Source organism: Serratia nevei (assembly GCF_024160145.1).
GTDB lineage: Bacteria > Pseudomonadota > Gammaproteobacteria > Enterobacterales > Enterobacteriaceae > Serratia > Serratia nevei_A.
The window spans coordinates 56317-147626 of record NZ_JAMYWQ010000009.1 but is presented as its reverse complement, the minus strand read 5'-3'; the positions used below and the strand labels follow the sequence as shown (position 1 = coordinate 147626).

The 91310-nt window shown below is 60.4% G+C and carries 85 protein-coding genes, 6 tRNA genes and 1 riboswitch (1 of these 92 running past the window's edge); of the genes, 32 read left to right on the top strand and 59 right to left on the bottom strand.

The window, feature by feature from the left end; all coding sequences use genetic code 11:
* Nucleotides 1–601: 601 nt before the first annotated feature.
* On the top strand, nt 602–2050 hold the full coding sequence (locus M6G53_RS09385) for a sensor domain-containing diguanylate cyclase (protein WP_253330722.1): 1449 nt from the start codon (nt 602–604) through the stop codon (nt 2048–2050).
* A gap of 24 nt (nt 2051–2074) precedes the next feature.
* Here the strand turns inward: M6G53_RS09385 and M6G53_RS09380 are convergent, their stop codons facing one another.
* Nucleotides 2075–2554 carry a cold-shock protein gene (locus M6G53_RS09380; protein ID WP_015376922.1) on the bottom strand — a complete coding sequence of 160 codons (480 nt, stop codon included), beginning with the start codon at nt 2552–2554 and terminating at the stop codon, nt 2075–2077.
* Between the two features lie 166 nt (nt 2555–2720).
* Between M6G53_RS09380 and M6G53_RS09375 the strand changes: the two genes are divergently transcribed.
* A complete protein-coding gene (locus tag M6G53_RS09375) occupies nt 2721–3230 on the top strand; it encodes a VOC family protein (RefSeq protein ID WP_253330720.1) in 510 nt (169 codons plus the stop codon).
* Between the two features lie 36 nt (nt 3231–3266).
* Here the strand turns inward: M6G53_RS09375 and M6G53_RS09370 are convergent, their stop codons facing one another.
* The 6 genes from M6G53_RS09370 to M6G53_RS09345 form a co-directional block, all read right to left on the bottom strand.
* Nucleotides 3267–4094, bottom strand: a complete 828-nt coding sequence (locus tag M6G53_RS09370) for an amino acid ABC transporter ATP-binding protein (protein WP_015376924.1) — start codon at nt 4092–4094, stop codon at nt 3267–3269.
* A gap of 9 nt (nt 4095–4103) precedes the next feature.
* Nucleotides 4104–4991: an amino acid ABC transporter permease gene (locus M6G53_RS09365; RefSeq protein ID WP_004940038.1), complete on the bottom strand. Its 888-nt coding sequence runs from the start codon at nt 4989–4991 to the stop codon at nt 4104–4106.
* 30 nt (nt 4992–5021) lie between these two features.
* Nucleotides 5022–5549 (bottom strand): GNAT family N-acetyltransferase, encoded by a 528-nt coding sequence (locus M6G53_RS09360; RefSeq protein WP_253330718.1) that lies wholly within the window; start codon nt 5547–5549, stop codon nt 5022–5024.
* Between the two features lie 9 nt (nt 5550–5558).
* Entirely contained in the window at nt 5559–6479 is a 921-nt protein-coding gene (locus M6G53_RS09355) for an ABC transporter substrate-binding protein (RefSeq protein WP_253330716.1), read from the bottom strand.
* Nucleotides 6480–6505: 26 nt separating this feature from the next.
* On the bottom strand, nt 6506–7831 hold the full coding sequence (locus tag M6G53_RS09350; protein WP_253330730.1) for an LLM class flavin-dependent oxidoreductase: 1326 nt from the start codon (nt 7829–7831) through the stop codon (nt 6506–6508).
* A 189-nt stretch (nt 7832–8020) separates the two neighbouring features.
* Nucleotides 8021–9184, bottom strand: coding sequence for a M20 peptidase aminoacylase family protein (locus M6G53_RS09345; protein ID WP_033637419.1), 1164 nt, complete (start codon nt 9182–9184; stop codon nt 8021–8023).
* A gap of 346 nt (nt 9185–9530) precedes the next feature.
* Between M6G53_RS09345 and cspE the strand changes: the two genes are divergently transcribed.
* Nucleotides 9531–9740: a transcription antiterminator/RNA stability regulator CspE gene (gene cspE / locus M6G53_RS09340; protein WP_004940030.1), complete on the top strand. Its 210-nt coding sequence runs from the start codon at nt 9531–9533 to the stop codon at nt 9738–9740.
* 57 nt (nt 9741–9797) lie between these two features.
* Here cspE and M6G53_RS09335 read toward each other — a convergent pair whose 3' ends face one another.
* The 4 genes from M6G53_RS09335 to M6G53_RS09320 form a co-directional block, all read right to left on the bottom strand.
* Nucleotides 9798–10988: a multidrug effflux MFS transporter gene (locus M6G53_RS09335; protein ID WP_253330714.1), complete on the bottom strand. Its 1191-nt coding sequence runs from the start codon at nt 10986–10988 to the stop codon at nt 9798–9800.
* Nucleotides 10989–10994: 6 nt separating this feature from the next.
* Nucleotides 10995–11591 carry a TetR/AcrR family transcriptional regulator gene (locus M6G53_RS09330; RefSeq protein WP_253330712.1) on the bottom strand — a complete coding sequence of 199 codons (597 nt, stop codon included), beginning with the start codon at nt 11589–11591 and terminating at the stop codon, nt 10995–10997.
* Nucleotides 11592–11880: 289 nt separating this feature from the next.
* Nucleotides 11881–12264 (bottom strand): fluoride efflux transporter CrcB, encoded by a 384-nt coding sequence (crcB, locus tag M6G53_RS09325; protein ID WP_004940022.1) that lies wholly within the window; start codon nt 12262–12264, stop codon nt 11881–11883.
* Nucleotides 12265–12343: 79 nt separating this feature from the next.
* Nucleotides 12344–12406: riboswitch (Fluoride riboswitch) on the bottom strand.
* A gap of 227 nt (nt 12407–12633) precedes the next feature.
* The gene (locus M6G53_RS09320; RefSeq protein WP_253330710.1) at nt 12634–13701 is read right to left on the bottom strand and encodes a diguanylate cyclase; all 1068 of its coding nucleotides are present in this window, start codon (nt 13699–13701) and stop codon (nt 12634–12636) included.
* Nucleotides 13702–13919: 218 nt separating this feature from the next.
* Between M6G53_RS09320 and tatA the strand changes: the two genes are divergently transcribed.
* The gene (gene tatA / locus M6G53_RS09315) at nt 13920–14135 is read left to right on the top strand and encodes a Sec-independent protein translocase subunit TatA (RefSeq protein WP_253330708.1); all 216 of its coding nucleotides are present in this window, start codon (nt 13920–13922) and stop codon (nt 14133–14135) included.
* Nucleotides 14136–14228: 93 nt separating this feature from the next.
* Here tatA and lipA read toward each other — a convergent pair whose 3' ends face one another.
* The 13 genes from lipA to leuS all read right to left on the bottom strand — a co-directional run bounded on the left by lipA (nt 14229) and on the right by leuS (nt 27721).
* Nucleotides 14229–15194, bottom strand: a complete 966-nt coding sequence (gene lipA / locus M6G53_RS09310; RefSeq protein WP_025301835.1) for a lipoyl synthase — start codon at nt 15192–15194, stop codon at nt 14229–14231.
* A complete protein-coding gene (lipB, locus tag M6G53_RS09305) occupies nt 15187–15855 on the bottom strand; it encodes a lipoyl(octanoyl) transferase LipB (protein WP_162598262.1) in 669 nt (222 codons plus the stop codon). Before lipB ends, lipA begins: the two co-directional genes overlap by 8 nt.
* A 134-nt stretch (nt 15856–15989) precedes the next feature.
* Nucleotides 15990–16256, bottom strand: a complete 267-nt coding sequence (ybeD, locus tag M6G53_RS09300; RefSeq protein ID WP_004940012.1) for a DUF493 family protein YbeD — start codon at nt 16254–16256, stop codon at nt 15990–15992.
* Between the two features lie 104 nt (nt 16257–16360).
* Nucleotides 16361–17572, bottom strand: a complete 1212-nt coding sequence (gene dacA, locus M6G53_RS09295; RefSeq protein ID WP_253330706.1) for a D-alanyl-D-alanine carboxypeptidase DacA — start codon at nt 17570–17572, stop codon at nt 16361–16363.
* Nucleotides 17573–17752: 180 nt separating this feature from the next.
* A complete protein-coding gene (gene rlpA / locus M6G53_RS09290) occupies nt 17753–18829 on the bottom strand; it encodes an endolytic peptidoglycan transglycosylase RlpA (protein ID WP_253330704.1) in 1077 nt (358 codons plus the stop codon).
* A 10-nt stretch (nt 18830–18839) separates the two neighbouring features.
* The gene (gene mrdB / locus M6G53_RS09285; protein WP_253330702.1) at nt 18840–19952 is read right to left on the bottom strand and encodes a peptidoglycan glycosyltransferase MrdB; all 1113 of its coding nucleotides are present in this window, start codon (nt 19950–19952) and stop codon (nt 18840–18842) included.
* An 8-nt stretch (nt 19953–19960) separates the two neighbouring features.
* Nucleotides 19961–21856, bottom strand: coding sequence for a peptidoglycan DD-transpeptidase MrdA (gene mrdA / locus M6G53_RS09280; protein WP_253330700.1), 1896 nt, complete (start codon nt 21854–21856; stop codon nt 19961–19963).
* A gap of 38 nt (nt 21857–21894) precedes the next feature.
* Nucleotides 21895–22365, bottom strand: a complete 471-nt coding sequence (rlmH, locus tag M6G53_RS09275; protein ID WP_253330698.1) for a 23S rRNA (pseudouridine(1915)-N(3))-methyltransferase RlmH — start codon at nt 22363–22365, stop codon at nt 21895–21897.
* Between the two features lie 3 nt (nt 22366–22368).
* On the bottom strand, nt 22369–22686 hold the full coding sequence (gene rsfS, locus M6G53_RS09270; protein ID WP_016928774.1) for a ribosome silencing factor: 318 nt from the start codon (nt 22684–22686) through the stop codon (nt 22369–22371).
* A 194-nt stretch (nt 22687–22880) separates the two neighbouring features.
* Complete coding sequence (gene nadD, locus M6G53_RS09265; protein ID WP_253330696.1) at nt 22881–23543, bottom strand: nicotinate-nucleotide adenylyltransferase; 663 nt, start codon at nt 23541–23543, stop codon at nt 22881–22883.
* Nucleotides 23533–24567, bottom strand: coding sequence for a DNA polymerase III subunit delta (gene holA / locus M6G53_RS09260; protein ID WP_055316089.1), 1035 nt, complete (start codon nt 24565–24567; stop codon nt 23533–23535). The genes nadD and holA overlap by 11 nt, the downstream gene beginning before the upstream one ends.
* The gene (gene lptE, locus M6G53_RS09255; RefSeq protein WP_253330694.1) at nt 24564–25124 is read right to left on the bottom strand and encodes an LPS assembly lipoprotein LptE; all 561 of its coding nucleotides are present in this window, start codon (nt 25122–25124) and stop codon (nt 24564–24566) included. Before lptE ends, holA begins: the two co-directional genes overlap by 4 nt.
* 14 nt (nt 25125–25138) lie before the next feature.
* Nucleotides 25139–27721: a leucine--tRNA ligase gene (leuS, locus tag M6G53_RS09250; RefSeq protein WP_253330692.1), complete on the bottom strand. Its 2583-nt coding sequence runs from the start codon at nt 27719–27721 to the stop codon at nt 25139–25141.
* A 286-nt stretch (nt 27722–28007) separates the two neighbouring features.
* Here leuS and M6G53_RS09245 point away from each other — a divergent pair, with 286 nt between their 5' ends.
* Nucleotides 28008–28490 carry a zinc ribbon-containing protein gene (locus tag M6G53_RS09245; protein ID WP_253330690.1) on the top strand — a complete coding sequence of 161 codons (483 nt, stop codon included), beginning with the start codon at nt 28008–28010 and terminating at the stop codon, nt 28488–28490.
* 40 nt (nt 28491–28530) lie between these two features.
* On the opposite strand, the gene M6G53_RS09240 is transcribed toward M6G53_RS09245, so the two are convergent.
* The 12 genes from M6G53_RS09240 to miaB all read right to left on the bottom strand — a co-directional run bounded on the left by M6G53_RS09240 (nt 28531) and on the right by miaB (nt 40212).
* Nucleotides 28531–29235, bottom strand: coding sequence for an FMN-dependent NADH-azoreductase (locus tag M6G53_RS09240; protein ID WP_253330688.1), 705 nt, complete (start codon nt 29233–29235; stop codon nt 28531–28533).
* A 148-nt stretch (nt 29236–29383) separates the two neighbouring features.
* Entirely contained in the window at nt 29384–30316 is a 933-nt protein-coding gene (gene rihA / locus M6G53_RS09235; protein WP_253330686.1) for a pyrimidine-specific ribonucleoside hydrolase RihA, read from the bottom strand.
* A 115-nt stretch (nt 30317–30431) separates the two neighbouring features.
* Complete coding sequence (locus tag M6G53_RS09230; RefSeq protein WP_253330685.1) at nt 30432–31157, bottom strand: amino acid ABC transporter ATP-binding protein; 726 nt, start codon at nt 31155–31157, stop codon at nt 30432–30434.
* Nucleotides 31157–31831 carry a glutamate/aspartate ABC transporter permease GltK gene (gltK, locus tag M6G53_RS09225; RefSeq protein ID WP_019454075.1) on the bottom strand — a complete coding sequence of 225 codons (675 nt, stop codon included), beginning with the start codon at nt 31829–31831 and terminating at the stop codon, nt 31157–31159. Before gltK ends, M6G53_RS09230 begins: the two co-directional genes overlap by 1 nt.
* Nucleotides 31831–32571, bottom strand: a complete 741-nt coding sequence (locus M6G53_RS09220) for an amino acid ABC transporter permease (protein ID WP_253330683.1) — start codon at nt 32569–32571, stop codon at nt 31831–31833. The genes gltK and M6G53_RS09220 overlap by 1 nt, the downstream gene beginning before the upstream one ends.
* 213 nt (nt 32572–32784) lie before the next feature.
* Nucleotides 32785–33681, bottom strand: coding sequence for an amino acid ABC transporter substrate-binding protein (locus tag M6G53_RS09215; RefSeq protein WP_253330681.1), 897 nt, complete (start codon nt 33679–33681; stop codon nt 32785–32787).
* A 392-nt stretch (nt 33682–34073) separates the two neighbouring features.
* Entirely contained in the window at nt 34074–35603 is a 1530-nt protein-coding gene (gene lnt / locus M6G53_RS09210) for an apolipoprotein N-acyltransferase (protein ID WP_253330679.1), read from the bottom strand.
* A gap of 7 nt (nt 35604–35610) precedes the next feature.
* On the bottom strand, nt 35611–36489 hold the full coding sequence (gene corC / locus M6G53_RS09205) for a CNNM family magnesium/cobalt transport protein CorC (RefSeq protein ID WP_004939973.1): 879 nt from the start codon (nt 36487–36489) through the stop codon (nt 35611–35613).
* Between the two features lie 84 nt (nt 36490–36573).
* Nucleotides 36574–37047, bottom strand: a complete 474-nt coding sequence (gene ybeY, locus M6G53_RS09200) for an rRNA maturation RNase YbeY (protein WP_253330677.1) — start codon at nt 37045–37047, stop codon at nt 36574–36576.
* Nucleotides 37044–38099 carry a PhoH family protein gene (locus M6G53_RS09195; RefSeq protein WP_253330671.1) on the bottom strand — a complete coding sequence of 352 codons (1056 nt, stop codon included), beginning with the start codon at nt 38097–38099 and terminating at the stop codon, nt 37044–37046. Before M6G53_RS09195 ends, ybeY begins: the two co-directional genes overlap by 4 nt.
* Before the next feature lie 234 nt (nt 38100–38333).
* Nucleotides 38334–38669: a zinc ribbon domain-containing protein YjdM gene (locus M6G53_RS09190; RefSeq protein WP_004939967.1), complete on the bottom strand. Its 336-nt coding sequence runs from the start codon at nt 38667–38669 to the stop codon at nt 38334–38336.
* A gap of 118 nt (nt 38670–38787) precedes the next feature.
* The gene (gene miaB / locus M6G53_RS09185) at nt 38788–40212 is read right to left on the bottom strand and encodes a tRNA (N6-isopentenyl adenosine(37)-C2)-methylthiotransferase MiaB (RefSeq protein WP_038877474.1); all 1425 of its coding nucleotides are present in this window, start codon (nt 40210–40212) and stop codon (nt 38788–38790) included.
* 197 nt (nt 40213–40409) lie between these two features.
* Between miaB and ubiF the strand changes: the two genes are divergently transcribed.
* Entirely contained in the window at nt 40410–41591 is a 1182-nt protein-coding gene (gene ubiF, locus M6G53_RS09180; RefSeq protein ID WP_253330668.1) for a 3-demethoxyubiquinol 3-hydroxylase, read from the top strand.
* A gap of 88 nt (nt 41592–41679) precedes the next feature.
* On the opposite strand, the gene M6G53_RS09175 is transcribed toward ubiF, so the two are convergent.
* From M6G53_RS09175 to nagB, 12 genes are all read right to left on the bottom strand, one after another.
* Nucleotides 41680–41754: transfer RNA gene (locus M6G53_RS09175), tRNA-Gln, on the bottom strand.
* Nucleotides 41755–41758: 4 nt separating this feature from the next.
* A tRNA-Met gene (locus M6G53_RS09170) sits at nt 41759–41835 on the bottom strand.
* A gap of 41 nt (nt 41836–41876) precedes the next feature.
* A tRNA-Gln gene (locus M6G53_RS09165) sits at nt 41877–41951 on the bottom strand.
* Between the two features lie 44 nt (nt 41952–41995).
* A tRNA-Gln gene (locus M6G53_RS09160) sits at nt 41996–42070 on the bottom strand.
* Nucleotides 42071–42100: 30 nt separating this feature from the next.
* Nucleotides 42101–42185, bottom strand: a tRNA-Leu gene (locus M6G53_RS09155).
* Between the two features lie 16 nt (nt 42186–42201).
* Nucleotides 42202–42278 (bottom strand) — tRNA-Met (locus M6G53_RS09150).
* 218 nt (nt 42279–42496) lie between these two features.
* Complete coding sequence (gene asnB, locus M6G53_RS09145; RefSeq protein WP_253330666.1) at nt 42497–44161, bottom strand: asparagine synthase B; 1665 nt, start codon at nt 44159–44161, stop codon at nt 42497–42499.
* 284 nt (nt 44162–44445) lie between these two features.
* Nucleotides 44446–45888 carry a chitinase ChiC gene (gene chiC, locus M6G53_RS09140; protein WP_253330664.1) on the bottom strand — a complete coding sequence of 481 codons (1443 nt, stop codon included), beginning with the start codon at nt 45886–45888 and terminating at the stop codon, nt 44446–44448.
* Nucleotides 45889–46076: 188 nt separating this feature from the next.
* A complete protein-coding gene (locus tag M6G53_RS09135) occupies nt 46077–46829 on the bottom strand; it encodes an HAD-IIA family hydrolase (protein ID WP_049201968.1) in 753 nt (250 codons plus the stop codon).
* Between the two features lie 67 nt (nt 46830–46896).
* Nucleotides 46897–48117 carry a DNA-binding transcriptional regulator NagC gene (gene nagC, locus M6G53_RS09130; RefSeq protein WP_016928760.1) on the bottom strand — a complete coding sequence of 407 codons (1221 nt, stop codon included), beginning with the start codon at nt 48115–48117 and terminating at the stop codon, nt 46897–46899.
* Nucleotides 48118–48144: 27 nt separating this feature from the next.
* The gene (gene nagA / locus M6G53_RS09125) at nt 48145–49284 is read right to left on the bottom strand and encodes an N-acetylglucosamine-6-phosphate deacetylase (RefSeq protein WP_253330662.1); all 1140 of its coding nucleotides are present in this window, start codon (nt 49282–49284) and stop codon (nt 48145–48147) included.
* An 18-nt stretch (nt 49285–49302) separates the two neighbouring features.
* A complete protein-coding gene (gene nagB, locus M6G53_RS09120) occupies nt 49303–50103 on the bottom strand; it encodes a glucosamine-6-phosphate deaminase (protein ID WP_004939952.1) in 801 nt (266 codons plus the stop codon).
* A 334-nt stretch (nt 50104–50437) separates the two neighbouring features.
* On the opposite strand from nagB, the gene nagE reads away from it, so the two are divergent.
* From nagE to M6G53_RS09095, 5 genes are all read left to right on the top strand, one after another.
* Entirely contained in the window at nt 50438–52474 is a 2037-nt protein-coding gene (gene nagE, locus M6G53_RS09115) for an N-acetylglucosamine-specific PTS transporter subunit IIBC (RefSeq protein WP_253330660.1), read from the top strand.
* A 241-nt stretch (nt 52475–52715) separates the two neighbouring features.
* Nucleotides 52716–54380, top strand: coding sequence for a glutamine--tRNA ligase (gene glnS / locus M6G53_RS09110; RefSeq protein WP_253330658.1), 1665 nt, complete (start codon nt 52716–52718; stop codon nt 54378–54380).
* Nucleotides 54381–54959: 579 nt separating this feature from the next.
* Entirely contained in the window at nt 54960–56363 is a 1404-nt protein-coding gene (gene chiP / locus M6G53_RS09105; protein WP_253330656.1) for a chitoporin ChiP, read from the top strand.
* Nucleotides 56364–56409: 46 nt separating this feature from the next.
* Entirely contained in the window at nt 56410–56736 is a 327-nt protein-coding gene (gene chiQ, locus M6G53_RS09100) for a ChiQ/YbfN family lipoprotein (protein ID WP_253330654.1), read from the top strand.
* A gap of 14 nt (nt 56737–56750) precedes the next feature.
* Nucleotides 56751–59408 (top strand): beta-N-acetylhexosaminidase, encoded by a 2658-nt coding sequence (locus tag M6G53_RS09095; RefSeq protein WP_253330647.1) that lies wholly within the window; start codon nt 56751–56753, stop codon nt 59406–59408.
* A 249-nt stretch (nt 59409–59657) separates the two neighbouring features.
* Here M6G53_RS09095 and fur read toward each other — a convergent pair whose 3' ends face one another.
* The 4 genes from fur to ybfF form a co-directional block, all read right to left on the bottom strand.
* The gene (fur, locus tag M6G53_RS09090; protein WP_019454058.1) at nt 59658–60104 is read right to left on the bottom strand and encodes a ferric iron uptake transcriptional regulator; all 447 of its coding nucleotides are present in this window, start codon (nt 60102–60104) and stop codon (nt 59658–59660) included.
* Between the two features lie 330 nt (nt 60105–60434).
* A complete protein-coding gene (gene fldA, locus M6G53_RS09085; protein WP_004939938.1) occupies nt 60435–60974 on the bottom strand; it encodes a flavodoxin FldA in 540 nt (179 codons plus the stop codon).
* Nucleotides 60975–61238: 264 nt separating this feature from the next.
* Nucleotides 61239–61526 (bottom strand): LexA regulated protein, encoded by a 288-nt coding sequence (gene ybfE / locus M6G53_RS09080; protein ID WP_004939936.1) that lies wholly within the window; start codon nt 61524–61526, stop codon nt 61239–61241.
* A 256-nt stretch (nt 61527–61782) separates the two neighbouring features.
* Complete coding sequence (gene ybfF, locus M6G53_RS09075; protein ID WP_253330645.1) at nt 61783–62556, bottom strand: esterase; 774 nt, start codon at nt 62554–62556, stop codon at nt 61783–61785.
* Nucleotides 62557–62780: 224 nt separating this feature from the next.
* On the opposite strand from ybfF, the gene seqA reads away from it, so the two are divergent.
* The 4 genes from seqA to M6G53_RS09055 all read left to right on the top strand — a co-directional run bounded on the left by seqA (nt 62781) and on the right by M6G53_RS09055 (nt 66182).
* Entirely contained in the window at nt 62781–63323 is a 543-nt protein-coding gene (gene seqA / locus M6G53_RS09070; RefSeq protein WP_253330643.1) for a replication initiation negative regulator SeqA, read from the top strand.
* Between the two features lie 76 nt (nt 63324–63399).
* Complete coding sequence (pgm, locus tag M6G53_RS09065; RefSeq protein WP_253330641.1) at nt 63400–65043, top strand: phosphoglucomutase (alpha-D-glucose-1,6-bisphosphate-dependent); 1644 nt, start codon at nt 63400–63402, stop codon at nt 65041–65043.
* A 192-nt stretch (nt 65044–65235) separates the two neighbouring features.
* Complete coding sequence (locus M6G53_RS09060) at nt 65236–65883, top strand: PadR family transcriptional regulator (protein ID WP_253330638.1); 648 nt, start codon at nt 65236–65238, stop codon at nt 65881–65883.
* Nucleotides 65883–66182 carry a DUF3861 domain-containing protein gene (locus M6G53_RS09055; RefSeq protein WP_253330636.1) on the top strand — a complete coding sequence of 100 codons (300 nt, stop codon included), beginning with the start codon at nt 65883–65885 and terminating at the stop codon, nt 66180–66182. The genes M6G53_RS09060 and M6G53_RS09055 overlap by 1 nt, the downstream gene beginning before the upstream one ends.
* 27 nt (nt 66183–66209) lie before the next feature.
* Here the strand turns inward: M6G53_RS09055 and kdpE are convergent, their stop codons facing one another.
* The 6 genes from kdpE to M6G53_RS25580 all read right to left on the bottom strand — a co-directional run bounded on the left by kdpE (nt 66210) and on the right by M6G53_RS25580 (nt 74147).
* Complete coding sequence (gene kdpE / locus M6G53_RS09050) at nt 66210–66899, bottom strand: two-component system response regulator KdpE (RefSeq protein ID WP_073533635.1); 690 nt, start codon at nt 66897–66899, stop codon at nt 66210–66212.
* A 16-nt stretch (nt 66900–66915) separates the two neighbouring features.
* Nucleotides 66916–69612 carry a two-component system sensor histidine kinase KdpD gene (gene kdpD, locus M6G53_RS09045; protein WP_253330634.1) on the bottom strand — a complete coding sequence of 899 codons (2697 nt, stop codon included), beginning with the start codon at nt 69610–69612 and terminating at the stop codon, nt 66916–66918.
* Nucleotides 69613–69685: 73 nt separating this feature from the next.
* Nucleotides 69686–70255, bottom strand: coding sequence for a potassium-transporting ATPase subunit KdpC (gene kdpC, locus M6G53_RS09040; RefSeq protein ID WP_253330632.1), 570 nt, complete (start codon nt 70253–70255; stop codon nt 69686–69688).
* 18 nt (nt 70256–70273) lie between these two features.
* On the bottom strand, nt 70274–72343 hold the full coding sequence (gene kdpB, locus M6G53_RS09035; protein WP_253330630.1) for a potassium-transporting ATPase subunit KdpB: 2070 nt from the start codon (nt 72341–72343) through the stop codon (nt 70274–70276).
* Nucleotides 72344–72369: 26 nt separating this feature from the next.
* Entirely contained in the window at nt 72370–74058 is a 1689-nt protein-coding gene (gene kdpA, locus M6G53_RS09030; RefSeq protein WP_253330628.1) for a potassium-transporting ATPase subunit KdpA, read from the bottom strand.
* Entirely contained in the window at nt 74058–74147 is a 90-nt protein-coding gene (locus M6G53_RS25580; RefSeq protein ID WP_016928742.1) for a K(+)-transporting ATPase subunit F, read from the bottom strand. The genes kdpA and M6G53_RS25580 overlap by 1 nt, the downstream gene beginning before the upstream one ends.
* 442 nt (nt 74148–74589) lie before the next feature.
* Between M6G53_RS25580 and M6G53_RS09020 the strand changes: the two genes are divergently transcribed.
* The 12 genes from M6G53_RS09020 to nei all read left to right on the top strand — a co-directional run bounded on the left by M6G53_RS09020 (nt 74590) and on the right by nei (nt 84889).
* Nucleotides 74590–74799: a YbfA family protein gene (locus M6G53_RS09020; RefSeq protein ID WP_038877512.1), complete on the top strand. Its 210-nt coding sequence runs from the start codon at nt 74590–74592 to the stop codon at nt 74797–74799.
* 141 nt (nt 74800–74940) lie between these two features.
* The gene (locus M6G53_RS09015; RefSeq protein ID WP_253330626.1) at nt 74941–75897 is read left to right on the top strand and encodes a YbgA family protein; all 957 of its coding nucleotides are present in this window, start codon (nt 74941–74943) and stop codon (nt 75895–75897) included.
* 15 nt (nt 75898–75912) lie between these two features.
* The gene (gene phrB, locus M6G53_RS09010) at nt 75913–77343 is read left to right on the top strand and encodes a deoxyribodipyrimidine photo-lyase (RefSeq protein ID WP_253330624.1); all 1431 of its coding nucleotides are present in this window, start codon (nt 75913–75915) and stop codon (nt 77341–77343) included.
* 22 nt (nt 77344–77365) lie between these two features.
* The gene (locus tag M6G53_RS09005) at nt 77366–78346 is read left to right on the top strand and encodes an MBL fold metallo-hydrolase (protein ID WP_253330622.1); all 981 of its coding nucleotides are present in this window, start codon (nt 77366–77368) and stop codon (nt 78344–78346) included.
* Between the two features lie 18 nt (nt 78347–78364).
* On the top strand, nt 78365–79108 hold the full coding sequence (locus tag M6G53_RS09000; RefSeq protein WP_253330620.1) for a type 2 GTP cyclohydrolase I: 744 nt from the start codon (nt 78365–78367) through the stop codon (nt 79106–79108).
* A gap of 159 nt (nt 79109–79267) precedes the next feature.
* Nucleotides 79268–79924, top strand: a complete 657-nt coding sequence (pxpB, locus tag M6G53_RS08995) for a 5-oxoprolinase subunit PxpB (protein ID WP_101427886.1) — start codon at nt 79268–79270, stop codon at nt 79922–79924.
* Nucleotides 79918–80850, top strand: a complete 933-nt coding sequence (gene pxpC / locus M6G53_RS08990) for a 5-oxoprolinase subunit PxpC (RefSeq protein WP_253330618.1) — start codon at nt 79918–79920, stop codon at nt 80848–80850. The genes pxpB and pxpC overlap by 7 nt, the downstream gene beginning before the upstream one ends.
* Nucleotides 80840–81580: a 5-oxoprolinase subunit PxpA gene (gene pxpA / locus M6G53_RS08985; protein WP_253330616.1), complete on the top strand. Its 741-nt coding sequence runs from the start codon at nt 80840–80842 to the stop codon at nt 81578–81580. Before pxpC ends, pxpA begins: the two co-directional genes overlap by 11 nt.
* A 62-nt stretch (nt 81581–81642) precedes the next feature.
* On the top strand, nt 81643–82374 hold the full coding sequence (locus M6G53_RS08980) for a DUF969 domain-containing protein (RefSeq protein WP_253330614.1): 732 nt from the start codon (nt 81643–81645) through the stop codon (nt 82372–82374).
* Nucleotides 82371–83390 (top strand): DUF979 domain-containing protein, encoded by a 1020-nt coding sequence (locus tag M6G53_RS08975; protein ID WP_253330612.1) that lies wholly within the window; start codon nt 82371–82373, stop codon nt 83388–83390. The genes M6G53_RS08980 and M6G53_RS08975 overlap by 4 nt, the downstream gene beginning before the upstream one ends.
* Nucleotides 83391–83398: 8 nt before the next feature.
* Nucleotides 83399–84043 (top strand): pyroglutamyl-peptidase I, encoded by a 645-nt coding sequence (gene pcp / locus M6G53_RS08970; RefSeq protein WP_253330610.1) that lies wholly within the window; start codon nt 83399–83401, stop codon nt 84041–84043.
* Between the two features lie 54 nt (nt 84044–84097).
* The gene (gene nei, locus M6G53_RS08965) at nt 84098–84889 is read left to right on the top strand and encodes an endonuclease VIII (protein ID WP_069100738.1); all 792 of its coding nucleotides are present in this window, start codon (nt 84098–84100) and stop codon (nt 84887–84889) included.
* Nucleotides 84890–84946: 57 nt separating this feature from the next.
* On the opposite strand, the gene M6G53_RS08960 is transcribed toward nei, so the two are convergent.
* Nucleotides 84947–86239, bottom strand: a complete 1293-nt coding sequence (locus tag M6G53_RS08960) for a citrate synthase (RefSeq protein ID WP_004939895.1) — start codon at nt 86237–86239, stop codon at nt 84947–84949.
* A 730-nt stretch (nt 86240–86969) separates the two neighbouring features.
* Here M6G53_RS08960 and sdhC point away from each other — a divergent pair.
* The 5 genes from sdhC to sucA all read left to right on the top strand — a co-directional run.
* Nucleotides 86970–87359, top strand: a complete 390-nt coding sequence (gene sdhC, locus M6G53_RS08955; RefSeq protein ID WP_004939893.1) for a succinate dehydrogenase cytochrome b556 subunit — start codon at nt 86970–86972, stop codon at nt 87357–87359.
* Nucleotides 87353–87700 (top strand): succinate dehydrogenase membrane anchor subunit, encoded by a 348-nt coding sequence (sdhD, locus tag M6G53_RS08950; RefSeq protein WP_253330608.1) that lies wholly within the window; start codon nt 87353–87355, stop codon nt 87698–87700. The genes sdhC and sdhD overlap by 7 nt, the downstream gene beginning before the upstream one ends.
* Nucleotides 87701–89467 carry a succinate dehydrogenase flavoprotein subunit gene (gene sdhA / locus M6G53_RS08945; RefSeq protein WP_015376974.1) on the top strand — a complete coding sequence of 589 codons (1767 nt, stop codon included), beginning with the start codon at nt 87701–87703 and terminating at the stop codon, nt 89465–89467.
* A 16-nt stretch (nt 89468–89483) separates the two neighbouring features.
* Nucleotides 89484–90200, top strand: a complete 717-nt coding sequence (locus M6G53_RS08940) for a succinate dehydrogenase iron-sulfur subunit (protein WP_015376975.1) — start codon at nt 89484–89486, stop codon at nt 90198–90200.
* A gap of 275 nt (nt 90201–90475) precedes the next feature.
* Nucleotides 90476–91310, top strand: partial view of a 2-oxoglutarate dehydrogenase E1 component gene (gene sucA / locus M6G53_RS08935; RefSeq protein ID WP_004939884.1) — the 5' portion only. It continues 1973 nt past the right edge of the window; the window shows 835 of its 2808 coding nt (coding positions 1–835); it begins with the start codon at nt 90476–90478; its stop codon lies beyond the right edge, outside the window.

Genomic DNA, 91310 nt, shown 5'->3' with positions numbered 1-91310 from the left:
GAAAACGTAAAGGCCTTCATTCTGCCGGAAAAAAGAAAGCACCGAAGATATGATCGTTCGGTGCTTTATGTTCCGCCTAAATATCCATTCAGCTATAAGTCACGTGAGGCTTAAGTGAACGGCATTAGGTTCCTAGGCCGGGTTTTTTGTTGCTAAGGTCGGCTTAAGTTTTTATCGCTATAGTACGCGGCTGCACTGGCAGATGATGAATAACGGCTGTTCAAGCAAGTCCGCTTCACGCGGGCTTTTTTTGGGTTGTTATTGCACGGGCGGCCCAGTTGCAGGAAAATAATCGCGTTGTTATTCAAACATCATGCAATGACCAATAACCATAAATTTATTAATGTAATTAACGCCGTCGGCGGCCTATTACGCGATGCGCTATGCTGACAGCAGAGCAGGCATTATTTCCCGGCGGTTAGCGAGGGATCCCGCTGCGGCCGCATTGGGCTAAGAAAATTCTGTTAATTAAATGTTAATGTTTTTTATTGTTGATTTGTCTGGCTTTTTTGGTTGAAATCCGGGTTGTTTGTCCCTCACTGGCCGGGCGAGAGAGTATGCACATTATTATTCTGGTTATTATCAATATATGGGCGCGGCGATGAACGCCAGAATAAACGCCAGGCACGGCCTGCCGCTTACGGTTCAGCTGATCAACCTTTTCATGCTGGCCTTTTTACTTTCCCTGGTCGGTATTCTTAGCCGGCCGATTGGTTCGCTTTCTTTATTCTGGCCGGTGAATGCGATTCTGCTCGGCCTGCTGCTGCGTAAACCCGCTTATGCCACCCCCCTGGGCTGGCTTACCACCTATCTGGGCATGGTCGCCGCCGATCTCAGCACCGGTGAGGGCTGGTCGCTGGCACTGTGGCTGAATGCCTGCAATATGTCGCTGATCGCCGTCGGTTACGGCGTTATGCTGCTGCTGCCCCAATCTCAGCGGCGTATGGGCAAACCCCAGGCGATACTCTATATGTTCAGCGCCAGTCTGGCCGGGGCGGCGGTGGCGTCGACGCTGTCGGTGCTGCGCAACGACAGCCTGTACAACAACACGGTGGTGGTCGCCTGGCTGGCCTGGTTCAGCGAGCAGTTCTCGACGACCTTGCTGCTGTTGCCGGTGCTGATGGCGGCACCGCGGCTGAAGCAGCTGCTGCGCATGCAGGTGCGTTGGCGTTTGACAGGCTGCCTGCCGCTGCTGGCGCTGCTGTTGTCGCTGGGGTTCAGCGTCTATATCGGCGGGCCGGGCGCTATCGCCTTCCCGATCCCGGCGTTGCTGTGGTGCGCGGTGCGCTACCAGCTGTTCCCCGTGACGTTGCTGACGCTGCTGACCGGCATGACCGAGATCAGCAGCATCTCCGCCAATCTGATGATGTATGAAACGCCGAACAACCATAACGCCTTCCTCGATACGCTGATGTCCGCCCGGCTGGGCATCGCCATGCTGGTGATGGGCCCGCTGATCCTCGCCAGTTCCATCGCCGCCAACCGCAAGCTGATGCGGCGTCTGGAGCACAGCGCCAACCACGATTTCCTGACCGGGGTGCTGGCGCGCAGCGCGATGACGCGCAAGGCGGGCGAGCTGCTGGAGCACAAGCACCGCTCTAAAGAGGCGGTGTCGTTACTGCTGATCGATATCGACCATTTCAAACAGATCAACGATACGCACGGCCACAGCGCCGGCGATCAGGTTTTGGCGTCGTTCGCGCACATCGTGCGGCGCGAGCTGCGGCACGACCAGCTGTTCGGCCGTTTGGGCGGGGAAGAATTCGCCATCATGCTGCCACGCGCGCTGGCGGCGCAGGGCGTGGCGCTGGGGGAACATCTGCGTCGGCTGGTGGAGCAGACGGAGCTGCAGGGGGAAGGTAAGCAGGCGTTGAAAATCACCATCAGCGTCGGCGTCGCCAGCCTGGCGATGAACGAGGTGAAATCGCTGGAGCAGCTGATGAATATGGCGGATATCGCGCTGTATCGCGCCAAGTCGCAGGGGCGAAATCGGGTGGAGTCGTTCAACGTGGTGAACGGCAACAGCGTCGAGCATATCCTGTTTCGTTAGGGCTCGACGCTGGGCAACCGGCGCTTACAGGCTTTTTAGCGCCTTGATGGTCTCATCCATATCGATCTCGTGCTCGGAGAAGGTATGGGTGGTGTTCTGGAAGGTGGTGATGGTCAGCATGCGCAGCGTTTGCATGGCCTGCGCCTGGTCTTCGGACTGCGGGCGAATGCGGTTCATCAGCAGGCCGACCGACAGCACGGTGTTCTCTTTATCCACGTCGGCTTTGACCGGCACTTCCTTGGTGAAGGTGTTGAAAGACTTGATGCTGGCGATCTTGATTCTTTCGTTGGCGATGATGATGTATTTGCTGGGCGCCAACACTTTGACTGCATAAGCCGACGGGCCTTTGGTGTTGTTGGTCGGCTCGAAGGTCACCGCCGCATTTTTCTTAATCAGCTCCGGGTTCTGCACTTTAATCACGTGAAAATAACGATTTTCTCCGTTCTCGTCGGTAATAAAGCCGAAGCCTTTGTCTTCAAAAAAAGTCGTTATCTTGCCGTTCATCGCTATTCTCACAAAAGGGTTCTCTACAGCGCTTATGATAGCGCGGAATGCCTTGCAGCGACAGATTGCGCGGGCGGCATTTAGTCATGCGATAACGGCATTTAGCGGCTTTGCCCCCACATGCTATGTTCAGGCTGACTTCATTCAATGCGAAAAAGGAATATCGATGGGCATCAAACGTCTCAATCACGCCGTGCTGTATGTCAGCGACGTGCGGCAGAGTACCGACTTTTATCATCAGGTGTTGGGGTTCAAGCTCAAGCCGTCCGACAGCCCCGATCGGGCGGTGTTTACCCAGGCCGCCGATTCGGACAACGATCACGATTTGGCGCTGTTCAGCAAGAACCTGGGCCAGCAGCGCGCCGGCGTGTTTCGCGCCAACAACGAGCCGCCGGCGGAGCATGAGCCTCCGGCCGGGCTGTACCATCTGGCCTGGGAAGTGGACAGCCTGGAGGAGCTGGAGCGCATTCGTCACCAACTGGCCGAGCGCGGTATTCTCGGGCTGGAAGAGGATCACGGCGTGCACAAAAGCATTTATGGCCACGATCCGGACGGGCTGCTGTTCGAAGTGACCTGGTTTATTCCGCCGGCGCTGCTGACCGAAGAGGACAAAAACCAGCAGGGGATCCGCCCGCTGGATTTCGCCGCCGAGAAGCGGCGTTTCGCCGGCCGGTAAGCGGCCCCGGTGCGGGGCGCCGCGGCGCCCCGACGATCACAGCACTTTGTTGAGAAAGTTGACGGTGCGCGGATGCTGCGGCTGAGCCAGCACTTGCCTGGCGTCGCCCTGCTCGACGATCTGCCCGTCGACCATAAACACCACCCGATCCGCCGCTTCGCGCGCAAAGCCGATTTCATGCGTGACCACCACCAGCGTGACGCCCAGATCCGCCAATCCCTTTATCACGTCCAGCACTTCGCCGACCAGCTCGGGATCGAGCGCGGAGGTCGGTTCATCGAACAGGATCACCTTCGGGTTCAGCGCCAGCGCACGCGCGATGGCGATGCGTTGCTGTTGGCCGCCGGAGAGATGGCGTGGGTAGGCGTCCGCCTTGTGGCGCAGCCCGACGGTATCAAGCAGCTCATAGGCTACCGCTTTCGCCCGTTCGCGGGAGTGGATCTTGTGCACCACCGGCGCTTCGATGATGTTTTCCAACACCGTCAGGTGCGGGAACAGGTTGAAATTCTGGAACACGTAGCCGACGTTGATGCGTTGCCGAAGGATGGCCTTTTCCTTCAGCTCATACAGCCGGTTGCCCTTGCGGCGATAGCCGACGTAGTCGCCGTCGATGCGGATAAAGCCTTCGTCCACGCGTTCCAGATGGTTGATCGCCCGCAGCAGCGTCGATTTGCCGGAGCCGGAAGGGCCGAGGATCACGGTTACGGTACCCGGCTGCAGCGTCAGGCTGACGTCGTCCAGCGCCTTGTGTTTGCCGAAGAACTTGCTGACGTTGCTGATTTCGATCAGGCCGCGCGCCGGCACCGGGGTGAGATTGCGCGCCGGCTGTTCGGGCAAGGCGTAATAATCAATGGCTTCAGACATGCGGGTCTCCTAACGTTTTAGCCAGCCGGCCAGTTTCTGCCAGGGCGTCGGCGGCAGTTCGCGCACCGCACCTCGGGCGAAATAGCGCTCGATGTAGTATTGGATCACCGACAGCGCGGTGGTGATGAACAGATACCAGACGGTGGCGACCATCAGCAGTGGTATCACCTGCTGGGTGCGGTTATAGATAACCTGAATGGTGTAAAACAGCTCCGGCAGCGCCAGCACGTAAACGATCGAGGTGCCTTTCGCCAGGCTGATGATCTCGTTGAAGCCGGTCGGAATAATGGAGCGCAGCGCCTGCGGCAGAATGATGCGGAAGGTGCGGCGATAGCCCGGCAGGCCCAGCGCCGCCGCCGCTTCGTGCTGGCCGTAATCCACCCCCAGGATGCCGCCGCGGATGATCTCGGCGGTGTAGGCGGACTGTACCAGCGTCAGGCCCAGCACCGCCACGGCGAACTGGCCGAGAATGTCGATGGTCGGATAGCTGGCGAACACCACGGAGGTGAAGGGAATGCCCAGCGAGATGGCGTCGTACAGGTAGGAAAAGTTGTACAGGATGATCAGCACCAGAATCAGCGGCAGCGAGCGAAACAGCCAGATATAACCCCAGGCCAGCGACGCCAACAGGTAAGAGCGCGACAGTCGCGCCAGCGCCAGCAGGGTGCCGAACAGGATGCTGAACAGCGTGCCGAGCAGCGTCAGCAGCAGGGTTTGCCCCAGCCCCGCCAGCACCGCCGGCGCGAAGAACCACTCGGCGAACACGCCCCATTCCCAGCGCGCGTTGCCCGCCACCGATTGCACGATGGCGGCCAGAATAAACAGCGAAAACAGCGCGCCGATCAGCCGCAGCGGATAGCGGGCGGGCACCACTTTCAAGACTTCTTGTTTGGACATGTCATGTCTCCTGATACAGATAAAGGGGCCTTAGGCGATTTTCCTTTCCGACGCGCAACAACACGCGTCCTCTGCAATCAGGCTTTTGCGGAACGGCAGGCGGCCATCGTAGGGCGGCCGGCTGTATACCTCGCTGTCGATGGTGGGATCGAACTGCGGCTGATACCCGTTGCTCAGATACAGGCCCACCGCTTCGGGCTGGCGAAAGCCGGTGGTCAGATAGAGCCGGCGATACCCCTGTGCCAGCGCCCGCGTTTCGAGCTGCTGCAACACCCGCTGCGCCAGGCCCTGGCGACGCAGATCGCCCCGCGTCCAGATGCGCTTCAGCTCGGCGGTTTGTGCGTCATAGCGTTTAAAGGCGCCCATGGCGATCGGCGCACCGGCGCGCAGCAGCACGATGAAGGCCCCTTGCGGCGGCGCGTACAGATCCAGCGGTTCCGGTTCCTGGTCACCAAAATAGTCGCCGTAACGCTGACGATATTCGCCGAACAACCCCTCGATTACCGGGGCGATCAGCGGGTCGGTCGGCAGCGTCTGAATGAAGGTGTCTTGCGTCATTGCGCGCTCCTAATCGCCCAGGCCGGGCGGGTTGATTTCCGACTGCGCAAGGCGCTCGACGCTCTCGCCCCAGCGGTTGAGCACCCGATCGTACTGCCCGCCGCGGATCGCGCCGTTCAGCGCTTCGTTCACCGCCTGCACCAGGCCGTTGCCTTTACGGGTGGTGACGGCGATGTGCGCCGCCTTCGGCCAACCGCCTTCCACCGTGCCCGCCAGCCGGGTGCGGCCGTTCAGCGCCGCTTTATAGGCGCCCAGCACGTTCGGCCCGAAGTAGGCGTCGGCCCGGCCGGACTGGATCGCCAGCGTGGCGGCCGCATCGTCGGTCACGTAGACCGGCTGGAAGGGTTTGAGCCCCTGCTGCCGGTTCTGCTTGTCCCACGCCAGCAGGATCGCTTCCTGATTGGTGCCGGAGCCGACGATGATCTTTAATCCGGCGATATCGGCAGGCTGTTTGATCGTCGCGATCTTGCCGCCGGTTTTGACGTAAAAGCCGAGCGAGTCGATGCGGTAGGTGGCGAAGTCGAAGCGGGTTTTGCGCTCTTTGGTGACGGTGACGTTGGTGATGGCCGCGTCATACTTGCCGGAGACTACCCCCAGCGGCCAGTCCTCCCACGAGGTTTGCACCACGTTAAGCGTTAGGCCCAGGCTGTCGGCCACCAGTTGCGCGATATCCACTTCGCTGCCGATCAGCCGCCGGTTGTCGGCGGCGAACAGCGCCAGCGGCGGCGTGTTGAGCGCGGCGATCGCGACGGTGAATTGGCCCGGCTTCACGAAGTGGAAATCGGCCGGCAGTTTGGCGATCGCCTGCGGGTTTTTCGGCGCGTGGATCGGGGTTTCATTGGCCTGCAAATCGATGCCGGTGCCCGCCTGTGCGGCGCCAGTCAGGCTCAGCAAGGCCGCCACGAGGGCGGCGGTAACGGTTTTCTGCATAGCGGGTATCCCTGAAAGCGATCTTATTATTGGGTGAATCTGTTCAACGGGTGCTTCAGGCCCAGGTGCTCGCGCAGCGTGGCGCCGTGGTACGCCTGGCGGAACAGGCCGCGTTGTTGCAGGACGGGCACCACCCGATCGACGAAGTGGCCGAAGGCGTTGGGCGTACCGCCGCTGATGATGAAACCGTCGGCGGCTTCGCCCTCGAACCAGCGTTGCAGGCCGTCCGCCACCGCTTCCGGCGTGCCGCTGAACACCGGGCGCGGCGAGGCGGCTTCCAGCGCCACCTGGCGCAGCGTGAGGTGGCGCTCGCGGGCGCTGCGCTTGATGGCGTCGGTGGTGCTGCGGAAGCTGTTTTGCCCCAGATCGCCGATGTCCGGGAAGGGGGCGTCCAGCGGATGGCGAGAGAAGTCGTAATGCTCGAAGTAGCGGCCGAGGTAGTTGAGGGCGTTCTCGATGCTGACCAGGCGGGCGGTCTCCTGATACTGACGCTCGACGTCCGCATCGTCGTCGCCGACGATCACGCTGACGCCCTGGAAGATGCGCAGATCGTCCGGCGCACGCCCCTGTTCCACCAGCTGCCGCTTCACGTCCTGATAGAAATCCTGCGCCTGTTCCAGCGTGTCGTGATGGGTGAAGATCGCATCGGCGTGTTGGGCCGCCAGCCGTTTGCCGTCTTCAGAGGCGCCGGCCTGGAACAGGATCGGGCGCCCCTGCGGCGTGCGGCCGATGTTCAGCGGCCCCTGTACCGAGAAGAACTCGCCCTGGTGATTGAGGGTGTGCAGTTTGCCGGGGCGGAAGAATTCGCCGCTGGCCTTATTACGCACGAAGGCGTCGTCTTCCCAGGAATCCCACAGCCCTTTGGCGACGTCGAGAAATTCGCCGGCGATGCGGTAACGCAGGCTGTGTTCCGGGTGTTCTTTGCGCGAGAAGTTTTTGGCCGAGCCCTCCAGCGGCGACGTTACCACGTTCCAGCCGGCGCGGCCGTTGCTCAGGTGATCGAGGCTGGCGAACTGGCGGGCGACGGTGAACGGATCGCTGTAGGAGGTGGAGAGGGTGCCCACCAGGCCGATTTTGTCGGTGGCGGCGGACAGTGCGGCCAGCAGGGTGAGCGGTTCGAAACGATTAAGAAAATGCGGAATGGATTTTTCGTTGATATATAAGCCATCGGCGACGAAGACGAAATCGAATTTCCCCTGCTCGGCTTTTTTCGCCGAGGCGATATTAAATTCGAGGTTAATGCTGGCGTCGGCGGTGGCGTCCGGGTGGCGCCAGGCGGACATATTTCCCGATGCGCCATGCAGAATGGCGCCCAGGCGCAATTGCCGTTGATTATTCACGTTGTCGCTCATCATGATTATCCTGTCATGCGCCTTCGATGCGCGCGGTGTCTGATGAGCCCACTATTGATGAGCGGCGGCGGGATGTAAAACAACAAAACAGCATATTCAAATGTTGAAAACTGCAAATATCACAGCGGGTAAAAATAATAAGCCCCGACGCGGCATGTGCGGCGTCGGGGAAATAAGATGTTCCGCTATTCAGGCGTTGCTGAGGGCTTTTTCCGGCGCGGTGGTTAATTGTTGCAGCGTGCGTTCCGCCAGCAGCGTGAAATATTGCGCAGCGGGAAACAGGGCGCGCTCATCGGGATTGAAACGCGGATGATGCAGGCCGAACTCGCTGGCGGAGCCGATGCTGACAAATACGCCCGGCACATGGTGCAGATAAAGTGCGAAATCTTCCCCCCCCATCTGCAGCTCCGCCTCTTCGACCCGGTAGCCTGCCTCGGCGGCAACGGTTTTGCTGAACGCCGCCCAATGCGGGTCATTGATCACCGCCGGTGGCCCCGGCTGCCAGCGCAATTCGGCCTGCGCGCCCAGCGCGGCGGCTACGCCGTCGATCACCTGGCGAATCTTGTCCGGCACCTGGCGGCGCACCGCGTCGCTGTGGGTACGCACCGTGCCTTCCAGCTCCACGGTTTGCGGCAGCACGTTCCAGGTATTGCCGCCTTCGATGCGCGTTACGCTCACCACCAGCGATTCCAGCGAGCTGAAGCTGCGGCTGGGCAGCGTCTGCAGCGCACCGACGATCTGGCTGGCGGTGACGATGGTGTCGACGCCCTGTTCCGGTTTGGCGGCGTGCGCGCCCTTGCCGGTGATGAGGATCTGGAAGCGATCGACGTTGGCATAGAACGGCCCGGCGCGGGTGGCGAAGGTGCCGGTGGGCAGTTCCGGCGCGTTATGCAGGCCGAATACCGCGGCGACGTTATCCAGCGCGCCGGCGTCGATCAGGTGCCGGGCGCCGTTGAAGGTCTCTTCCGCCGGCTGGAAGAAGATGCGCACCGTGCCCGGCAGGTCGGCCTCGCGCGCTTTGAGCAGGTGCGCGGCGCCGAGCATCACCGAGGTATGAAAGTCGTGGCCGCAGGCGTGCATCACGCCGCGGTTTTGCGAGCTGAAGGGCACGTCGGCGATTTCGTCGATCGGCAGGGCGTCGATGTCGCCGCGCAGCGCGATGATGGGTCCCTTGCCGCTGCCGATCTCCGCCACGACGCCGGTTTTCAGTGCCAACGGCAGCAGGCGAATACCCGCCTCTTGCAGCCAGCGGGTCAGCCGGGCGGTGGTGGCGAATTCGTGATTGGAAAGCTCCGGGTTTTGGTGCAGCTCACGCCGATAGGCGATGATTTTGTCTGCCAACTGGCTGGTCATAGGCTTGGCTCACAGTGGGAAATAAACCCTAACCCTAGTGCAGGGGCTGCCTAAGCAAAAAGACCATCTGGTTATATTTCATAGCGATTGCGTCTGCATGAGGGTGTCAACGGCGGGGGGGATAGGGTGGTTTGGGCGTTCGCGCGTTGTTCGCTGGTGCAGGGAGAGGATTGGCCTGGAACGGTAACTTATCGCAACCGGTGCAATCCATTTACACCGGGCAACACGGATTTTTTCACTCTTTATCGGATTTCTGTGATCGCGGTGGTGGACAAAATCCTGCCTGCTTGCTGTACTGTAATCGACACAGGTTTTGTGTCTTTCATTCACGTTAAAGGTAAGTTTGATGTCTAAGATTAAAGGTAGCGTTAAGTGGTTTAATGAATCCAAAGGCTTCGGTTTCATTACTCCGGAAGATGGTAGCAAGGACGTTTTCGTTCACTTCTCTGCCATCGTTAGCAACGGTTTCAAAACGCTCGCTGAAGGCCAGCGTGTAGAATTTGAAATCACGAACGGTGCCAAAGGCCCATCTGCCGCTAACGTTACTGCTATCTAAGCTGCGTAGCTGAATTTCTTAAAACCCGCTCATTGAGCGGGTTTTTTATTGGGCGCGTTATGCCTCGCTGCGGCGGCCTAACAGGCTGAACAGCAGGATGGCGACGGCGTAACAGCCGACGATGGTCAGCGCCATCGACAGGCTGGAGGTGCCGCCCAGCCCGGTGAGCGGCACGGCGCACGCGCCGAGTGCGAACATGCACACGCCGATCAAGGCCGACGCGCTGCCTGCTTTATCCCCCTGGCTTTGCATCGCCAGCGAAGAGGCGGTCGGGCCGACAATGCCGATCACTGCCACCGAGAAGAACAGCGGCACCAGCAACAACGCCAGCGGCGCATGCAGCGCGGCGGCCAACAGCAGCAACAGCGACGCGACGGCCGCCAGCATCAGCCCGCTCTTCAACACCCGGCGCTCCCCCCAACGCGAACTGAGGCGGCTGGCCAGCTGCGCCGCAATGATCAGCCCGACGCCGTTAATGGCGAAGCACAGGCTGAACATCTGCGGGCTGAGGCCGTAGATCTGCTGCAAGACGAAAGGCGAGGCGCCGATATAGGCGAACATACCGGCCATCACGAAGCCCTGCGTCAGGCACAGGCCCATGAAATAGCGTTGGGTCAACAGACTGCCCAGCGACATCAGCATCGCCAGAATGCCGCCCTGGCTGCGGCGCTCGGCCGGCAGGGACTCGCGCAGCTTCAGCGCCGACAGGCTGAACAGCAGCACGGCGATGGCCGCCAGCACGCCAAAGATACCGCGCCAGTTCATCACCTGCAGCATAACGCCGCCCAGCACCGGCGCGACGATCGGCGCCAGGCCGTTGACCAGCATCAGCAGGGCGAAGAAGCGGGTCAGCTCATGGCCGGCATACAGATCGCGGGCAATGGCACGAGAGATCACCGCGCCACCGGCGCCGGCGATGCCCTGCAGCAGGCGGGCGATCAGCAACTGGTCAATGGTAGGCGCGAGGGCGCACCACAGCGAAGCGCCCAGCAGCAGGATCAGCGACAGCAGCAGCGGCCGCATGCGGCCCAGCTTGTCGCTGTACGGGCCAAAAATCAGCTGGCCGACGCCCAGGCCGAGCAGCCCGGCGGTCAGGCTGAGCTGCGCGGCGGCGGTGGAGGTATTCAGCTCGCCCGCCATTTCCGGCAGGGCGGGCAGATAGAGATCGGTGCACAGCGGCCCCAGCGCGGCCAACAGGCCAAGCACGACGGCGTACACCAGACGTTGTCTGGCTAAGTGTTTGGTCATGGGAGATTAAGATTTCCTGAACAGATGAGAAATGGCCTGCTGATACAGATCGCGCAGCAGGGACGCATCGGCTTTTTGCGTGGTAAGGATACGGTAACCGGTGCCTTCGCTCATGACGGCGATAAACTCCACCCGCGCGGCGATCTCTTCCGCGCTGAAATGAGGGTAAAGCTGCTGCAGGTTGTGGCACACGTGGCGAAACAGCCGCGCTTCCGCATCGCTGAGCATTTTGGCTACCACCGGGTTGCGCGTGGCCTCGGCGGTCACTTCCAGCATCAGCATGTGATCGGTTTCGCTCTCGCCCGGCTGCTGAAACAGCGTGCGCGCCGCCAGCGTGCCGGCGATCAGGTTGATATGATCGCCAAGGTTTTCCAGCCGCTGCATCTTGCTGGCGATGATGCGGTTGACGATCTCCTCGATAATCGCGTCTTTATTGGCGAAATAGCGATAGATTTGCCCGACGCTGAGCTGCGAGCCCTGGGCGATTTCCGCCATGCTGGCGGCGTGGAAGCCGTGGCGGCGGAAGCTGGTTTTCGCCGCTTCGACGATCTGATCGCGGCGGGCCTGCACCTTGGCCTGTTTACTGTCGTTGGGGGAGAGCATCTGCCCGATCCTTTGCTACGCGTGAGCCGGGTTCACATTTTTGGGTGTGAACGTTCATTCTCAATTGTAGTGTAATCGGCCGGAAAGACGCAAGATGAACGCGTGCTGTGGGGAAAAGGCGCTTACGCGAACAGGTAGGCCTTGATAAAGGCGGCGACGATCAGCACGCACAGCGCAACGGCAATCGCTTCGGCGGCGGTTTTCGGCAGGCTAAACATAGCGGTTTCTCATCCAGTCAGGAGTACTGGATGAGAGTATGCGCACGCAAGATTAAGGAAACATTAAGCGCTTAGCGCCCGTTAACCCACATTACCAGCATGAAAGCCAGCAGCGTCATCGCCAGCGAGCCGGCCAGGTTGAGCAACATATTGGCCAGCGCCCAGCCGAAGCGGCCATCCTGCATCAGGTACACCACCTCCAGCGAAAAGGTGGAGAAGGTGGTCAGGCCGCCGCAGAACCCGGTGGTGATCAGTAATTTCCAGGTGGGATCCAGATGCGTCATGCGGGTGAAAATCGCCATCGCCAGGCCGATGATAAAACCGCCGATCAGATTGACCATCAGCGTACCGAGCGGAATGTGGGCGTTCAGCGGATTCATTTTCATGCTTACCGCCCAGCGCAAAACGCTGCCGACGCCGCCGCCGATAAATACGGCCAGTAAAGAACTCAACATGGGGCAACTCCCTTTCAATCAGAGAAATTCACGGGACTCGGAAAGGGACAGGCGTAACGCTACGCGCCTCTCTCCGAGAGGTTACGTAGACATCATCAGCCTGTGAAGGCGGTTAGGGAGGAATGTCATCTCCAGCGTGCCGCACGGCCTTTTTTGCCGTACCCGGTGGATGTTACACCTAACGCCGCCTATTTTGTAGTATCGACAATCTGCGAGGTCAGCCTATGCAAATCAGAACGGCGCACCGTCGCGGCCACAATCGGTGAGAGGTCCATTGCCATAGCCACCGCGAGCGGGCGCATGCGTTTTACCGGCGTGAAGGCTTTGTCGAAGCGCCGAAGTATTTTGCCAAGTTATTAAACCAGTAAGTTAGTCGCCCATCGGCGCCGCCATTTCCAGCCGGTTGCGGCCATTTTGCTTCGCCCGGTAAAGCGCGCCGTCGGCCGCTTTCAGCCAGTCCAGATAACCGTCCAGCGCGGGGTGGTAGTTGGCGATGCCGGCGCTGATCTGCAGCCGCAGCTGCGGCGCTTCTTTGAAGCTGATTGTGTCCAGCCGTTGCTGGATGCGCCGCAGGACGGTTTCTGCCTGTTCGGCGCTGGTGTTCGGCAGCACCGCGCCAAACTCGTCGCCGCCGTAGCGCCCGACGATATCCACGTTGCGCAAGCCGATCAGCAGCTCTTCCGCCAGCGCCGCCAAAGCCTCATCGCCTAACGCATGGCCAAAGGTGTCGTTAATGGTTTTGAAACGATCGATATCCATCAGGATCAGCGTGGCGTTGTCCTGGTAGCGGCGGCAGCTGTCGAACTGGCGATGCAGCAGATGCTCCCAATGGCGGCGGTTGTACAAGCCGGTCAGCCCATCGCGGGTGCTGATGCGCTGCAGCTCCTGTTTTTTTTCCGCCAGCCGTTTGGCGGTGCGGTAAGTCACCAGACCGAGCAGCGACGGATACAGATAGATCATCGGCAGGCACAGATAGATTTGCAGCGGCGTGCTGTGTGGGTGAAACGGGAAGCCGAGCAGTGCGCCGGTGAGCACCGCCGCGGCCAATTGAATCGCCAGGCCTTTCACAAACAGCGCTTTACCGGCCGAAGCGATGTTGTTCATGCTCATCATCGACAGGATGACGATCGCCGGCAGCGCGTTGAACGCCATCATCGCCGCCCAGAAGCCGCCGAAGGCGGAGTCGATCAGCAGGTTGCGGATCTCGGCCTTGAACGGATCTTTGGCGCGGCAGGCCAGGCGGTAGGCGAGATGCGGCCAGAGAAAACCGTGAAAGGCCAGCAATAGCCAGACCGCCGTGGGCGGAGCCAAGGGATAGAGTGCGGCGCAAACGCAGATGAAACCGATCCCCAGACCGGCGATGCGCGGCAAATAGGTGCGTTTGGCGAAGCTGAGGCCGGATTTGCGGGCATCAAAAACGGGTGGGGCAATATACATCCGGCATCTCCCTGATAAGTATCACGGCAGCGTATCATGCGGGTGATAAACTAAGAATAGTCTGCTATTTGCGGCGTGAGGCCGCGTGCCATTCCTGCGACGGATCTCACTCTGTTACATGTTGTGGTTGTGCGGGCCAGGGGAAAGTCGCTAAATATTTGCAGGCAAGGTCAGTTTTTTTCGCTGTTCACGCAGCGCTCTACGATAAGAAGGTGAGTATGGAAGGTATCAGCATTACCAAACTTCTGGTGATTGCGGTGTTGGTGATTTTACTGTTCGGCACCAGCAAACTGCGCACGCTCGGCGCCGATCTTGGCGCGGCGCTGAAAGGCTTTAAAAAAGCCGTGGGCGACGACAGCACGCCGCCGGCCGCCAACAACAACGCCGCCGAGAGCCAGTCCGCTCAGCAGAGCGTCGAAAAGAAAGACGTTTAATTCCGTCTGACGGCGCGCAATAAAAAACGGATGCCTTGCGGACATCCGTTTTTTGGCGTTTCCGCCGTTTTTAGCGTAACAAACTATTACGCGTTATTTCACTTCCATCCCTTTGGCCTGCAGATCGGCGTGGTAGGACGAACGCACGAACGGGCCGCAGGCGGCGTGGGTGAAGCCCATCGCCATCGCTTCTTCTTTCATTTCATCGAATTCGGCCGGGCTGACGTAGCGCTGCACCGGCAGGTGGTGACGGCTTGGCTGCAGGTATTGCCCCAGCGTAAGCATGGTCACGCCGTGACGGCGCAGATCGCGCATCACTTCGACGATTTCCGCGTTGGTTTCACCCAGGCCGACCATCAGGCCGGATTTGGTCGGGATATCCGGGTGCGCTTCTTTAAAGCGCTCCAGCAGCTTCAGTGACCACTCGTAGTTGGCGCCCGGGCGAACCTGGCGGTAAACGCGCGGCACGTTTTCCAGGTTATGGTTGAACACGTCCGGCGGCGTGGCGGTGAGGATCTCCAGCGCGCGGTCCATACGGCCGCGGAAGTCCGGCACCAGCGTTTCAATTTTGATGTTCGGGCTCTTGGCGCGGATGGCCGAGATGCAGTCGGCAAAGTGTTGAGCGCCGCCGTCGCGCAGATCGTCGCGGTCAACCGAGGTGATCACCACGTAGCGCAGCGCCATGTCGGCGATGGTTTGTGCCAGCTTTTCCGGTTCGTTGGCGTCCGGCGCGATCGGACGGCCGTGAGCCACGTCGCAGAACGGGCAGCGGCGGGTGCAGATGGCGCCGAGGATCATAAAGGTGGCGGTGCCGTGGTTGAAGCACTCGGACAGGTTAGGGCACGAGGCTTCCTCACAGACGGAGTGCAGGCCGTTTTTACGCATCGCGGCCTTGATGCCCTGAATGCGCGTGGAGTCGGCAGGCAGTTTGATCTTCATCCACTCGGGTTTACGCAACAGCTCCTGCCGTTCGGTGACCACCGTTTTGACCGGGATCAGCGCCATTTTGTCAGCATCGCGGTATTTGACGCCGCGTTCCATCTGAATTGGTTTACTCATAATCGTGCAGGTTCCAGTTACGAAGCTCGACCGTCTGGTAGCCGAGTAAATGAACAAATTCCTGTACCAGGATTGGGTGTATGTCTTCAATGCCAACGCCGGGCGCCAGCGCGCTGACCTGCGTCATCTGCATGCCGGCGTAACCGCAAGGGTTGATGCGTTGGAAGGGGCTGAGATCCATCGCCACATTCAGGGCCAGGCCGTGGAATGAGCTGCCTTTGCGGATCCGCAAACCCAACGAACAGATTTTCTGCTCCCCCACGTACACGCCGGGCGCATCCGGACGGGCGCGCGATTCGAGGCGGAAGTGGGCGAGGGTGTTGATAACCGTATCTTCTATCGCCGTGACCAACTGGCGCACGCCGACCTTGTTGCGTTTCAGATCGACCATCACGTACATCACCTGCTGACCCGGCCCGTGGTAGGTCACCTGGCCGCCGCGATCGCTCTGGACAACCGGAATATCGCCCGGCATCAGCAGGTGCTCGGCTTTGCCGGCCTGGCCCTGGGTGAACACCGGATGATGCTGCACCAGCCACAGCTCGTCCGGCGTGGTCTCGGTACGACTGTCGGTGAAGTTATGCATGGCTTGGGATACAGGCGCGTAGGGCTGCAACCCCAGCTGACGCAAAATGATCTTGTCTGGTTGCAAAAGAGTCATCGTCAGGTTACAGAAGTGGTAAAGCCATTATACCGGGCGCTCCGGCCTGCGACCAGCCTTTCGCTGACCAAAAATGCGCAACCCGGGAAGACGCTGCGCCATCCCGGGTTGATAAGCAGGGGTTTGTGCTGGAATTACAGCACCATGCGAACAATTTCAATGTTGCCTAACTCTTCGTACAGGGTTTCGACCTGCTCGATGTGCGTGGCGTTGATGGTGATGGAGACGGAATGGTAGTTGCCTTTGCTGCTCGGTTTCACCTGCGGGTTGTAATCGCCCGGCGCATGGCGCTGCACCACTTCAACTACCTGGTCAACCAGCTCCGGCTGCGCCAGGCCCATCACCTTGTAGGTAAACGAGCAAGGGAATTCGAGCAGTTCGTTCAGTTTAGTTTTTTGCATGTGCGTGCGCTCCAGAGTGCTAGCTAATCTATAAATTATAACTCCCGCCGGGGCGGGAGTTAATGTTATTCGGTATATGGGGGCGATTTCGCCCGTTTCAACCGTTAACCGAACCAGTGGTGGAACATCAGTTTGATGTAATCCACGATGCGGCTGAAGAAACCGCCTTCTTTCACTTCGTTCATCACCACCAGCGGGCGCTGGTCGATGGTTTTGCCGTCCAGCTGGAAGTTGATGCTGCCGACCACCTGGTTTTTCGCCAGCGGCGCGTGAATTTCCGGCGTGTTCAGCACGTAGCTGGCCTTCAGATCCTTCATGCGGCCGCGCGGGATGGTCAGGTAGACGTCTTTGTCCACGCCCAGCTCAACGCGATCGGCATCGCCGAACCAGACCGGCTCGGAGGCGAACTCTTTACCGACTTTCAGCGGTGCCACGGTTTCGAAGAAGCGGAAGCCCCAGGTCAGCAGTTTCTTGCTCTCGGCTTCGCGGCCTTTGTAGGTGCGGCCGCCCATCACGGCGGAGATCAGACGCATCTGACCTTCGGTTGCCGAAGCCACCAGGTTGTAACCCGCCGCGTCGGTATGGCCGGTTTTGATGCCGTCGACGTTCAGGCTGTTATCCCACAGCAGACCGTTGCGGTTCATCTGGCGGATATTGTTGAAGGTGAACTCTTTTTCTTTATAAATCGCGTACTCGTCCGGCACGTCGCGGATCAGCGCCTGGCCGATCAACGCCATGTCGCGCGCCGAGCTGTACTGGCCCTGGGCATCCAGGCCGTGTACCGTCTGGAAGTGGGTGTTCTGCAGGCCCAGCTTGTTGACGTAGGTGTTCATCAGGTTGACGAACGCGTCCTGGCTGCCGGCGACGTAGTCGGCCATCGCCACGCAGGCGTCGTTACCGGACTGCAGGTTGATGCCGCGGGTCAGTTTGGAGACCGGCACGCGATCGCCCGGCTTCAGGAACATCAGCGAGGAGCCTTTGAACACCGGGTTGCCGGTCGCCCAGGCGTCCTGGCCGACGGTGACCATATCGTCCTGGCCGATTTTACCCGCTTTCAGCGCCTGGCCGATGACGTAGCTGGTCATCATTTTGGTCAGGCTGGCCGGATCGCGACGCGCGTCGGCATTCATTTCGGCCAGCACCTTGCCGGAGTTGTAATCAATCAGGATGTACGCTTCCGCATCGATCTGCGGGACACCTGGGATCATGGTTTTGATGTTAACGTCATCGGCATGCGCGACGGAGGCTGCGCTCATTGCGATAACGGTGCCGAGTGCGATGCTTTTGATTAAGCGAAAAGAAGTTACTTGTTTCATGATCGGGACTACAACATCCGTGAAAGTAAAGTTAAAAAACGAGCCACACTATAGCAGATGCGATCCCGGCAGGCATTATCCATTCATCTGACTAATTGCGGTTAGTGACCTTTTAGCTGCAAGAAAATGTTTCAGCTAAATAACCGCTTATCAGCCGCGAATGCCCGCCGGGCTTAACGCTCAGGGTGCAGCAGTAACGAAAGACTGTTGTTGCGCCTCGCTGGCCAGGCGTTGCTGCAGCTGGGCCGCCTGCTGACGGCTGCTGAACGGGCCGAGCTGGACGCGATAAACGTTGCCGTTGGCCGCCACTTTGCCCGGTACGCCAAACTGTTGGCTCAGGCTTTGCTGCCAGCTCTGGGCGCGCTCGGCGCTGCTCAGCGCACCGACCTGCACCACGTAACCGCCGGTGGAAGAGGCGGCGGCAGCCGCGGCGCCGGCCGCGACCGGTGCGGCCACGGCGGCGGCTTCAGGTTCGGACCCTTCCAGCACGCCGGCCGGTACGGCGCTTGGCGCGCCGAGGAAACCGCTGCGGCCGCCGGTTGCGTTGCCGCCAGCGGCTGGGGCGTTGTTGTCGTCGGTGCGCAGGGTGCTGTTATCGATCGGGCGCACCGCCGCGCCGCTGGCGACCGGTGCGTCCTGTTGGGTCGGGGTGCCCATGCCGCTGGAGCCGAGATCCGGGCGCGCCGGCAGGGCGTAGCTCTGTTTCGCCACGATGGTGCCGATGGTGCCCGGGCCGCTCAGCGTACCGTCCGGCGCCACGTTGATGAAATCGACTTTGACCTTGGTGTTGTTGGACAGGTTGAGGCGATCGGCGGCGGCTTTCGACAGATCGATGATGCGGCCCTTGGTGTAAGGCCCGCGATCGTTGACGCGCACCACCAGCTGACGGCCGTTGGCCAGGTTGGTGACACGTACATAGCTAGGGATCGGCAAAGTCGGGTGCGCCGCAGTCAGGCCGTTGGGATCGAACTGCTCGCCCAGCGCGGTGGTGTTGCCGTTGGCCTCTTCGCCATACCAGGCCGCCAGGCCGGTCTGCGAGAAGTTTTGCGGATCTTTTACGATGCGGTAAGTATCGCCATTAACCTTATAATCCTGCATGTTATTAGGGTTATAGGGTTCATATTGAGGCTCGACGCCACCGATTTCCACCACCGGGCCGTTGTATGGCTGCTGTGGCGCCTGCTGTTCCGTGGTCGGGGCGGTACAGGCGGAGAGCAACACCGCCGCGACGCCGATCCAAAGCCATTCCTTACGCATTACTCACCTCTTATAAACTTTTAGACAGCATTTTCCGATGCGTGTGGATCGACATGATGATACCGAAACCGGCCATCAACACTATCAGCGCCGAACCCCCGTAACTGACCAGAGGCAAAGGTACGCCAACTACCGGCAAAATGCCACTGACCATACCGATGTTAACAAAGACATAAACGAACAAAATCAGCATCAAGCCGCCGACCATCACGCGGCCGAAGGTGGTTTGCGCCTTGGCGGCGATCACCAGCCCGCGAATGATCACCAGCAGATAGAGCGCCAGCAGCACCAACACCCCGATCAGCCCCAGCTCTTCGGCCAACACGGCGAAGATAAAGTCGGTATGGCGTTCCGGCAGGAACTCCAGCTGCGACTGGGTACCGTGCAACCAGCCCTTGCCGGACAGGCCGCCGGAGCCGATGGCGATCTTCGACTGAATGATGTGGTAGCCGGCGCCGAGCGGATCGCTTTCCGGATCGAGCAGCATCATCACGCGGTCGCGTTGATAACCGTGCATCAGGAAGAACCACAGCACCGGGATAAAGGCCGCCAGCGCGACGGCGGCGACGGCGATCAGTTTCCAGCTCATGCCCGACAGGAACAGCACGAACAGGCCGGAGGCGGCGATCAGGATCGAGGTGCCCAGATCCGGCTGTGCGGCCACCAGCAGCGTTGGCAGGAAGATCAGTACCAGCGCGATGGCGGTGTTTTTCAGCGAAGGCGGGCAAACGTCGCGGTTCATAAAGCGCGCCACCATCAGCGGCACGGCGATCTTGGCGATTTCCGACGGCTGGAAGCGCACCACGCCGAGATCCAGCCAGCGCTGCGCGCCTTTACTGATCTGCCCGAAGGCGTCCACCAGGATCAGCAAAATCACGCAGAAGATATACAGATAGGGTGCCCAGCTTTCGTATACGCGCGGCGGAATTTGCGCCATGACGGCCATCACGATCAGCCCCATGACGATCTGCCCGATCTTGCGCTCCATCATGCCGATGTCCTGGCCGCTGGCGCTCCACATCACGAAGGCGCTGTAAACCAGCAAGGCCAGGATCAGCAGCAGGAACGTCGGGTCGATGTGGATTTTGGTCCAGATCGAGCCTTTTTGTTGGCTTTCAGTCATGTTCTACCTTAGTCACCTTCTACGCCAGGCGGCAGCGGGGCCTCGCTTGGCAATTGCGTATTGTTGTCGCCCAGCAGAATATGGTCGAGGATCTGGCGGGTGATGGTCCCCACCGCCGGACCGGAGCCGCCGTTTTCCAGAATGATGGCGACCGACACCGTCGGGTTGTTGAACGGCGCGAAGGCGGTCATCAGCTTGTGATCGCGCAGGTGCTCCGCCAGTTTGTGGGCATTGTAGGTTTCGTAGCCGAATACCTGTGCGGTACCCGATTTCGCCGCGGCCTTATAAGGTGCGTCCGCAAAGTACTTGCGCGCCGTCCCGTTCGGACGGTTGGCCACACCGTACATGCCGTCTTTGGCAATTTCCCAGAAGCCGGAATGAATATCGCCGATCTGCGTGTCTTCTTCCTGTTTGAACGGCACCAGCGCGCCGTTGACGCGGGTGCTCTGCAGCAGGTGCGGCGTTTTGACGGTGCCGTCGTTGATCAGGGTGTTCAGCGCTTTGGCCATCTGGATCGGCGTGGCGGTCCAGTAACCCTGGCCGATGCCCACCGGAATGGTGTCGCCCTGATACCACGGCTTTTTATAGCGCTTCAGCTTCCATTCGCGCGTCGGCATCAGGCCGGAGCGCTCTTCGGCCAGGTCGATGCCGGTGTACTGGCCGTAACCGAATTTGGTCAGCCAGCTCGACAGCCGATCGATCCCCATGTCATAGGCGACCTGATAGAAGTAGGTATCCGCGGACTCTTCCAGCGCCTTGGTGACGTTCAGGCGGCCGTGGCCCCATTTTTTCCAGTCGCGGAAGCGCTTTTCCGAGCCGGGCAGCTGCCACCAGCCGGGATCGAACACTACGGTGTTCTTGGTGATCACCCCGGCGCTGAGTGCCGATACTGCGATATAAGGCTTTACCGTCGACGCAGGCGGGTAAACCCCCTGCGTGGCGCGGTTGATCAACGGGCGATTCGGATCGTTCAGCAGCCCCTGATAATCCTTGCTGGAAATGCCGTCCACGAACAGGTTCGGATCGTAACTCGGGTTGGACACCATCGCCAGAATGGCGCCGGTGCGCGGATCGCTCACCACCACCGCGGCGCGGCTGCCGACCAGCAGCTGCTCGATATAGCGCTGCAGGTTGAGATCGAGCGTCAGGTAGACGTCCTGACCGGCGGAAGGCGGCTGCTCGTGCAATTGGCGGATCACCCGGCCGCGGTTGTTGACTTCGACCTCTTCGTAGCCGGTTTTGCCGTGCAGCGTGTCTTCGTAATAGCGTTCGATGCCCAGCTTGCCAATGTCGTGGGTCGCGGCGTAGTTGGCCAGCTTGCCGTCTTTGTCCAGGCGTTCGACGTCGCGGTCGTTGATCTTCGACACGTAGCCGGTGACGTGGGTGAGGGCGGAGCCGTAGGGGTAGTAGCGGCGCTGGTAGCCTTTCACTTCCACGCCGGGGAAGCGGAACTGATTGACCGCAAAGCGGGCGACCTGCACTTCGGTCAGCGCGGTTTTCACCGGAATGGAGACGAAACGGCGCGAACGCTTGCGCTCTTTTTCGAAGTTGGTGATGTCGTCGTCGGTCAGATCGACCACCGTGCGCAGCGCCTGCAGCGTGGCTTTGAGATCGTCAACCTTCTCCGGCATCAGCTCCAGCTGATAAATGGTGCGGTTGAGCGCCAGCGGCGTGCCGTTGCGATCGTAGATAATGCCGCGGCTGGGCGCGATGGGCACCAGCTTGATGCGGTTTTCGTTGGAGCGGGTGCGGTAATCCTCGACGCGGACCACTTGCAGATTATACAGGTTGGCGATCAGGATGCCGGACAGCACCAGGATGACCAAGAACGCCACCAGGGCGCGGCGTACAAACAGGGCGGATTCAGCCGTATAGTCGCGAAAAGGGTTACGTTCTATTTTCATCCCGCTGCTTTATTTCACTCTGTCACGGTCACCACCGGCTATTCCCGGTGGTAAGGATGATTTGTAGTAATACTCCAGGCGCGGTAGAGGCTTTCGGCCACCAGGACGCGCACCAAAGGATGCGGCAGTGTCAGCGGAGACAGTGACCAGCTCTGCTCGGCAGCGGCTTTGCAGGCGGGCGCCAACCCTTCCGGGCCGCCGATCAGCAAGCTGACGTTGCGGCCATCCTGCTTCCAGCGCTCAAGCTGCTGCGCCAGCTGCGGCGTTTCCCACGGCGTGCTTGGGATATCCAGCGTAACGATGCGGTTGCCTTTGCCCACCGCCGCCAGCATCTGCTCGCCTTCTTTGTCCAGAATGCGCTTGATGTCGGCGTTTTTGCCGCGTTTGCCCGCCGGGATCTCGGTCAGCTCAAACGGCATATCTTTGGGAAAACGGTGCAGGTAATCCATAAAGCCGGTTTGCACCCAGTCTGGCATTTTGGTGCCGACCGCCACCAATTGCAGTTTCACCGCTTAACTCCAGAGTTTTTCCAGCTCGTACAGGCGACGGCTCTCTTCCTGCATCACGTGCACGATCACTTCGCCCAGATCGACCACGATCCAGTCGGAGGCCTCCTGGCCTTTCATGCCGTACAGTTCCATGCCTGCGGCACGGGATTCCTGCACCACGTGGCTGGCGATCGACATCACGTGGCGTGTCGAGGTGCCGGTGCAGATGATCATGCAATCGGTGATGCTGGATTTGCCCTGGACGTCCAGAGCGATAATGTCTTGGCCTTTCAGGTCATCGATTTTATCGATGACGAAATCTTGGAGCGCTTTACCTTGCAAAGGTTCCCCCTCGGGTGTGTTCTGTTCAGTCGACTGCGGCGGGCAAAGTGCGCGCGCCGCGGCGTAACCGGATAATGGTTTCGGCAGGCTGCCGCTGAAAGCCAGCTAACTGGTGACTGCCCGGCCAGCTAAGGTTTCCGGGGTTTTCAGCGGATACCTGAAAAATAGCGGCGCAGTATATCACGCACCTTTCGCTAGCGATATAAACCCTGCAACTCGATATAGCGCTGCACCGGACGTGGCAGCAGATCGTCGCAGTTGAGGCCCTGATGGCGGCGCTGGCGGATCTCGGTGGCGGAAATTTCCAGCTCCGGCGTATCGGCCAAATAGATATGGCCGTGCGGGCGAAGGCTGAGCAGCGCCGGGTCGGCGGTGCGATGGCGTTCCAGCCACTGCTGCAGCTCCGGCGTGTCCATGCGATCGTTATAGCCCGGTCGCGCCAGCACCAGCAGGTGGCAGACGTCCAGCAGCGCCTGCCAGCGATGCCATTTATGCAGCGTCAGCAGTGAGTCCTGGCCAATAATAAACGCCAGCGGCTGGGCGGCGCCACGCTCTTTACGAATCGTTTCCAACGTCTCGATGGTGTAGGAGGGGGTGGTGCGGTGCAGCTCGCGATCGTCGACCGCAAACAGCGGGTTGCCGGCGATCGCCAGCTCGACCATCTTCAGGCGCTGCTGCGCATTGGCCTCCGGCTGCGGCCGGTGCGGCGGCACGTGGTTAGGCAGCAGCGTGACGCGATTCAGGCCCACTTCGGCGGCCAGCGCCTCCACTGGCCGCAGGTGGCCGTAGTGGATCGGGTCAAAGGTGCCGCCGAACAGCGCGTGCAATACGGTGGGGTGTTCCGGATTAGTGGGCATCGCTAAAACTCGTGGCCAGGGGTTTGCCGCACAGCAGCATCGACAGGGTTTCCAGTTCCGGCCAGACCGACTGGCCATAGTCCTGCTTGAGGGTCAGCTCGATTTGCGTCAGCAGCTGTACCGCCTGCTGCAGCTGGGGGCCGGACAGGCGTTGCAACGCCTGGGTTACCAGCGGGCGGCGGTTCTGCCAGACCTTGTGCTGATCGAACAGCGTGCGCAGCGGCGCTGAGGCCATGCGGCGCTGCAGCGTCAGCAGCAGCAGCAGTTCGCGCTGCAGGGTGCGCAGCAGGATCACCGGCTCCACGTCCTCTTGCTGCAGCTGCTGCAAGATATGCCAGGCGCGCTTGCTCTTGCCGGCCAGCAGGGCATCCAGCCAGTGGAACGGCGTGAAGTGGGCGGCGTCGTTCACCGCCTGTTCGACGCGTGGTAGCGTCAGCTTGCCGTCCGGGTGCAGCAGCGACAGCCGCTCCAGCGCCTGCGACAGCGCCAGCAGGTTGCCTTCATAGCAGTAGCACAGCAGCTGATTGGCGGCGTCGTCCAGCTCCAGCTTCATCGCCTTGGCGCGCGTGGCGACCCAGCGCGGCAGCTGCGCCTGTTCCGGCGTCTGGCAACTGACGAGGGCGCCGTGCGGGCTGAGTGCCTTGAACCAGGCGCTGTTTTCCTGTGCTTTGGTGAGGCGCGGGCCGCGCAGGATCAGCAGAATATCCTCGTGCAGCAGCGTGGCGAGCTTGGTGAGCTGTTCGCCGATCGGCGCCGTCGGGCCGTTTTCCGGGAAGATCAGCAGCAGCGTCTGGCGGCTGGCGAACAGGCTCATCGCCTGGCAGATGCCGAAGATGGCGTCCCAGTCGGTATGGGCGTCGAGGGAAATGCTGTAGTGCTCGCTGAACTGCTGCTGTTGCGCGGCCTGCCGGAGCAGATCCTGGCTTTCCTGCAGCAGCAGCGGTTCATTGCCGCTCAATAAATAACAAGCGCGCAGCCCCTCTCGGAGCTGCGCGGCAAGTTGTTCCGGATAAATGCGGATCATTGTGCGGTTTGGCTTGCCGCTCGTTCGCCGGCGGCAGCGGCTTTCTGCCGGTTCTCTTCTTCCGCCGCATGCACGGTCAGCAGTTTGCGCACCAGCTGTTGCGCCGCCTGCTCGCGCATTTCCTGGCGAATGATATCCTGCTCGGAATCTTTGGCCAGCGCGGTCAGCGGGTTGTCGAAGAAGGAACGGAACACTTTCACCGACAGCGGATACAGATCATGGCCCGGGATCAGCACCTGCGCCTGCACGGTCAGCACCAGCTGATACTCGGCGGTTTTACCGTCCTGGAAGATCGAAGCGGTATCCTGGCTTTCCGTTGCGCCAAGGATGCGCAGGGAAGGCACGTCTTTACGCTTCGGATCGCTGACGATGGTCACGTCGTTCAGGCGCAGCTGCTCACGTACCGAGCGCGTCAACGGGCCGTAAGGGTCGGCGCTGTCCAGGATCAGCGTTTTCATTTCATTCGGCACCTGCGTGGTGCCACGCAGGTGAAAACCGCAGCCGGCGGTGACCAGCACCGCCAACCCCAGCAACAGCGTCAGAATACGTTGTCGCACAACTCCTCCTTGTGTTAACCCACAACCAGGTTAAGCAGTTTGCCCGGAACGTAGATCACTTTGCGAATCGTGACGCCGTCCAGATATTTAGCCACCAGATGCTCCTCGGCAGCGCGCGCGCGCACCTGCTCTTCGGTCGCATCGGCCGATACGGTGATTTTAGCGCGAACCTTGCCGTTCACCTGCACCACCACCAGCTTGGAGTCCTCGACCATCGCCTGCTCGTCGGCAACCGGCCATGGCGCGGTGTCCACGTCGCCTTCGCCGCCCAGCGCCTGCCACAGGGTGAAGCACACGTGCGGGGTGAACGGATACAGCATGCGAACCACGGCCAGCAGCGTTTCCTGCAGCAGCGCGCGATCCTGCTCGCTCTCCTGCGGCGCGCGGGCCAGCTTGTTCATCAACTCCATCACGGCGGCGATCGCGGTGTTGAAGGTTTGACGGCGGCCGATATCGTCGGTCACCTTGGCGATGGTTTTGTGCAGATCGCGGCGCAGCGCTTTCTGATCTTCGTTCAGCGCCGCCACGTCGAGCGGCTGTACCGCGCCTTTTTCCACGTGATCGTAGGCCAGTTTCCACACGCGTTTCAGGAAGCGGTTAGCCCCTTCCACGCCGGATTCCTGCCACTCCAGCGTCATTTCTGCCGGTGAAGCGAACATCATGAACAGACGCACGGTGTCCGCGCCGTATTTTTCCACCATTTCCTGCGGATCGATGCCGTTGTTCTTCGACTTCGACATTTTGCTCATGCCAGCATAGACCAGTTCACGGCCTTGCGGATCGGTGGCCTTGATGATGCGGCCCTTGTCGTCGCGCTCGACGGTGGCGTCAACCGGGGATACCCAGACGCGCTCGCCGCTGTTGCCGGTGTAGTAGAAGGCGTCGGCCAGCACCATGCCCTGACACAGCAGGCGCTTGGCCGGCTCGTCGGAATCCACCAGGCCGGCATCGCGCATCAGCTTGTGGAAGAAGCGGAAGTACATCAGGTGCATGATGGCATGTTCGATGCCGCCGATATATTGATCGACCGGCAGCCAGTAGTTGGCGGCGGCCGGATCCAGCATACCCTGGTCATACTGCGGGCAGGTGTAGCGCGCATAGTACCAGGAAGACTCCATAAAGGTGTCGAAGGTGTCGGTTTCGCGCAGTGCCGGCTGGCCGTTGACGGTGGTCTTCGCCCACTCGGGATCGGCCTTGATCGGGCTGGTAATGCCGTCCATGACCACGTCTTCCGGCAGGATCACCGGCAGCTGGTCTTCCGGCGTCGGCATCACGGTGCCGTCTTCCAGCGTCACCATCGGGATTGGCGCGCCCCAGTAACGCTGGCGGGAGACGCCCCAGTCGCGCAGACGGTAGTTGACCTTGCGCTGGCCCACGCCCTTGGCGACCAGTTTGTCGGCGACGGCGTTGAAGCCCGCTTCATTGTCCAGGCCGTCGAATTCGCCGGAGTTGAACAGCGCGCCTTTGTCGGTCATCGCTTCGGCGCTCACGTCAGGCCGGCTGCCGTCGAGGTTCAGGATCACCGGTTTGATCGGCAAATCGTATTTGGTGGCGAATTCCCAGTCGCGCTGGTCGTGCGCCGGTACCGCCATCACGGCGCCGGTGCCGTATTCCATCAGCACGAAGTTGGCGACCCACACCGGCAGCTGCTCGCCGCTCAGCGGATGGACCACGAACAGGCCGGTCGGCATGCCTTTCTTCTCCATCGTCGCCATGTCGGCTTCGGCAACTTTGGTGTTGCGGCATTCGTCGATGAAGTCGGTCAGCGCCGGGTTGTTGCGCGCGCCCTGTTGCGCCAGCGGGTGGCCCGCGGCCACCGCCACGTAGGTGGCGCCCATGAAGGTGTCGGGACGGGTGGTGTATACCGTCAGCTTCTCTTCGCTGTCCGCCACGGCGAAGGTGATTTCCACGCCTTCCGAGCGGCCAATCCAGTTGCGCTGCATGGTTTTCACCTGCTCCGGCCAGCTTTCAAGCGTGTCCAGATCGTTCAGCAGCTGATCGGCGTAGGCGGTGATTTTGATGAACCACTGTGGGATCTCTTTACGCTCGACCTTGGTATCGCAGCGCCAGCAGCAGCCGTCGATAACCTGTTCGTTGGCCAGCACGGTCAGATCGTGCGGGCACCAGTTCACCGCCGAGGTCTTCTTGTAGACCAGGCCTTTTTCATACAGCTTGGTGAAGAACCACTGCTCCCATCGGTAGTATTCCGGCTGGCAGGTGGCGATTTCGCGATCCCAGTCGTAGCCGAAGCCCAGCAGTTTCAACTGGTTCTTCATGTATTCGATATTGTCGTAGGTCCACGGGGCCGGTGCGGTGTTGTTTTTCACCGCCGCGCCTTCCGCCGGCAGGCCGAACGCATCCCAGCCGATCGGCTGCAGTACGTTTTTGCCCAGCATGCGCTGATAGCGCGAGATCACGTCGCCGATAGTGTAGTTACGAACGTGGCCCATGTGCAGTCGGCCGGACGGGTAAGGCAGCATGGATAGGCAGTAGTACTTTTCCTTGCTGTCGTCTTCGGTAACCTTGAAAGTCTGCTTCTCTTGCCAGTGAAGCTGTACGTTCGATTCTATGTCTTCTGGACGGTATTGCTCTTGCATGGCGGCCGGTGGTCCTGTAGGTGTAAACCGTTGCCCCGGGCAGAGGCAACGCAATGAACATATAGTATTCGTAGATCCGCATAGCATAGCTGATAAGACCTCCCGGCAACAACTCCAAGCGCCCGCCTCGGCGCATTTAAAAAAAACGCCGCCATGACGCGGCTCACAACCTGCGGATCCCGCGTCTTGCCAAGTGACATCAGTCATTTACGGCTAAAATAAGAACAAGTAGCTTAGGGGTAACCCTACAGCCAAGTCCGGCGCAGCGTTTAATCGAGGAGAGTCTATGAACAAGGTTGCTCAGTATTACCGCGAATTGGTGGCATCGCTGACCGAACGTCTGAAAGACGGCGAACGCGATATCGACGCACTGGTGGCCAGCGCGGAGCGGCGGTTGAACGAGGCCGAAGATCTGACCCGCGACGAGGTGCGGCAGGTGACGCAGGCGGTGCGGCGCGATCTGGAAGAGTTCGCTCGCAGCTACCAGGAGAGCCGGGACGAGTTTACCGACAGCGTGTTTATGCGGGTGATCAAAGAGAGCCTGTGGCAGGAGCTGGCGGATATCACCGACAAAACCCAGTTGGAGTGGCGCGAGGTGTTCAAGGATGTCAGCCACCACGGCGTTTACCACAGCGGTGAAGTGGTGGGGCTGGGCAATCTGGTGTGCGAGCAGTGCCACTACCACCTGGCGTTCTACACGCCGGAGGTGTTGCCGCTCTGCCCGAAATGCGGTCACGACCAGTTCCAGCGCCGGCCGTTTGAACCTTGATGATGCTCCCCGCCAGGGCGGGGAACGCTAAGGCTGGCGTTTAACGGAACAGTTTCTTCAGCAGGTTGCTGAGGAACCCACCGCTGACGGTTGCCGGGGCGACTTGCGCCTGCGCCGGTGCGCTGGCCGGCACGGCGACGCCGGCCGGGACTTTCTGCGCGACCGCGATGCGGCTGTCCTGCGCGGCTTTCTCCGCCGCTTCCGGGCCGTAGGCGAAGCCTTCCGCCAGTACGAATTCCACGTCGGTGATACCGATAAAGCCCAGGAACAGCTTCACGTACGGCGTGATCAGATCCGTCGGCGTGTCGGCGTGGATGCCGCCGCGGCTGGAGATGACGATCGCTTTCTTACCCGTCACCAGCCCTTCGGCGCCGGCGGAGGTATAGCGGAACGTCTGGCCGGCGCGGGCGATTAGATCGAAGTAGATCTTCAGCTGCGTCGGGATGTTGAAGTTGTACATTGGGGCGCTGATGATCAGCGTGTCGTGCGACTTCAGTTCGGCAATCAGCTCATCGGACAGCGCCAGGGTGCTTTGCTGGTGCGGCGTCAGCGGCTTGTCGCCGGCGGTAAAACCGGCCATCACTTCGCCATCCAGCTCCGGCAGGGTCGGGTTGGCCAAATCGCGCACGGTGAACCTGTCTTCAGGGTGAGTTTCACGCCATTGTTCAACAAAAAAATCGACTAATTTTCCAGACTGGGAATACTCACCCAGAATGCTTGATTTCAGGACCAGTACGCGGCTCATTGGCTTATCTCCAGGCGAAGTCTAATCGGTAACGATGTCAGTCGGTGTAAACGCATGGTAGAGGCAAGCCAGGAACAGTGATAGCGCAAAAATTCGCTGAGTTAAATCAAAAAACTTGAATGAGGGGCGCGAGCGCGCCCCGATGGGATCAATAACGCGCTACGCGCTCGGCCAGCAGATCGATAAAGCCTTCGCGGTTGATGCCGGTCAGCACTTCCACGTTGGCCGCGTTGCCGGTTTGCTGGAAATAGTCCACCACCGTCATGCCGACGGTGTATTCCCCTTTGGTTTCCACTCCGACCCAGCGCTCTACGCCGGTGAACAGCTGCGGTGCCAGCAGCCAGGCGATGGTGCAGGGATCGTGCATTGCCGCGCCGGGCAGGCCGCGCGGATGGCTGAGGTACAGCGGCAGGTAAAAATCGAGCATCTCCGCGACCGCCTGGGCGACCGGGTTGTCTATCTGGCGAATGCGCTCGATATCCTGTGGCAACACCAGCGCCTGATGGGTGACGTTCAGCCCGGCCATGGTCAGCGGTACGCCAGATTTCAGCACCATTTCGGCGGCTTCGGGATCGACGAAGATGTTGAACTCCGCGACCGGCGTGGTATTGCCGGCGTTCATGCCGCCGCCCATAAATACGATGCGTTCGATGCGGCTTTTCAGCTCGGCATACTGGGCCAGCAGCAGGGCGATGTTGGTCATCGGGCCGGTCACCACCAGGGTCATTGGCTGCGGGCTGGCGCGCAGCAGGTCGGCGATCAGCTCGACGGCGCCGCGGGGATCGGGTTTGATTGTCGGCGTTGGCAGGTGGGTGTTGCCCATGCCGGTTTTGCCGTGGACATGCTCGGCGATCACCAGTTCGCGCATCAGCGGGCCACCGGCGCCGGCGGCGACCGGAATGTCCTCGCGCTGCATCAGGGTCAACAGGCCCAGCGCGTTATGCAGGGTTTTCTCCGGCGTCTGGTTGCCGGCGGAAGTGGTGATGGCTTTGACGTCCAGCTCCGGCGAACGCAGCGCCATGGCCAGCGCGATGGCGTCGTCGAGGCCGGGATCGCAATCGATGATAATAGGGCGGGGCATGTTCTTTCTCCTCTGTTTGTTATGCTGCGAGCATCGGCTCAAAACCGGGGAGACACAAGCGCTTTTAGTGCCGGGAGAGAGGATGCGCCCCTGACGGGGCGCATGGATGGGGCATTTAGTGCAGGATCTTGGCCAGGAAGTCCTTGGCGCGATCGGACTCGGGGTTGTTGAAGAAATCGTCTTTGTTGCGGTCTTCGACGATTTTGCCTTCGTCCATGAAGATCACCCGATTCGCCACCTTACGGGCGAAGCCCATTTCGTGGGTCACCACCATCATGGTCATGCCTTCATTCGCCAGCTCGACCATCACGTCCAGCACTTCGTTGATCATTTCCGGATCGAGCGCCGAAGTCGGTTCATCGAACAGCATGGCGATCGGATCCATGCACAGCGCGCGGGCGATGGCGACGCGCTGCTGCTGGCCGCCGGACAGCTGACCGGGGAACTTGTTGGCATGGGCGGAGAGGCCGACGCGCTCCAGCAGCTTCAGGCCCTTCTCGCGCGAGGCGGCCTTGTCGCGCTTGAGCACTTTCACCTGTGCCAGCGTCAGGTTGTCGATGATAGACAGGTGCGGGAACAGCTCAAAGTGTTGGAACACCATGCCGACCTTGGAACGCAGCTGCGCCAGGTTGGTTTTCTTGTCGTTGACCGGCGTGCCGTTCACCAGGATGTCGCCCTGCTGGATCGGCTCGAGGCCGTTGACGGTTTTGATCAGGGTAGACTTGCCGGAGCCTGAAGGACCGCAGACGACGACCACTTCGCCTTTTTTCACTTCGGTGGTGCAATCGGTCAACACCTGAAAGTGACCGTACCACTTAGAAACATTTTTCAGGGATATCATCAAACAGTCCTTTTCTTCAAATAGCTTACCAGCGCCGAGGCGGCAAGGCTGATAACAAAATAGACAAAGCCGGCGAACAGGATCATTTCAACCTGGGTGCCGTCGCGTTCGCCGATGGTCGACGCGGTGCGGAAGAAGTCGGCCAGGCTCAGTACGTAAACCAGCGAGGTATCCTGGAACAGGACGATGCCCTGGGTCAGCAGCAGCGGCACCATGGCGCGGAACGCCTGCGGCAGGATCACCAGCCGCATGGATTGCCAGTGGGTCATGCCCAGCGCCAACGCGGCGGAGGATTGGCCGCGCGAGATGCTGATAATGCCGGCGCGGATGATTTCCGAGTAATAGGCCGCTTCAAACAGGGAAAAGGCTACCATAGCCGAGATCAGGCGAATATCGGTTTTCGGTGATAAGCCTAGAACCTGTTGTAATAAGCTTGGAACCACCAGATAGAACCACAGCAGCACCATCACCAGCGGCACCGAGCGGAACAGGTTGACGTACAGGGTGGCGAACCAGCTGATCGGTTTGAACGGCGACAGACGCATCACCGCCAGCACGGTGCCCCACAGAATGCCGACCACGATGGCGGTCACGGTGATCTTCAGCGTGATCGCCATGCCCTGTAACAGAAACGGGAAGCTTGGGACGATCGACGCCCAGTCAAATTCGTACATTATTTACTCCCCAGGTTGCCAGGCAACTGCACTTTCTTTTCGACCAGACGCATCAACAGCATGATAACGGCGTTGATGCCGATATAAGCCAGCGTGATGGCGGTAAAGGATTCATAGGCGTGTGCGGAGTAATCCAACAGCTTGCCGGCCTGCGCGGCCATGTCCACCAGCCCGATGGTGGAGGCGATGGCGGAGTTTTTGACCAGGTTGAGCATTTCCGAGGTCATCGGCGGCACGATCACCCGGTAGGCGTTCGGCAGCAGCACGTAGCGGTAGGTTTGCGGCAGCGTCAGGCCCATCGCCAGCCCGGCGGCTTTCTGGCCGCGCGGCAGGGACTGGATGGCGGCGCGCACCTGCTCGCAGACGCGGGCGGCGGTAAACAGCCCCAGACAGAGCATGGAGGAGACGAAGAACTGCACGTTGGGATCCAGCTCGCTTTTAAACCAGGTGCCGATATTGGCCGGCAACAGCTCGGGGATCACCAGATACCAGGTAAAGAATTGCACGATCAGCGGCACGTTGCGGAACAGTTCGACGTAACAGGTGCCGAGGGCGGAAAGAAAGCGGTTGGGTACGGTACGCAAGATACCGAACAGCGAACCGACGAAGAAAGCGATAATCCATGCACAGACGGAGAGGGCCACCGTGACCTGAAAGCCGGACCAGATCCAGCCGAGGTAAGTGGTGTTCCCAAACGGGGCCTGCTGCAGGAAGATACCCCAGTTCCAATCTATTGACATAACAAACTCCGGTAAACGGGCGCAGAGCGCCGAAGATTGATGACCTGCTGAGCGCCGATCGCCGCGCGGCCAGTCTGGCTGGCTTGTTGTGTGCGGATGTCGGTGATGCGCGTTGGGGAAAATGAGGGCGGGGAACGGCCACCCTCATTCCTGTCTGTCCCAGTCATCAACTGGGCCGGTTTGGCCTGGCGGCCGCCCCGGCTTTTGTTCTATTTAGTTCAACGCTTTGTCGTTAGGCTCTTTGAACAGCTGCTTCATGTCGTCCGACAGTTCGAAGTTCATGTTGAGGTTTTTCGGTGGAATAGGCTGCTTGAACCATTTGTCAAACCACTTGGCCGCTTCACCGGAGGTTTGCGCCTGGGCGATGGTGTCATCGACCAGCTTTTTGAACTCAGGATCGTCTTTGCGCAGCATGCAGCCGTAGGCTTCTTTCGACTGCGGCGTGCCGATGATTTCCCACTGATCCGGCTTCTTGGCCTTGGCGCGCTCGCCCGCCAGCAGGGCGTCGTCCATCATGAAGGCCACTGCGCGGCCGCTTTCTAGGGTGCGGAAGGAGTCGCCGTGGTCTTTGGCGCTGATGATGCGCATGTTCATTTTGTCGCTGTCGTTCAGTTTGTTCAGCAGCACTTCGGAGGTGGTGCCGGAGGTGACCACTACCGGTTTGCCGGCCAGGTCTTTAAAGTCTTTGATGTCGGAGCCTTTCTTCACCAGCAGACGGGTACCGACCACGAAAATGGTGTCGGAGAAGGCGGCCTGTTTTTGGCGCTCGAGGTTATTGGTGGTGGAGCCGCACTCGAAGTCATAGGTGCCGTTTTGCAGCAGCGGGATGCGGTTCTGCGAGGTAATCGGCAGCATTTTCACCTGCAGATTCGGTGCATTAAGCTTTTTCTTAACAGCTTCAACGATTTGGTTGGAGTAGTCCTGAGAGTAGCCCACAACTTTTTGTTGGTTGTCGTAGTAGGAAAAGGGCACTGACGATTCGCGGTGGCCGACAACGATCACGCCGTTGTCTTTGATTTTTTTCAGCGTACCGGTCAGGTCTTCCGCATGCGCCACGCTACCTGCCATACCGAGCAGCAGTAACGATAACGCCAATTTACGCATTTGCATGGTCCAACTCCTTTGCTGTTGTGGTGGCTCTGACTAAAGAGCGTCAGGTTAAATCGACTATTTATTGCTCAGTTTATAAAGATAGTCTTAGAACAGATCGCCGTTAAAAAATAACCGATTGTGAATACCTTGAAACTAAAATGTTTCATTTTTTGAGACGCCGCGCGCACCAAATCAATGCAACAAAATGCCGACGCACCCGAGCGGTGCGTTCGATGCACCCAAAATGTGCGCAGGTGCGACAAAACGTCAGCAAAAGTAAACCGGCGCGCGATGTCGCAGTGGATAAAGCAAGGAGTGTGCCAGCCGCGTTGATTTAACGGCTTTTTCTGACCAGGGTGGGGATAGTGACGGGAACGCGGGGCGCGGCGGGCGCGCCCCGGCGAAGAGGACTATTTACGGCGCAGGCCCAACATCAGCGCCCAGCCGCCCAGCAGCAGGGTGATCACCCACAGCGGCGTGGCGCCGAAGCGCGCGTAAGGCGTGACGCCGGTGGTCGGTGTGACCTTCACTTCGAGCACCTGGCGGGTGAACTGCGGGATCTCGGCGATCACCTCGCCGTTCGCGTCCACCGCGGCGGTGACGCCGTTATTGGTGCTGCGCAGCAACGGCCGGCCCAGCTCCAGCGCCCGCATGCGCGCCATCTGGAAGTGCTGCCACGGGCCGATCGAGTGGCCAAACCAGGCATCGTTGGAGATGGTCAGCAGGAAATTGGTGTCCGGGCGGAAGTTATCGCGCACCTGCTGGCCCAGCACGATTTCGTAGCAGATGGCCGCCGTCAGGTTGTAGCCGCGCACGCTGAGCTGCGGCTGCACGTAGTCGCCGCGGCTGAAGGAGGACATCGGCAGGTCGAAGAACGGCGCCAACGGCCGCAGCAGCGTCTCCAGCGGCACGAACTCGCCGAACGGCACCAGGTGGTGCTTGTTGTAGCGATCCTTGGCCGGGTAGCTGTACGGCGTCGGTTCGCCGAGCACGATGGCGCTGTTGTAGATCTGCTGGCCCTGCGGCGTGGCACGCACGTCGACGATGCCGGTGATCAGGCTGCTGTTCTTCGCCCGCATCAGGTCGTCCATCATGGTCAGGAAGCCGTTTTGGTTGGCTTCATAATCCGGGATGGCGGACTCCGGCCAGATGACGATCGGCGCCTTGCCCACGTACGGGCGGGTTTCGTCCAGATAGGTTTGCAGCGTGCTGACCAGCGCTTTCGGATCCCATTTCATCGACTGGGCGATGTTGCCTTGCACCATGGCGACGTTCACCGCTTTCTCCGGCTGCGGCGTAAACCACTGCAGCTGGCGTAGCGGCCACGGCAACAGCAGCAGCGCGGCGGCGATGATGGCAGCCGACAGGCGGCGCTGGTTGACGGCGTACACCAGCAGGCCGGCGATGGCCATCAGCACAAAGGTGATGGCGTCGACGCCCAGCAGCGGCGCGATGCCCTTCAACGGGCCGTTGATCTGGCTGTAGCCGAACTGCAGCCACGGGAAGCCGGTCAGCACCCAGCTGCGCAGGAATTCGGTCACCTGCCACAGCGCCGGCGCGGCGATGGCCAGCCGCCACCAGCGGGTGGTCGGCCACAGGCGCGTCAGCAGCCCGGCGAACAGCCCGGTATACAGCGACAGGTAAGCGGCGAGCAGCACCACCAGGAAGACGTTGACGGCGAATGGCATGCCGCCGAAGTCGGCGATGCTGACATACACCCAGTTGATGCCGGTGCCGAACAGCCCGAAGCCCCAGATAAAGCCGAGCAGGGCGGACTGTTTGGTGGTGCGATTGAGGGTAACGGCCAGCAGGCCGAACAGGGAGACGATGGCCGCGGGCCAGAAGTCGTAGGGCGAGAACGCCAGCGTCCCGCCGGCACCTGACAACAGCGCCAGCAGGGCGCGAACCCGCTGGCGTTCAAGTAATGAGGCTTTAGCCATGTTGGATTTAATCTTCCAGTTTCGGTGGTGGAGAATCGTCCGGAATTTTTACATGAACCTGGATAATACGTCGACTGTCGGCCATGGCAACTTTAAATAGGTAACCTTCGATTTCAATGGTTTCCCCGCGCGCCGGCAGGTGGCCGAAGGCCTGCATCACCAGGCCGCCGATGGTATCGACCTCGTCGTCGCTGAAATGGGTGCCGAAGGCTTCGTTGAAGTCTTCGATCGGGGCCAGCGCGCGCACGGTGTACATGTGGCGGCTGAGCTGGCGGATATCCAGATCGTCTTCGTCGTCGTATTCGTCTTCGATCTCGCCGACGATCAGTTCCAGAATGTCTTCGATGGTGACCAGGCCGGATACGCCGCCGAATTCGTCAATGACGATCGCCATGTGATAGCGCTGGGAGCGGAACTCTTTCAGCATCCGGTCGACGCGCTTGCTTTCCGGCACCACCACCGCGGTGCGCAGCACCTTGTCGATGCTGAACGGCTCGGAGTCTGCGCGCATGAACGGCAGCAGATCCTTGGCCATCAGGATGCCTTCGATGTGATCTTTGTCTTCGCTGATCACCGGGAAGCGAGAGTGGGCGGAGTCGATAATCACGTCCAGGCACTCTTCCAGCGTCTGGTTGCGCTTGAGCGTCACCATCTGGGAGCGGGGGATCATGATGTCGCGCACGCGCTGCTCGGCGATATCCATCACGCCTTCCAGCATGTCGCGGGTATCGGGATCGATCAGGTCGTTTTGTTCGGAATCACGGATCAGCTCGACCAGATCGCCACGGTTTTTGGGCTCGCCGTGGAACAGCTGGTTAAGGATAAGAGTAAAGAACCCCTTCTTGGGACTGGGGCTGTCATTGCTTTGTGAATGGTCGTCGCTCATGGCGTTTTCGTTACTGTCACTCATGTCAGAGTTAAGGGGCGTCAGCGACAGCCCCGCAGGGGGCTGTGAGGTAAACGGCTGACGTCAGACGGGGTCTTTTTCCGCCAGGTACGGATCAGGATAGCCCAGTCCGTGCATGATTTCGGTTTCCAAAGACTCCATTTCTTCGGCTTCATCGTCTTCGATGTGGTCATACCCTAGCAGATGAAGACTGCCGTGGACAACCATATGCGCCCAGTGGGCCTCCAGCGCCTTGCCTTGCTCAATCGCTTCCTGCTCAACCACCTGGCGGCAGATGATCAGATCGCCGAGCAGCGGCAGCTCGATGCCCGGCGGGGCCTCGAACGGGAAAGAGAGTACGTTGGTCGGCTTGTCTTTGCCGCGGTAGGTCAGGTTCAGCTCGTGGCTTTCCGCTTCGTCTACCAGACGCACGGTCACCTCGGCCTCTTCCTGAAATTGCGGCAGCACGCCTTCCAGCCAGCGCTGGAAGGTGGCCTCATCCGGCAGGCCTTCGCTGCTTTCACAGGCAATCTGCAGATCCAAAATCACCTGACTCATGGTGTCTCCTGCTCGGAGGCGGCGAGCGCCTCGCGCTTACGTTGTTCGGCAATCGCGTCTTTGCGTTTCTGCTCGGCCGCTTCCCAGGCCTCATAGGCGATGACTACGCGGGCCACCACCGGGTGGCGCACCACGTCTTCGCTGTGGAAGAAGTTGAAGCTCAGCTCCTCCACGTCCGACAGCACTTCCACCGCGTGGCGCAGGCCGGATTTCTGGTTGCGCGGCAGGTCTATCTGGGTGACGTCGCCGGTGATAACCGCCTTCGAGTTGAAGCCGATGCGCGTCAGGAACATCTTCATCTGTTCGATGGTGGTGTTCTGGCTCTCATCCAGAATGATAAAGGCGTCGTTCAGCGTACGGCCGCGCATATAGGCCAGCGGCGCGACTTCGATCACGTTGCGCTCGATGAGCTTCTCCACGCGCTCGAAGCCCAGCATTTCGAACAGGGCGTCGTACAGCGGGCGCAGGTAAGGATCGACCTTCTGGCTCAGATCGCCGGGCAGGAAGCCCAGCTTTTCGCCGGCTTCGACCGCAGGGCGGGTCAGCAGAATGCGGCGAATTTCCTGGCGCTCCAGCGCATCTACCGCGGCGGCGACCGCCAGGTAGGTTTTGCCGGTGCCCGCCGGGCCGATGCCGAAGGTGATGTCGTGATCGAGAATGTTGGCGATGTACTGCGCCTGGTTAGGCGTACGCGGTTTCACCATGCCGCGCTTGGTTTTGATAGTGACCGCCTTGCCGTAATCCGGCACGCTGTCGGCCACCTGTACCAACACCCGGCTCTCTTTGATAGCCAGGTGGATTTGCTCTGGGTCGATATCCGGGATCACGCCGCGAATCGGCGCGGTATCCACGTACAGATGGCGCAGGATATCGGCGGCGGCGACCACGCACAGGTTCTTGCCGACCAGCTTGAAACGGTTGTCGCGGCGATTGATTTCAATGCCCAATCGGCGCTCGAGTTGCTTGATGTTGTCATCAAACGGGCCGCACAGGCTGAGCAAACGCTTATTGTCTGCGGGCTCTAACAAAATTTCTTGTGTTGCGACGTTCAAACTATTCCTCTAGGTCACATCGGGCCTGGTTGATGTCACATAGCGCGTTCGGGACGCGCGCGTTCAGGACGAGCCTGAATACTCTCTTTCTTGAATTATTCATGGTGCGCCGCAACGGCGCAAGTTTACCGCTGATCTATCTGTGCGCCATCGGCGGAATTCAAGGGAAGATAAGGAAAAAACGCGGCGGGGCGCAAAGCCCGCCGCGTCATCACGGAATAAGGCCGCCGCGAATCAGTTCTTTTTCACGAACTCGGATTTCAGCTTCATCGGGCCGAAGCCGTCGATTTTGCAGTCGATGTTGTGATCGCCTTCGACAAGGCGAATGTTTTTCACCTTGGTGCCGATCTTGAGCATCGAGGAGCTGCCTTTGACTTTCAGATCCTTGATCACGGTGACCGCATCGCCGTCCGCCAGCAGGTTGCCGTTGGCGTCTTTGACGATCAGTGCGTCCTGGTCTTCCGCCGGGGCGCTGTCGCTCCACTCGTGGGCGCACTCAGGGCAGATGAACAGGGCATTGTCCTGGTAGGTGTATTCGGAGTTGCACTTCGGGCAGTGTGGGAGTTGCATGTTATGTCGCCTCTTCAACAATAAAAAAATAAAAAAGAAAATCACCGGGCGCAGGCGCCCGGCGGAGAAACGGTAAGGAGTCGCGCGAAGGGGCGGCGATAAGGCGGCCGCCGCGGCGTCAGGGCTGGTAAATGCCGACGCCCAGCGCGTTTTCTTTGCGGGTACGGGCGATCACCGACTGCGGGGATTCATGTACGCGCAGATCCATCTGCTGTTCGGTGCGCACCACTGCGCCACGCAGGGTGTTGGTCAGCACCTCGGTAATTTCCACGTCGACGAACTGGCCGATCATGTCGGGCGTGCCCTCGAAGTTTACCACACGGTTGCACTCCGTGCGCCCGGCCAGCTCCATCACGCTTTTGCGCGAGGTGCCCTCCACCAGAATGCGCTGGACGGTGCCGAGCATGCGGCGGCTGAACTGCAGCGCCTGCTGGTTGATGCGATCCTGCAGTATATACAGCCGCTGTTTTTTCTCTTCTTCGCTGACGTCGTCGACCATGTCCGCCGCCGGGGTGCCCGGGCGCGACGAATAGATGAAGCTGAAGCTGACGTCGAAATTGACGTCGGCGATCAGGTTCATGGTCTGTTCGAAGTCGGCCTGGCTTTCGCCCGGGAAACCGACGATGAAATCGGAGCTGAGCTGAATGGCCGGCCGCGCCTTGCGCAGCTTGCGGATAATCGCCTTGTACTCCAGCGCGGTGTGCGCACGTTTCATCATGGTCAGGATGCGATCCGAGCCGCTCTGCACCGGCAGATGCAGGAAGCTGACCAGCTCCGGCGTGTCTTCGTACACCGCGATGATGTCATCGGTGAACTCGATAGGGTGGCTGGTGGTGAAGCGAATGCGATCGATGCCGTCGATGGCCGCCACCAGGCGCAGCAGTTCGGCGAACGAACAGATCTCGCCGTCATGCGTGGCACCGCGGTAAGCGTTAACGTTTTGGCCGAGCAGGTTGACCTCGCGCACGCCCTGCGCCGCCAGTTGGGCGATTTCGAACAGCACGTCGTCGCTCGGGCGGCTCACTTCTTCACCGCGGGTGTAAGGCACCACGCAGAAGGTACAGTATTTGTTGCAGCCTTCCATGATCGACACGAAGGCGGTCGGGCCTTCGGCGCGCGGCTCCGGCAGACGGTCGAACTTTTCGATCTCCGGGAAGCTGATGTCGACCACCGGGCTGCGGGTACCCTGAACGTGATTGATCATTTCCGGCAGGCGGTGCAGGGTCTGCGGGCCGAATACCACGTCGACGCAGGGCGCGCGGCTGCGGATCAGTTCGCCTTCTTGCGAGGCCACGCAACCGCCGACGCCGATGATGACAGACGGGTTCTTTTCTTTCAGCAAGCGCCAGCGCCCCAGCATGGCGAAAACTTTCTCCTGCGCTTTTTCACGGATCGAGCAGGTGTTCAGCAGCAGCACGTCCGCCTCTTCGGCGTTTTCGGTCCACTCGAAGCCGTGCGTGCTGTTCAACAGGTCGGCCATTTTCGATGAATCGTACTCATTCATCTGGCAGCCCCAGGTTTTGATATGTAGTTTTTTCGTCATTGACTTGCCATTACTCAGTGCGGAGCGAAAGTTGCGTTACGCGACATGCAGGGCGCGTATTGTAATCATTTGCCGCCGTTGTGACCAGCGCGGGGAAAAATGGCATGCGACCTGAAGCCGGAGCGAAAATCCGGTACACTGCGCAAAACGCCATGCCGGGTGGGATGGCGAGCATTCACACAGAAAACATAGCCAATATGAAGACATCTCAAAATCGGTATGACGCGGTGGTGGTGGGCGGCGGCATGGTCGGCGCGGCGGCGGCCCTGGGGCTGGCGCAGGCGGGCTGGTCGGTGGCGTTGCTGGAACATCAGGCGCCGCAGGCGTTCGAGGCGCAAAGCCCGCCGGATCTGCGCATTTCCGCTATCGGCTGCACCTCGGTGGGGCTGCTGAAACAGCTCGGTGCCTGGCAGGCCGTAGCGGCGATGCGCACGGCGCCGTATCGCCGGCTGGAGACCTGGGAATGGGCGTCGTCGCGCGTGGCGTTCGACGCGGTGTCCCTGGGGCTGCCGGAGCTGGGCTTTATGGTGGAAAACCGCATTCTGCAACTGGCGCTGTGGCAGCAGTTTGCGCAGTGCCCCAACCTGACGCTGCTGTGCCCCGCCAGGCTGCAATCGTTGCAGCGGACGGACAATGCCTGGCAGTTGACGCTGGACAGCGGCGAGACGCTACAGGCGCGCCTGGTTGTCGGCGCCGACGGCGCCAACTCGCAGGTGCGCAAGCTGGCGGCGATCGGCACCAACGGCTGGCAGTATCGTCAGGCGTGCATGTTGATCACCGTCGATACCGGCGCGCCGCAGCAGGATGTGACCTGGCAGCGCTTCTTCCCGTCCGGGCCGCGCGCCTTCCTGCCGCTGTACGACAGCTGGGCGTCGCTGGTGTGGTATGACAGCCCGCAGCGCATTCGCCAACTGCAGGCGATGCCGCCGGCGCAGCTGGAGCGCGAGATCGCCGCTGCTTTCCCGGCGCGACTCGGCCCGGTCAAGGTGCACGCCGCCGGTTCGTTCCCGCTGACGCGGCGTCATGCGCAACGCTACGTGCTGCCGGGGCTGGCGCTGTTGGGGGATGCGGCGCATACCATCAACCCGCTGGCGGGGCAGGGCGTCAATCTGGGGTATCGCGACGTGGATGCCTTGCTGAACGTATTGAACGATGCGCGGGAGCAGGGAGAGGACTGGAGCAGCGAGGCGGTACTGCTGCGTTATCAGCGCCGCCGCCGTACCGACAATCTGCTGATGCAAAGCGGCATGGATCTGTTCTATACCGCTTTCAGCAATAACCTGGCGCCGCTGAACGTGGCGCGCAATCTGGCGCTGATGGCCGCGCAGCGGGCGGGCAAGTTGAAAGAGCATGCGTTGAAGTACGCATTGGGATTGTAACCGACAGGGGCTCAGCTGCGGCTGGGCCCGCCAGGATTGGCTGAACGCCAGACAGCAAAAAGCCCGCCGAAGCGGGCTTTTCTAAATATGGCTGGGGTGCCAGGATTCGAACCTGGGTATGCTGGTATCAGAAACCAGAGCCTTACCGCTTGGCGACACCCCAATTATGGTGGCTACGACGGGATTTGAACCTGTGACCCCATCATTATGAGTGATGTGCTCTAACCAGCTGAGCTACGTAGCCGATGTTACTTTTTACTTCTTTGATTTGCAAGCAGTTTGTTATGGCTGGGGTACCTGGATTCGAACCAGGGAATGCCGGTATCAAAAACCGGTGCCTTACCGCTTGGCGATACCCCACCTGCAAACAAATCTTATGTTGAAACCCCATTCTCGAAAGAATATGGCTGGGGTACCTGGATTCGAACCAGGGAATGCCGGTATCAAAAACCGGTGCCTTACCGCTTGGCGATACCCCATCAACATACTGCGCCGACGATGAAGAGAAATGGTGCGGGAGGCGAGACTTGAACTCGCACACCTTGCGGCGCCAGAACCTAAATCTGGTGCGTCTACCAATTTCGCCACTCCCGCAAATGCAAAAAAGAGATGGTGGCTACGACGGGATTCGAACCTGTGACCCCATCATTATGAGTGATGTGCTCTAACCAGCTGAGCTACGTAGCCCTCTTTTTTTGCTTTGCCTTCATCGGCGTTGCGGGGCGCATTATGCGTATATGACCGATTTGCGTCAACAAGTTTTTTCCCGAAAAAGCGCCCGGAAGTGCCGTTTGTCTGGGTTGTGAACATTGTGGCGATAAAATCGGCAATTCAGGCAGTTGGCGGGCGGAAAAGGCAGCAAAAAGGCGGGCCAAAAGGCCCGCCTTGGGGAAATCGCCGCACGATTATTGATAGGCGGCCTGGTGCACGCCAACGGCGCGGCCGGAAGGATCGTCCATCTTCTTGAAGGATTCGTCCCATTCGATGGCCTTGGCAGACGAGCAGGCGACGGACGGGCCGCCCGGCACGCATTCGGCGGCGCTAGGCAGCGGGAACAGCTCCTCGAAGATTTCGCGGTACAGGTAGCCTTCTTTGGAGGTCGGCGTGTTGTACGGGAAGCGGAAACGCGCGGTTTCGAGCTGTTGATCGCTGATTTGCTGTGCAGCGACCTCTTTTAGCGTATCGATCCAGCTGTAGCCGACGCCGTCGGAGAACTGCTCTTTCTGGCGCCAGGCCACGCTGGCCGGCAAATAGGACTCGAAACATTCGCGCACGATGTGTTTTTCCATTTTGCCGTTGCCGCACATTTTATCTTTCGGGTTGATGCGCATCGCCACGTCGAGGAATTTCTTGTCCAGGAACGGCACGCGGGCCTCGACGCCCCAGGCGGACATCGCCTTGTTGGCGCGCGCGCAGTCGAACATATGCAGCGCCAGCAGCTTGCGCACGGTCTCTTCGTGGAATTCGCGGGCGTCCGGCGCCTTATGGAAGTAAAGGTAGCCGCCGAACACTTCGTCCGCGCCTTCGCCGGAGAGCACCATCTTGATGCCCATCGCCTTGATTTTGCGCGACATCAGGTACATTGGCGTCGAGGCGCGAATGGTGGTGACGTCATAGGTTTCGATGTGGTAAATCACGTCGCGGATGGCGTCCAAGCCTTCCTGCACGGTGAAGTGGATCTCATGGTGCACGGTGCCCAGATGGTTGGCGACCTCCAGCGCGGCGCGCAGATCCGGCGAGCCTTCCAGGCCGACGGCGAAGGAGTGCAGCTGCGGCCACCAGGCTTCGCTGCGTTCCTGATCTTCCACCCGGCGCGCGGCGTACTTCTTGGTGATCGCCGAGATGACCGAGGAATCCAGCCCGCCCGACAGCAGCACGCCGTAAGGCACGTCGGACATCAGGTGGCTTTTCACCGACTCTTCCAGCGCGGTGCGCAAGGCGGCGGCGTCGGTCACGTTGTCTTTGACGCTGTCGTAATCGAACCAGTCGCGGCGATAGTATTCGCGGATCTCACCGTCCTGGCTCCACAGGTAGCTGCCGGCCGGGAATTCCTTGATGGTGCGGCACACCGGCACCAGCGCTTTCATTTCCGAGGCGACGTACAGGTTGCCGTGCTCGTCGTGGCCCATGTACAGCGGGATGATGCCCAGGTGATCGCGGCCGATCAGGTAAGCGTCTTTTTCGGTGTCGTACAGGGCGAAGGCGAACATGCCTTGCAGATCGTCGAGGAAATCCGGGCCCTTCTCCTGGTACAGCGCCAGGATCACTTCACAGTCGGACCCGGTCTGGAACGCGTAGCGGTCGCTCAGCTGTTGGCGCAGCGCCTGGTGGTTGTAAATTTCGCCGTTGACCGCCAGAACGTGGGTGTGCGCGGCGTTGTACAGCGGTTGAGCGCCGTTGTTGACGTCGACGATCGACAGGCGTTCGTGGGCCAAAATGGCTTTGTCGCTGGCGTAAACGCCGGACCAATCCGGGCCGCGGTGGCGCATCAGGCGCGACAGCTCCAGCGCTTTCTTACGCAGTTCAACGGGATCGGACTTCAGATCGAGCACACCGAAAATAGAACACATACAACTCTCCTAACGGGCTTTCATGACTGTGATGTTGTTTTTTACTGTTATGGGCAGCATTGCCGATTCATCAGCGATAACGCGGTTTTGCTGCGCTGTGGTTATGAAAATGCGCCTAAAGCTGCAGGAGATGCAAGCGTTTTAGCCATACGCTGAGAAATAGTTGTTTGCGTGGCGGCGGTTTTTAACGAATATTCAGTTATCGGCGGGAAAATTTAGCGATTCTGCAATTTTTAGCGTGATGACGGGATTGCCGGCCGGTCTGGCCGGCAATCGATTAGCGATTAGGCGATGAGCTGCCACAGGGTGAAGGCGGCGTCCGGCGTCCAGCCGGCGTTGGAGGTGTGCGCCTGGATACAGGTGTATTTCTTGCCTTTATAGCTCACCACGTCGCCGGCTTTGTAGCTGTGGTTGTTCTGCCACTCGGGCGCACCCGGATCGGGCGGCGTGCCGTCGTTGGCGGTTTTGACCGCCAGCGCGCTGCTCGGCAGCGAGGTATTGCCCTGGCTGTCGGTTGCGGTAACGAAGTAGCTGTACTGGGTGGCCGGGGTCAGGCCGCTGTCGGCCAGCGACAGGCCGGCGGTCTGGCCGATCGGATTGCCGTTGCGGTAGACGGTGTAACTGGCGATCGGTAAGGCGCCGGTGGCGGCGGCCCAGCTCAGCTTCAGCGAGGTGGCGCCCAGTTCGGCGACCGTCAGTCCCGTCGGCGCATTAGGCTTGCCCGGCGGTGGGGTGATGCCGCCCTGAATCAGCGGCGCGTAGCGGGTTTTGAATTCCCAGTTGTAGGCCACGCCGGCTTTGCTCTTGCCGTTGTCCCAGTTGATTGACCAGGTCATCAGGCCCTTGATCGACAGGTTCTTGGCGTCGAGACGCGAGAAGGCGTTGTACACCGCCTGTTTGTCGATCACGTAGCCGGTGGCGGCGGCGTCGTTGTTGCTCGGCAGGCCGATGACGAATTTCGCCGCCGGGATCTTCGCATAGCCGCGGGTGCCGGTGACCAGACTTTCCGTCAGGTAGTAAAGGAAGTCCTCTTTCATGGCGTCGTTATTCTGCGTGATCCAGGCATTGAGTTCATCCACCCAAATACCGTCGCCGCCCTGGTTATAATACTGTGGGGCGATGAAATCATAATAGCCTTCGAGGGCATTGATATAATCCAGATAGGTGCCGTTGGTGCGCAAATACGGGAACTCTGGCGCCATGCTGATAATAAAGTTTTTCCCCTGTGCGGCGTAATAGTCTTTTACTTTTTTCAACGCCGCAGGCAAGACGGTTTTATTATTGGCGGCGCCGATCGCCGCCTGTTCCAGATCGATATCCAGGCCGTCGAAGCCATAGACTTCCACCAGGCGGATAATCTCGTCTTTCAGCTTGTCTTCGTCGCCGGTTTTCAGTTCGATATGTGCGTCCGCGCCGCCGAGGGAGATCAGCACCGCGCGGCCCTGGCTGTTCAGCACGCCCACCTGGCGGCGGAACTCGGCATCGGACAGGTTGTAAGGCTTGAAGGTTGGGATACCCTGGCCTTTCATAAAGGCGACGGCCACCACGTTGTATTCGGCGGGAATGTCGGTCAGGTTCATAGTGGCGAATTGGCCTTGCCGATAGCCGTCACTGGCGCCGGCGGCCCAGTTGTGCCAGAACCCCATCAGGATTTTTTTATTGGCGATAGTCGGCATAATAGCCGCGTCATCGGCGGCGGCGGCATTAATAATGTTATTTGTGCTCATGGTAGCCTCATTAATTAGGGGTAAAGGTTTTCCGCTGGCCGGCAATATCAGCTATTGGCGGGGCGTAAGGTTATAATGAGGATTTTTGGCGTCGGCAGGCTGAAACCTTTTGCGGCCATGAACGAATTAAATTCAAACTGCGGTCAGGGAGAGGGAAATAATGGCGGCCGGGCAGCCGCCAGGCACAATCAGAATACGGTGATGTCGGCTACCGAAGGGTAGACGTAGCTCGGGCGGAACGGCATGGTTTCGATATCGCTCAGCGTGGAGACGCCGGACAGCACCAGCACGGTTTCCAGGCCGGCCTGGAAGCCCGCCAGAATGTCGGTGCGCAGGTTGTCGCCGACGATCACCGTCTCTTCCGAGTGCGCCTGCATTTTGTTCAACGCGGCGCGAATGATCCACGGGCTGGGCTTGCCGACGTAAAACGGCTTGCGGCCGGTGATCTTCTCGATGGGGGCGCACAGCGCGCCGCAGGCCGGCGAGAAGCCGTGGCCGTGGCTATCCGGGTTGGTGGCGATAAAGCGCGCGCCGTTACTGACGAAGTAGGCGGCCTTGTGCATCATGTCCCAGTTGTAAGAGCGGGTTTCACCGACGATCACGAAATCCGGGTTGATGTCGGTGATGGTGAAACCGGCTTTGTACAGCTCATGGATCAGCGCGCCTTCGCCGACCACATAGGCTTTTTTGCCTTCCTGACGGCGCAGGAAATCGGCGGTGGCCATCGCCGAAGTATAGAACGCGCTCTCCGGCACTTCCAGCCCGGCGGCGGCGAAGCGGTTCGCCAGATCCTGCGCGGTCTGTGACGGGTAGTTGGTCAGCACCACCAGCGGCATGCCTTGTTCCTGGATGCGCGCCAGGAACAGATCGGCGCCGGGCACCGGCGTATTGTCATGCAGCAGCACGCCGTCGATATCGCATATAACGTTTTTGATTTTCATTTGTCGCTGTTTCTCATGATTACGGCAGGCAAGGGGTGACGATAACACACCTGCCAGAAGCGGCGGATCAGCTTTCCAGCAATCGCTGCAAGAGCACGCCGTTGAGCATCGCGCGTTTGGCCAGGGCGAAAGCGCCGATCGCCGAGCGATGATTGAGTTCGGAGGTCACCACCGGCAGATTTTTGCGGAAGTCTTTCAGCACCTGGGTATTGATGCAGCTCTGGATCGCCGGCAGCAGCACCTTGTCCGCTTCGGTGATCTCACCGGCGATCACCACCTTCTGCGGATTGAACAGGTTGATGGCGATGGCCACCGCCTTGCCCAGATAACGGCCGACGTGTTCGATCACTTCGCTGGCCAGCAGATCGCCACGGTTGGCGGCCTTGCAGATGGCGTTGATGCCGCAGTCTTCCAGCGTCAGTTTGCTCGGGTAGCCCTGGCTCAGCAGCTGGCGCACGCGCTGTTCGATCGCCGCGTTGGCGGCCACGGTTTCCAGGCAGCCGAAGTTGCCGCAGTGGCAGCGTTCGCCGAGCGGATCGATCTGGATATGACCGATTTCGCCGACGTTGCCGTTATTGCCGAGAAAAATCTGCCCGTTGACGATGATGCCGGCGCCGGTACCGCGGTGCAGGCGCACCAGAATCGAGTCTTCGCAGTCGCGGGTGGCGCCGAAGTAGTGCTCCGCCAGCGCCAGGCTGCGGATGTCGTGGCCCACGAAGCTGGTAACGTTGAAGCGCTGCTGCAGGTTGTCCACCAGCGCCCAGTTGCTGACGCTGATGTGCGGCATGTAGCGCACCACGCCCAGCGCCGGATCCACCAGGCCAGGCAGGATCACCGCGATGGCGATCAGCTCGCGCAGGCGGCGTTGGTTCGCTTCGATAAATTGGGTGATGGCGGCGAACAGCGCATTCTCCAGCGTTTCCTGGGTGCGTTCCGGCAGCGGATAGTGTTCTTCACTGAGCGATTTGCCGCTCATGTCATACAGGGTGATGGTGGCGTCGTGGCGGCCGAGACGCACCGCGACGGTATGGAAATGACGGGTTTCCGACACGATGGAGATCGCGCGGCGACCGCCGGTGGAGGCTTGCTGATCGACTTCTTTGATCAGCCCGCGCTCCAGCAGCTGGCGAGTAATTTTGGTGACGCTGGCGGGGGCAAGCTGGCTGAGTTCGGCAATTTGAATGCGCGAGATCGGGCCTTGCTGGTCGATCAGGCGGTAAACTGCCGCGCCGTTAAGTTGTTTGACTAAGTCAACGTTCCCTATTTGTGCTTGTCCGCCAGTGCTCATCAATAATGTTACTCGCTGTTCATTGAATTAAACCTCGTTACCGTTAACGAGCGTTTTGGTGATCTTGAAATCACGGGTGAAGGCGGTCAGGTTAGCCACCTTGCCGGCTTCGATGGTGCCCAGACGCTGCTCGACACCGATGGCGCGCGCCGGGTACAGCGTTGCCATGCGCAGCGCTTCGTCCAGCGCGATGCCGATATGCTCGACGCTGTTTTGCACCGCTTCGATCATGGTCAGCGCGGAACCGCTCAGGGTACCGTTCTCATCCACGCACAGCCCATCCCGATAGTATATTGTTTTACCGGCGAAAATAAATTGGTCAATGTCTGCACCTGCCGGTGCGGTCGCGTCGGTGACCAACACCAATTTATCACCTTTCAGGCGTTTGGCGTTACGGATACTCGCCCAGGCCACGTGATGGCCGTCGGCGATGATGCCGGTATAGACCTCCGGCGTATCGAAGATCGCCCCCATCAGCCCCGGTTCGCGGCCGGTGATATACGGCATGGCGTTGTACAGGTGAGTAGCGAAGCTGATACCGGCGGCGAAACCGGTACGCGCCTGATCGTAGGTGGCGTTCGAGTGGCCGGCGGAGACCACGATACCGGCTTCGGTCAGCTGCTTGATGAAGTGCGGCTCAACCATTTCCGGTGCCAGCGTCACCTTGGTGATCACGTCGGCGTTGGCGCACAGGTAATCGATCATGTCCTGGGTTGGCTTGCGGATGAACGCCGGGTTATGGGTGCCTTTCTTCACCGGGCTGAGATACGGCCCTTCCAGGTGCAGGCCCAGCGCCTGGTTTTGGTGCTTTTTCAGATAAGCGCGCATCACGTCGACGCTGTGCTTCATGAATTCGTCGCTGCTGGTGATCAGCGTTGGCAGATAGCTGGTGCAGCCGGATTTCTCGTTGGCGCGCTGCATGATCTCCAGCGTTTCTTCCGAAATTGCTTCCAGCGAATCGTTGAACTGGACGCCGCCGCAGCCGTTCAACTGCACGTCGATAAGCCCGGGGGCCAGGATGGCGCCACCCAGGTCGCGCGTTTCGATGCCGGCGGGCAATTCAGCCGCCGGGCAGACTCTCTCGATCAGCCCATTAGCGATAATGACTGCATGGTCATCAAGTACGTCGTGGCCGGTATAGATTCGGCCGTGGGTTAAAGCGAACATCGTAGCCCCCTGCAAAGATTAAAGACTTTTCACGCTTTCCGCTTCTAACTCGCGGAAATATTTAACGGTTTTGACTTTCAGCTCCATGGTGGCCGGCTCGTCGCACACCACCACCGCTTTGGCGTGCAGCTGCAGGCAGCTGATGGTCCACATGTGGTTGATGTTGCCTTCCACCGCGGCTTCCAGCGCCTGCGCCTTGGCGTGGCCGGTCACCAGGATCATCACTTCTTCCGCGTCCAGCAGCGTGCCCACGCCGACGGTCAGCGCATATTTCGGCACCAGGCTGACGTCGCCGCCGAAGAAGCGCGAGTTGGCGATGCGGGTGTCTTCGGTCAGCGTTTTGATGCGGGTGCGCGAAGCCAGAGACGAAGCTGGCTCGTTGAACGCGATATGGCCGTCGATGCCCACGCCGCCCATGAACAGGTTAATTTTGCCGTAAGATTTGATCTTTTCTTCGTACTGGCGGCACTCGGCGTCGACATCTGCGGCGTTGCCGTTCAGCAGGTTGATATTTTCACGAGGGATATCAACGTGGTCAAAGAAGTTGCGGTACATGAAGGTGTGATAGCTTTCCGGGTGTTCCTGCGGCAGGCCAACGTACTCGTCCATGTTGAAAGTCACAACATGCTTAAAGCTTACTTCACCTGCTTTGTGCATCGCAATCAGATGTTTGTAGGCTTCCAGCGGCGTGCCGCCGGTGGGCAGGCCGAGGACAAACGGGCGCTCTGCGGTTGGCTTGAATGCGTTGATGCGTTGAACGATATGACGCGCGGCCCATTTGCCGACTTGTGCGGTATCTTTCAGTGGGATAAGTCTCATCTAACACCTCTTGGGATAAGTAAACTAAAGCTATACTGTACGGGCCTGCGGGAGTCCTAAGCGTAACCCAGCTTTATGATTCTCGCGTGAATCGTCCGTTCGGTTGATTTTTTGAATGATAAAATAAGTTTTGTGTGATGGCCAGCAATCTGGGAGGGAAAGACTACTTTTTGGTGATATTTATCACAAAAAGGGAGGTTTTAATTTGCGATACAAAATAAATTTTTTACACTCGGCATGAGTGATACGTGCCAAGCATTGTTTCTAAAAAGGTAGTGAGAGCTCCAAATAAACTACTAATAGGGTCCGTCCGCGGACAACATAGGGGGAAAAGGTGAACATTCTTAGTTATTTGCAAAAGGTGGGACGGGCGCTGATGGTGCCGGTCGCCACGCTGCCCGCCGCCGCCATCTTGATGGGCGTCGGGTACTGGATTGACCCTGTTGGTTGGGGCGGCGACAACGCTTTCGCTGCCTTATTGATTAAGTCTGGCTCTGCGATTATCGATCATATGGCGGTGTTGTTCGCCGTTGGTGTCGCCTACGGCATGTCCAAAGACAAGGACGGCTCTGCCGCACTGACCGGCTTCGTCGGTTTCCTGGTGCTGACCACCCTCTGTTCACCGGCCGCCGTGTCGATGATTCAGAAGATCCCGCTCGATCAGGTGCCCGCCGCGTTCGGCAAGATTGAGAACCAGTTCGTCGGTATTCTGGTGGGTATCATCTCCGCCGAAGTGTACAACCGCTTCAGCGGCGTCGAACTGCCTAAGGCGCTGTCGTTCTTCAGCGGCCGCCGCCTGGTGCCGATCCTCATTTCCTTCCTGATGATCCTGGTCGCTTACATCCTGATGTTCGTCTGGCCAGTGGTGTTCGGCGCTCTGGTGAGCTTCGGCGAACACATCCAGAAATTGGGCTCCGTCGGCGCGGGCATCTATGCCTTCTTCAACCGCCTGCTGATCCCGGTCGGCTTGCACCACGCGCTAAACTCGGTGTTCTGGTTCGACGTGGCCGGCATCAACGATATCCCTAACTTCCTCGGTGGCCAGCAGTCGATCGACGCGGGTAAAGCGGTCGTCGGCATCACCGGCCGTTATCAGGCGGGCTTCTTCCCGATCATGATGTTTGGTCTGCCGGGGGCAGCGCTGGCTATCTATCACTGCGCGCGCCCTGAGAATAAGGCGAAAGTGCTGGGGATCATGATGGCGGGGGCATTCGCCGCCTTCTTTACCGGCATCACCGAACCGTTGGAGTTCTCCTTCATGTTCGTGGCGCCGGTGCTGTACGTGATCCACGCCGTGTTGACCGGTATCTCGGTGTTCATCGCTGCTAACATGCATTGGATTTCAGGCTTCGGTTTCAGCGCCGGCCTGGTGGATATGATGCTGTGGGTGCGTAACCCGCTGGCGACCCACTGGTACATGCTGATCCCGCAAGGTCTGGTGTTCTTCGTTATCTACTATGTGGTGTTCCGCTTCACCATCAATAAGTTCAACCTGATGACCCCGGGCCGCGAGCTGGCGGTTGCCGGTGACGAAACCGACGGTTATGACGTCAATGTCAACAGCAACGCCGGTAAAGACGAGAACGAAACCACCACGCTGGCCCGTCGCTACGTCGGCGCGATCGGCGGTTCCGACAACCTGACCGGCATCGACGCCTGCATCACCCGCCTGCGTTTGAACGTGAAAGATTCTGCGCTGGTGAATGACGCATTGGCGAAACGCCTTGGCGCATCCGGCGTTATCCGTCTGAACAAGCAGAGCGTGCAAGTGATCGTCGGCACCCGTGCCGAACTTATTGCCAGCGCAATGCGCAACGTGATTGCAGCCGGCCCGGTAGCGGCAGCGGCGGCCCCGGCGGCGGCTCCTGCTGCGGAAGCCAAACCGCAGGCGGTACCGAACGCACCGAAAACCGCGTTTGAAACGCTGGTGGCGCCGGTGACCGGTGAAGTCGTGGCGCTCGATCAGGTGCCGGACGAAGCTTTCGCCAGCAAGGCGGTAGGCGACGGCCTGGCGATTCGCCCGACCGACAACATCGTCGTGGCGCCGGCGGACGGCACCGTGGTGAAAATCTTCAATACCAACCACGCGTTCTGCCTGGAAACCGACAAGGGCGCCGAGATCGTGGTGCACATGGGGATCGACACCGTGGCGCTGGAAGGCCAGGGCTTCAAACGCCTGGTGGAAGAGGGCGCGGAAGTGAAAGCCGGTCAACCGATTCTGCAACTGGATCTGGATTATCTGAACGCCAACGCGCGTTCGATGATAAGCCCGGTGGTGGTCAGCAACGCTGACGACTACGCCGGCCTGGCGGCGCTGGCCAGCGGCTCTGTGGTCGCCGGTCAGACCAAGCTGTACGAGATCCAAAAGTAAGGCCGTTTTTACCTGAGTAGTACCCGGGGGCAGGCCACGCATCATGGCGGCGTTTGCCCCGACTTGGCGGGAAGAGAGCGATCTCTTCCCGCTTTTTTTATTCCGTTTCGCCCCACGGCGGTGCGCTGCGCGCCGAGGGTGCAACGCGCCGCATTTTTCGTGAAACAAACGGTTGTTTCCAGACGTGGCTTGTTGGATCATAGGCGGTTATGTGTAGCGCTTTGCATTGAGGAACAGTGAAATGAGTGAGGCTGAAGCCCGCCCAACCAATTTTATCCGTCAGATCGTCGATGAAGATCTGGCGTCGGGGAAACACACGTCGGTACATACCCGCTTCCCGCCGGAGCCTAACGGCTATCTGCATATCGGCCACGCCAAGTCCATCTGCCTGAACTTCGGCATCGCCAAGGACTATCAGGGCCAGTGCAACCTGCGTTTCGATGACACCAACCCGGTGAAAGAAGACATCGAGTTCGTGGAGTCAATCAAGCACGACGTGGAGTGGCTGGGCTTTGAGTGGAGCGGCAACGTTCGTTACTCCTCAGACTATTTCGATCAGCTGCACCAGTATGCGGTTGAGCTGATCACCAAGGGCCTGGCCTACGTCGATGAGCTGTCGCCGGAGCAGATCCGTGAATATCGCGGCACCCTGACCGCGCCGGGCAAAGACAGCCCGTACCGCGGCCGCAGCGTGGAAGAGAACCTGGCGCTGTTCGAGAAGATGCGCAACGGCGAGTTCGCCGAGGGCGCCGCCTGCCTGCGCGCCAAGATCGATATGGCTTCGCCGTTTATCGTGATGCGCGATCCGGTGCTGTACCGCATCAAGTTCGCCGAACACCACCAGACCGGCAATAAATGGTGCATCTATCCGATGTACGATTTCACCCACTGCATTTCCGATGCGCTGGAAGGGATCACCCATTCGCTGTGCACCCTGGAATTCCAGGATAACCGCCGTCTGTATGACTGGGTGCTGGATAACATCACCATTCCTTGCCACCCGCGTCAGTACGAGTTTTCGCGTCTCAACCTCGAATACGCCATCATGTCGAAGCGCAAGCTGCACCAGCTGGTGGCCGAGAAGATCGTCGAAGGCTGGGACGACCCGCGCATGCCGACCGTCTCCGGTCTGCGCCGTCGCGGTTATACCGCCGCGTCTATCCGCGAGTTCTGCCTGCGCATCGGCGTGACCAAGCAAGACAACAACGTCGAGATGGTGGCGCTGGAATCCTGCATCCGCGACGATCTGAACGAGAACGCGCCGCGCGCCATGGCGGTGCTGGATCCGGTGAAAATCGTCATCGAGAACATGGGCGATGCGGTGGAAATGGTCACCATGCCAAACCACCCGAACAAGCCGGAAATGGGCAGCCGCGAAGTGCCGTTCAGCCGCGAGATCTATATCGATCGCGCCGACTTCCGCGAAGAAGCCAACAAGCAGTACAAGCGTCTGGTGCTGGGCAAGGAAGTGCGTCTGCGCAATGCGTACGTGATCAAGGCCGAGCGCGTCGAGAAGGACGAAGCGGGCGAGATCACCACTATCTTCTGTAGTTACGATGCGGAAACGCTGAGCAAAGATCCTGCCGACGGCCGCAAGGTGAAGGGCGTGATCCACTGGGTGTCCGCGGCGCACGCGCTGCCGGCGGAAATTCGCCTGTACGATCGCCTGTTCAGCGTGCCTAATCCGGGCGCGGCGGAGGATTTCCTCTCCACCATCAACCCGGAGTCGCTGGTGATCAAGCACGGCTTCGTCGAGCCGAGCTTGGCGGCCGCACAGCCGGAGAAAGCCTATCAGTTCGAGCGTGAAGGCTACTTCTGCGCCGACAGCCGTTATTCGTCGGCCGAGCATTTGGTGTTTAACCGCACCGTCGGTCTGCGTGACACTTGGGCGAAAATCGAAGGCTAATCTTATTGGCCTGGAAAATTAATGAATCAGCGCGGCTTAAGCCGCGCTTTTTTTATGTCTGCGGTCAGCCCGCGATCTATTCATCTCTGATTTTATCTGGGATGCGTTTAATTAATGGCGACGCATTAACCAATAAGTTTTCTTATATTGGCTCTATCAGTCTTAATTTTTACTTATATATTCGTGATGCGAATTAATTTCATTTAGAGAGCGCTCTCAATTTTTTATTGTCTGACTGACGCATTTAGTCAGGCTGAAACCATTAATCGTCTCTGGTTGACCTTGTATCTTTATTTATTCTGATTTAATTGAATTTTTTATTCGACACCCTCTATGATCACTCGCGTAACAAATTCTCACCGATATGTGCTCCTTGTCATACTTTGACAAATCTTCCACATTTTTCATTTGATAATTCGCGTCGCGAAAAATAGTCTGTCTGTAGCAATTAGTGCTGTGGGAATAACATCTCGTCGGCAATATTTTTTACCCGTTCGGGTTTTTTATTGGCAGTCGTGCAGGGCAGTGGTGAACACAGGCGGCTGCAACTTTTAAGTTAAGTCAAAGAGGAATTTCAATATGGGTACGCACGGTGCTCAGCGTAAAACGCTGGCGCTCGCAGTCGCGGGTGCGCTGTTGGGAACAGGGTTTGCCATGGCGCCTGAGGCGAAAGCCGCAGGGTTTATCGATGATTCCACGCTGACCGGCGGCATTTATTACTGGCAACGTGAGCGCGACCGTAAAGATCTCAATCCGGACAGCAAGGATTACAACCAATACACCACCAACCTGTCGCACTCCACCGCCAACCTGAGCCTGGATTTCGCTTCGGGCTACGCCTGGGACATGTTCGGTCTGGACGTCGGTGCCTTTACCGCCATCGAGCTGGCGGAATCCAGCGCCAGCGGCCACCCGAACGAGATCGCATTCTCCTCGAAAAACCGGACCTACGAAGAAGATTACTCCGGTGACAAAGGCGGCGTCAGCCTGTACAAAGCCGCCGCCAAATTCAAATACGGCCCGGTCTGGGCGCGCGCCGGCTACATTCAGCCGAGCGGCCAAACCCTGCTGGCGCCGCACTGGAGTTTTATGCCGGGCACCTATCAGGGGGCCGAGGCCGGTGCCAAGTTTGACTATGGCGATGCCGGCGCGTTGAGTTTCTCCTACATGTGGGCCGACAAATACAAGGCGCCGTGGCATATCGAGATGGACGACTTCCGCCAGAACGATAAGAAAACCCGCGTTTCCTACCTGCACTCGCTGGGCGCCAAGTACGATTTCAAAAACGATCTGGTGCTGGAAGCCGCCTTCGGCCAGGCGCAGGGTTATGTGAATCAATACTTCACCAAGGCGTCTTACAAATTCGATGTGCTCGGCAACCCGCTGACCACCAGTTACCAGTTCTACGGTGCGGAAGACCGCATCAGCAACAAGAACGATCCGAACAGTATCTACGACGGCCTGGCCTGGCTGCAGGCGCTGACCTTCGGTTACACCACCGGGCAGTTCAACTGGCGTCTGGAAGGCACCATGGTCAAGGCGGAAGGCAACCAGGGCTTCTTCCTGCAGCGCATGACCCCGACCTACGCCTCGTCCAACGGTCGCCTGGACGTGTGGTGGGATAACCGCTCCGACTTTAACGCCAACGGCGAGAAAGCGGTGTATGCCGGCGTGATGTATGACCTCAGCAACTGGAACCTGCCGGGCATGGCGGTCGGCGGCTCCTACGTTTACGCCTGGGACGCCAAGCCGAGCACCAACCCGATCTACGATCAGAGCCAGCGCCTGAAAGAGAGCGCCTGGAGCCTGGACGCGATGTACACCATTCAGGAAGGGCGCGCCAAGGGCACCCTGATCAAGCTGCACTACACTCAGTATGACAACCACACCAACATCCCGAGCTGGGGCGGCGGTTACGGCAACATCTTCCAGGACGAGAAAGACGTCAAGTTCATGGTCATCGCGCCATTCACCATCTTCTGATGTGCACCCCGGCTTCGCCGCCGGGGGCAGTTAAGGGAATTCAACGATGAAAAAAATCATGCTGATGTTGGCGGCCGCTGCGGCCTTGAGCGCCTGCGCGCAACCTGCCGCGCCGCCGGAAGACGCCAAATTGAGACAGGCTTACAGCGCCTGCATCAACACCGCCGAAGGTTCGCCGGAGCGTCTGCAGCCCTGCAAGGCGGTGCTGAACGTGCTGAAACAAGAGAAACAGCACCAGCAGTTCGCCGAGCAGGAAACGGTGCGGGTGATGGATTATCAGAACTGCATTATGGCGGTGCACAGCGGTAACGGTCAGGCTTACGACGCCCAGTGCGGCAAGCTGTGGCAAGAAATTCGCGATAACAATAATTAAAGAAGGACGAGAACATGAACGCATTCAAACTGAGCGCATTAGCCGCGTTGACGGCAACGATGGGATTCCTGGGCGGCATGGGAAGCGCCATGGCCGATCAACAGCTGGTGGATCAACTGAGCCAGCTGAAGCTGAACGTGAAAATGCTGGATAACCGCGCCGGCGAAAACGGCGTGGATTGCGCGGCGCTGGGCGCCGATTGGGCCTCTTGCAACCGAGTGTTGTTCACCCTCAGCAACGACGGCCAGGCGATCGACGGCAAAGATTGGGTCATCTATTTCCACAGCCCGCGCCAGACCCTGCGGGTAGACAACGACCAGTTCAAGATTGCTCACCTCACCGGCGATCTGTACAAGCTGGAGCCGACCGCCAAATTCAGCGGTTTCCCGGCCGGTAAGGCGGTGGAAATCCCGGTGGTCGCCGAATACTGGCAGCTGTTCAGAAACGACTTCCTGCCACGCTGGTATGCCACGTCCGGCGACGCCAAGCCGAAAATGCTGGCGAATACCGATACCGAAAACCTGGATCAGTTCGTGGCGCCGTTCACCGGCGACCAGTGGAAGCGCACCAAAGACGACAAAAACATTCTGATGACGCCGGCTTCGCGCTTTGTCAGCAATGCCGATCTGCCGACGCTGCCTGCCGGCGCGCTGCGCGGCCAGATCGTGCCGACGCCGATGCAGGTGAAGGTTCACGCGCAGGACGCCGATTTGCGCAAAGGGGTATCGCCGGATCTGAGCACGCTGGTCAAGCCGGCGGCGGACGTCGTCAACCAGCGCTTCGCGCTGCTGGGCGTGCCGGTTCAGGCCAACGGTTATCCGATCAAGACCGACATCCAGCCGGGCAAGTTTAAAGGCGCGATGGCGGTGCCGGGCGCCTATGAGCTGAAGATCGGCAAGAAAGAGGCGCGGGTGATCGGCTTCGATCAGGCCGGGGTGTTCTACGGGCTGCAGTCGATCCTGTCGTTAGTGCCGAGCGACGGCAGCGGCAAGATTGCCACGCTGGACGCCAGCGATGCGCCGCGCTTCCAGTATCGCGGCATTTTCCTCGACGTCGCGCGCAACTTCCATAAGAAGGACGCGGTGCTGCGCCTGCTGGATCAGATGGCGGCCTACAAGCTCAACAAATTCCACTTCCATCTGAGCGATGACGAAGGCTGGCGCATCGAGATCCCCGGTTTGCCTGAGCTGACGGAGGTCGGCGGCCAGCGCTGCCACGATCTGAGCGAAACCACCTGCCTGCTGCCGCAGTACGGCCAGGGGCCGGACGTCTACGGCGGCTTCTTCAGCCGTCAGGACTATATCGACATCATCAAATACGCGCAGGCGCGCCAAATTGAAGTGATCCCGGAGATCGACATGCCGGCACACGCCCGCGCCGCGGTGGTCTCGATGGAAGCGCGCTATAAAAAGCTGCATGCCGCCGGCAAAGAGCAGGAGGCCAACGAATTCCGCCTGGTGGATCCGACCGATACCTCCAACACCACCTCTGTGCAGTTCTTTAACCGCCAGAGCTACCTGAACCCGTGCCTGGATTCTTCCCAGCGCTTTGTCGACAAGGTGATCGGCGAGATCGCCCAGATGCATAAAGAGGCCGGCCAGCCGATCAAGACCTGGCACTTCGGCGGCGACGAAGCGAAAAACATTCGCCTGGGCGCTGGCTACACCGACAAGGCGAAACCAGAGCCGGGCAAAGGCATTATCGATCAGAGCAACGAAGACAAGCCGTGGGCCAAGTCGCAGGTTTGCCAGACGATGATCAAAGAAGGCAAGGTGGCCGACATGGAGCACCTGCCGAGCTACTTCGGCCAAGAGGTCAGCAAGCTGGTGAAGGCGCACGGCATCGACAGAATGCAGGCCTGGCAGGATGGCCTGAAAGACGCCGAGAACGCGAAAGCGTTCGCCACCTCGCGCGTGGGCGTCAACTTCTGGGATACCCTGTACTGGGGCGGTTTCGATAGCGTCAACGACTGGGCCAACAAAGGATATGAAGTGGTGGTTTCCAACCCGGACTACGTCTATATGGACTTCCCTTACGAGGTGAACCCGGACGAGCGCGGTTACTACTGGGGCACCCGTTTCAGCGACGAACGCAAGGTGTTCAGCTTCGCGCCGGACAACATGCCGCAGAACGCGGAAACCTCGGTCGACCGCGACGGCAACCACTTCAACGCCAAGAGCGACAAGCCGTGGCCGGGGGCCTACGGGCTGTCCGCGCAGCTGTGGAGCGAAACCCAGCGCACCGATCCGCAGATGGAATACATGATCTTCCCACGCGCGCTGTCGGTGGCTGAACGCGCCTGGCACCGCGCCGGTTGGGAGCAGGACTATCGCGCCGGCCGCGAATACAAAGGCGGGGAAACCCACTTTGTCGATACCAAGGCGCTGGAGAAAGACTGGCTGCGCTTCGCCAATATCCTGGGCCAGCGTGAACTGGCCAAGCTGGACAAAGGCGGCGTCGCTTACCGTCTGCCGGTGCCGGGCGCACGCGTAGCGGGCGGCAAGCTGGAGGCGAATATCGCGCTGCCGGGGTTGGGCATCGAGTACTCCACCGACGGCGGCAAGCAGTGGCAGCGTTATGACGCCAAGGCCAAACCGGCGGTCTCCGGTGACGTGCAGGTGCGTTCGGTCAGCCCGGACGGCAAACGCTACAGCCGCGCCGAGAAGGTCTAAGCCGGGTACAACGGCTCGCAGCCTTGGCGGCGGGCCGTTATAACGAAGGGGGAATGCGTTTGCCTCCGCGCGTGTCGGCGTGGGGCGGACGTTGAAGTGAGAGTAGTACGTGGAGTAGCAGTGCCGCTGCAATTGTGATATTTCATGACATGATTTTTCCCCGGCTTGTCCGGGGTTTTTTTTGCCCGTTGCACGGTGGACATAAAAAAACCGCCTCGATGTGAGGCGGTTTTTCCTAGCCGGTCAGGCTTATTTCTTGTCGTGCAGCGTTTCGTCTTCGCGGCAGTCACCGGTTTCACAGTGGCCGTACAGGTACAGGCTGTGGTTGGTGAGCTTGATGCCGTGCTGCTTGGCGATATCACGCTGGCGCACTTCGATGGATTCGTCGCTGAATTCGATCACTTTGCCGCAGTCCAGGCAAATCAGGTGATCGTGGTGATGCTGTTGGGTCAGCTCGAACACGGACTTGCCGCCTTCGAAATTGTGACGTGTCACAATGCCCGCATCGTCAAACTGGTTCAGTACGCGATAAACCGTTGCCAGCCCGATCTCTTCGCCCATATCAATCAGTTTTTTGTACAAATCTTCCGCACTGACGTGATGGCATTCCGGATTTTGCAGTACTTCCAGGATTTTGAGTCGCGGAAGCGTGACTTTTAAGCCGGCCTTCTTCAGTGCGATGTTGTTGTCGGTCATGCGAATTCAGTCCTGTTACTATGCTAATCAAGTTGAGGCGTACTCGCCTGTGGCATCGGTCGGCACAAAGAGTTAATGCGTCTCATTATAGAACCGGTTGTACTAAATGGAAACCGCCGGTTGTTAACAAAGATATAATTGCACTATTGCATGTTTTGCATGCAACGCCTTGATGGATGGGATAAACCGATATCTCAGTCTACCGTGACGGGATGGGAAGTTACAAATCTGTAGCTTCTATCGCAGCAATCCCTGCTGCCGATGACGGCCCTGTGGGCAACACTATGCACTTTACAGGGCCTTTGTTCAACCTTTCGCCAGTTGCGGCCCTTAGCCGACGATATCGGCCAGGCTCAGCTCTTCGACGATCTGCTTGACCCAGGCGTCGACGCGCTCGTTGGTCAGTTCCGGCTGACGGTCTTCGTCGATCGCCAGGCCGATGAAGTGGTTGTCGTCCGCCAGGCCTTTGGAGGCCTCGAAGTGGTAGCCTTTGGTCGGCCAGTGGCCGACGATGGCCGCGCCGCGCGGTTCGATGATGTCGCGGATGGTGCCCATCGCGTCGCAGAAGTATTCCGCGTAATCTTCCTGGTCGCCGCAGCCGAACAGGGCTACCAGCTTGCCGTTGAAATCGACCTCTTCCAGCGTCGGGAAGAAATCATCCCAGTCACACTGCGCTTCACCGTAGTACCAGGTCGGGATACCCAGCAGCAGGATATCGAACCCTTCCAGGTCTTCTTTGCTGCTTTTGGCGATGTCATGCACTTCGGACACGTCGTCGCCAAACTGTTTCTGGAGAATTTTCTGGATCATTTTGGCAATGTTTTCGGTATTGCCAGTGTCGCTGCCAAAGAAAATGCCTACAGTAGCCATATCGCGTATAACCTTTAAATTCAAGTAATTGCATTACTCGACGCCGGCACTGCCGCCGCTGACGCCGATTAAAATGATGCCATGGCAAGAGCCGTTCGCCACGGGGGCGGGCGCCGACAGGCGCAGTCTCTTACCGGTAAATGCGTATCATGCCAGAAAGTGGCGCCGGGGTTTTATCGCATTTATGCGATGCCGGAGAATGAAGAAAAGCGTGGTCGATCCGGCGTTGTCCTTAACGCCGCGCCGCGCGTGCGGCCGAAGAGATCAATGTTCCGGCTGTTCTTCCGCCAGTTGCGCCAACAGCATCTGCTCGATGAGCTCGCTGCGGCTGATGTTGCGCTGTTCCGCCAGTTTGTTCAGGGCGTCCACCGCATCCGCGTTGATTTTCAGCTCTACGCGCCGCAATCCACGCACTTTATCGCGCCGTAACTGATTGCGCTTATTGATTCTAAGCTGTTCATCGCGGGAAAGCGGGTTGGTTTTCGGGCGCCCCGGACGGCGTTCATCTGCGAACAGATCCAGCGTCGTGCGATCCGTTTGTTCTTTTGCCATAGGTAGCGGTACTGCAAGGGAGTTTGCATCAAAAAGCGCTCGCACGCTTAAGGAGGCGTCGGTTAACACACTTCGGGCCAATAAACCCTAACCCAAATTCACCCCCGAACCGGCGTTCGCGAACGCGCTGGCGCGGCGGCAAAATTATAGCGCGCCATATTACCCCAGCAGATGGAGCGGCGACAATGCCTAACTGCGGGCTAAACGCGCTAAGCCGTTATCTTTAGCGCGTTTTTTCGCCAGGTGAGCGTGTTTTTCAGGCTTCGTCGAGGAAACGATGAATGGCGCGCAGCACCGCTTCCGGTTTTTCGGCGTGTACCCAATGGCCGGTGCCGGCGACCACGTGCGCGCGGGCCTGCGGGAACTGACGGGCGATGTCCGCGCGATAGCTGTCCTGCACGTACGGCGACAGGCCGCCGCGAATGAACAGGGTCGGGTGCGGCCAGGCCGGCACCTCCTGCCAGCCGGTGATGTCTTCGTAGCGTTCGATCAGCACCGGCAGGTTGAAGCGCCATTCGCCGTTGTGGAAGGACTTCAGCAGGAACTGGATCACGCCTTCTTCCTGCAGGTAGTCGCGCATCAGCTGGGCGGCCGCCTGGCGCTGGGTGATGCCGGCGGCGCTGACGGCCTTCAGCGCGGCGAAGATCTCGTCGTGGCGGCGGGTCTGGTAAGCCACCGGCGCCACGTCGATGACGATCAGCCTGGCGACGCGGTCAGGCGCGATGGCGGTCAGCGCCATCGCCGCTTTGCCGCCCATCGAATGGCCGATGACGATCGCTTTCTCCAGCTGCAGTTCGTCGAGCAGCGCCAGCAGATCCTGCGCCATGGCGGGGTAGTTCATGTCAGCGGCGCGCGGAGAGAGGCCGTGGTTGCGCAGATCGACCTTGATCACCGTGTGCTGTTTATGCAGATCGCGCGCCAGCACGCCCAGGTTGTCCAGATTGCCGAACAGCCCGTGGATCAGCAGCACCGGCAGCGCGTCTGACTCGGCGGCCAGCAGTTGATAATGTAATTTCATGGCGAAGTTCATACTGAGAGAGATTCAGATTAGGGTATCATGATTGAATGGCACGATGAATCATGCGGAATTTTCGCGGCGCGGGCTTGGCAGGGCCGGCGATAGGTATTAGTCTGCATTTTCCGTCCGGAGGCACATTGTTGTGTTCGCCCCAGCGCTTTTAACCTTATAATCCCATGGCTTGAATGCAGGATCTGGCTTCAGGTTCTAAGTAGAAAAAACAGTATTGGATAAAGATGAAAACTATTGAAGTCGACGAAGAGCTTTACCGTTATATTGCCAGCCACACGCAACACATCGGTGAAAGCGCGTCCGATATTTTACGCCGCATGTTGAAATTCACCGCCGGGCAACCGGTGCGCGCGTTGCCTGCCGCCAGTGTGCCGCAGTCCGTCGAGCTGGAAAAAGCGGCGCCGGCGCAGCGTCCGCGCGATCGCGTGCGCGCCATGCGTGAGCTGCTGCTGTCGGATGAATATGCCGAGCAGAACAAAGCAGTCAACCGTTTCATGCTGGTGCTGTCCACGCTGTATACCCTCGATGCCGCCGGTTTCGCCGCCGCCACCGAAGCGTTGACCGGCCGTACCCGCACCTATTTCGCCGGCGATCAGCAGACCCTGCTGGCCAACGGCACGCATACCAAGCCGAAGCATGTACCGGGCACCCCTTACTGGGTGATCACCAATACCAATACCGGTCGCAAACGCAGCATGATCGAACACATCATGCAGGCCATGCAGTTCCCGGCGGAACTGATCGAGAAAGTTTGCGGCACCGTCTAATTTAGCGAACAGCCCGTCATGATGGCCGTGCGCGACGTATTGCCCGGTCACCGACAGGGATGAGGGAGATATGTCGATGGCGAATAATCCACGTGCCGGGCAGCCCGCCCGTCAAAGCGATCTGATCAACGTAGCCCAGCTGACGTCGCAGTACTATGTGCTGCAACCGGAAGCCGGCAATGCCGCACATGCGGTGAAGTTTGGCACCTCCGGCCACCGCGGCAGCGCGCAGCGCCACAGCTTCAACGAAGCGCACATCCTCGCCATCGCCCAGGCGATCGCCGAAGTTCGTCATCAGCAGGGCACCACCGGCCCGTGCTACGTGGGTAAAGATACCCATGCGCTGTCCGAGCCGGCCTTTATTTCCGTGCTGGAAGTGCTGACCGCCAACGGCGTCGATGTGATCGTGCAGGAAAACAACGGTTTTACGCCGACGCCGGCGGTATCGCACGCGATTCTGTGCCACAACCGCCGCGGCGGCGCGCAGGCCGACGGTATCGTCATTACGCCGTCCCATAACCCACCGGAAGACGGCGGCATCAAGTACAACCCGCCGAACGGCGGCCCGGCCGACACCAACCTGACGTCGGTGATCGAAAAGCGCGCCAACGAACTGCTGGCGCAACAGTTGAAAGGCGTTCAGCGCCAGTCGCTGGACAAGGCCTGGAACAGCGGCCACCTGCACGCCAAAGATCTGGTGCAGCCTTATGTCGAAGGCCTGGTCGAGGTGGTCGATATGCCGGCCATCCAACGCGCCGGCCTGAAGCTGGGCGTGGATCCGCTCGGCGGTTCCGGCATTGCCTATTGGCAGCGCGTGGCGGAGCACTACAAGCTGGACCTGACGCTGGTGAACGACTCCATCGATCAGACCTTCCGCTTCATGCACCTGGACCACGACGGCATCATCCGCATGGATTGCTCGTCCGAGTCGGCGATGGCCGGCCTGCTGGCGCTGCGCGACAAATTCGATCTGGCGTTCGCCAACGATCCGGATTATGACCGCCACGGCATCGTCACGCCGAAGGGCCTGATGAACCCGAACCACTATCTGGCGGTCGCCATCAACTACCTGTTCCAGCATCGCCCGCAGTGGGGGGCCGATGTGGCGGTAGGCAAAACGCTGGTGTCCAGCGCGATGATTGACCGCGTGGTGGCCGACCTGGGCCGCAAGCTGGTGGAAGTGCCGGTCGGCTTCAAGTGGTTTGTTGATGGCCTGTTCGACGGCACCCTGGGCTTCGGCGGCGAAGAAAGCGCCGGGGCTTCGTTCCTGCGCTTCAACGGCAAGCCGTGGTCGACGGACAAAGACGGCATCATCATGTGCCTGCTGGCGGCGGAAATCACCGCGGTAACCGGTGAAAACCCGCAGCATCACTATGACGATCTGGCCAAGCGCTTCGGCGCGCCAAGCTATAACCGCATCCAGGCGCCGGCGACTGCGGCGCAAAAAGCGGCGCTGTCCAAACTGTCGCCGGAAATGGTCAAGGCCAATACCCTGGCGGGCGATCCGATCACCGCTCGCCTGACTGCGGCGCCGGGTAACGGCGCGTCGATTGGCGGCCTGAAAGTGATGACCGACAACGGCTGGTTCGCGGCTCGCCCTTCCGGTACCGAAGACGCTTACAAGATCTACTGCGAGAGCTTCCTCGGGGCGGAACACCGCGAAAAGATCGAGCACGAAGCGGTCGAGATCGTCAGCGAAGTGCTGGCTTCCGCCAAGTAATCGCTTTTCTTGATTGATAAAAAGCGCTGTTTTTACAGCGCTTTTTTTTATGCCTGCAATTTAGATATATCTTTTTTTAGGCGCACGCTTGCGCATTTAGATATATCGATCTAAATTGGCGTTATCGACGCTGTTTAGATATATCTAAACAACCTCGTATTGATGTTCACTGTTAAAGCGAGGTATTGCCCTATGTTTCATCGATTAGGTTTACACCGTCATTATCATCACCACCATGAATGCGAAGCGGGCGAGGGTCGCCGTCATCGCGGCGGGCGTCATCACTTCGGCGGCGACGGCGAAGAGCATGGCCGAAGCGGGCGCGGTGGCCGCGGCGGGCGTCATCGTCTGTTCGAACACGGCGATCTGCGCCTGGTGCTGCTGGCGCTGGTGGCGCGCAAGCCCAGCCATGGTTACGAGCTGATCAAAGCGATAGAAGAAGCCTCTTCCGGCCTGTACGTGCCGAGCCCGGGGGTGATTTACCCCACGCTGACGCTGCTGGAAGAGCAGGATTTCCTTGAACCGCTCACCACCGGCAACGGCCGCAAAAGCTACCGCATCACCGCGGCGGGCGAGGGCGAGCTGCAAAAACATCAACAGGTGGTTGACGTCATCCTGGCGCGCCTGGCGGGTGCCGGCCGCGAGCAACATCGGCACGGCAATCTGGCGGAAGGCATCTACGACGCCATGAACCGCTTGCGCAGCCTGCTGCGCGGCAACGTGATGCGCGCCGATCTTACGCCGCAGCAGGTGGAACGCATCAACGCCGCATTACTGACCGCCGTGGCGGCGATCGAAAGCGAAATGCAGATTCAACCCACGCAGCAGGAGAAGAACTGATGCCCGGCCACCGTTTTACTATTACCGTTGAAGCCCTGAACGATCGCCAGGGCAATCCCGTCGAGAAAGCGCCACTGAGTTTTGAAGTGACCAACCACGACGATATTCTCGACATCGTCGAGCGTATTCGGGCGCGTGACGACTTGAACTTCGGCCCCGAGCAGAGCGCGGCCTTCGCCGTAGGATTGAAGCTGTTCTCCGAAGTGATGATCGAAAACCGCAAACACCCGGTGTTCGCTCCGCTGCGCGATGCGTTTAAAGCGTTTATGGTCGGATTGAAGAAGGGCCCGGCGGCGTAAAGGCGCGGTACACCGCGCCCGCCGGGGTTAAGGCATGAAGCGATAGCCGACGCCGGTTTCGGTCAGCAGATGTTTGGGCCGGGCCGGATCGGCTTCCAGCTTCTGCCGCAGGTGGCCCATGTAGATGCGCAGGTAGTGGCTGTGCTCCACGTAGTTCGGCCCCCAGACGTGGCTCAACAGCTGGCGTTGGGTGATCACTTTGCCGGCGTTGGCCAGCAGCTCCGCCAACAGGCGAAACTCGATCGGCGTCAGGTGCAGATCTTCTTCGTTGCGCAGCACCCGGCGATTCACCAGATCGACGGTGATTTCCGAAAAGCTTATCAGCGGGCTTTCCTGCTGGCTGGCGGAGTGGCGGCGCAGCGCGACCCGCACCCGCGCCAGCAGCTCGCCGATGCCGAATGGCTTGCTGAGGTAGTCGTCGGCGCCGGCGTCCAGCGCGGCGATTTTGTCCTCCTCGGCGTTGCGCGCCGACAGCACGATGACCGGAATGGCGCTCCACTGCCGCAGATCGCGGATGTAGCTCAGCCCGTCGCCATCCGGCAACCCCAAATCAAGAATGATCAGATCCGGTTTGCGCGTGCCGGCTTCAATCAGCCCACGCTGCAGCGTTTCACTTTCAAACACCCGCAGGCCTTCGCTCTCCAGTGCGGTGCGCACGAAGCGGCGGATCTCTTTTTCATCTTCAACAATCAGAATGTTGGTTGGCGTTATGCTCACGTTTCCCCTGCGTTGATTACAGATCGAAGGCGTCGCCGTCGATCTCGGGCGGTTTTTCCAGCGGCAGCATGAAGCGGAAGCTGGCGCCGCCGTTGGCGCCGTTTTCCGCCCAGATGCGGCCATCATGCACTTCAATAATGGCACGGCAAATCGCTAACCCCAAGCCGACGCCGGGGATCGCCGACTCTTTATTGCCGCGTGAAAACTTGTCGAAAATCAGCTGCAGCTGATCGGCGGGGATGCCGGGGCCGTTATCCCAGACCTCGACTTCCAGCCACTCGGGCAGCGTGCGGGCGCGAATGCCGATGGTGGCCTCGACGCCGGCGTATTTATTGGCGTTTTCCAACAGGTTGGTGAACACCCGCTCCAGCAGGCTGCCGTCGCAGTTGACCAGGATCTGTTCCGGCGGCAGCTCGACCACGATCGGGTGCTGGCTGAGCAGCGGCTCCAGCATGTGCAGCGAAGCGCCGACGATCTCTTCCAGCGACTGCCACTCTTTACGCAGGCTGAAACCGCCGGACTGGATGCGCGCCATATCCAGCAGGTTGTTCACCAGCCGGGTGGTGCTCAGCACCTGCTGGCGGATCTGGCTGGCCTGGGTGGCGTGATTGGAGCCTTCGGCTGCCAAATCCAGCGTGAGGATTTCCGCCTGGCCGAACAGCACGGTCAGCGGCGTGCGCAGATCGTGCGACAGCGCCGCCAACAGCGAATTGCGCAGCTGCTCGCGCTCGGCATCCAGCTTGGCCTCTTCGGCGCTGCGCGCCAGGTGCAGCCGCTCCAGCGCGCTGGCGATCAGCACCGCGAAGGTCTGCAGCAGCCGCTGCTGCTCCGGCACCATCAGCTGGCGCAGGTTGTTGGGCTCGATCGCCAGCAGGCCGAAGGTCTGCTTGGGGGTATTGAGCGGCAGCAGCTGGTAAGGCACGCCGGGCAGGGTGTCGGTGCCGGCGCCGGCCGGCAAGCCTTTGTCGAAGCTCCAGCGCGCGATGGCTTCATCGACCGACAGCAATCCGCCTTCCTCGCCGACCATTTGTTGCAGCCGGCCGTCTTCTTGCGGCAGCAGCAGCACGGTTTTCGCCTGGAAACTGCTGGAAAGGAAGTGGCGGCTGGTGCTGGCGATGTCGGCCACGGTCAGCGCGCGGCTCAACCCGCGCGACATCTCGTACAGATGGCGCGCCCGCTGCTCGCGGTAGCGCGCTACCCGGGCCTGGTAACGCACGCCGGCGGTCAGGTTGCCGATGGTGATGCCGACGGCGAGCATCACGCCGAAGGTCAACAGGTACTGCATATCGCTGACGGCGAACGACCATTCCGGCTGGACGAAGAACAGATCGAAGCTGGCGACGTTGATCACCGCCGCCAGCACCGACGGCCAGCGGCCGAAGAACAGCGCGACGATCGCCACGCCGAGCAGATAGACCATCACCAGGTTGGCCTGATCGAAGCCCGGCAGCAGCCACTGTGAAAGCAGGGTGATCAGCGCACACAGTGCCACCGCCACCGCACAGCCGCGCAGCTGCATGCGCCATTTATCGTTGAAGCTGCGGACGTCGTGCTCTTTGCCCGGCGGCGGCTGTGCGGCGTCGTTCTCCAGCGCCACGATCACCAGATCGAGATCCGGGCCCAGCCGACCGAGGCGATCGGCGAAGCTGCCGCGCAGTTTCCAGCGTTGTTCGCTGCGGCGGCCGATGATGATTTTGCCGAGGTTATGTTCGCGGGCGTAGCGCAGCACTGCGCGTTCTTCGGACGGATCGGAGAGGGTGGCGGTTTCTGCCCCCAGTTCCTGCGCCAGCCGCAGCGCGCGCAGAATAGCGCGGCGTTGATTTTCCGGCAGCCGGTGCAGTTTGGGGGTCTCCACATAGACTGCATGCCAGTGGCAGCCGAGCCGCGCCGCCAGCCGGGCGGCGATGCGCACCAGCTTTTCGCTGCCGCTGTTGTGGCCGACGCACAGCAGAATGCTGTCGCGGGTGTGCCAGACTTTTTCCCGCCCCTGGGTGTCGCGAAACTCGCGCATCTGGTCATCGACCCGATCGGCGGTGCGGCGCAGCGCCAGCTCGCGCAGGGCGATCAGGTTGCCTTTGCGGAAGAAGTGCTCGATGGCGCGTTCGGCCTGGCCGGGAATATACACTTTGCCTTCGTGCAGCCGTCGGCGCAGATCGTCCGGCGGCAGATCGACCAGCACCACTTCGCCGGCTTCGTCAAACACGTGGTCGGGCACCGTTTCGCGCACCCGTACGCCGGTCACGCCGCCCACCACGTCGTTGAGGCTTTCCAGATGCTGCACGTTGACAGTGGTCAGCACGTCGATGCCGGCGTCCAGCAGCTCTTCCACATCCTGCCAGCGTTTGGGGTGGCGCGAACCGTGGGCGTTGCTGTGCGCCAGTTCATCCATCAGCACCAGCGCCGGGTGGCGCGCCAGCGCGGCGTCGAGATCGAATTCATGCACCAGCCGGCCGCGGTGCTGGATGCGTTTTTGCGGCAGCAGCGTCAGGCCGTCGAGCAGGGCGGCGGTCTCGCTGCGGCCGTGGGTTTCCACCACGCCGACCAGCACGTCCAGCCCCTGAGCGCGCAAACGCTGGGCTTCCTGCAGCATGGCGTAGGTTTTGCCCACGCCGGCGCAGGCACCGAAGAATACCTTCAACCGGCCGCGCGGTTTTTCATTGGCCAGCGCCAGCAGGCTGTCGGGATCGGGGCGCTGCTGTTCTTCTTCGACCATGACAATTCCTTGTGTTACCAAGCAAAAAGGGGTTCGGCATGCCGAACCCTATCACTATGCTGAATATGGCGCGTTACTTCAACGCATCCAGCGCCAGGTTCAGCTTCAGCACGTTCACCACCGATTCCCCCATAAAGTTGGGCGTGGCCCGATCGGTGTTTTCTTCGATCAGTTTGCCGACCTGTTCCGGCGGCAGATGACGCGCCGCCGCGACCCGCGCCAGCTGATATTGCGCGGCGGCGATCGAGATCTGCGGATCCAACCCGCTGCCGGAGGCGGTCAGCAGATCCACCGGGATTGGGCCGCTCATCGCAGGATTCGCCTGGCGCAGCTGCGCCGCGCGTTCGGCGATAGCCTTATCCAGCGCCGGGTTGGTCGCCGCCAGGTTGCTGCCGGCGGAAGCCAGTGGATTATAGGCCGAATCGCCGGTGGCCGATGGGCGGCCCCAGAAATAATCGGCGCGCGTGAAGTTTTGGCCGATCAGTGCGGAGCCAACCGCCTTGTCGTCCCGGTACAGCAGCGAACCGTTGGCCGCGCCAGGAAACAGCAACTGCGCCAGCCCGGTGGTCAGCAGCGGATAGGCGATACCGGTGATCAGCGTCAGCAGGATCAGCATCACCAGCGCAGGTCGTAAATATGTCATGTTCATCTTCCTCAATGGTTAACCGGCGACGTGCAGCGCGACCAGGATCAGGTCGATCAGTTTGATGCCGACGAACGGCACCAGCAGGCCGCCGACCCCGTACAGCCACAGGTTGCGGCGCAGCAGGGCCGCGGCGCTCATCGGTTTGTAGCTCACCCCTTTCAGCGCCAGCGGGATCAGGAACACGATCACCAGGGCGTTGAAGATCACCGCGGACATGATGGCGGAGGTCGGGGAGTGCAGGTGCATCACGTTCAGCGCGTTCAGCTGCGGATAGGTGGCCGCGAACGCCGCCGGAATGATGGCGAAGTATTTGGCCACGTCGTTGGCGATGCTGAAGGTGGTGAGCGAGCCGCGCGTCATCAGCATTTGCTTACCGATGTGCACCACTTCGATCAGCTTGGTCGGGTTGGAGTCCAGATCGACCATGTTACCCGCCTCTTTGGCGGCCTGGGTGCCGGAGTTCATCGCCACCGCCACGTCGGCCTGCGCCAGTGCCGGCGCGTCGTTGGTGCCGTCGCCGGTCATCGCCACCAGGCGGCCTTCCGCCTGGTACTGGCGGATCAGTGCCAGCTTGGCTTCCGGTGTGGCTTCCGACAGGAAGTCGTCCACCCCGGCTTCGGCGGCGATCGCCGCCGCGGTCAGCGGGTTATCGCCGGTGATCATCACCGTTTTGATGCCCATCTTGCGCAGCTCATTGAAGCGCTCTTTGATGCCGCCCTTGACGATATCCTTCAGCGCCACCACGCCCAGCACCCGGGCACCTTCTGCCACCACCAGCGGCGTGCCGCCGGTGCGCGCCACGCTTTCCACCAGATCGTCCACCGCCCGCGGGAAGTGACCCTGATTGGATTCGACGTGGCGGCGAATGGCGTCCACCGCGCCTTTGCGGATCATGCGCTCCTGCACGTTGACGCCGCTCATGCGGGTCTGGGCGGAGAAGGGCACGAAGGTGGCGTTCAGCGCCTGCAGATCGCGTTCGCGCAGGTTGAATCGCTGTTTGGCCAGCACCACGATGCTGCGGCCTTCCGGCGTTTCGTCCGCCAGCGAGGCCAGCTGCGCGGCATCCGCCAGCTCTTGCTCTTTCACGCCCGGCGCCGGCAGGAACTCCGAAGCCTGGCGGTTACCCAGCGTGATGGTGCCGGTTTTATCCAGCAGCAGCACGTCCACGTCGCCGGCGGCTTCCACCGCGCGGCCGCTGGTGGCGATCACGTTGGCGCCGAGCATGCGGCTCATCCCGGCCACGCCGATGGCGGACAGCAGGCCGCCGATGGTGGTGGGGATCAGACAGACCAGCAGCGCGACCAGTACGGTGATGGTCACTACGCTGCCGCTGCCGGCCGCCTGGACGCTGTATTGCGAGAACGGGAACAGGGTGGCGGTGGCCAGCACGAATACGATGGTCAGCGCCACCAGCAGAATGGTCAGCGCGACCTCGTTCGGCGTCTTGCGGCGCTTGGCACCTTCCACCATGGCGATCATGCGATCGAGAAAGGTTTCCCCCGGGTTGACGCTGCACTGCACCACCAGCCAGTCGGACAGCACGCGGGTGCCGCCGGTGACCGAGGAGAAGTCGCCGCCGGACTCGCGGATCACCGGGGCGGATTCGCCGGTGATGGCGCTTTCATCCACCGAGGCGCCGCCCTCCAGCACTTCGCCGTCGCACGGGATGGTGTCGCCGGCTTCCACCAGCACGATATCGCCCTTGCGCAGGCTTTCGGCGGCCACTTTCTCCGTGGCACCGTCGCGGCGCGGGCCGGCCAGTTTTTTCGCCCAGCTGGTTTTCTTGGTGCCCCTCAGGCTTTCCGCCTGGGCCTTGCTGCGCCCTTCGGCCAGCGCTTCGGCGAAGTTGGCGAACAGCACGGTGAACCACAGCCACAGGGAGACGCTGCCGGTAAAGGCGGCGGCGCCGTCGGTTTGGCCGGCGAGGATCGCCAGCCAGATGGCGGTGGTCAGAATGCTGCCGATATACACCACGAACATCACCGGGTTGCGCCATTGAACGCGAGGGTTCAGTTTTTTCAGCGCATCGATCAGCGCGGTGCGCACCAGAGCCGGTTCAAACAGCGCGCGTTGTTTGCGAGTCATCTCTTATTCTCTCTCTGTGACGTCGATTAGTTTGCCAACCAAATCTGCAAATGCTCGGCCACCGGGCCCAGTGCCAGCGCCGGCACGAAGGTCAGTGCGCCCACCAGCAGCACGGTGCCGATCAGCAGGCCGATAAACAGCGGCCCATAGGTCGGCAGGGTGCCGTTGCCCGCCGGCTGGCGCGGCTTGGCGCTCAGCGAACCGGCGATTGCCAGCACCGGCAGGATCACCCCGAAGCGGCCGAAGAACATGGCGAAGGCCAGCAGCAGGTTGTAGAACGGCGTATTGACGCTTAACCCGGCGAAGGCGCTGCCGTTGTTGTTGGCGGCGGAGGACAGGGCGTACAGCACTTCGCTGAAGCCGTGGGCGCCCGGGTTAAGGATGCCGGCGCGGCCCGCGTCGGTGCCGATGGCCAGCGCGCTGCCCAGCAGCACCAGCGTCGGCGTAACCAGGATCGCCAGTGCGGTCATCTTCATGTCGTAGACGTCGATCTTCTTGCCCAGATATTCCGGGGTGCGGCCGATCATCAGGCCGGCGATGAACACCGTCAGCATCACGAACAGCAGCATGCCGTACAAGCCGGAGCCGACGCCGCCGAACACCACCTCACCAATCTGCATCAGCCACATCGGCACCATGCCGCCCAGCGCGGTGAAGGAGTCGTGCATGGCGTTGACCGCCCCGCAGGACGCGGCGGTGGTCACCACCGAGAACAGGCTGGTGGCGAGAATGCCGAAGCGCGACTCTTTGCCTTCCATATTGATGTTGCTGTCGGCGCCCAGCGCACTCAGGTGCGGGTTGCCCGCCAGCTCGGCGTACATCACCACCACCGCCGCCACCACGAAGATCAGCGCCATCGCCCAGATCAGCGCATGGCCCTGGCGATTTTCACCGGCCAGCTGGCCGAAGGAGAAGCACAGCGCGCACGGGATCAGGAAGATGGCCAGCATCTGCACGAAGTTGGTCAGCACGGTCGGGTTCTCGAACGGGTGCGCCGAGTTGGCGCCGAAGAAGCCGCCGCCGTTGGTGCCGAGCATCTTGATCGCTTCCTGCGAGGCCACTGGCCCCATCGGCAGCGTCTGCTGGGCGCCTTCGAGCGTGGTGACGTGCAGGTAAGGCAGGAAGTTTTGCAGCGTGCCCTGGCTGACGAAGAACAGGGCGATCAGCAGCGCGATCGGCAGCAGCACATACAGCGTGATGCGGAACAGATCGGCCCAGGCGTTGCCGACGGTCTTGCCGGCGCGGCGGGTAAAGGCGCGGATCAGCGCAAAGGCCACGGCGATGCCGGTGGAGGCGGAGACGAAGTTCTGCACCGCCAGCCCGGCCATCTGGCTGAAATAGCTGAGGGCGCTTTCGCCGCTGTAGGCCTGCCAGTTGGTATTGGTGACGAAACTGACGGCGGTGTTGAGCGCCAGATCCCAGGAAAGACCCGGGAAGCCTTGCGGGTTGAGCGGCAGCGAGCCCTGCATCATCAGCAGGGCGAACAGCAGCGCCAGGCCGAGCAGGTTGAACGCCAGGATCGCCAGCGCGTACTGCCACCAGTTCATCTCGGTGGCGCGGATGCCGCAGGCGCGCCAGACGCCGGCTTCCACCCCGCGCAGCGCAGGCAGCGGCTCACCTTCGATCAGGCGCGCCATAAAGCCGCCCAGCGGCCGGGCCAGCAGCAGAAGCACCAGCAGGAAGCTGGCGATCAGTAAAAAGGCTGAAGCCGCCATCAGAAATCCTCCGCGTTAAACAGGGCGTAGACCAAATAGGCCAACAGCAGCAGAACCAACAGCGCACCACCAATAACGCTGAAACTCACGGGACACCTCCAGAGGTGTTGTTTTTGATAGAGGAAGTGTAGGGAGAGGGGTAGAAAGAAGATGAAAAAATTGCGCGGGCGGGTGTAAAAAAAGTATAAAAATGGCTGAAATTTCAGCGGAAATTCAGCGTTTCAACCATCAGGCCGGTGGCGAGATTTGCCCTTGATGGGGGAGGGAGAACGGGCGTAAGCGGGAAATAACGAACCGGATAATAACCACAATGTAACCCATGTTTAGTTAAAAATTAACCTGAATGTAACAAAATTACGAATCGCTGCGGCGATTAGCGATTTTTTGTGCGATTTAGTGGTCGGATGAGTAGTAAACTTTCATCAAATGCGCTAAAATTTTACCCAGTTACCAAATTACCGATTGTTCATTTGATACGCCGACGCCGTTTTCCCTGACAAATCAACGGCAGGCGTTTTTAAGGAGGTTCGCATGTCTACGACCTATCACGCTTATTCACTGCATCGGATTCTCCTGCGCCGCAGCGCAGTCGTCCTCGCGGGCATTTTGGCCCTGCCGGTGATGCTGTTCCGCAGCGACCGCGGGCGTTTTTACAGCTACCTGCACCGCGTCTGGTCAAAAACCAGCGATAAGCCGGTCTGGCTGCAGCAGGCGGAACTGGCGTCCTGCGATTTCTACTGAGCCACTGCCGATTCACGAAAAACCCTCGCCCTGCGGCGGGGGTTTTTTTATGCCTATAGCCGCCCCTATCAAGCGCAAGGTCGTATTCGGCAAGCCATTCTTCTACACTTTCTTCAATGGCTAGCAGCAGGGGAGAGCGGTATGAGCGACAAGATCCCGATCGGCATCAGCGCCTGTTTACTGGGCGAAGCGGTGCGTTTCGACGGCGGCCACAAGCGGCTGGCCTTTGCGGTGGAGCAGTTGGCGCCCTATGTGCGCTTTGAGCCCGTTTGCCCGGAAATGGCGATTGGCCTGCCCACGCCGCGCCCGGCGCTGCGCCTGGTGAAACAGGCGCAGCCGTGGCCGGCGATGCGCTACAGCAACGACGCCGGCATCGATCTGACCGAGGAAATGCGCGGCTTCTCCGCGCGGCGCGTGGCGGCCTTGCAGCATCTGTGCGGCTATATCGTCTGCGCCAAGTCACCGAGCTGCGGCCTGGAGCGGGTGCGGGTCTACAGCGAAAACGGCAAGGACTCGCGTAAAAACGGCGTCGGTCTGTTTACCGCCGAACTGCTGCGCCAGATGCCGTGGCTGCCGGTGGAAGAGGACGGACGATTGCAGGATGCGGCACTGCGGGAAAACTTCATTGAACGGGTGTATGCGCTGTACGAGCTGAACATGCTGTGGCGTCAGGGGCTGACCCGCGGCGGGCTGATCGCGTTTCACAGCCGCTATAAGCTGTCGCTGCTGGCGCATTCGCAGCCGGCGTATCGCGAGCTGGGGCGCTTCGTCGCCGATATTCACCGCTGGGACTCGCTGGAGGCCTTCGCCGTGGAATACCGCAGCCGCCTGATGGCGCTGTTGGCGCACAAGGCGACGCGCCGCAACCACACCAATGTGTTGATGCACGTGCAGGGCTATTTCCGCAGTCAGCTCAGTACGGCGCAGCGCCAGGAGCTGGCGCACCTGATCGACCGCTACCGGCAGGGCATGCAGCCGCTGTTGGCGCCGATCGCGCTGCTCAAGCATTACATGGCGGAATACCCCGATCGCTATCTGGCGGAACAACGCTATTTCGAACCTTATCCGGAGGCGCTGCGTTTGCGTTACGGGCATTGATTGACAAGGAGTTTTATGACCACGCATCTGGTCTGGTTGCGTAACGATCTGCGTATCACCGACAACAAAGCGCTGCACGCCGCCTGCAGCGATCCCGAAGCGCGAGTGCTGGCGGTGTTTATCGCCACGCCGCAGCAGTGGCGGCAACATGAGTTGGCGCCGCGGCAGGCGGCGCTGATCCACGCCAGCCTGCGGGCGGTGCAGCAGGCGCTGGCGCACAAGGGCATTGCGCTGCATTGTCATGCCTGTGAAGACTTTGCCGCGTCGATCGACTGGCTGGCGGACTATTGCGAGCGGGAGCAGGTGGATGCGCTGTTTTACAATCGCCAGTACGAACTTAACGAACGGCGGCGCGATGCGCGGCTGGAACAGCGGTTGAGCGGCCGGGTAGCGTGCCACGGTTTCGATGACAGCCTGCTGTTGCCGCCGGGCAGCGTGCTGACCGGCGGCGGCGAGATGTACAAGGTCTATACGCCGTTTCGCAACGCCTTTCTTCAGCGCCTGACCGAGTCCGACGTGAGTTGCCTGCCGGCGCCGAAGATCCGCGCCGGTGGCGCGTTGCCTGCGCCTGAGGCGCCGGCGGCGTTCGATTACCCTACGGCGGAGATTGCGGATGGCTATCCCGCCGGTGAGGAGACCGCGTTGCAGCGGCTACGCGCCTTTTGCCGCGAGCAGGTGCAGGATTACCTCCGGCAGCGCGATCTGCCGGCCCTCGCCGGCACCAGCAGCCTGTCGCCCTATCTGGCGATCGGCGTGCTGTCGCCGCGCCAGTGCTTCAACCGCCTGCGCGCCGAATGCCCGCAGCTGCTGGAAGATCGCGAAAGCGGCGCCTTCGCCTGGCTCAACGAGCTGATTTGGCGCGAGTTCTATCGCCATCTGCTGGCGGCCTATCCCGATCTGTGCCGCCATCGGCCGTTTATCGCCTGGACGGACAAGGTGCGCTGGTGCGATGACGCGGCGAAGCTGCAGGCCTGGCAGCGGGGCCAGACCGGCTACCCGATCGTCGATGCCGCCATGCGCCAGCTGAACGCCACCGGCTGGATGCACAACCGGCTGCGCATGATCAGCGCCAGTTTTCTGGTGAAGGATCTGCTGATCGACTGGCGCGCCGGGGAGCGCTATTTCATGTCGCAACTGCTGGATGGCGATCTGGCGGCCAACAACGGCGGCTGGCAGTGGGCGGCCTCCACCGGCACCGATGCCGCGCCGTATTTCCGCATCTTCAACCCGACGACTCAGGGTGAACGTTTTGATCCACAAGGCACTTTTATCCGTAAATGGTTGCCGGAACTGGCGGATGTGCCCGACAATGACATCCATCATCCCCATCGCTGGGCGGAAAAGCAGCGGTGTACGCTGAACTACCCGCTGCCGATCGTCGATCATAAGCAAGCCCGGCTGGAGACGCTGGCGGCGTTCGAGGCGGCAAAACGGGGAGAGTCTTGAGGCAACTGCAAGGAGCGATGCAATGATGAAAAAGGTGCTGGCCCTGTGCCTGAGCGGCTATTCCGCGCTGGCGATCGCCGGCTTTGACGTGGTGGCGCTCGGCGTCGACGGCGGCGTCAGCGACGGCAACCTGACCTCCTACCTGATCCGCAGCGACAATCAGCCGCGGTATGTGGCGCTGGACGCCGGTTCGCTGCTGCCGGGCATCGCCAAAGGGCTGGAGAAGGGCAGCTTCCCGCAGGTGACGCCCGAACTGGCCGCGCCTTACACGCCGCAGGGCTATGTGTTCCGGCAGTTGATCGGCAGCTACTTTATCAGCCACGGCCATCTGGACCACGTGGCGGGGCTGATCGTCGGCTCGCCCGAGGACAATAAAAAAACCGTTTACGCTCAGGCGGACACCGTGCTGACCCTGCGTAATCACTACTTCAACTGGAAGGCGTGGCCGAACTTTACCGACGCCGGCAACGGTTCGCGGCTGGGCACTTACCGGCTGCAAACGGTGCGGCCGCAGCAGCGCTTTACCCTCGGCCTGACCGGGTTGACCGGCGTGATGTATCCGCTCAGCCACGATCGCTACCCGTCGTCGATGCTGCTGATTTCCAACGGCAACGAGTTCTTCGCCTACTTCGGCGATACCGGGCCGGATAAGGTGGAGCAGTCGCGCGATCTCGATACCGTCTGGCGCGCGCTGGGGCCGCTTGTCGAGCAGAAGAAGCTCAAGGGCATGATTATCGAAACCTCTTACCCCAACGGGGGGGAGGATAAACAGCTGTACGGCCATTTGACGCCGGCCTGGCTGCTGAAGGAGCTGAAGAACCTGACGCAGTACAGCGGCGGCGATGGCTCGCTGAACGGTTTGCCGGTGGTGATCAGCCACATCAAGCCCAGCCTGAAGCAGGGCGAAGACACGCGCGCCGCCATTGCGCAGCAGCTGGCGCAGGGCAACGATCTGGGCGTGAAATTCATCCTGATGGCGCAGGGCGACCGGCAGACATTTTGACTATGAAGAGAGAAGAGAATGCGTAACCTCGATCTGGAACAACTGATCAACACGGAACTGAACGCCGCGGCGTTTCAGGACTACGCCCCCAACGGATTGCAGGTAGAAGGCCGCCCGCACGTGCAGCGCATCGTGACCGGCGTCACCGCCTGTCAGGCGCTGCTGGACGCCGCGGTGGCGCATCAGGCCGACGCGATTATCGTACACCACGGCTATTTCTGGAAAAACGAGGCGCCGGCGGTGCGCGGCATGAAGCGCAACCGCCTGAAAACGCTGCTGACCCACGACATCAACCTGTACGGCTACCACCTGCCGCTGGACGCGCATCCGGTGCTGGGCAACAACGCGCAGCTGGCGCAGGCGCTGGGCATTCGGGTGATTGGCGACGTCGAGCCGCTGGTGCCGCACGGCGAATTTGAACAGCCGCTGACCGGCGAAGCGCTGCAACAGCGTATCGAAAGCCGGCTGGGGCGCGCGGTGCTGCACTGCGGCGATAACGCGCCTGAGCACATTCGCCGGGTGGCCTGGTGCACCGGTGGCGGCCAGGGCTTTATCGACAGCGCGGCGCGCTTCGGCGTCGATGCGTTCATCAGCGGTGAAGTGTCTGAGCAGACCATTCACAGCGCGCGCGAAATGGGCGTGCATTTCTTCGCCGCCGGCCACCACGCCACCGAGCGCGGCGGTGTGAAGGCGCTGGGCGACTGGCTGGCGCAGCACCACGGCTTTGATGTGGCCTTTATCGACATCCCGAATCCCGCCTGATTTTTTTCTTCCCCGGATCCAGCCCGGCCCGTGCGCCGGCTGAATCCTTTTACCGTGCTATTTCCTTATTTTCCTTATGGTTGCGTTCTATTGACAGCCGGGGCCGCGTCACGCATAACTGGTGTGTTTTTCATCGCGATAATAATAAGGAGAATAAGGGTGCAACAAGCACGTTATTACCTGTTGGGTGAAAGAGCGGTAGTGCTTGAACTGTCGCCGCCGGTGACCTTACCGAGCCAGCAGCGCATCTGGGCGCTGGCGGAAAAGCTGAATCACCATCCCGACGTGCGGGAAGTGGTGCCGGGGATGAACAACCTGACGCTGTTGCTGCATACGCCGCAGGCCGACGCCGAAGCGATGCTCGTGTTGCTGCAGCAAGGCTGGGAAAGCAAAGAGAGCCTGACGCCGGAATCGCGCCAGGTGGATATTCCGGTGGTCTACGGCGGGGAGCAGGGCCCTGACCTGGATGAAGTGGCGCGCCATACCGGCATGACGCCGCGGCAGGTGGTGGAATGCCACGCGGCGGCGGCCTACGTGGTCTATTTCCTCGGCTTTCAGCCGGGTTTCTCCTATTTGGGCGGCATGCCGGAACAACTGGCGACGCCGCGCCGCGCTGAGCCGCGTCTGGCGGTGGCGGCCGGCTCCGTCGGCATCGGCGGCGGCCAGACCGGCATCTATCCGCTGGTGACGCCCGGCGGCTGGCAGCTGATCGGCCGCACGCCGCTGGCGCTGTTCAATCCGCATGAAATGCCGCCGACGCTGCTGCGCCCGGGCGACAACGTGCGCTTCGTGCCGCAGAAGGAGGGCGTATGCTGATTATTCTGCGTGCCGGCATCTATACCACGGTGCAGGATTTGGGCCGCGAGGGATTCCGCCGCCTGGGCATCAGCACCGGCGGGGCGCTGGATCAACCGGCGCTGAAGATCGCCAACCTGCTGGTGGGCAATGCGCCGGAGGCCGCCGGGCTGGAGATCACCCTCGGCCAGTTCAGCGCCGAGTTTACCCGCGCTGGCTGGATCGCCCTGACCGGCGCCGGCTGCGACGCGCAGCTGGACGGCAAGCCGCTGTGGACCGGCTGGCGCTACCCGGTGAAAAAGGGGCAGCGGCTGGTGCTGGGCACGCCGAAACGCGGCATGCGCAGCTACCTGGCGATCTCGGGCGGCATCGCCGTGCCGGAAATGCTGGGCTCGTGCAGCACCGACATGAAAGCCGCCTTTGGCGGCCACCAAGGCCGTAATCTGAAGGACGGCGATCGGCTGCCGCTGGGCACATCCAGCGCGCTGCCGCAACACCGCTGCGGCGTGAAGCAGCTGCTGTTCACCAACCGCATCCGCGCGCTGCCGGGGCCGGAGTACGCCGAATTCAGCGAAGAGGCGCAGGACACGTTCTGGCGCACCGCCTGGCAGCTCAGCCCGCAGAGCAACCGCATGGGTTACCGCCTGCACGGCGGCACGCCGCTGGCGCGCACCACCGATCGCGAGATGCTGTCGCACGGCCTGCTGCCCGGCGTGGTGCAGGTGCCGCATAACGGCCAGCCGATCGTGCTGATGGCCGATGCGCAAACCACCGGCGGTTACCCGCGTATCGCCTGCGTGATCGAGGCCGATCTCTACCACTTGGCGCAGATCCGTCTCGGCGAACCGATCCACTTCGTTCTCTGCTCACTGACGGAGGCGCAGCGCGCCAAAGCCGAGCAGGATCTCTTCCTTCGACAGATTGCCTGGGGGTTACATGATCGTTGATTTGAACGCCGATCTCGGCGAAGGCTGCGCCAACGACGAGGCGCTGCTGCAATGGGTGAGTTCGGCCAACATCGCCTGCGGCTTTCACGCCGGCGATGCGCAGACCATGCGTCAGTCGGTGCGCTGGGCATTGCAGTACGGCGTGGCGATCGGCGCCCACCCAAGTTTTCCCGATCGGGAGAACTTTGGCCGTACCCGTATGCAGCTGCCACCGGAAACGGTGTACGCGCAGGTGGTGTATCAGCTCGGGGCGCTGGCGGCCATCGCCCGCGCCGAGGGTGGGGTGATGGTGCACGTCAAGCCGCACGGCATGCTGTACAACCAGGCGGCGGTTGAGCCGGCGCTGGCGGAAGCGATCGCCCGGGCGGTGCAGGCGGTCGATCCGGCGCTGCGGCTGGTGGGGCTGGCCGGCAGCGAGCTGATCCGCGCCGGGGAAAAACTCGGGCTGACCACCCGGCAGGAGGTATTCGCCGATCGCGGCTATCAGGCCGACGGCACGCTGGTGCCGCGCGGTTTGCCGGGGGCGCTTATCGAGGACGACGAACAGGCGCTGGCGCAAACCCTGGAGATGGTGCGCCATCACCGGGTGCGCAGCGTGGATGGCGTCTGGACCGCCGTGCAGGCGGAAACCGTCTGCCTGCACGGGGACGGCGAGCATGCGCTGGCGTATGCGCGCAAGCTGCGGGACAGCTTTGTTCAACAGGGGATCCGCGTCAGCGCGGAGCAGTAAAGCAGTAAAGCAAGACACAACATCACAAGCAAAAAACTATTAGAAAATATCGAGGGAAGACTATGGAACAGGCCGTGAATCTCTGGCCACTGATTGGCATCGCCGCCATCGTGGCCGGATTTGTATTGCGTTTCAACCCGGTGCTGGTGGTGATCGCCGCCGGCATCATCACCGGTTTGGCGGCGCTGATGCCGCTGGACGTCATTCTGGAAAAGCTCGGCGAGGGCTTTCTCAACACCCGTAACCTGCCGCTGATCCTGCTGCTGCCGCTGGCGGTGATCGGCCTGCTGGAGCGTCACGGGTTGAAAGAGCGGGCGCAGGCGTGGATCGCCAAGATTAAAAGCGCCACTGCCGGTCGTCTGCTGATCGTGTATCTGTTCGTGCGCGAAGTGACCGCCGCCATGGGGCTGACCAGCCTGGGCGGCCATCCGCAGATGGTGCGGCCGCTGCTGGCGCCGATGGCGGAAGGGGCGACGGAAAACCGCTATGGCGAGCTGCCGGAGCGCACGCGCCACCGTCTGCGCGCCATGTCGGCCGCCACCGACAACGTCGGGCTGTTCTTCGGCGAGGATATCTTCGTGGCCTTCGGTGCGATCATCTTCATGCACAACTTTATGCTGGAGTCCGGCGGCATTCAGACCGAACCGCTGCATATCGCGCTGTGGGGCATTCCGACCGCCATTTTCGCTTTCCTGATCCACGCGTTTCGGCTGTATCGGATGGATAAACGGCTGAGCGCCGAGCTGGCGCAGCTGAATCTGGCGGCGCTGCAGGCGAAGGGGGAAGCACGATGAACTTCCAGCAACAATACCTCTACTGGCTGGCCGGCGCGGTGCTGCTGATTGTGGCGGTGATGTCATTGCGCGATCGGGCCAACCCGCGCCGCATCACCACCGGGCTGTTTTGGGGGCTGTACGGCCTGGTGTTCCTGGTCGGCGACTGGACTTACCGCCTGCTGGGCGACGTGCTGGGCGAGGGCAGCAACGAAAAACGCGTGCTGCACATCATCGTTGGCGCGGTGGTGGTGGTAATGGCCCTGATTGCCGGCTTCGGCGGCGTGCGCCTCGGCAGTTATCATCAGCGGACGCCGCAGGAGCGCGAGGCCAGCGCCAGGCGCCTGGGCAACAAGCTGTTTATCCCCGCATTGGCGATCCCGGTGGTCACGGTGATCGGCGTGCTGCTGTTCAACAACGTGCCGGCGCTGCAAAGCGCGGTGTTCGGCAGCGGCAACCACGCGACGCTGATCACTCTGTTCTCGATGACCGTCGGCTGCCTGATTGGCCTGGCGATCGCGGTGAAAATGACCCACGAGAAGGCGCTGCAGCCGGTGCTGGAAGCGCGGCGCTTGCTGGATTCGATCGGTTGGGCGTTCATTCTGCCGCAGATCCTCGCCACGCTGGGGCTGCTGTTTACCGTCGCCGGCGTCGGCACCGCGATCTCGCATTTGACCCAGGAGTATCTGGCGGTCGATAACCGCTTTATTGCCGTAGCAGTCTACGCTATCGGTATGGCGGTGCTGACCATGGTGATGGGCAACGCCTTCGCCGCGTTCCCGATCGTTACCGCCGGCATCGGCATTCCGATCCTGGTGTTGCAGCACGGCGGCAACCCGGCGGTGATGGCGGCGATCGGCATGTTCTCCGGCTATTGCGGTACTCTGATGACGCCGATGGCGGCGAACTTCAACATCGTGCCAGCGGCGCTGCTGGAGCTGCCGGACAAGAATGCGGTGATCAAGGCGCAGGTGCCGACCGGCGCGCTGCTGCTGTTGGTTAACGTGTTCCTGCTGTATTTCCTGATGTTCCTGTAGGAGTAAGGATGCAAAAAGTATTGATTACCGGCTTCGAGCCGTTTGGCGGCGAGCGCCTTAACCCCTCCTGGGAGGTGGTGAAGCAGCTCAATGATATGGAGCTGGTCGGCACGCGCATCGTGGCGCGCCAGCTGCCGTGCGTGTTCGGCGCGGCGCTGGACGCGCTCAATGCGGCGATCGACGAGGTGCAGCCGGTGATGGTGCTGGCTATCGGCCAGGCCGGCGGCCGCACCGACATCACGATTGAACGGGTGGCGATCAACGTCGACGACGCGCGTATCCCCGACAATCAGGGGCAGCAACCGGTGGACGAGCCGATCGTCGCCGGCGGCCCGGCGGCCTATTTCAGCACCTTGCCGATTAAAGCGATGGTCAGTTCGATGCGTGAGGCCGGCATTCCGGCCTCCGTTTCGCAGACCGCCGGCACCTATGTGTGCAACCATGTCATGTATGGCCTGCTGCACCGTTTGAACGGCCAGCGTGCGGTGAAGGGCGGGTTTATTCATATCCCGTACCTGCCGGAGCAGGCGGCGGCGCACCCCGGCGCGCCGAGCATGGCGGCCTCGACGGTGCTGTTTGCATTGGAACTGGCCGTTTCCATCGCCTTGCAGGTAGAGCACGATCTGAAGGTGGTGGGCGGCGCGACGCATTAATCATGAGAATCCCCGGCGCATCGGGCTGCGCCGGGGTACTGCAAGGAGTGGTCTATGCCGGAAGGACCGGAGATTCGCCGGGCGGCGGACAAACTGGCGGCGGCGGTGATCGATCAGCCGCTGACCGCCGTCGATTTCGCGTTTCCCCAGTTGAAACACTATCGCCAGCGTCTGCTCGGCGAGCGCATCGTCGCCATCGAGCCGCGCGGCAAGGCGCTGCTGACCCATTTCTCCAATGGGCTGACGATGTACAGCCACAACCAGCTGTACGGCGTGTGGAAAGTGGCGGCGGCCGGGGAGACGCCGGAGACCAAGCGCGATCTGCGGGTGCGGCTGGAAACCGCCCGCAGCGCGATATTGCTTTACAGCGCTTCCGACATTACCGTCGGGCCGCGCGAGGAAATAGAGCAACACCCGTTTTTGCAACGCATCGGCCCCGACGTGCTGGACATGTCGCTGACGGTAGACGACGTGGCGGAGCGGTTGCTGACGCCGCGTTTTCGCCGCCGGCAGCTGGGCGGCATGCTGCTCGACCAGGCGTTTCTCGCCGGATTGGGTAACTATCTGCGCGCCGAAATCCTGTGGCAGGCCGAACTGGCGCCGCAGCACAAACCGCAGGATCTGACGCCAGAGGCGCTGCGCCATCTGGCGGAGGCATTGCTGGCAGTGCCGCGCCTTTCCTACCAGACGCGCGGGCAGGCGGATGACAACCGGCATCACGGCGCGCTGTTTCGCTTCAAGGTATTTCATCGCAGCGGCGAGCCCTGCGAACGCTGCGGTGGGATGATCGTGCGTACCGAACTGTCGTCGCGGCCGTTTTATTGGTGCCCGGGCTGCCAGAAATAGCCAAAAAAAACGCCGCCCGAAGGGGCGGCGCTGTGCGGTTTCAGCCGGGAAAGCGGCTTACTTGGTTTTCAGCTGGGATTTGAAATCACGCTCGGCATAGCCGGTATACAGCTGACGCGGACGGGCAATTTTGATGCCTTCGTCGTGCATTTCGTTCCAGTGGGCGATCCAGCCGATGGTGCGCGCGATGGCAAAGATCACGGTGAACATGGAAGAAGGAATGCCCATCGCCTTCAGGATAATGCCGGAGTAGAAGTCGACGTTCGGGTACAGTTTCTTCTCGATGAAGTACGGGTCGTTCAGCGCGATGTGTTCCAGCTCCATCGCCACCTGCAGCAGGTTGTCGTCCTTCTTGTTCAGCTCTTTCAGCACTTCGTGACAGGTCTCGCGCATCACGGTGGCGCGCGGATCGTAGTTCTTGTACACGCGGTGGCCGAAGCCCATCAGGCGGAAGGAATCGTTCTTGTCCTTGGCGCGCTTGATGAATTCCGGAATGTGCTCAACGGTCTTGATCTCTTCCAGCATTTTCAGCGCCGCTTCGTTGGCGCCGCCGTGTGCCGGCCCCCACAGGGAGGCGATGCCGGCCGCGATGCAGGCGAACGGGTTGGCACCGGAAGAGCCAGCGGTGCGCACGGTAGAGGTAGAGGCGTTTTGCTCATGGTCGGCGTGCAGGATCAGGATGCGATCCATGGCGCGTTCCAGCACCGGGTTCACCACGTACTCTTCGCACGGGGTAGCGAACATCATGTGCAGGAAGTTGCCGGCGTAGGACAGATCGTTGCGCGGGTAAACGAACGGCTGGCCCAGGGAATATTTGTAGCACATCGCGGCCACGGTCGGCATTTTGGACAGCAGGCGGAACGCGGTGATTTCGCGGTGACGCTCGTTGTTGACGTCCAGTGCATCGTGGTAGAACGCCGCCAGCGCGCCGGTCACGCCGCACAGCACCGCCATCGGGTGCGAGTCGCGACGGAAACCACGGAACAGATGGGTGATCTGGTCGTGGATCATGGTGTGACGGGTGACGGTGGTTTTGAAGGTCTCGAACTCTTCCGGCGTTGGGGTCTCGCCGTACAGCAGGATGTAGCACACTTCCAGGTAGGAAGATTCTTTCGCCAGCTGCTCGATAGGGAAGCCGCGGTGCAGCAGCACGCCTTTGTCGCCGTCGATGAAGGTAATCTTGGATTCGCAAGAAGCGGTGGAGGTAAAGCCGGGATCAAATGTGAAATAACCTTTGGAACCCAGAGCGCGGACATCGAGGACATCGGGGCCCAGTGTCGGTGTCAATACGCCCAGTTCGATCGGAGCTTCGCTGTCGTTAATGGTTAGCGTCGCTTTCTTATCAGTCATTTACTGTCTCCTTAGCGCCTTATTTTAAAAACCACTAACAACTGAAATACCTTAAGTCTCTGCAGGTTGCCCGCAAAAAAATGGTGCGGACGCTAACTCTGTGAGCGACTGCGCAACTGTGCGCGGGTAGGGTACAGAGTGCTGACCAGGCGAACGAGACGGGTGACCAGTTGTTAACGATTCATAGTAATTCGTTATAGTCTGTTAATCTTACCTATGAGCTGTTCGAAGAGATGTGAACCTATCCCAATAATCTGTTTTTATTTGCTTTATTTGCTTGTTGACGCCGGCAAAATCGAGCGGGAAACAACGGCTATTGGGATAGGTTCGTCAAATACACTGTTGCATAACTCGAACCCGGGGGGAAGTGTATCTGCTGACCCATAGCGCATCATAGGACCGTTTGTGCCCCTATATGTAATGGAAATGTTGATCTCTTGTCAAATCAGATAATTAATTTTGCACTAATTGTGAAATCCGTGATCTGAATCACTGTTCGGGGGAAATGTTATCAAAGCGGTTGTATGAGAATTGTAATCAGAATGTGATCCTCCTATACTGCCGCCAGGTCTCCGGATTACCCTGAAGTAGGAGCACCCAGCGTTATAAATGCGCGCCGTTTGAGCACAGAGGATGTTGATGTTTGAGCGCGTGACGTGTAAGGGTTTTAGGCTCTTAACGCTGTCTGATCCCCGCCCAGGCCCGGAGGAAGGAAAATAATAAGAGCTGTGTGGGCAAATACGTGAAAAAACAACGACCTGTCAACTTGGATCTGCAAACGATCCGGTTCCCCGTAACTGCGATAGCGTCTATCTTACACCGAGTCTCTGGCGTAATTACCTTCGTTGCCGTGGGTATCCTCCTCTGGCTGCTGGGCCTGTCACTCTCTTCCCAAGAGGGGTTCCTGCAGGCGGCCGCCATCATGAATAGCTTCATCGTCAAATTCATATTCTGGGGCATCCTTACGGCGCTGGCCTATCACATTTGCGGTGGCATCCGTCACTTGTTAATGGATTTTGGCTACATCGAAGAGAGTTTGGCCGCCGGTACCCGTTCCGCCCAGGTGGCGATCGGTCTGACCGTCGTGCTGTCAGTTCTGGCTGGAGTCCTCGTATGGTAAACAACGTTTCTGCATTAGGGCGCAACGGCGTGCACGATTGGCTGCTGCTGCGCGCTTCCGCTATCATCATCACCCTGTACGTCCTGTATATCCTGGGCTTCTTCGTCACGGCTCCGGAACTCACTTATGACATCTGGCGCGGTTTCTTCGCCACTTCCATTACGAAAGTGTTCACTCTGCTGACCTTGCTGTCGATTCTGGTGCACGCCTGGATCGGGCTGTGGCAGGTGCTGACGGACTACATCAAGCCGCTGGCGGTTCGCCTGGTGTTGCAGCTGGCTGTCGTGGTCGCGTTGCTGGTCTATTTACTGTACGGAACAATCGTAGTGTGGGGTGCTTAAATGAAACTGCCAGTCAGAGAGTTTGATGCCGTCGTAATCGGCGCCGGCGGTGCGGGCATGCGTGCCGCGCTGCAAATTTCCCAAGCGGGCTCGACCTGTGCCCTGCTGTCCAAAGTTTTCCCGACCCGTTCCCATACCGTGTCCGCACAGGGCGGCATCACCGTCGCGCTGGGCAACAGCCACGAGGACAACTGGGAATGGCATATGTACGACACGGTGAAAGGTTCCGACTATATCGGTGACCAGGACGCCATCGAATATATGTGTAAAACCGGCCCGGAAGCGATTCTGGAACTGGAACACATGGGCCTGCCGTTCTCTCGTCTGGACGACGGCCGCATCTATCAGCGCCCGTTCGGCGGCCAGTCGCTGAACTTCGGCGGCGAGCAGGCGGCGCGTACCGCAGCCGCAGCCGACCGTACCGGCCATGCGCTGCTGCACACCCTGTACCAACAGAACCTGAAAAACCACACCACCATCTTCTCCGAGTGGTATGCGCTCGATCTGGTGAAAAACCAGGACGGCGCGGTGGTCGGCACCACGGCTATCTGCATCGAAACCGGTGAAGTGGTTTACTTCAAAGCCAAGGCCACCGTGTTGGCGACCGGCGGCGCGGGCCGTATTTACCAGTCCACCACCAACGCCCACATCAACACCGGCGACGGTGTCGGCATGGCGCTGCGCGCCGGCGTGCCGGTGCAGGACATGGAAATGTGGCAGTTCCACCCGACCGGCATCGCCGGCGCGGGCGTGCTGGTGACCGAAGGCTGCCGCGGCGAAGGCGGTTACCTGCTGAACAAACACGGCGAACGCTTCATGGAGCGTTATGCGCCGAACGCCAAAGATCTGGCGGGCCGCGACGTGGTTGCCCGTTCGATCATGATCGAAATCCGCGAAGGCCGCGGCTGCGACGGTCCTTGGGGCCCGCACGCCAAGCTGAAGCTGGATCACCTGGGTAAAGAGGTGCTGGAATCCCGTCTGCCGGGCATTCTGGAGCTGTCCCGCACCTTCGCGCACGTCGATCCGGTGAAAGAGCCGATCCCGGTTATCCCAACCTGTCACTATATGATGGGCGGCATTCCGACCAAAGTGACCGGCCAGGCATTGACCGTGAACGAGAAAGGCGAAGACGTGGTGATCCCGGGGTTGTTCGCCGTGGGCGAAATTGCCTGCGTATCGGTGCACGGCGCCAACCGCTTGGGCGGCAACTCGCTGCTCGACCTGGTGGTGTTCGGCCGTTCCGCCGGCATGCACCTGCAGGAATCGCTGGAAGAGCAGGGCGTGAGCCGCGACGCCAGCGACTCCGACGTGGAAGCTTCGCTGGATCGTCTGAACCGTTGGAACAACACCCGTTCCGGCGAAGACCCGGTCGAAATTCGCAAGGCGTTGCAGTCTTGCATGCAGCACAACTTCTCGGTATTCCGCGAAGGCGATGCGATGGCCAAGGGCCTGGAAGAACTGAAAGTGATCCGTGAACGTCTGAAGAACGCACGCCTGGATGATACCTCCAGCGAGTTCAACACCCAGCGCATCGAATGCCTGGAGTTGGATAACCTGATGGAGACCGCGTATTCCACCGCCGTGTCGGCCAACTTCCGTACCGAGAGCCGTGGCGCACACAGCCGCTTCGACTACCCGGAACGCGATGACGCCAACTGGCTGTGCCACTCGCTGTATCTGCCGCAATCGGAAAGCATGACGCGTCGTGAAGTGAACATGCAACCGAAGCTGCGCCCGGCATTCCCGCCGAAAGTGCGTTCTTACTAATTGCGGAGATCGACAGATGAAACTCGAATTTTCCATTTATCGCTACAACCCGGATGTCGATGACGCGCCGCACATGCAGGACTACACCCTGGAAGCGGAAGAAGGTCGCGACATGATGCTGCTGGATGCGTTGATCCAGCTGAAAGAAAAAGACCCGACCCTGTCGTTCCGTCGCTCATGCCGCGAAGGCGTGTGCGGTTCCGACGGCCTGAACATGAACGGTAAAAACGGCCTGGCGTGCATCACCCCGGTTTCGTCGCTGCGCAAAGGCAACGGCAAGATCGTGATCCGTCCGCTGCCGGGCCTGCCGGTGGTGCGCGATCTGGTGGTGGATATGGGCCAGTTCTACACCCAGTATGAAAAGATCAAGCCATACCTGCTGAACGACGGCAAGAACCCGCCGGCGCGCGAGCACCTGCAGTCGCCGGAGCAGCGCGCCAAGTTGGACGGTCTGTACGAGTGCATTCTGTGCGCCTGCTGCTCGACCTCTTGCCCATCGTTCTGGTGGAACCCGGACAAGTTCATCGGGCCTGCCGGTCTGTTGGCGGCGTATCGCTTCCTGATCGACAGCCGTGACACGGAAACGCAAGAACGTTTAGATGATCTGGACGACGCTTTTAGTGTTTTCCGCTGCCATAGCATTATGAATTGTGTCAGTGTATGTCCTAAAGGCTTGAACCCGACGCGTGCTATCGGGCATATCAAGTCCATGCTGCTGCAACGCGGCGCATAAACGGAATGAGATGCTGCGCCGGGCTCTTTTCCGGCGCACATCCCATAGGGGAGGGAACCTCTAAAAACTGACCCGCGGCTGCGGCGCTATGCAGCCGGGTTCTTCCGCCGGTTTTTAGAGGTTCCTTGTAAGGGACCGCAAGGTCCATAACAGAACGTATCGGGCCGTCATGGCCGCAAGTACGTCGAGTGAACCGTTTTACGGCAAACCGTATTCATCACGGTAATTATGTTAACCACGGCGAAAACTAAAGCTTCAAAGCTTAAGGGATCATGATGCAGAACGGCGCAATGAAGGCCTGGCTGGATTCCTCCTATCTGGCGGGCGCGAACCAGTCTTACATAGAGCAGCTCTATGAAGACTTCTTAACCGATCCGGGTTCCGTTGAAGATAGCTGGCGTTCCATTTTTCAACAGCTACCAACCGCGGGTGTCAAACCCGATCAGCTTCACTCTCAAACGCGCGATTACTTCCGCCGCCTGGCGAAAGACTCCGCGCGCTATAACACCACCATCACCGATCCGGAAACCGACGCCAAACAGGTCAAGGTACTGCAGCTGATCAACGCCTTCCGCTTCCGCGGGCATCAGCATGCCAACCTCGATCCGCTCGGCCTGTGGCAGCGCGAGCAAGTTCCTGACCTTGATCCCGCTTACCACAACCTGACCGAAGCCGATTTCCAGGAAACCTTCAACGTGGGCTCTTTCGCCATCGGCAAAGAAACCATGAAGCTGGGCGATCTGTACGCCGCGCTGAAGCAGACCTATTGCGGGTCGATCGGTGCTGAGTACATGCACATCACCAACACCGAAGAGAAACGCTGGATCCAACAGCGCATCGAGTCGGTGGTGGGGCGCGCCAGCTTTACCGCCGACGAAAAACGCCGTTTCCTGAACGAGCTGACCGCGGCGGAAGGCCTGGAACGTTACCTGGGCGCCAAATTCCCGGGCGCTAAACGCTTCTCGCTGGAAGGCGGCGACGCGCTGGTGCCGATGCTGAAAGAGATGGTGCGCCACGCCGGTAAGAACGGCACGCGCGAAGTGGTGTTGGGCATGGCCCACCGCGGCCGTCTGAACGTGCTGATCAACGTGCTGGGCAAAAAGCCGGCCG

What these genes read in the sequence shown, in the direction of transcription:
- M6G53_RS09385 (WP_253330722.1), top strand. Translation starts at nt 602, where the DNA reads ATGAACGCCAGAATAAACGCCAGGCACGGCCTGCCGCTTACGGTTCAG.
- M6G53_RS09380 (WP_015376922.1), bottom strand. Translation starts at nt 2,554, where the DNA reads ATGAACGGCAAGATAACGACTTTTTTTGAAGACAAAGGCTTCGGCTTT.
- M6G53_RS09375 (WP_253330720.1), top strand. Translation starts at nt 2,721, where the DNA reads ATGGGCATCAAACGTCTCAATCACGCCGTGCTGTATGTCAGCGACGTG.
- M6G53_RS09370 (WP_015376924.1), bottom strand. Translation starts at nt 4,094, where the DNA reads ATGTCTGAAGCCATTGATTATTACGCCTTGCCCGAACAGCCGGCGCGC.
- M6G53_RS09365 (WP_004940038.1), bottom strand. Translation starts at nt 4,991, where the DNA reads ATGTCCAAACAAGAAGTCTTGAAAGTGGTGCCCGCCCGCTATCCGCTG.
- M6G53_RS09360 (WP_253330718.1), bottom strand. Translation starts at nt 5,549, where the DNA reads ATGACGCAAGACACCTTCATTCAGACGCTGCCGACCGACCCGCTGATC.
- M6G53_RS09355 (WP_253330716.1), bottom strand. Translation starts at nt 6,479, where the DNA reads ATGCAGAAAACCGTTACCGCCGCCCTCGTGGCGGCCTTGCTGAGCCTG.
- M6G53_RS09350 (WP_253330730.1), bottom strand. Translation starts at nt 7,831, where the DNA reads ATGAGCGACAACGTGAATAATCAACGGCAATTGCGCCTGGGCGCCATT.
- M6G53_RS09345 (WP_033637419.1), bottom strand. Translation starts at nt 9,184, where the DNA reads ATGACCAGCCAGTTGGCAGACAAAATCATCGCCTATCGGCGTGAGCTG.
- cspE (WP_004940030.1), top strand. Translation starts at nt 9,531, where the DNA reads ATGTCTAAGATTAAAGGTAGCGTTAAGTGGTTTAATGAATCCAAAGGC.
- M6G53_RS09335 (WP_253330714.1), bottom strand. Translation starts at nt 10,988, where the DNA reads ATGACCAAACACTTAGCCAGACAACGTCTGGTGTACGCCGTCGTGCTT.
- M6G53_RS09330 (WP_253330712.1), bottom strand. Translation starts at nt 11,591, where the DNA reads ATGCTCTCCCCCAACGACAGTAAACAGGCCAAGGTGCAGGCCCGCCGC.
- crcB (WP_004940022.1), bottom strand. Translation starts at nt 12,264, where the DNA reads ATGTTGAGTTCTTTACTGGCCGTATTTATCGGCGGCGGCGTCGGCAGC.
- M6G53_RS09320 (WP_253330710.1), bottom strand. Translation starts at nt 13,701, where the DNA reads ATGTATATTGCCCCACCCGTTTTTGATGCCCGCAAATCCGGCCTCAGC.
- tatA (WP_253330708.1), top strand. Translation starts at nt 13,920, where the DNA reads ATGGAAGGTATCAGCATTACCAAACTTCTGGTGATTGCGGTGTTGGTG.
- lipA (WP_025301835.1), bottom strand. Translation starts at nt 15,194, where the DNA reads ATGAGTAAACCAATTCAGATGGAACGCGGCGTCAAATACCGCGATGCT.
- lipB (WP_162598262.1), bottom strand. Translation starts at nt 15,855, where the DNA reads ATGACTCTTTTGCAACCAGACAAGATCATTTTGCGTCAGCTGGGGTTG.
- ybeD (WP_004940012.1), bottom strand. Translation starts at nt 16,256, where the DNA reads ATGCAAAAAACTAAACTGAACGAACTGCTCGAATTCCCTTGCTCGTTT.
- dacA (WP_253330706.1), bottom strand. Translation starts at nt 17,572, where the DNA reads ATGAAACAAGTAACTTCTTTTCGCTTAATCAAAAGCATCGCACTCGGC.
- rlpA (WP_253330704.1), bottom strand. Translation starts at nt 18,829, where the DNA reads ATGCGTAAGGAATGGCTTTGGATCGGCGTCGCGGCGGTGTTGCTCTCC.
- mrdB (WP_253330702.1), bottom strand. Translation starts at nt 19,952, where the DNA reads ATGACTGAAAGCCAACAAAAAGGCTCGATCTGGACCAAAATCCACATC.
- mrdA (WP_253330700.1), bottom strand. Translation starts at nt 21,856, where the DNA reads ATGAAAATAGAACGTAACCCTTTTCGCGACTATACGGCTGAATCCGCC.
- nadD (WP_253330696.1), bottom strand. Translation starts at nt 23,543, where the DNA reads ATGCCCACTAATCCGGAACACCCCACCGTATTGCACGCGCTGTTCGGC.
- holA (WP_055316089.1), bottom strand. Translation starts at nt 24,567, where the DNA reads ATGATCCGCATTTATCCGGAACAACTTGCCGCGCAGCTCCGAGAGGGG.
- leuS (WP_253330692.1), bottom strand. Translation starts at nt 27,721, where the DNA reads ATGCAAGAGCAATACCGTCCAGAAGACATAGAATCGAACGTACAGCTT.
- M6G53_RS09245 (WP_253330690.1), top strand. Translation starts at nt 28,008, where the DNA reads ATGAACAAGGTTGCTCAGTATTACCGCGAATTGGTGGCATCGCTGACC.
- M6G53_RS09240 (WP_253330688.1), bottom strand. Translation starts at nt 29,235, where the DNA reads ATGAGCCGCGTACTGGTCCTGAAATCAAGCATTCTGGGTGAGTATTCC.
- rihA (WP_253330686.1), bottom strand. Translation starts at nt 30,316, where the DNA reads ATGCCCCGCCCTATTATCATCGATTGCGATCCCGGCCTCGACGACGCC.
- M6G53_RS09230 (WP_253330685.1), bottom strand. Translation starts at nt 31,157, where the DNA reads ATGATATCCCTGAAAAATGTTTCTAAGTGGTACGGTCACTTTCAGGTG.
- gltK (WP_019454075.1), bottom strand. Translation starts at nt 31,831, where the DNA reads ATGTACGAATTTGACTGGGCGTCGATCGTCCCAAGCTTCCCGTTTCTG.
- M6G53_RS09220 (WP_253330683.1), bottom strand. Translation starts at nt 32,571, where the DNA reads ATGTCAATAGATTGGAACTGGGGTATCTTCCTGCAGCAGGCCCCGTTT.
- M6G53_RS09215 (WP_253330681.1), bottom strand. Translation starts at nt 33,681, where the DNA reads ATGCAAATGCGTAAATTGGCGTTATCGTTACTGCTGCTCGGTATGGCA.
- lnt (WP_253330679.1), bottom strand. Translation starts at nt 35,603, where the DNA reads ATGGCTAAAGCCTCATTACTTGAACGCCAGCGGGTTCGCGCCCTGCTG.
- corC (WP_004939973.1), bottom strand. Translation starts at nt 36,489, where the DNA reads ATGAGCGACGACCATTCACAAAGCAATGACAGCCCCAGTCCCAAGAAG.
- ybeY (WP_253330677.1), bottom strand. Translation starts at nt 37,047, where the DNA reads ATGAGTCAGGTGATTTTGGATCTGCAGATTGCCTGTGAAAGCAGCGAA.
- M6G53_RS09190 (WP_004939967.1), bottom strand. Translation starts at nt 38,669, where the DNA reads ATGCAACTCCCACACTGCCCGAAGTGCAACTCCGAATACACCTACCAG.
- miaB (WP_038877474.1), bottom strand. Translation starts at nt 40,212, where the DNA reads ATGACGAAAAAACTACATATCAAAACCTGGGGCTGCCAGATGAATGAG.
- ubiF (WP_253330668.1), top strand. Translation starts at nt 40,410, where the DNA reads ATGAAGACATCTCAAAATCGGTATGACGCGGTGGTGGTGGGCGGCGGC.
- asnB (WP_253330666.1), bottom strand. Translation starts at nt 44,161, where the DNA reads ATGTGTTCTATTTTCGGTGTGCTCGATCTGAAGTCCGATCCCGTTGAA.
- chiC (WP_253330664.1), bottom strand. Translation starts at nt 45,888, where the DNA reads ATGAGCACAAATAACATTATTAATGCCGCCGCCGCCGATGACGCGGCT.
- M6G53_RS09135 (WP_049201968.1), bottom strand. Translation starts at nt 46,829, where the DNA reads ATGAAAATCAAAAACGTTATATGCGATATCGACGGCGTGCTGCTGCAT.
- nagC (WP_016928760.1), bottom strand. Translation starts at nt 48,117, where the DNA reads ATGAGCACTGGCGGACAAGCACAAATAGGGAACGTTGACTTAGTCAAA.
- nagA (WP_253330662.1), bottom strand. Translation starts at nt 49,284, where the DNA reads ATGTTCGCTTTAACCCACGGCCGAATCTATACCGGCCACGACGTACTT.
- nagB (WP_004939952.1), bottom strand. Translation starts at nt 50,103, where the DNA reads ATGAGACTTATCCCACTGAAAGATACCGCACAAGTCGGCAAATGGGCC.
- glnS (WP_253330658.1), top strand. Translation starts at nt 52,716, where the DNA reads ATGAGTGAGGCTGAAGCCCGCCCAACCAATTTTATCCGTCAGATCGTC.
- chiP (WP_253330656.1), top strand. Translation starts at nt 54,960, where the DNA reads ATGGGTACGCACGGTGCTCAGCGTAAAACGCTGGCGCTCGCAGTCGCG.
- chiQ (WP_253330654.1), top strand. Translation starts at nt 56,410, where the DNA reads ATGAAAAAAATCATGCTGATGTTGGCGGCCGCTGCGGCCTTGAGCGCC.
- M6G53_RS09095 (WP_253330647.1), top strand. Translation starts at nt 56,751, where the DNA reads ATGAACGCATTCAAACTGAGCGCATTAGCCGCGTTGACGGCAACGATG.
- fur (WP_019454058.1), bottom strand. Translation starts at nt 60,104, where the DNA reads ATGACCGACAACAACATCGCACTGAAGAAGGCCGGCTTAAAAGTCACG.
- fldA (WP_004939938.1), bottom strand. Translation starts at nt 60,974, where the DNA reads ATGGCTACTGTAGGCATTTTCTTTGGCAGCGACACTGGCAATACCGAA.
- ybfE (WP_004939936.1), bottom strand. Translation starts at nt 61,526, where the DNA reads ATGGCAAAAGAACAAACGGATCGCACGACGCTGGATCTGTTCGCAGAT.
- ybfF (WP_253330645.1), bottom strand. Translation starts at nt 62,556, where the DNA reads ATGAACTTCGCCATGAAATTACATTATCAACTGCTGGCCGCCGAGTCA.
- seqA (WP_253330643.1), top strand. Translation starts at nt 62,781, where the DNA reads ATGAAAACTATTGAAGTCGACGAAGAGCTTTACCGTTATATTGCCAGC.
- pgm (WP_253330641.1), top strand. Translation starts at nt 63,400, where the DNA reads ATGGCGAATAATCCACGTGCCGGGCAGCCCGCCCGTCAAAGCGATCTG.
- M6G53_RS09060 (WP_253330638.1), top strand. Translation starts at nt 65,236, where the DNA reads ATGTTTCATCGATTAGGTTTACACCGTCATTATCATCACCACCATGAA.
- M6G53_RS09055 (WP_253330636.1), top strand. Translation starts at nt 65,883, where the DNA reads ATGCCCGGCCACCGTTTTACTATTACCGTTGAAGCCCTGAACGATCGC.
- kdpD (WP_253330634.1), bottom strand. Translation starts at nt 69,612, where the DNA reads ATGGTCGAAGAAGAACAGCAGCGCCCCGATCCCGACAGCCTGCTGGCG.
- kdpC (WP_253330632.1), bottom strand. Translation starts at nt 70,255, where the DNA reads ATGACATATTTACGACCTGCGCTGGTGATGCTGATCCTGCTGACGCTG.
- kdpB (WP_253330630.1), bottom strand. Translation starts at nt 72,343, where the DNA reads ATGACTCGCAAACAACGCGCGCTGTTTGAACCGGCTCTGGTGCGCACC.
- kdpA (WP_253330628.1), bottom strand. Translation starts at nt 74,058, where the DNA reads ATGGCGGCTTCAGCCTTTTTACTGATCGCCAGCTTCCTGCTGGTGCTT.
- M6G53_RS09020 (WP_038877512.1), top strand. Translation starts at nt 74,590, where the DNA reads ATGTCTACGACCTATCACGCTTATTCACTGCATCGGATTCTCCTGCGC.
- M6G53_RS09015 (WP_253330626.1), top strand. Translation starts at nt 74,941, where the DNA reads ATGAGCGACAAGATCCCGATCGGCATCAGCGCCTGTTTACTGGGCGAA.
- phrB (WP_253330624.1), top strand. Translation starts at nt 75,913, where the DNA reads ATGACCACGCATCTGGTCTGGTTGCGTAACGATCTGCGTATCACCGAC.
- M6G53_RS09005 (WP_253330622.1), top strand. Translation starts at nt 77,366, where the DNA reads ATGATGAAAAAGGTGCTGGCCCTGTGCCTGAGCGGCTATTCCGCGCTG.
- M6G53_RS09000 (WP_253330620.1), top strand. Translation starts at nt 78,365, where the DNA reads ATGCGTAACCTCGATCTGGAACAACTGATCAACACGGAACTGAACGCC.
- pxpC (WP_253330618.1), top strand. Translation starts at nt 79,918, where the DNA reads ATGCTGATTATTCTGCGTGCCGGCATCTATACCACGGTGCAGGATTTG.
- pxpA (WP_253330616.1), top strand. Translation starts at nt 80,840, where the DNA reads ATGATCGTTGATTTGAACGCCGATCTCGGCGAAGGCTGCGCCAACGAC.
- M6G53_RS08980 (WP_253330614.1), top strand. Translation starts at nt 81,643, where the DNA reads ATGGAACAGGCCGTGAATCTCTGGCCACTGATTGGCATCGCCGCCATC.
- M6G53_RS08975 (WP_253330612.1), top strand. Translation starts at nt 82,371, where the DNA reads ATGAACTTCCAGCAACAATACCTCTACTGGCTGGCCGGCGCGGTGCTG.
- pcp (WP_253330610.1), top strand. Translation starts at nt 83,399, where the DNA reads ATGCAAAAAGTATTGATTACCGGCTTCGAGCCGTTTGGCGGCGAGCGC.
- nei (WP_069100738.1), top strand. Translation starts at nt 84,098, where the DNA reads ATGCCGGAAGGACCGGAGATTCGCCGGGCGGCGGACAAACTGGCGGCG.
- M6G53_RS08960 (WP_004939895.1), bottom strand. Translation starts at nt 86,239, where the DNA reads ATGACTGATAAGAAAGCGACGCTAACCATTAACGACAGCGAAGCTCCG.
- sdhD (WP_253330608.1), top strand. Translation starts at nt 87,353, where the DNA reads ATGGTAAACAACGTTTCTGCATTAGGGCGCAACGGCGTGCACGATTGG.
- sdhA (WP_015376974.1), top strand. Translation starts at nt 87,701, where the DNA reads ATGAAACTGCCAGTCAGAGAGTTTGATGCCGTCGTAATCGGCGCCGGC.
- M6G53_RS08940 (WP_015376975.1), top strand. Translation starts at nt 89,484, where the DNA reads ATGAAACTCGAATTTTCCATTTATCGCTACAACCCGGATGTCGATGAC.